A 113,929-nucleotide genomic window follows, 5' to 3' on the forward strand; every position below is an offset into this window, starting at 1 on the left:
GTGACCGCGACCTGGGCTGCCAGCAAGTACCGGGTCGTCGTCAAGGGCGAGCAGGCCCACTCGGGGGCGACCGTCATGGAAGACCGCAAGGATGCGCTCTACGGCGCCTCCCTGCTCGTCGTCTTCGCGCGCGAGCTCACCGACCGCTTCCCCGGCAAGCTGCACACGGCCGTCGGGCAGCTCGACGTCTACCCGAACTCGCCCGTCGTCGTCGCGAGCGAGGTGACGCTGCTGCTCGACCTGCGCAGCGACGACGAAGCCCTGCTCGCCGAGGCCAACGCCCTCCTGGACGCGCGCTTCGCAGAGATCGAGGCGAAGGCCCACGTCGAGATCGAGCGCACCCTGTCGCACTCGTGGGACGTCAACCCGTACCAGCCAGCCGGCGTCGACCTGGCCCGCTCCGTCGCCGAGGAACTCGGCCTCTCGAACGACGAGATCATGACCGTCGCCGGCCACGACTCGACGAACATGAAGGAGCTCGTGCCGACGGTCATGCTGTTCGTGCCCTCCGTCGACGGCATCTCGCACAACGAGGGGGAGTACACGGAGCCCGCCGACCTCGTCGCCGGTCTCGACGTCCTCACCGGAGTCGTGCGGCGCCTCGTCACCGGCCACCTCTCCTGACCCTGCCCCGCCCTGTCCCTGCCTGACCCCTGCTCCACCGCTCCCGCCCGTTCATCGCTGCCCGGCGAGTCGCCCCCTAGCGCCAGCGCCAGAGGGCGACTCGCCGGGCAGCGATCGCTCCGGTGTGGCGTGGCGAGGGTGAGGGAGAGGGGGCGACCGCGGCGGGGTGGCGAGGTAGCGTCGGCGAGGTAGCGAGGGTGGCCGGGTGGCGTGGCATGGGGCATCCGGCGGGAGAACTGTGGGTGCGATTCGCACCGATGCTTGAAGCACCTGGTGCAAAGTGTGCGCTTGGCCTGAGGTCTTTTTCGCTAGCTTCTGGGGAGAAGCACGCGGCAAGGAGGCCCCACAGTGAGCAACGATTTCTTCTGGATGAACCCCGCTCGGGTGACGCAGGACGGCAACGTCGGACCGACCGATTCGGCGCAGGTTCCTCGCTTCGCAGGGCCTGCGACCTTCGCGCTGCTGCCGAGGGTCGATGAGGTCGAGAAGCTCGACGTGGCGATCCTCGGGGTCCCGTTCGACAGCGGCGTCTCGTACCGCCCCGGTGCTCGCTTCGGTCCGGCGCACGTGCGCCAGTCGAGCCGACTCCTGCGCCCCTACCACCCGACGCTCGACGTGTCGCCGTTCGCGGCGCAGCAGGTCGCCGACGCCGGCGACGTCGCCGTCAACCCGTTCGACATCGAGGAGGCGCTCGGGACCGTGGAGCAGGCCGCGAAGGCCCTCAGCGACACGGGCGCGAAGATCGTCACGATCGGCGGCGACCACACGATCGCGCTGCCGCTCCTGCGCAACATGGCGCGCATCCACGGCCCCGTCGCGATGCTGCACTTCGACGCGCACCTCGATACGTGGGACACCTACTTCGGTGCGGCGTACACACACGGCACCCCGTTCCGCCGGGCCTTCGAGGAGGGGCTCCTCGACACGGACGCGCTCAGCCACGTCGGCACGCGCGGCCCGCTGTACGGCAAGCAGGACCTCGAGGACGACGAGCGCTTCGGGTTCGGCATCGTCAGCTCGGCCGACATCTACCGGCGCGGAGCGGATGCGGTCGTGCAGCAGCTTCGGCAGCGCATCGGGGATCGCCCGCTGTACATCTCCATCGACATCGACGTGCTCGACCCCGCACACGCGCCCGGCACCGGGACGCCGGAAGCTGGCGGCATGACGAGCCGCGAGCTGCTCGAGATCCTGCGTGGTCTCGCGGACCTCAACGTCGTCGGCGCAGATGTCGTCGAGGTGTCGCCGGCTTACGACCACGCCGAGCTCACGGGCGTCGCCGCGGCGCACGTCGTCTACGAGCTCGTCTCGATGTTCGCGGTGCGCCGCTAGCTGGACTGCGTCCGCGGCTGCTGGTTCGCTCTCGCCGGGTGCTGACCAACTTCAGTGCAGAATCGCGCTTCCTCACTGTTCCAAGGGCGGTTTGGGCGGTTCTGGCACTGAAGTTGGTCACGATGGTCGACGGCCGGGAGCTTCGGGCGGCGCCCGCACACGCGCCCCGTCCCCGTCCCCGTCCCCGTCCCCGTCGCCGTCGGAGTCACGGCCGCTGTCGGTGTCGGAGTTACTGCCGGTGTCTACGCGCGCGTCCGCGTCCTAGGCTTCTGGCATGGGATGCACTTGGCACGGAGCTCCGCCAGAACAGGTGACCGCGGCATGAGCGGCTCGAGCGTCGCGGCGAGCAGCGCCGCGCAGGAAGCGGCCTGGCACGACGGAGCCGTGGCGCCCCTCGAGGCGGTGCGGGACGGGATCTGGACGGTGGGCAGCCCGATGCCCGCGGGGCCGACGCCCGGCGGCCGCATCCCGTGCACGCTCGCTTCGGTGATCGCCGACGACGCGGGTGGCGTGCACGTCATCGACCCCGGCTCAGACTCCGACGGAAACCTTGCCGTGCTCGCCAGTGCCATCGCGGCGACCGGCCACCGGCTCGACCAGGTGCGGTCGATCATCGCGACGCACCTGCATCACGATCACCTCGGTCTGGCCGAGCGGCTCCGGGACGCGACGGGTGCGCCGATCGTGCTGCACCGTGCCGAGCAGGCGGCGCTCGATGCGCTGGCTGCGGACGTGCCGAGCGTCGAGGTCGAGACGGCCAGGCTCGTCGACTGGGGTGTGCCGGTCGATCGCCGCCCGGAGATCCTTCGGCTCGTCGGGCGGTCGGCGACGCCGGTCTCGCTGCGCGCTGACGTGCTTGTCGATGACGCGCAGCTGCTCGACGTGCCCGGCAGGCGGCTGCGTGCCGTCCACACCCCGGGCCACACACCCGGGCACCTGTCGATCGTCGACGAGGAGGCCCGGCTGGTGTTCACCGGCGACCACGTGTCGCCCGTGTTGCACCCGGGGCTCGGTCTCGGCGGTGACGATGGCAGCAACCCGGTGGTCCAGTACCAGCGCTCGCTGCGGCGCATCGCCGAGCTCGGCGTCGACGAGGCCGTGCCGGGGCACGGCTACCGGTTCGTGGGGCTTGGCGAACGCTGCGGTGAGCATGCGCGCCACAACCAGCGCCGCACCGATGAGGTCGCCGGCGCCCTCGAGGCATCACCCGACGCCTCGATCTTCGAGATCGCCTCTCGCCTCACGTGGTCGGCCGGCTGGGCAAGTCTCGAGGGCTTCACGCTGCGTTCGGCGCTCCAGCAGACGGCGATGCACGTCGAGGCCGTGCGGACCGAGACGGCCTGAGTGCGGCCAGACCTGGGCCTGCCCAGGTGCGACGGCGCCAACGGCGCCAACTCGGAGCTATGCCTGGTTGACTGCTGCCAACGTGATTCCTGGGGGAGTGCGACCGGAGCGCGAGCCACGACATCGAACACCGGAGGCCAACATGGAAGACGCCACCACTCGCCGCTGGATCTTCGCGGGGCTCGTGCTGCTGTCGGTGCTTGTCGTCGGCGCGTCCTTCCAGACCGGGGATGTGCTTCTGCGCATCCTGCTCATCCTGCCGACCGCGCTCCTGTGGGTCGTCTACCGTGAGGCTGAGCGACGCCGACGAGACGCGCGGGTCATGGCATCCGAGGGCGACAGCCAGGGCGCCGGCCGCCGCTGACCGGCGCACGCAGCACCGGAAGCGCCTGGGCGCAACCCCTGGGGCTGGTGGATCTTCGTCGCGTAGCGTCCGGTCCATGACCCATGAACCAGTAGGTGCCAACACTCCCGACGAGGGCCAGAGCGCCGCGCAGGCGGCCGAGGCTGCCGAGCGGGATGCGCTGCGCAGCGTCCGTGCCGTGGGCGAGGACCGCGGCGACCCCGACGCAGCTCGGCACGAGAGCGCGCCCACCCCGCCGAGTGAGGTCGACCCCGAAGCTGGCACGGATGCCGAGGGCTTCCCGGTCGAGAACCCGTCCGGCTGACTTGGGACAGTAAGACGGGTCTCTCCTCAGCTTCGAGTGGGCGCCGTCTCGCCCTGGGGCGTTCCCCAGGCGTCATTCCAGTAGCGCGCATCGGTGCTGCCCGTTCGGACGATCTCGTCGTGCTCGACGGGCGCTGACCAGAGCTGCAGCAAGTACGAGTCGACCACTTCGTCTTCGAATTCGCCGTCATGGCCCGCGTCGCGTCCTCGGGCAGTCACGCGGAGCCTGTATGTGCCACCGGGCAGATCGAACGCACCTGCGTCCATGCCGGTGAAGCCGCTCCACCACACTTCTCGGTCGTCGGTGAGCGAGACGGAGACTTCGACGCAGTCTTCGCCGGGGGCGTCGAGCTGCGGGCGCGCCTCGAGCAGCTCGATCTTCACCGCGGACCCTCCCGCGCGACGTGCGAGGCAGACGAACAGCATGCCGGGCAGTGCGGCCCCAACCCAACCGTTCTGCTGCCCGGCGAAGTGGGGCGCGAGGTCGCCGTCGTAATTGAACGCCTCCCACGTCAGGTAGAAGAGTCCGTAGTCGGTCATGACGACCTGGTCGAGGAGCACTGTCATACGGGCATCCTGCCAGCACGCGCGCGACGCGTGCGGCACACCAGCTCAACAGGGACCTAGGTCCATTGTCGCGAGTGCCCGCGTCGGCGAGTGTGATTCCTGAGATGTGATCTTCCCGACGTCTCTCAGGGAACCTCGACGAATGAGGAATCATGCGCAGCCCCCAAGCCCCCTCCAGAGCATCCCAAGCATCCAGAGCACCCCGATCTGCTCGTCTTCTCGGCATGGCGGCGATGGCCGCTGCCATCGGCCTGTTGGCGAGCGGATGCACGTCTGCCGGCGGTGACGGCGCGGGGAGCGCGACTGACCCGACGGCTCCCGAGGTCACGCGCCCTGCCGCGCCGGACGGCGAATTGCCCGCGGAACTCCAGGACGGGCTGCAGGCTGCCCTCGACGCGGTGATGGCCGAGCTCGAGGTGCCAGGTGCGGCCGCCGGGGTCTGGATTCCGGGCCAGGGCTCGTGGACGACGGCCACGGGACTCGCGAACGTCGAGGACAGCACGCCCGTCACGACGGACATGTCGTGGCCGATCCGCAGCATCACGAAGTCGTACACGGTCACGCTCATCCTGCAGCTCGCCGACGAGGGCAAGCTGAGCCTCGACGACACCATCGATCAGTACGTCGAGGGCATCACGAACGGCGACAGGATCACGCTGCTGCAGCTCGCGAACATGTCGAGCGGGAACGCCGACTACGTCACGGAGGCCTTCCAGGATGAGTTCCTCTCCGACCCGACGAAGATCTACACCCTGGAGGAGCTGAACGCCCCCGTCGTCGATCAGCCGGCGCGGTTCGAGCCCGGCGCCGAGTACCTGTACACGAACGCCAACACGAACCTGCTCGGTGCGGTCGTCGAGAAGGTCACGGGCGAGCCGTACGCGGATGCGCTCGACGCGCGCATCCTCACCCCGCTCGGGCAGACGGGCACGACGTACCTGACCGACGTGGACGACTGGGCGCAACCGCATCCCATGGGCTACGTCATCGACGACGGCAAGCCCGTCGCGCAGAGCGAGAACCCGTCGATTCTCGGCGCCGCCGGCTCGCTCTTCTCCACGCTCGAGGATGGGCGCGCCTGGGCGGAGACGCTCGGTTCGGGATCACTGTTGAAGCCGGAGACGCAGGAGCTGCGCCAGGTGGGCCACGAGATCCCGAAGCCGCCCTACGACCTGTATGCGGTGGGGATGGGGGAGACGAACGGGTGGCTCGGCCACAACGGCGAGGGGCTCGGCTTCACGGCCGCCACCTTCCACGACCCGGCGACGGGCGCGAGCATCGTCGTCTACATGAACGAGTCGGACAGCCCTGCCGGGCATCCGGCTGATATCGCCTTCCGCGCCCTCGCTGAGGTCCTCGCGAACGGAGCGGGCGCGTGATCGCCGGCGGCGTTGCCGGGCGAGCACGCGGATCAGGGTTCGGCCGCGGCGCCCGCGTCCTGACGGCGGGGGCCGTCGCGATGCTGCTGCTCACGGGGTGCGTCGCGGCCGACGCGAACGATGCGGACGTCCCGGTGTGGGACGGGACGACGCTCGTGTCCGTCCCTGGGCTTCCGGATGCGGCACTCGAGGTCATGAATCAGCCGCAGTTCGCGAGCGGCCGCTGGTCGATCGCGGTCGAGGATCTGGACACGGGTGAGGTGCTCGTCGACTTGGACGGCGAGAAGCTCGCCGAGCCGGGCTCCTTCGTGAAGACGTACAGCGCCGGTGCCGCGTGGGTGAAGTGGGGTCCTGACCACACGGTTGTGACGCCGGTGAAGCAGTCGGGCGAGGTCACGGCTGGCACGCTCGACGGTGATCTCGTGCTGGTCGGGCAGGGCGACCTGACGATGGGCGGACGCACCAAGGACGACGGCAGCGTCAGCTTCGCGAACCTCGACCACAACGACGCGAACCCCCTGCCGGGGGCGACGCTCACGCCCGAGGACCCCCTCACGGGCCTCGACGAGCTGGCCGCGCAGGTGAAGGCGTCCGGGATCACAACCGTCAGCGGTGACGTGATCATCGACGACCGCCTGTTCCAGGGCTCGCTCGCCGAGCAGCCGATCACCCCCATCGTCATCAACCAGAACCTCCTCGACGTGCTCGTCACGCCGGGGGAGGCGGGTGCCCCCGCGACCGCGGCACTCACACCTGCCGTCGGAAAGTGGGCGCTCGACCTCCAGGTGGAGACGGTGCCAGCTGGTGAGGAGTACAAGGTCGAGGCGCCGGAGGTGTCGGCAAGCGATCCGAACACGATCGTCGTGACCGGCACGATCGCCGCGGATGCCGACCCCGTTCTGCGGGTCTTCGAGTTCGACGACCCGTCGACGTTCGCCCGCACGGCGTTCATCGAAGCCCTGGAGCGCGCGGGGGTCACCGTCAGCGCCGACCCCTCCGCGGAGAACCCGAAGTCGGCCCTCCCGAACTGGGACGCCGTCGAGGCGCTCCCCGCGGTCGCGGAGCTCGAGTCGCTGCCGCTCGCCGAGGAGATCACCTACGTCATGAAGGTCAGCTACAACCGCGGCGCGCAGACCCTCATCTGCCGCCTCGCGGTCGACGCGGGCAAGACCGATTGCAACGAGGACGGCATGGGGGTCGCGCAGGCCATCTGGGCCGAGGCCGGCCTCGACACGACGGGCGCCTCCCTCGTCGACGGCTCCGGGCTCGAAGGCAACTACATCACCCCGAAGAACGCGGTGCAGATCCAGAGCCTCATGGCGGAGCGTCCCGACGCCGAGCGCTGGCGCGACACGATGCCGATCCTCGGCGTCGACGGGTCGCTCGCCGACGTGCAGAAGGACAGCCCGGCCGCCGGGAAGGTGTTCGCGAAGACGGGAACTCTCGCAAGCGCCGACGCGTTCAACGGCAGGCTCCGGCTCGGCACCAAGACCCTCGGCGGCGTCATGGTCACCGAGTCCGGCCGCAACCTGGCGTTCACGATCATCGTGAACCAGGGCTTCTACGAGGGCATGCCCGGGGTCTTCGAAGCGAACGATGACGTCGGCAAGGTCGCGGCGATCATCCAGCAGGCGTACTGACCGAGCATCCCCGAGTTCGCACGCAATCCATGAGGAGACAGCACATGTCCAAGATCGCGAAGAGAACGACGTACACGGCGACCGCCATGGTCGCCGCCCTGGCCCTCGTCTCCTGCACGGCGCAGGCCGCGGAGACAGAGGCGCCGACATCCACGCTGAAGCCGTTCGACGAGGCGGCCGTGACCGCGATCTTCGAGGAGACCGCGGAGGAGCTCGGCCAGCCGGGCGCCGTGATGCTACTGCGCACGCCAGAGGGGGAGTTCACGGCGACCTACGGGGTGACGAGCCCCGGCGGCAGCACTCCCGTCTCGGTCGACGACCACATCCGCATCGGCTCCAACACGAAGACGTGGACGGGCACCGTCATCCTGCAGCTCGTGCAGGAGGGCAAGATCGCGCTCGCGGACCCCGTGTCGAAGTACCGACCCGACGTGCCGAACGGCGACAACATCACGATCGAGCAGATGCTGCTCATGCGCAGCGGACTCGCCAACTACACGGAGACGCTCGAGCTCAACACGGCACTGGATGAGGATCCGGACCGCGTGTGGGAGCCGGAGGAGCTCATCAAGATGGCGCTTCCTCTCCCGGTCGACTTCGAGCCCGGCACCGACTACCACTACTCGAACACCAACACGATCCTCCTCGGGCTCATCGCCGAGGACCTCGACGGGAAGCCGCTCGCTGAGATCTACGACGAGCGGATCTTCACGCCGCTCGGCCTCGACGAGACGTCGTTCCCCGAGATCGGGGACAGCAGCATCCCATCGCCGCACTCCGACGGCTACTTCTGGTGGACCAACGTCAACACGATCGGCTCGTCGAAGCTGCCGCCGGACCTCATGAAGCAGGTCGAGGAGGGCACGTTCACGCCCAACGATGGCACCCTCGACAACCCGTCGTGGGCGTGGTCGGCTGGCTCCGGCATCTCGACCGCGGGCGACCTCGCCGACTGGGTGGAGGCGCTCGGCGGGAAGAGCGGCGACATCCTGGAACCGGACATGCAGCAGGCGCGCATGGACAGCTTCCAACCCACGACGAAGAACCCGGCTGACCCGTCGTACGGCTACAACATCGCCCACTTCGGGCAGTTCTACGGCCACACGGGCGAGTTGCCCGGCTTCAACTCCTTCATGGGCTACGACCCGGTCGCCGACGTGACGCTCGTCGTCTGGGCGAACCTCGCCCCGGCCGCGAACAGCGCGGGGCCCGCCACCGAGATCGCGAAGCAGCTCATCGGCACCCTCTACAGCTCGCCTGTCGCAAGCTGACCGGCTTACGGCTGGTACGAGGTGTTGGTGATGCCCAGCTCGAAGAGCTCGCCTTCCCAGAGCAGCTGACCCGCGAGGATGCCGACGATGCTGGCCGCCACCACGACCACCGCTCCGATCGCGAGTCCTGAGCGGTGGTCGGTGCCTTTCTGGCGGCGGGGCGCTGGTCCGGCGGCTCGGGTGCGAGCCCGCGGTCTCCGAGCGGCTGGTTCACGAGGCTGCCTGCCAGAACGCCATGACTTGTGCGGGACCCCCGCAGATCGCGGGTGTCTCGGGAGGGGCAGAATCGATGCCGCCGCTGCCGCCGATGGTGTCGCCCTCGCCGACAACGCCGACGCCGGGAACGTCCACTCCGCGGCCGTCCTGCGTCAGTGTGGAACCGAAGGGGAACTGCAACAGGGTCTCGTAGTCGTTCTCGACCACGACCCAGCAGCCGCCCTCGTTGAGCCCGAGCGTTCCGCCGATTCGTGCCTCCATGATCGTCTCAGGTGCTTCGCTGGCGGCGAGGAGCACGGTCTCGCCGATCGTTGTGGTCTGTGTCTCGTCGATCGTCGGCCAATCGTCGTAGCCATTGGTGTAGATGATCACGAGGTCGTCGGACGACGTGCAGTAGAGGTTCCACTCCGCTTCGATCTGCTGCGTCGGCACGAGGGTGATCTGCCATTCGCCGTCGACGACGTTCGTGATCGACTTGTCGTTCACGTAGAAGCTCTCGTACTGTTCCGTCGACTGGACGTCCGGATCGGGGCGCCATGCGTCGACGCACCCGGCGATGGCCTCGGCCTCGGTGAGCCGCGGCTGTGCTGATGCCTCGAGCGGTGACGGTGAAGTAGTGGCGATGGGGGTGGTGCCGACGACGGGGGCCGGGTTGCCGAGGTAGGTGGTCGCGGCGACGACGAGTGCCGCCACGGCTGCGCCCGTCACTGCGACGATGCCGATGCCCCACGCGAGGCGCCGTCGAGTGCGGCTCCTGCGGGATCGCCGCGAGGGTGCCTGGAGTGCGCCAGCGCCAGCGCCAGCTGCACATGCACCTGCGGCCGCGCCCTCGCGATCGGTCGGGTCGGTTGCGAGGATGCTCGCCTTTCTGACCGCGGCCACCTCCCGTTGGGCGTCGGTGAGAGATGTGTGCGGCGCGACATCGAGTGTGCGCAGGTGCTTGAGGGTTTCGTCGTCGACGTTCATGCCTGCTGCTCCGTCACGGTCGAGGGGCTGGTGCGTGGTGGTGTGGCGCGCTCGAGGTGCTCCCGGAGCGCGGCGCGCGCCCGGTGGAGGCGAACGCGGTAGCTCTGCGCGCTGATGCCGAGCACCGATCCGGCGAGTGCGGAGGGGAGCTGTTCCCAGATCGCGAGGGAGAGCACCTCCTGGTGGCTCGGGTCGAGGCGCTTCCAGGCGGCGGAGAGGTCGAGGCGCACATCGGCGGCCAGCGATTCGAGGTCCGGCGTCCGGGCCTGCTCGGCGTCCGCGATGCGCACGCCGAGCGCGTCGCGCTTCCCGTGCTCTCGCCATTCGCGGAGCAGGCAGTTGCGAGCCGTGCCGAACAGCCAGGCGCGCGCCTCATCCCGGACTGTCGGCACCGTGTCGAAGCGTCGCCACGCGGTCAGGAACACCTCGTGCGCGACATCCTCGGCCGCCTCGTGGCTGGTGCGGCGGGTGACGAAGCGCAGCACGTCGACATACGCGTCGTCGTACAGCGCCGAGAAGCGCTCCGCGCGGCTGGGTTCGAGTCTGTTCGGGCTCACATCACCTACATGCCCAGAAACGGGCGAGTGTTACAAATCGTGGTTCCCAGAATGCCCGTCGGCGTTTCGCGGGGCACCCGCGGGTGAGCCTCAGCGCCCGCCGCCGGCATCCACGTCTCCGGCGGCCGCGAGGTAGCGGACGACCGCGAGAACTCGGCGGTGGTCGTCGGCAGCGACGGGCAGGTCGAAGGCGTCGTAGATGTTGGAGGTGTGGTGCACGACGGCCTTCTCGGAGGAACCGAGCCGCGCGGCGATGTAGCTGTTGCTGCGGCCTTCGGCCATGAGCCCGAGCACGTCGAGCTGTCGGGGCGTGAGCTCCCCGACGGGCCCGCTGATCTTCGTCGCCCGCGCGAGGAGCACGGCCACGACGTCGGGGTCGAGCACGGTGCCGCCCGCCTGCACGTGGCGCAGATCGGCGGTGAAGGCCCGAACGTCGGCGATGCGCTGCTTGAGCAGGTAGCCGACGCCACCGTCGCGTTGCCCGATGAGCTCGCTCGCGTAGCGCCGCTGCACGTGCTGTGACAGCACGACCACGGCGGCCTCGGGATGCGCCTGCCGGATGCGGAGGGCAGCGACGAGTCCCTCGTCGGTGAAGGTCGGGGGCATCCGGATGTCGGTGATCACGAGGTCGGGCGCGAGCCGCGCGACCTCGACCTCGAGCTCGACGGCGGTGCCGACCGCAGCGACCACCTCGAAGCCGTCGTTGCTGAGGACATGCCTGAGCCCCTCGCGCAGCAGCGCTTCGTCTTCGCCGATCACGACCCGCATGGCAGCTCCACCCGTACTTCCGTTCCCGATCCGAGGGGCGAGACGAGCTCGAAGGAGCCGCCGAGGGTGTCGATCCGGTCGACGAGCCCCTTCAACCCGGTGCCATCTTCGACCCGTGCCCCGCCGCGGCCGTCGTCTTTCACGGTCACGCTGAGCAGCGCGCCTCGCTGCGCGATGCGCACGTTCACGGTGCGCGCGTCTGAGTGCTTGACGGCGTTCGTGAGGGCCTCGGCCATGATCAGGTACGCTGACTGCGACGTCGCGGGGGCCAGGGTGCTGTCGTCGGCGTCGCTGACGAGGCTCGCGGGGATCTCGAGGCGATCGACGAGGTCTTCGGCGGCCGCCGTCAGGCCGCGCTCGACGAGGGCCGACGGCAGCACCGCGTGCACGAGGCGGCGGAGGTCGGCAGCTGCCGTGTCGATGCGGTGCCTGAGCGCGGTCGCCTCTGTCACGGTCGACGGGTGCGCATCGCCCGAGTTCGCGATCTGCTGGGCCTCGAGCGCCAGCAGCACGAGCTGCACCTGCAGGCCGTCGTGGAGGTCGCGGGCGATGCGGTTGCGCTCGCGGTCGGCGGTCTCCACGATGCGGAGCCTTGACTGCTGCAGCGCCTCGTTGCTCGCGAGGAGCGCGGCGGTGAGGCGCTCGCGGTCGAGCGCGATGGCGAGCACACGGCCGGCCCGGCGCACAGTCTCGGGGTCTGCGATCATCCGCTCGTCGTAGCTGATGGCGCCGACCAGTCGGGACTCGACGTGCACCTCCTGCCACTGGCGCGGTGTCGACTGGGTGCGGACATCCACGTCGAGGCCCGCTTCGTCGACGAACACCTGCCGGTTCTCTGCCCAGTACGCGACCCGCAGCGAGTCGTCGCCGAGCGAGCGGGCGAGCGCCGCTCCGACGACGGTTCGCGCGGAGCCGGCCAGGCTGAGCCAGGCGCTGAGCACCTCCGCCTCCACGGTCTGCGCGTAGCCGCCGATGAGCACGCCGAGGAGGAAGGCGATGGGGATGCCCGCGATGACGACCAGCTGGATGGAGCCGATCACCTCGCCGGGCGCGCCGAGGAGGCGCAGCACGTTCGCGGAGAGGGGGATGCTCAGCACCGCGAGGATGCCATACAGGTACAGGGGGAGCAGGACGCGCAGGTTCTTCGGGTCGGCGGAGCGGAGGCGGCGGATGAGGAGGGCCGCGGTGACCCCCATGACGCCGAGGCCGACAAACGCCTGCACCCAGACTCCGACGAGGTGCGGGAGCGTGTCGGGTGGGAGCACGTACAGCGGGATCTGCAGCAGGAGCGTCACGCCGTAGCCGACGGCCACCGTGGCGATGGAGACGCGCCCCTGCAGGCGTCCGGACGGGAAGGCGTGCAGCAGGTGCACCGTGACGGCGAGGATGAGGGTCGCGAAGATGGTGCTCAGCTCCACCAGCACGGGGAGCCCCAGGTTGCCGACCCCGCCGAGGAACATGGCGATCGCGCCGACGAGCAGCAGGCCGCCGACCATGCTCAGGGGGCGCTGCCACCACGCGATGACGCCGGCGGCCGTCCAGACGAAGAACACGGCGGTGAAGGCGAGCGGCACCCAGAACGGGACGGGTGCATCCACGCCGACGGCGAGCTGCACGCCGCCGAGGGCGAGCGCAAGCACGGCGATGAGCAGGAGGGCCGGGCGCAGGGCATCGCCTCGCGTCGCGCGAAGCGGGATGCGTGCTGCTCGGGCGTCGATGGAACGGGTCACGTCGAGGTCACCTCGGCTCAGGCCAAGTGATGCAGCGGTGCGTTCGGCGAGCACTGGTCTCGCTGAGGTGCGGTGCTGCGCGCTGGGAGAGCGTGCCCGAAGCCTACCGCGACGGCGGGCGCCTGCGGTGGCGCGCGGGCTACCCTGGTGGCTTGCTCGTGCGGCTGGCTGACCGTCGTCTGCGCGGGGCGGAGAAGCCCGACTCGGGGCACGCTCGGCGGGGTGAACGGAGGGACCGCATGTCGGTACGGGCTGGGCGATGGTTTCTGGTCATCGCCGCCGCTGCGTTGCTCGTCGGCCTCGCATGGTTCGCGCTCGTCGAGGCTGCCGCGGGGCCGTGGGCGCAGGGCTCGGTGGGCGGCGCGGTCCTGGCGATCCTCGGGGCCGTGGCATTCGCCGTGGGCGGGGTGCTCTTCGGCCGGTTCGTCGAAGCGAGGGTCGAGAAGACCGGTCTCGTGATCAACGCCGTTCGGCGCAGGGAGCGGGTCATCCCGCTCGCCGTCATCGACGAGGTCGTCGTCGTCGAGCGCCTGCTGCTTCCGACGAGGATGGGACCGGGAACTGCCGCGCGAGTCATCCTGCGGGGCGGCGGCGACACGATCGCGGCGTTCACTCCGCACGGTCTCGGGGTCGTGGATGCGCTCCGCTCGGCCGGGTGCCGCGTCACGCTGGTCAGCGAGCCGCTCTCCCCGGTGCTCGTGCGGCGCCGGTACCGAGGCGGGGCGAGTCTCGGCGAGGTGCTCGTGGCTGGGGCGCCGGTGTTCGCGATCGTCGTCGCAGCGCTGGTCCTGCTCTGGGTCCTGACCGAGTGGTTCGCCGGGTAGCTACTCCACGTACTCGAGGGCGATGACGAGCTCGGCGCGCACGCGGGCGTCGTCGAGGTCGAGCCCGAGCAGCCCCCGCAGCTGGTCGATGCCGCGGCGCACGCTGTTGCGGTGCATCCCGAGTTCGCGGCCCGTCGCATCCCAGTGCCCGTTCGCGTGCAGCCAGGCGCGGAGCAGCGCGAGGCGCGCGTTCCGGGCCTCCGCGTCGAGGTCGAGGAGCGGTTCGAGACGTCGCTCGGCGAGTGCACGCCCCGAGGCCGCGCCGATGAACGAGTGCACGGGCGCGAGGTCGGCGCCGACGCGCACCACCCCGCCGTCTTCCCTCGCTCGCCGCTCGAGGGCGCGAACTTCCGCGGCGGATGCGCGCAGCTGCTCGGCCGTGACGGGGCGGCCGACGACGAAGCTCCACCCCTCGTCGAGGAACGCGGTGAGGCGCCGTTCCGTGACGTCGAGGCGGGTGATGAGGGTGACGGTGGCGTGCTCGGCCGAGATGGTGACGAGCTTCGTGTCGAAGAGGCTGCGCCAGCGGTGCAGCTCGCTCGCGTCCTTGAGGGTGGAGGGCGCGCAGGCGACGACGACCCTGAGGGTTCGGGCGCGCGCGTCTGCGCCGGCCGCCTGCAGGAGGAGGTCGCGCCACAGCTCGGTGTCCGGGCCGCCGTCCGGGCGCGCGAACACGTCGTCGGCTTCGAGGAGGAGCGGCACGAGCAGCTGGCCGGGCGCGACGCTGCCTGAGGTGCGTTGCCTCGCGATGAGCTCGAGCATGCCGTGCGCCGTCGTGAGGAACGCGTGCGCCGTCGAGCCCGCCGGGGGAGCGGCCTCCACGAGCAGCGTGCCGAGGGCGGCCCCGCCGAGGCTGCGCAGCGGGTAGGCGGCCGGTCCGCCCCTCGTCTGGTCTGCCGACTCGGCGAGGGCGCCCAGCACGGGCGCGGGTGGTACCTGGCCGGCCCTCGCGCGCACGGCGCCGCCTGGTCCGACGATCGCCGCCCAGGAGCCGAGCCGCTCGGCGAGCGCCGCCGCCACGGCCGTCTCGGGCTGGTCCGCAGATGCGGCGCGCAGCAGCCGGCGGGTCGCGTCGGCGAGTGTGCGCAGCGCATCCACTCGCCGCAGCTCGGTCATCTCGGCGAAGGTGCGCGACACGGCCACGAACGGGGTGTCGTTGGGAATGCGCACGAGGGTGAGGTCGCTTGCGGTGCAGGCCTCGAGGAGGGCGGGTGGCACCTCGTGGAACACCGGGTCGATGCCGAGGCCGAGCGCGACGACGCCGGCGCTGACGGCCCGTTCGACGTAGCCCTCCAGCTCGGCGTGGTCGAGGTCGCGCAGCCCGACGCCGGCCGTCAGCAGGAACTCGCCGCCGAGGAGGTACGGCGTCGGGTCGGTGAGGTCGCTCGTCGCGACCCAGCGGATGCTCACATCGAGGTCGCCCGGTACGAGCACGTCGAGGTGCAGCTCGGGGCGTGCGAGCAGCTGGGCGAGTGAGATCTGGCCGTGTGGTGACGAGGGTGATGGCATGCGAGCTCCCGTGCATTCTGTCGCATCTTCGCGACGAACCGAGCATATCGCCCGTGGAAGCACTGCGTGGTGCGACCATACGATTGCCAGGCCCAGCACTGCTGGGCGCAGTTGGACAGCGCCGATCGATCCCTGATCATGCTGGTCCCGAACCCAAGAAGGGCAACCGTCAATGGCGACACCACCCACCACAGCCGGCCGGTCACGCACGCCGCTCGGCACGCAGCTGCTGCGCCGCAAGCCGCTGGAGCAGCTCACCGACGAGTCCCTGACCGAGTCGGGCGAGGGCGGCCTGAAGCGCACCCTCGGCATGTGGCAGCTGACGATGATCAGCGTCGGCGCGACGCTGGGCACGGGCATCTTCGTGATCCTGGGCACCGCGGTCCCGCTCGCCGGCCCCGCCGTCTGGATCGCGTTCGCCGTCGCCGGCCTCGCCGCGCTGCTCTCGGCCCTCTCGTACGCCGAGATGGCGAGCTCGGTGCCCGTCTCCGGGTCGAGCTACTCCTACTCCTACGCGACGATGGGCGAGGGCGTCGCCTGGGTGTGCGGCTGGTGCCTGGTGCTCGAGTACGGCGTCTCGGTGGCCGCCGTCGCAGTCGGCGCCGGGCAGTACGTCAACGAGACGCTCGGCGTCTTCGGCCTCGCGCTCCCGCCGGCGCTCGCGAACCCGATCGGCCTCGACGGCGGCTTCTTCAACCTGCCAGCCGCGGCGCTCGTGATCGTCGCGATGCTGCTGCTCGTGCGCGGCGCGAAGGAGAGCGCCTGGGTGAACACCGTCATGGTCGCCATCAAGGTCATCGTGCTGCTCATCTTCGTGTTCATCGCCTTCACGGCGTTCACGACGGCGAACTTCGAGCCGCTCGCCCCCATGGGCGCGGCCGGCGTCGCGGCCGCCTCGAGCCGCCTCTTCTTCTCCTACATCGGCTTCGACGCCGCCTCCACGGCCGGGGACGAGGCGAAGAACCCGCAGAAGGACCTACCGCGCGCGATCATCCTGTCGATGGTCATCGTCACGGTCGTCTACATCCTCGTCGCGGTCGCCGCCATCGGCGCGCTCCCGTGGACCGAGTTCAACGACGGCGAGGCGGCGTTCGTGCGCATCCTCACCGACATCACGGGCCAGCCGCTGCTCGCGCTCATGTTCTCGGTCGGCGCGGTCATCGCGATCGCGAGCGTCGTGCTGACGGTCTACTACGGGCAGACGCGCATCCTGTTCCGCATGTCGCGCGACGGCATGGTGCCGAAGATCTTCGGCCGCGTGCGCCCATCGACGGGCACCCCGGTCGCCGGCACGGTCATCGTGGGGTCGATCATCGCGGTCGTCGCCGCGTTCATCCCGCTCGGCGAGCTGGCGGATGCGACGAGCATCGGCACACTGTTCGCGTTCGCGCTCGTCAACCTCTCGGTCATCTACCTGCGCCGCGCCCGCCCCGAGCTGCCGCGCAGCTACAAGGTGCCGTTCTTCCCCGTCGTGCCGATCCTCGGCATCGTCATGTGCCTCGGCCTCATGGTCACGCTCGGCGGCACCACCTGGATGGTGTTCGGGCTGTGGATGCTCGTGGGTGTCGGCCTGTACTTCGCGTACGGTCGGAAGCACTCCATCGTCGGCGCCATGAGCGAGAACGACTACGTCAACGCGGCGACCGCCGCGACCCCCGTCATCATGAAGGAGCACAAGTGACCATCGCGACCCCGATGCCGAGCGGCCCGCAGCGCGCGGAAGGCGCATCCACGCCGCAGGACTCCCAGCCGGTGACCATGCTCAACCCGGACTTCCCGTTCAGCTACGACGAGTTCCTCACGCACCCGGCCGGCCTTGGCTCGGTGCCGGAGCGGATGCACGGCACCGAGGTCGCCGTCGTCGGCGCCGGTCTCGCGGGTGTCGTCGCCGCGTACGAGCTCATGAAGATGGGGCTGAAGCCCGTCATCTTCGAGGCGGACAGCATCGGCGGGCGCCTCAAGACGCGGTCGTTCGATGCGGCGCCGAGTGTCATCGCCGACCTGGGCGGCATGCGCTTCCCAGAGTCTGGGCGTGCGTTCTACCACTACGTCGATCTCGTCGGGTTGGAGACGCAGGCGTTCCCGAACCCGCTGGCGGAGGTGACGCCGTCGACGGTCATCGAGCTCGCCGGCACGTCGTTCTACGCCGAGACTCCCGCCGACCTGCCCCCGTTCTTCACGGAGGTGGCGGAGGCGTGGAAGCGTGCGCTGACGGAGGAGGCCGACCTGGTTCGCATCCAGGACGCCATCCGCGCACGCGATACGGAGACCCTGAAGGCCGCATGGAACGAGCTGGTCGAGAAGTTCGACAACCGTTCGTTCTATGGATTCGTGGCAGAGAGCGCGGCCTTCAGGGATCTCAGCTTCGAGCACATCGAGGCGTTCGGGCAGGTGGGCTTCGGCACGGGTGGTTGGGACACCGACTTCGGCAACTCGATCCTCGAGATCCTGCGGGTCGTGTTCACGAACGCCGACGACGCGCACCGCCGCATCGTGGGCGGGGCGCAGAAGCTGCCCGTCGACCTGTGGCACCACGAGCCGACGGAGCTGGAGCACTGGCCCGAGGGCACGAGCCTCGCGAGCCTGCACGGCGGGGTGCCGCGGGGTGCGGTCGCCGCTATCAAGCGCGGGCAGAACGGTGGCGTCAGCATCACGGAGAAGTGGGGGCGCACGCAGGAGTTCGCGTCCGCCATCGTGACCTGCCAGTCGTGGCTGCTGTCGGCGCGCATCGACACGGATGAAGAGCTGTTCACGCCTGAGATGTGGACGGCCATCGAGAAGAGCCACTACATGCTCTCGTCGAAGACGTTCGTGATGGTCGACCGGCCCTTCTGGCGCGACCTGGACCCGGCGACGGGGAAGCCCGTCATGAGCATGACGCTCACCGACCGCCTGCCCCGCGCGACGTACCTCATCGACGAGGGCCCCGACAAGCCCGCCGTAATCCTGCTCTCCTACACGTGGAACGACGACGCCCTGAAGTGGCTGGCCCTCGACGCGTCGGAGCGCACGCGGCTCATGCTGCATTCGCTCGACAAGATCTACCCTGGCCTCGACATCGGCGCGCACATCGTGGGGGAGCCGATCACCGTCTCGTGGGAAGCCGACCCCAACTACATGGGCGCGTTCAAGAACAACCTGCCGGGTCACTACCGGTACCAGGAACGCCTCTTCGGGCACTTCGTGCAGGACGAGCTCGACGACCACCAGCGGGGCATCTTCCTCGCGGGCGACGACATCTCGTTCACGGCGGGCTGGGCTGAGGGTGCGGTGACGACGGCCCTCAACGCTGTGTGGGGCGTCGCGAAGCACCTCGGGGGCGCATCCGCTGCCGGGAACCCGGGGCCGGGGGATGTGTGGTCGGAGCTTGCTCCGGTGCGCCTCGACTGAGTGACACGCCCGGACTCCCCTTGGGAGGGTCCTGGCAAGCACGTGGGCAGGAGCGGCGAGCACGCGCAGAATCACTGCAGTATTCCTGCAGAGCTGCCTGGATCGCGCTGCCTTCCGGTTCTTCGCGCGCTTTGATTCGCCCAGCGCGTCGACCGGTCCGCCGAGCTGGGGTAGCGCGCGTGCCGCCTGGAAGACTTGTTGCCGGAGGTCACCACGACCTCCACCAAGGAAATCTCACACAGAAAGCGGGGGCTCGCCCCCGCCCGACACACAAGATGAATTGGAGTGATCATGAAGGTTCGCAACAGGTTGGTCATGAGCGCGACGGCCGCGACGCTCGCTGCTGCATTCTTCGTTCCCACGACCGCAACAGCTTCGCCGAGCACGACGACGTTCACGGCGGCATCGTCCGGTGCGATGACGCAGGGGCAGGAAGCCGAATTGGCGCAGACCCTCGAGAGCCTCTTCGAAGAGGCGCTCATCCTCGGGCCCGACGGCGTCGTCTCCTACGACCAAGAGAAGGCCGCATCGATCATCGGCGAGCAGGAAGCCGCCGACATCGGTGCCTCGCTCGAGGCGGCGCGTGCGCAGGGCGCTGGACCGCAGGCCTTGCAGTCATCCCAGGCCCGCGCCGCATCTACGGGGAACGCGTTCGTGGACTGCATGGTCGAGAACAGCGTCATCGGACTGATCTCCGGCATCGTCAGCGGCGAGATCGCCGAGCTCATCCGCGACAAGAAGTGGGACGAGGTCGCGGAGAAGGTCGGCCCGAAGCTCGTGCGCGCCGGAGTCGCCGGCGGCATCGCGGGCGTGGCCGCGAGCCTCGCGGCCGGTGCCGTGCAGTGCAGCCTCTTCAGCGATTGATGCGGGCTTCCTGACGGGTCGCCCATCCCTGGGCGAGTCGGCTACGGGCTGGGTGGTTCAACCACCCAGCCCGTAGCGCTGCAAGTCGGCCAGGAGTTCGCGGAACCGCTCTCGTCCGCTCGGCGTAGCGCGCACGAGGGTCTGCGGGTAGCGGCCCTTCTGGCCCTTTCTGACCTGGACGAGGCCTGCCTCGTCCAGGAACTTCACGGTTCTCGAGATCTCCGGAACGCCGAGGCCGGTGAACTCCCCGATGGAGGCGTAGTCAGACTCCTCGACCTGCACGAGGAACCCGAGCACCTTGAACCGCGGCGGTGAGAACAGCGCTCGGAGCTCTGGGGTCTCGCTCACGGCCGCGGCTTCCGGAAGACGGCGATGACGAGGGCGAAGAACAGTGCCACCGGGACGAGGGGCAGCGTGAAGACGATGCCGGTGTCGAGGGGAGCGGCTCGGAACGCGTTCCACGCGGTGACGAAGGAGGCGACAGCGACGCCGATCGACAGCCAGTGGGTCCACGGCGCGATGTGCGGCTCGTTCCTCCTGCCGACCCGAAGCGCGCGGAAGGCGACCATGGCGAGCGCGGCGAACCCGGTGAGGACGAGGCCGGCGGTGTTGCCGACGGCCGCACCTGCCACGCCGAAGTAGGCGACAACGGGGATGCCGAGGAGCATCACCCAATCGAAGGCCGAGAGTGTGCGCTTGGGGCTCTGTGGCAGTCGGAGCTGCTCGGGGTGCTCTGCTTCGGTCATCGATTTTCCTCTCCATCGATTGATGCGTGCATCTAGTTTCATTTATGCAAGTAGTTGCCGCAACCGGGCTACCCGGATGTCCAGGGTTCTCTCACCTGCCTGGGCCGATCCCGGCTTCGCCCCGGTTCGGTCAGCTGCCCGCCGTGCGGGGCTGGCTAGGGTTGCCCACATGACGCAGACCACGGTGGACGCAACGCACATGTTCGGCGATGAGCCGGAGATGGTGCACTCGAGCCGCTCGGCGATCTCGACGGGGCAGCTGCCTGACTCCGACGACGTCAAGACCGCGGTCGACGAGACGTACGAGCAGTTCTCGTCGGTCGACGACGGCGAGGTGCCCGACTACATTCCGGCGTTGGCGGATGCAGACCCGGACCTGTTCGGGATCTGCATCGTCTCGACCGAGGGGCAGTCGTACAGTCGCGGCGACGCTGAGCTGCTGTTCACGATCCAGTCGATCTCGAAGGCCTTCGTGTTCGCGCTCGTGCGCGAGGAGGTCGGGCACACGAAGGCGCGCGAGCTGGTGGGCGTGAACAACACGGGCCTGCCGTTCGACTCGGTCATGGCGATCGAGCTGAACGGCGGCCGGACCATGAACCCCCTCGTCAACGCGGGTGCGCTGGCCACGTCGGCGCTCGCACCGGGGGAGACGTGGGAGGAGAAGTGGGACTTCATCCTGAGCGGCCTCTCCGCCTTCGCGGGGCGCGACCTCGAGATCGACGAGGAGGCGTTCGCCTCGGAGCGCGAGAACAACATCCGCAACCAGGGCATCGCGCGGCTCCTGCAGAGCTACGGGCACATCACCCTCGACCCGCACGAGGTCACCGAGCTGTACACGCGGCAGTGCGCGCTGCTCGTCACCACCGAGGACCTGGCCGTCATGGGCGCGACGCTCGCCGACGGCGGGAGGAACCCGAAGACGGGCGAGCAGGTCATCGGGCAGGGTGCATCCAGGGACGCGCTCGCCGTGATGGCCGCGAACGGCCTGTACGAGGCGAGCGGCGAGTGGCTGTACGAGATCGGGATGCCCGCGAAGAGCGGCGTCTCGGGCGGGCTCGTGACGATCGCCCCAGGCAAGGGCGGCTTCGCGAGCTACTCGCCGCGCCTCGACGACGCCGGCAACAGCGTGCGCGGCATCAAGGCGGCCAGGCACCTGTCGAATGAGCTCGGCATGAACCTCTTCGCGTCGGGCACCGTGCAGGACTAGATTCGGGGTCGTGACGACTCTCCCCGAACAGACGCTCCTGCCGGAACACCCGACCGCGTTCCCAAGCGAGCCGGACCTCGTGCATCCCGACACTCGCGTGGTCTCGACTGGCAGGCTGCCGGATGCCGATCACGTGCGGGAGATGCTCTCCGAGACCTACGAGCGGTACCGCCACGTGCAGGACGGCGCCGTCGCCGACTACATTCCCGCGCTCGCGGAGGCCGACTCGTCCTGGTTCGGGCTGAGCCTCACCTCGGCGAACGGGCACCGGTTCTCGTTCGGGGACGCGCAGCTCAAGTTCTCGATCCAGTCGATCTCGAAGGCGTTCGTCTACGCGCTGGTCGTGCAGGAGCTGGGGCACGAGGAGGTGCGCGAGCGGATCGGCGTCAACAACACGGGGCTGCCGTTCAACTCGGTCATGGCGATCGAGCTCAACGGCGGACGCACCATGAACCCGCTCGTCAACGCGGGGGCGATCGCGACGACGTCGCTCGTGCCCGGGAAGACGTGGGATGAGAAGTGGGACTTCATCCACGCGGGGCTGTCGAACTTCGTCGGCTACCCGCTCGAGATCGACGAGCGCGTCTACGAGTCGGAGATGAAGACCAACACTCGCAACCGCAGCATCGCGAGGCTGCTCGAGAGCTACGGGCACATCTCGCTCGACCCGACGCAGGTGACCGAGCTGTACACGCGGCAGTGCTCGCTGCTCGTGACCGCCGAGGACCTCGCCACGATGGGCGCGACGCTCGCCGACGGCGGCGACTGCCCCATCTCCGGCGTGGATGTCGTCGATCCGTCCGTGAGCCGCGACGTGCTGTCGGTGATGGCGACGAACGGCATGTACGAGGCGAGCGGTGACTGGCTGTTCGAGGTGGGCATGCCGGGCAAGAGCGGTGTCTCCGGCGGCATCGTCACGATCGCGCCGGGCAAGGGCTCGCTCGCGACGTTCTCCCCGCCACTGGATGCGGCCGGCAACAGCGTGCGCGGCATCCGCGCGACCCGGCACCTGTCGAACAAGCTCGGCCTGAATATGTTCGCGTCGACGGTGCAGTAGGCGCTCCTGGGGGTTGCGCCCCGCGCGGGCGCTCTCGGCGACCACTGCCCGCTGCCCGGCTCCGGCTGGGCCCGCCTCCGCCGGCCTCGGCTCTCGGCGATCGCTGCCCGGCGTTTCGCCCTCTGAGGTGACTCTCAGAGGGCGAAACGCAGGGCAGCGCTTGGTGGGTCAGGCTCCGATGTCGGCGCGTTCGGCTGCGGGGATCGTGCGCAGGCCGGTGGTGTCGAGGGAGTGGCGCTTGTCGCGGCGTTCGACGGAGACGCCGAGCGCGGTGAGGCCCATGCCGAGGACGGCGAGGACGACGCCCACCCAGCCGGGGGCGAGGTAGCCGAGGCCGCCCGCGATGACCATGCCGCCGAGCCACGCGCCGAGGCTGTTGCCGACGTTGAACGCGGCGTGGTTGATGGCCGCTCCGAGCAGCGCGGCTTCGTCGGCGATGCGCACGAGGCGCGACTGGATGGCAGGGAGCAGCGACGACGAGGTGAGGCCGAGGAAGAACACGGCGACGAACAGGCCGACCGGGTTCGACGCGATGAGGCTGTAAAAGACGAGCGAGGCGATGAACGAGCCGAAGCCGACGAACATGGTGCGAGTCAGGTTGCGGTCTGCCGCCCATCCGCCGATGAGGTTGCCGAGGGTCATGCCGACGCCGAGGGTCGCGAGCACCCACGGCACGATGCCGGGGCCGAGGCCCGTCTCGCGGGTCGTGACCTCGGCGATGTACGAGTAGACGGCGAAGAAGCCGCCGAAGCCGATGGCGCCGACGGCCACCATGATCCAGAGGCGCGGGTTCTTGAAGGCGATGAGCTCCTTCATGGCGCTGCGCTCGGGGTTGCCGGGGTAGCGGGGCACGAAGAAGAACACGAGCAGGAACGTGACGAAGAAGATCGCGGCGACGAGCACGTACGCGTAGCGCCAGCCGCTGGCCTGGCCGAGCCAGGTCGCGAGGGGCACGCCGAAGATGTTGGCGATCGTGAGGCCGGACAGTGCGAGTGCGACGCCCTGGCCCTGCTTGCCTGGTCCCATGATGCGGGCGGCGAGCAGCGACGCGACGCCGAAGTACGCGCCGTGGGGGAGCGCCGCGACGAATCGCATGACGGCGGTCGTGCCGAAGTCGGGCATGAGGGCGGATGCTGCGGAGGCGACGATGAAGATGCCGAGCAGCCAGAAGGCGAGCTTCGTCTGCGACATACGTGCCGCGAGCACCGCGAACACGGGAGCCCCGACGACAACGCCGAGGGCGTAGGCGGAGATGAGGATGCCGGCCTGCGCGATCACCGCATCCGGGTTCTGCTCGAAGCCGGGGAGCAGCTCGCGGGCGATGTCGGGTAGCAGACCCATCGTGGCGAACTCGGTGACACCGATGCCGAAGCCTCCGAGCGCAAGCGCGAAGAGGGCGATTCCGCGCCGGAAGGGGGTGAGTTCGGGCATGACCTGCATGTTGCGGACCTCTGCTTCTGAGATAGGGGACTGGGTTCGCAACACTGCGCGGGTACCAGGCTATTCCCAGGCGGCAGAATGTGCGAACAATCGGCCGGGTGGATGTGGTGGGTCAGTTGTCTGTCGCAGTGACGGCGATGCCGGGCGCGAACCGGTAGGGCGCGGCGACGAGCACGTCCCCGAGGTGGCGGCGGAGGCGGCTGATCTCGGCCCGCACGGTCACGTCGCGTTCCGGAGTTCCGTAGAGGCAGGTTGAGAGCTCGGGAGCGGTGAGTCCTCGGGGCGAGGCGGCTAGGAGGAAGAGGATGTCAGCTTGGCGGGAGGGGATGCGCACTTCGCGAGCTTCGGTCGGGGTGCGCAGTTCGACGAGCGCACCCGTGCCTGTTGCCGACAGGGTGATCGTGGTCTCGGGCGCCGCATCCGCTGGTCTTCTCGATGCACGTGCCGGGCCCAGCAGGAAGCCCCGCTCGAGCCCGGTCACCAGCACTTCACCTGATGGGGTGGTCCAGGTGTCGCCCGACTTGAGGCCGCGGGGGAGCGGGATGCGGGAGCTCACGTCGACCCCATGGGAAGCGGCAACCCAGCCCCATTCGTCGACGACGGCCCACGGATGGTCGAGCTCGCGGGTGGCGCTGAAGCTCGCGGCTCGCAGCTCGGTGATGTCGCAGTGGTGGCGCTCGCGGAGGTCTTGTGCGGCCGCCTGAGCTAGGAGGGAGATGAGGCCGAGCGACATGGGGTGCGCGTCGGCGACTTCGAAGGAGAGGTCGACGGTGCCGAGCGTTCGGCCGTTTCTAGGGTCGCGGACGGGGGCTGCGGTGCAACTCCAGAGGTGCTGCGAGCGGGAGTAGTGCTCTGCTCCGTGCACCTGGACCGGGCGCCGGGCGGCGAGGGCCGTGCCGATGGCGTTCGTTCCGACGCTGTTCTCGCCCCACGCTGCGCCTTCGACGAAGCCGAGGTCGTCGGCGCGGGACAGCATTCGCGTGCCGCCGCTGCGGGCGACGATGCGGCCGTGGCGGTCGCTGATGACGAGGACGGCGGTGTCGTCGCGCAGGAGGGTCGAGAGGTGGCCGAGGTTCGCACGGATGAGCGATGTCAGGAGTAGGGCGTCGGAGTCGAGTTCGTTCGTTGTAGCAGTTCCAGCGGAGGTGGGCTCGGCGGGTTTTGCGCTCGCGGGCCCGCGACTCGGTCGCACGCCTCGGCGGCGGAGCCGCGCCCACGAGTCGGCGATGACGTCTCGCGGATGTGCGGGGGCCTGCTTGCCGGAGAATTCCGCGTCGTAGACATCTCTGAGGAGCCGCGAGTATGAGGTGAGGTCTTGGGTGGAGGGGAACGCCGCTTCGAGGGGGAGCGTCATGCCGTCGCCTTTCTGGCGGACCGGCTCGCGTCGCTGCGTCTGCTGGCATCGTGCTGGAGTCGGGGCGCCAGGAGTCGATTCAACCCCATTCGCGTGCGGGTTGCCTGGAGGAGGTGATCGGGGGTTGCCGAGGGTTGCGTGGGGTGTCGTCGGGTGGCATGCCGCGGGGGAGTTGCGTCGCGCATCCGGTGCCTTCGCGGGTGGCGTGGATGCGCGCCTACCGTGGCGTCGTTCAGCGGTCGCAGGCGAAGCCTGCTCGGCCGCACCTCGAGTTAGGAGTTGTCATGACCGACACACAGGTCGCGCTTGTCACCGGAGCGGGTCAGGGAATTGGGCGCGGGATTGCGCTGAAGCTGGCTGCGGATGGCTACGACATCGTGGTCGCCGACCTCGACTTTCAGGCGGAGAAGGCTGCCGGGGTTGTCGCCGAGATCGAAGCGCTGGGGCGTCGCGCCGTGTTCGTGGCGGCGGATGTGTCGAAGAAGGCTGACGTCGAGGCTGCCGTCGCGACGGCGGTCGAGAAGCTCGGCGGGTTCGACGTGATCGTCAACAACGCCGGCATCGCGCAGGTGAAGCCGATCCTCGACATCACAGAGGAGGAGCTCAACAAGATCTTCCAGATCAACGTGAACTCGGTTGTGTACGGCATTCAGGCCGCGGCGAAGTCGTTCATCGAGCGGGGAGTGAAGGGGCGCATCATCTCGGCGGCGTCGATCGCGGCCATCAAGGGCTTCCCTATCCTGGGCGCGTACTCGGCGTCGAAGTTCGCAGTGCGCGGCCTCACGCAGGTCGCTGCACAGGAGCTCGCGACGCACGGCATCACGGTGAACGCGTACGGCCCCGGCATCGTGGGCACGGGTATGTGGGAGCTCATCGACAGCGAGCTGTCGAAGATCAACGGCAAGCCGCTCGGCCAGAACTTGAAGGAGAACGTCGAGTCGATTCAGCTCGGCCGCATGGAGACGCCAGAGGACGTCGCTGGAGTGGTCTCGTTCTTCGCGAGCCCGAACGCGGGTTACGTCACCGGCCAGGTCCTGCTGGTCGACGGCGGGATGCTCTACAACTGACCCACAGGCCGGGTCCGTGCGCCGCTCGTGTCGCGAGTTTCGACGCGGTGGTGCGCGGACTCCGCAGAATCGGCTAACATGGTCGAGTTGCCCGCGAGGGCGGCGGATGCCACGGGCTGTGGCGCAGCTTGGTAGCGCACCTGACTGGGGGTCAGGGGGTCGCAAGTTCAAATCTTGTCAGCCCGACGGTGTGATGTCGCGAGACGTCGGAATAGCTCGAACCTGCAGTTGCAGGTTCGAGCTATTTCGTTTTTCCGGTGGGTGCCTCGGGTTTGCCGGCGGGTTGGTAGTCCTAGCTGAGGTCGATGGTGAGCTCACGGAGGACTTCGCCGGTGGTTTCGTTGATGACGGTCACGTCGAGGCACTGGATGAGGAGCTTGACGTGGGTTCGCCCGATGCATGCGGCAGAGCTCTCTGCCAGTGCCGTGCACGCGAGCCTCGAGCAAGGCAAGGCAAGGCAAGGCAAGGCAAGGCACCGCCGCGACGCTGCGTGTCGCCGACGACATCGCCTTGGCAGGTGTTGGGCGGTTGTATCGTCCAGACCTCCCGAGGTTGAACGCGCGCGCGGGCTCAGATCGACACATGACAGCGATGGTGGCCGGGATTGCGAGATGTCCTTCGCTCATGGTCCAGCATCAGGCTCGCCAGGGGTTGCAGATGGCCTGCGACCTCCAATGAACAGAGCCGGCGCCAGAACGCTCGGGAAGCACATCTGCGGCATGTCGGGACTATTCGAGAGAGCCTGCCGATAGCCTCTAGTGCCGAGGGATAAAGTCAGGTTGACGGCGCCTACGGCGCGAAGGAGCAGCACAAGATGGCGCTAAAGAAGTCAGACCTGTACAGCTCGCTGTGGGCAGGCGCCGACGAGCTTCGTGGCGGCATGGATGCCAGCCAGTACAAGGACTACGTCCTCACTTTGCTCTTTGTAAAGTACGTCTCCGACAAGGCTACGGCCGACCCGTACGCTGACGTTGAGGTACCCGAGGGTGGTTCATTCGACGACCTGGTGAAGCTTAAGGGGCAGCCAGACATCGGTGAGCAGCTCAACGTTGCGATCCGTAAGCTCGCGGACGCCAACGACCTACAGGGCGTCATCAACAACGCCGACTTCGACGACCCTGACAAGCTCGGCAAGGGCAAGGAGCTGGTCGACCGGCTCACCAAGTTGATTGGTATCTTCCAAGATCTGGACTTCTCAGGCTCGCGGGCCGGGGGCGACGACTTGCTCGGTGACGCCTATGAGTACCTGATGCGTCACTTCGCCAGCGAATCTGGCAAGAGCAAGGGCCAGTTCTACACCCCCGCCGAAGTCTCACGGGTGATGGCGGCACTCATCGGCATCAAGGCGGATACGCCGAAGTCCGCGACCGTCTACGACCCAACGTGTGGGTCTGGCTCGCTGCTGCTCAAGGTTGCCGACGCGGCGCCGAACGGCCTGACGATCTACGGCCAGGAGAAGGACAACGCCACCCGCGCGCTCGCGGTGATGAACATGGTGCTGCACGGCAACGCCACCGCCGAGGTCCGCCAGGGTGACACGATCACCAGTCCACAGTTCCTTCGTGGCCACGCACTGCAGACTTTTGACTATCTGGTCGCGAATCCTCCGTTCAGTGTCAAGTCATGGAACAACGGACTCGAGAATGAGTACGGGCGGTTCGATGGCTACGGCCGGCCACCGGAGAAGAACGGCGACTACGCCTTCCTTCTCCACATGATCAAGAGCCTCAAGAGCACCGGAGTTGGCGCAGTGATCCTGCCCCACGGCGTGCTCTTCCGCGGGAATTCCGAGGGCACTATCCGTAAGGAGCTTCTGAAGCGCGGATACATCAGGGGAATCATCGGCCTACCAGCGAACCTCTTCTACGGCACCGGCATCCCTGCCTGCATCATCGTGCTCGACAAGGAGAACGCCGTCGGGCGAACCGGCGTCTTCATGATCGACGCCAGCAAGGGTTTCGAGAAGGACGGCAACAAGAACCGACTCCGCCCGCGTGACATGCACCTAATCATCGATGCATTCGAGAACCAGAAAGAGATCGATCGCTACTCGCGAATGGTGCCGCTGTCTGAGATCGCCGATGCAAAGAACGACTACAACCTCAATATTCCGCGGTACATCGACGGCTCTGAGCCTGAAGACATCCAAGATCTGCACGCCCATCTCAAGGGTGGTGTGCCGAACCGCGATCTCGATGCGCTCAGCGCCTACTGGGATGCCTTCCCGAGCTTGCGCCCTGCCCTCTTCCAGCCGCTGCGCGAGGGATATAGCGAGCTGGCGAGCGAGAAAGCCCGCATTCATAGCACGATCACCAGCTCCAGTGAATATGCATCGTTCGTAATCAACACCAATGATGCAGTCACGAGCTGGTGGATCGAACATCGATCGCGCTTGCAGGGGATCACCCACAACACTCGCCCCGTCGAACTGGTGGCTGAGCTGGGCGACAGCCTCCTGAACGCTTTCCGCGCACAGCCAGTGCTCGACGAGTACGGCGTGTACGAGCAGCTGATGAGCTACTGGAACGACGTTATGAACGACGACGTCGCTTTGATCATGAGCGAAGGCTGGGACGGCGCAGCCAAGCCACGTGCTGCCCGCATTCTCGGCTACGACAAGCACAAGAAGCCGAAGTACGAACTGGCCGATGTTACGTTCGGCACCGGAGTCAAAGCGCAACGCTGGGTGATGGACTTGGTGCCGCCAGCCCTGATAATCGCTCGCTACTTCGCCAAGGAACAGGCTGAGCTTGATGCGCGGGAAGCAGCAGTCGAGGCTGCTGGCCTGGTGATCGAGGAGTACGTGGAAGAGCATGCTGTCGACGAGGGGTTGCTCTTCGACGCAACTGATGACAACGGCAAGGTTACGAACGCATACGCCACTGCTCGACTCAAAGCGGCTCGAGCCGAAGGTGCCGATAGCGACGAGATAGACGCGCTCGTCCACGTCATTGGGCTGTTCAAGGTGGAGGCAGCTGCCAAAAAGTCTGCGAAGGAAGCCCGACTCAGGCTCGACCAGATGACGCTCAATCAGTACACCCAGCTCACGGCGTCTGACGTCCAGACGCTGGTCATCGACGACAAGTGGGGCGAGCGGGTGATCGCCGGCGTTCAGGCGGAGCGCGCGGCACTGATCCAGAAGCTCGTGCAGCGTCTGAACGTTCTCGGCACGCGATACGAGCAAACAGTTGGAGACCTCGACATCATCGTTGGGTCATTGAGCTTAAAGGTTGCAGCCCACCTGGCCAGTATGGGGGTGCGGGTGTGATGTTGGAGACGCTTCAAGAATGGAAGATGGAGCGGCTGCTCAATCTGGTCTCGATTCGTAGCGGCCAGGTCGATCCGAAACTGCCGCAGTATCGAGATATGCCGCTTGTTGCACCAGATCATATTGAGAGCGGAACCGGGCGACTTCTAGCGACTCGATCAGCCAAGGAACAGGGTGCGATCAGTGGCAAGTACGTTGTGAATCCGGGCGATATCATCTATAGCAAGATCCGCCCGTATCTCATGAAGGCGTATCGAGCGGATTTCCATGCACTGTGCAGCGCAGATATGTACGCCTTGGCTCCAAGACGAGGCGCTGATGGTAGATACATTTTGAATCTTCTTCTCGGACGTGTCTTCACGAACTTCGCAATAGGTGAGTCGATGCGAAGTGGGATTCCCAAGATCAATCGTGAAGGACTCGCCGGATACGAGCTACTGGTTCCACCTGATTCTGAGCAACAGATGATTGGTGCGGCCCTTGAAGACACTGACGTTCTGGTCTACGGGCTAGAGAAGCTCCTCGTCAAGAAACGTGCGATCAAGCAAGGCATGATGCAGGAGCTGCTTACCGGACGTACGCGACTTCCCAGCTTCACGGGCGAATGGTCCACACGACGCCTGTCGACGCTCGGTACATTCCTGCGCGGTAGCGGCATCAAGCGCGACCAGGTTCGACCGTCCGGAGTGCCATGCATCCGGTACGGTGAGATCTACACCACCTTCGATGACTACACTGCTTCGACAGTTTCGTTTGTTGATCAGGCGGTGGCAGCGACGTCTCTTCCCCTCGCCTACGGAGACATCCTCTTCGCCGGTTCCGGCGAGACGAAGAGTGAGATCGGAATGAACGTCGCCTACATTGGCGATGCTCCTGCCGTCGCGGGTGGAGACATCATTGTCTTGCGCGGCATCGACTACGACCCCGTGTACTTGGCGACTCTGCTAAATACACCAGAGGTAGCAGTTCAGAAGGCACGCGGTGGACAAGGTGATGCCGTCGTCCACATCAACTGGCGAGTTCTTGCCGGGATCGAAGTCAAGATTCCTCGGCTAGCTGAGCAGCGTGCGATCGCTCAGGTACTGATCGATGCCGATGCAGAGACCAAAGTTCTCGAACGTCGTCTCGAAGCCACCAAAGCGATCAAGCAAGGCATGATGCAGGAGCTGCTCACCGGGCGCACTCGCCTGCCCGTCAAAGAGGACGCAGTATGAGCACGGTTGGACAGATCGAACGTAAGACGCAGGACCGAGTCGTCAGGTTCTTCACGGATCGCCTCGGCTATGAGTACGGCGGCAACTGGGAAGACCGTGGGACGAACACGAACATCGAAGACGCCTATCTGCGCGACAACCTTCTAGCTCGTGGGTACGACGAAGAAGTCGTCGGCAAGACGATCAACGAGATCACGAAGGCCGCATCGGTCGGTGGTGCCCGCACATTGTACGAGGCCAACCGTGAGATGTACGAGCTGCTTCGCTACGGCGTGAAGATCAAGCGCGGTGTGGGAGATCAGTTTGAGACCGTCTGGCCTGTCGACTGGGATCGGCCCGAGGCGAACCACTTCGTCGTGGCTGAAGAGGTCGCAATCGCCGGCGAGCATAACAAGCGCCCTGACGTCGTGCTCTACATCAATGGCTTGGCGCTGGGGATCATTGAGTTCAAGCGCTCAAAGGTGAGCGTCGCCGAGGGGATCCGTCAGAACATCGGCAACCAGCGTGCAGACTTCATTCGGCCGTTCTTTTCCACCGTCCAGTTCGTGTTCGCAGGCAACGACGTCGAGGGCCTGCGCTACGGCGTGATCGAGACCCCCGAGAAGTACTGGCTGGCCTGGAAAGAGCCCGAGCACAGCACCGTCGGCGCTGATGTCGTCGAGACGCTGGACAAGGCGATCTTGCAGATGTGCTCGAAGGATCGCTTCCTCGAGCTGATTCACGACTTCATGGTGTTCGACGCGGGCAAGAAGAAGACCGCCCGGCACAACCAGTTCTTTGGGGTGAAGGCCACTCAGGCGCGTATCGCCAAGCGTGAAGGCGGCATCATTTGGCACACCCAAGGCTCGGGTAAGAGCCTGACCATGGTGTGGCTCGCCAAGTGGATCCGTGAGCACCTGCCAGAAGCCCGCGTCCTGATTATTACCGACCGAACAGAACTCGATGATCAGATCGAGAAGGTCTTTGGCGGGGTGAACGAGAGCATCTACCGCACGACGTCGGGCGTCGACTTGCTCACGCAGCTCAACACGCACGATCCGTGGCTGATCACTTCCCTCGTCCACAAGTTCCGCGGTCAAGATGACCGCGAGGTTGATCGATCCAGCGATGACCTCATCGCGGAACTGCACTCCCGCGTCCCGGCTGGATTCGCGGCCAAGGGTGATTTCTTCGTGTTCGTTGACGAAGCGCACCGTACCCAATCTGGCAAGATGCACCGCGCGATGAAGGAGTTGCTGCCTAGGGCGATGTTCATCGGCTTCACAGGTACGCCGCTGCTCAAAGCCGACAAGGCCACCAGCATTGAGACCTTCGGCTCCTTCATCCACACGTACAAGTTCGATGAAGCGGTTGAGGACGGCGTCGTCCTAGACCTCCGCTACGAAGCGCGCAACATTGCGCAGGATCTCAGCAGCCCCGAGAGGGTCGACAAGTGGTTCGAGGCGAAGACGAAGGGCCTCACCGACCTCAGCAGGGCCCGCCTCAAGAAGAAATGGGGCACGATGCAGAAGGTGGTGTCTGCCGAGCCTCGGGCGAAGCAGATTGTCCAAGACATTCTGCTGGACATGGAGACTGAACCCCGCTTGGTGAGTGGTCGGGGCAACGCGATGCTTGTGGGCGAGAGCATCTACCAGGCGTGCAAGTTCTACGAGATGTTCGTGAACGCGGGCTTCAAGGACAAGGTCGCCATCGTCACGAGCTACATACCGAACCCGAGCGATATCTCCAAGGAAGATTCTGGCGAGGGTGCGACCGAGAAGTTGCGTCAATACGGCATCTACCGACAGATGCTGGCCGACTTCTTCGGGGTCTCGGCCGACGAGGCGGTCGGTCGGATCAAGGAGTTTGAGAAGGAGGTCAAGCGCCGCTTCATCGAAGAGCCCGGCCAGATGCGCCTGCTGATCGTGGTCGACAAGCTCTTGACCGGTTTTGATGCCCCGAGCGCCACTTACCTCTACGTCGATAAGAAGATGCGCGACCACGGCCTGTTCCAGGCAATCTGTCGAGTCAATCGTCTGGACGGCGATGACAAGACCTACGGCTACATCATTGACTACCGCGACCTGTTCAACTCGCTCGAGACCGCGATCACCGATTACACGTCTGGTGCGCTGGACGGTTACGAAGAGAAGGATGTCGAGGGGCTCCTCAAGGATCGCGTCGCGCAGGGGTGTATCGATCTCGACGAGGCGCTTGAGAAGATCCGTGCGCTGGTCGAACCCGTGGCTCCGCCCAAAGGCACGCTCGAGTACCAGCACTACTTTGTGGCTTCAGTGCCGGGGGACGCCGCTCAGATCAAGGCCAATGAGATCAAGCGCGTCGAGCTGTACAAGAGCGTTTCGGGTCTGGTGCGCGCTTACACAGCATTGGCCAACGACATGGATGAGGCCGGGTACTCACCGGCTGAAGCTGCAGCCCTAAAAAATGAGGTGGCGCACTTTGTCGCCGTTCGCGATGAAGTTGAGCTAGGGGCTGGCGAGAACATCGACGTGAAGCAGTTCGAGGCCGGGATGCGAGCGCTCCTGGATACCTACATCCGAGCCGACCCATCCGAGGTGGTGGCGACGTTCAACAAGGGACTCGTCGATCTCATCGTCGAGCGTGGTGAAGGCGCGCTCGATACGTTGCCGCCCAATATCCGCAAGAACCCCGAAGCCGCGGCGGAGACGATCGTCAACAATGTCCGAAAGACGATCGTGGATGAGCGCGCGCTGAACCCGCGGTACTACGACCGGATGTCCGAGCTTCTTGACGCGCTCATAGGGCAGCGGCGTCAGGATGCGCTCGACTACAAGGCATACCTCGAAAAACTGCTTGCGTTGGCCACCAAAGTTGGTAAGCAAGAGTCCGAGACGGTGTATCCCGACTGGGCTACGAGCGGAGCGCAGCGTGCGCTGGTGGACTTCCAGTTCGCTGACACCAACCTCGCTATCGTGATCGACTACACCGTGATGCACCAGCGTGAGCATGGTTGGGTCGGCAACCGTATGAAGGAGCGTGCACTGGCTCGCGAGATTCGTCGCGCGCTTCCCGATGAGTTTGATCGCTTCGACGAACTGTTTGAGTTGGTGAAGGCTCGCAATGAGTACCGCTAATGCCTACCTCACGGTTGCTGGGCTTGGGATTGATGTCATCTACAAAGACATCAAGAACCTGCACATCTCCGTATACCCGCCCGTCGGACGTGTGCGAGTCGCTGCACCGCATCGGATTGACGAGGGCGCAATCCGGCTGGCCGTCGTGCAGCGCTTGCCATGGATCAAGAAGCAGCGTGAGCAACTCCAGAATGCTGAGCGCCAGACTGAGCGCCGCATGCTCTCGGGCGAGACCCATCACGTATGGGGCGAGCGGTTGCGCCTCGATGTGTCGCGACATGGACGAGCGAAGGTAAGTGTGGCCGGCAAGACGTTGTGGCTAACTTCCCCGGCTGACTACAACGAATCACAGCGTCAAGTGGTGCTTGAACACTGGTACCGCAAGGAACTTAAAGCTGCGGTTCCAGCCCTCTTGTACAAGTGGCAGCCGATCGTCGGCGAGGCGGCAGACAAGGTCGTCGTGCGCCACATGAAAACGAAATGGGGCACCTGTCACCCTGAAACCCGCTCGATCTGGCTCAACCCGGAACTCGCGAGGAAGAACCCCCGCTGCCTCGAGTACATCGTGGTTCATGAACTCATTCACTTTATTGAGCGCACCCACAACACGCGGTTCATCCAACTCATGGATCTACACATGCCCGACTGGCGGGCACGACGCGACGAGCTCAACGACGCCCCACTTGCCGCGGAGGACTGGGAAGCCGGAGGCCCGGTATGAGCCGCAACGAGCAGCGCTCGGAAACGGTCGACTCCTGGAAGCTGATCCCGCTGACGCCGGGATACATCGACGATGAGCATGGGGGCTACGTCGCAGCGATCGAGGCTGCCCTTGCGGATCGCGATGTCCGCAACATCGCCTTGTCCGGCAACTACGGTGTCGGTAAGAGCAGCATAATGCAGGAGGTCGCCAATCGGCAGATGCGCCGAGTGGTTGAGCTGTCGCTGTCGACGCTAGCGCCTATCGAGGCCACGAAAGTCGATGAGGCTGTGCCGGTTCAGGCAACCACTCCGACCAACCGCATCCAGCAAGAGCTAATCAACCAACTCCTCTACTGCCAGGATCCGCGGAAGACGCCTGCATCCCGGTTCCGCCGCATCGAGCGATTCGGATGGCTCGGAGAGCTTGGTACCGCCGCGCTGATTGGACTCACGGTTGCCGTCATCTTCCTGCTGGACAGCGCAGATCATCGCGACGTTCTCCTTGCTAAAGGATCTTGGCGCTTGGACGCACCTGATCATCTGGGCTGTGGCAGCAGCCGCAGCCCTTATGGTGAGTCGATTGTTCTATGGCCGATTCCGCATCAAGTAGCTCTCGGCGGGATCTGCGACAGTCACGCTCGACGACAACTCGGTGTCCTACTTCGATAAGTCCTTGGATGAGATCGTCTACTTCTTCGATGTGTCTGGCCGTGACATCGTCATCTTCGAAGACATCGATCGCTTCAGCGACTCGCACATCTTTGAAGCCCTCCGAGCGCTGAACACTTTGTTGAACGCGTCGCCGCAGGTCGACGAGCCGATCCGTTTCATTTACGCGATCAAGGACAGCATCTTCGATCACATCGGTCTCGAAGCCGAAGGACGCACCGTTGAGCGGCTCATCGCAATCCGGAGTGTAGAAGTGGTCTGAAGCCTCCTGTTTCGAGGAGTGATCTGGCGATGTAGTTCGTGAGGTTGCGGAAGCCGAGCGCGATGCCGCGGAGGTGCTCGAGGCGCCCGCTGAGCGCTTCGGTGGGTCCGTTGCTCGTGCCGGGATGATCGAAGTACGCGAGGACATCAACGGCCCGCCGAGCTTGCGCAGCTCGGCAAGCCCCGCTGGGATGCCCGTCTTGAGCGAGCCGATGACGGCTTGCAGCGCTGCCTGCCCCAGGGCTCGGTTCGGTTCGCGGTAGGCGGTGATCGGCGGTGTCATAGCGTCGTAGCAGCGAGGGACTTGCTGGATGGTGCGTCGGGTGTTGTCCTTTCAGGATCTCGGTCGTGTTCAAGCAAGGGCTCTTTGACCTGGAGATCAGCGAGTTGATCAGTCGAGATCGGTCGGTGGTGTGGCGAGAGCGCGGCCGGAACTCGTTGGCATCGGGTGAGTACAAGCCCGGTGTCCGCTGATTGCCGTGCGCAGCGGCGCCGAAGGCGCCCGCAAACACGGCTGATCGAGGCCGACGAGGTGCTCGCGGCCAGAGTGCGCGCTGATTTGAAACGGTCTAGGACACCGCGACAGATCGCCGGCAGGTTGCGCCTCGAGGCGGAAGAAGCCAGCGTTGAGACCATGAGTCTCTCCCCGGACGCTTACGGCAAGACCATGTCACACGAAGCGATCTACCGGTGGATCTACGTCCTCTCGAAAGGCGGGCTCGTCACTCAGGGAAACTTGCTGCGCTCGAAGCGCACGAACAGGAAACTCCGCAAGGGTCTCGGCGAGCGGGGCGTCCCGATCGTGGGCATGGTCTCGATCGATGACCGGCCAGAAGCAGCGTCGGACCGGCGCGTCCCAGGGGCCTGGGAAGAAGAACTGATCATCGGTGCTCGAGGCCAATCGGCCGCGGTTACGCTCGTGGAGCGTCACTCCAGACACGTCGTCATTCCGGCCTTGCCCGAGGGACAAGACTCCGCCGGCGTCGCGGACGCCCTCATCGAACACGTCACGGACCTCCACAAGCATATGCGGGGCTCGCTCACCTGGGATCATGGGTCAGAGATGGCAAAGCACGCGCAGCTCACCCTCGCGACGAAGCTGCCCGTCTACTTCGCGCACCCCCGATCGCCCTGCGAGCGACCCAGCAACGAGAATCTAAACAGTTGTTGTCAAGCCACGACCGCTCGAGTTCTTGGCTGATAGGGCTGGTGGTCTCGAAGCATCGCCCAGATCACGTTGATCCTGCGCCGCGCGAGGGCAAAAACGGCCTGTTTGTGATTCTTTCCCTCAGCGCGTTTCTTCTCGTAGTAGATGAGCGAGTCTGGACAGTAGCGCGCCGCGCTCTGGGCAGCGAGGAAGCTCGCGCGCAGCAGCCGTCTGTCGTATCTCCGCAGTCGGTGGTGGTTGCCGCTGATGCGACCCGAGTCGCGTGGGGCCGGTGCTAGACCAGCGATTCCTGCCAGACGATCGGCGATCTCGATACCGGTCAGCCCGCCGCCGATCGCTGCAAGGAAATCCGCGGCGAGCCCGGGGGGCGAACCCGGGGAGGCTGAGCATGATTTCGGCATCCGGATGCTGATGCAGGAGGGCCTCGATGTCCCGATCTGAGCGTTTCACGTTTTCGTAGAGGCGCAAAACGTCCTCCGCAAGCTCGGCGACGAGCCACGAAGCAATCGCCTGTGAGCGAACGACCGTGCGCTGCAACTTCGCCACGCTGAGGGCAGTTTCTGCGACCATGTCCGGTTTGATCGCGCCGGACTTCTTCAGCCATGCCGACACACGCCGAGCTCCTGCTCTGCGCAGTTGTTCGGGCGTCTGGTAGCGAGTGAGTAACAGCAACGAGCTCCTCTTTTTGGCGTAGTCAAAAGCAGCCTCGAGGCCCGGGAAGAACTCCAGTAATGTCGCCCGCAACCGGTTCAGCGCTCGAGTTCTGTCGATAACCAGATCCGTGCGCCGAGCCGTCAACAGGCTCAATTCGCACTGACCTCGTCCCCGCTCCGCAACGGCTGAAGGTCGCGTCGCATCCGAGCCTGACCGCAATGATGCCAGCATCTTTGGCATCGGTTTTGCCGTCGCCACTATACGTTCGCGCGGAGTGATGCACTGTTCTGCCAGGGATATAGAGCAGCTGCTGGCCATGAGAGACCAAGAGCCCGATCATTAACGGGGCCCCGCCATGATTCAGATCGGTCGCCCGTATCACGGCGTCGACCTCGGGATCGTGCACATCAGCGATGGGCTCCAGCCAACTACTCTCGTCGTTGGCCACTAGGCGGGACAATAACTGCCGGCCGTCCTCGTCGATCACGACACAGTGGTGGTGACGCTTGCCAGCATCGATTCTTGCCCATACAGCGACCACGATTACATTCCCTCCGTCAGACGCGGAGGAGACCGTCCCGATGCGAACCGAACGACCGCGCCAGCAGTTCCTTACAAAGCGATGAATCGCGACTCTCAATCAGTGGTCAAGCCGTTGCGAGGAGCCGGGCGGCCAATCTCGTTGAGCCGACCTCTCGGCGGCAAACACAAACAAGCCATACCCGACACCTCCGGGCCGGTCGAGGACTCACAAGGCCCCCGATCCGCGCACATCTACCGTCGGTCCGATGTCGCTAACGGTCTCCGATCGCAGAACTCTTCCATCGCATCGAGGCGACGGCCGGAATCGCGCCGCACAGGTTTGAGATAACGGCTACCGAAACCCCCAAAGTAAACTGGGGTATCCGAGTAATCAATGCCGCTGACCTCGCGCCTAACTACAAGGTTGAAGTCTGGCCAACAGCACCGTGGGCCAACAACGATCGTTAGCACGTCGTTCAACCTGGGCGAACCGAAAAGACCGCCGAAGCTTGCAGTTTAGACAGTGGGCAGCAAAATGGAGCAAGATTCCGTAATGGAAGCCCAGATCGGTAGATAACCGCTGTCGCGTCCCGTTCAGCCTTCCTTGCGAAACAGTGTGAACCGAGGCCCTTGCGCTTGGGGTCGCGTCATTTAGCTCTGCAAGAATGTGACATGTAGCCTTGAAAGCTTCAACTTGGGGACATGACCGTGCCGAGAACGCAGCCCCCGTGCTGTGCAGGCCCACCGGCCAGGAGTAGATCGTGCCTAAAGGGGGCGATTTTCTCCGTTCAGCTGGAGGTAGAGAATCCAAATCCTCCACCTCCGGGCTTGGGTTTGAAGTCACCACTCTCAGCCATCTTCTGCTCGGCTTTATCCATGTGCTTCTCCATTTCGCGAACGTTAGCATCGAGCCAATTAACGCCCTCGGCAACATTGTGTATGACGTCAGTACCGACTACAGCAGAGGGCCACGTCAGGCTGGTCGAATTAGTTTTAAGTGGGAAGAGGCGGAGCTGAATTCGGTCGATGACGCCTTCCGCAATCGAAATAATGCCCCGAATCGGGTAATGTTCATAGGCTGAGCCGCCCCCCATCGAGTATGGGTCTAATCTGAGGTCGTAGTCTTTTCTGACTGCCTTAGGATGCTGCCAGTATCGGTGGTGTAGAACTGCTAGACGGGCAATATAGCCAGTCAGGCGGGAGATTGCTACTTCTTCTTCGACCCTCCGTTTGAAATCCGTGAAGCTCACCAACTCAACGTTTGCGTTTTCTGCGGCTTCAAAGGCACCAGACTGGTAACCGTTCTCGGCAATCAAAAGTCCCCGGTCTGCACCGGTCTCTTCTACGATTTTGTGAAAAGCTAGGACCTTTTCCTTGGTAACCCCTGTCTTCCACAGCTTGCACTCGATGAGCCACTTGATGGGTGCTCCGAGTGCCGTGAATTCAGCGTACACATCGATATTGTGGTGAGTCCGGGTGCCTTGAATCCTTTTATTTGTTTCAGCACAGACACCGCGATGCTGGTTCAGAGTTTCTTTTACTGCTTCTTGGAACTCGCTCCAGGCTGCCTCTGCCACCCATTTCTCCTAAATGTCATGGATAGAGTACATGGGAATTTTGCTCATCCCTGTGTCATTGCGACCGGACATCAGGAAATAAGCCTGGGGTGTCCCTATGGTTCATGTCAAGCGGCAAGGACCAGGGTGGTTGGTAGATGGTGCCGTCGCGGAGCGTCGCGTAGAGAACGTCGCAGCGTCGTCGAGCAGGCGCGATCAGGGCCTGGTTGTGGCGCTTGCCTTGCGCTCGTTTCCGGTCGTAGTAGTACCTCGAGACCGGGTCCCTGAGCGCTGCGAAGGCTGACAGGAACAAGGCCCGTTTCAGGATCTTGTTCCCGCGGCGGGAAGCGTGCTCGCCCCGGATCGAGGACCCGGAGCGTCTCGTGACGGGCGCGAGGCCCGCGCAAGACGCGAGGTGGCCGGCGGAGGCGAACGACTTCCCGGCGACCTCGGTGAGGAGCCCCGCTGCGGTCCTGACGCCGACTCCCGGCACGCTCGTCAGGACCGGCTGAAGAGGGTGCGCATCAATGAGCCGTCCAACCTCGATGGCGATCTCCGTCCGCTGCGTGCGGAGATCTTCGAGCTGCTTCGCGAGGCGCGGCAGGACCAGGCTGGAGGCGTTCGTGCCGACGACCACGACCGTCTGCTCCGACAGGGCTTGCATGATCTCGCCGGCGAGGCGTCTGCCCATGCGGGGCGCGAGCTTCACGAGCCGGTTCCCGAGGCGGGTCGGTCCCAGCTTCGCGAGATCCGCCGGAGCCGGATGCCGCTGCAGGAGGTCAATGACTGCGGGGTGATCGAGGTGCGGGCCAAGCACTCGTTCGAGCGCGGGATGGATCTGCGTGAGCAGACCCCGGATGCGGTTACTGGTCGCGGTGACTTGTCCCGCGAGGTCGCCATCGAAGCCGCAGAGCATGCTCAGCTCCGCGACCTGCTCGTCCGAGAGCTGGATCGACCGGAGGGCGTGCGGGAGGGAGCGCGCGGCTTCCGCGATGATCGCGGCATCTCTCGCGTCCGCCTTGGCTTCTCCCGCGTGGAGGTCAGCGATGCGGCGCATCGCGAGCCCCGGCAGGTGACCGACCAGAACGCCCGCGTCCTGCGCGACCGCGATCGGCAGCGCGCCGATCGTGGCCGGCTGATCGACCACGAACAGCAGCGTCCCGTAGCCCCTCAACCCGTCGATGAGCGCGCGCAACTTGCCCTCATCGTTGGGCAGCGCTTAGTCGAACAAGCGCTGCCCTGCGCGATCGATCGCGACCGCGTGATGCTCGCCTTTGCCGACATCGACACCGATGAACACGTCGACGCTGTCGTGCCCGATGATGCTGGATTCCATCAGACCTTCCTCTTCCGAACTCGGTTGCAGTGCTGGCAGAACCAAGCGGCGGCGAGTCTCAACATCCACGTTACGAACGACACTCAGACCGAAGTCCGGGCCCTGTCCCTATCAGCGATCACAAGCCGCCAAACCAGGCTCGGTGACAACACCCCCCCCAGATCATCAACGACAGGGGGCAGGAATCATGTCGAGCCCGGGATGGCCAACACCCTCCAAGGATCACTCCTCAACCGGGTAGGAAGAAAGTAACGGGGGCGGATGTGCGGCTCGTGACGCGCCCTAGTTTTTCGGGAACCGCGTTCGCACTGCGTCGATGCCCTGCTGGGCGCTTCGCCGCACCTCGATTTCGGGATCCTTGAGCAGCGGGCGCAGGCGATCCACGTCTTCGAGCGCGCCGACGGCTGCCAAAGACCTCGCGGCTGCCGATCGCACTCGAGCCACGCTGTCGTCGAGCAGCCCAGCCAGTTCGGATGCTGCTGGGAGCTCGCGCGCTGCGACAACCCTTGCCCCCATTTCACGGACGCGCCAGGCCGGGTTGCCGAGCGTGCCAATCGCCGCTGGCGCGGCCGACTCATCCCAGACGTACAGCAGCGCTCGGGTGCCCCAGAGCTCGGGCCAGTAGAGCACCGGCGCGCCATCGAGGATTCCCTGCGCGTGATCGCCGCCGACGTAGAGGAGAAGGTCGTCGCCCTCGTCGTGCCCCTTCATGAGGTTGAGGACCCGCTCAACGAACTCGGACTGGCCGTATCGCTCGACGGCAGCCGCCAGCCGCTGCTCGAGCGGGAGGTCTACAGGAACGGGCGCAGGATTCGAGGAAGTGATTTCAGGCATCAGCTCACCCTACGCGGACCGTGCTGAGGGCAGGTGCGATGGAGGCGCCTTCCCTGTGCGAACTTAAACGTTGGCATCCTCATCCACCGCCACGTTCTTCTGCACGGCGAACTGGGTCCGGTGCAGTTCCTCGTACCGCCCGGCCGCGGCGAGCAGCTCCTCATGCGTGCCGCGCTCGACGATGGAGCCGTCCTCGATCACAAGGATCTGGTCCGCGCTGCGGATGGTGGACAGGCGGTGGGCGATCACCATCGCGGTGCGTCCCTCGAGCGCCTCGCTGAGCGCCGCCTGCACGGCGGCTTCCGACGTCGAGTCGAGCGCGGCCGTCGCCTCGTCGAGGATGACAACCCGCGGCTGGGCGAGCAGGAGCCGCGCGATGGTCATCCGCTGGCGCTCACCGCCGGACAGCCGGTAGCCGCGCTCGCCCACCATGGTGTCCAGCTGGTCGGGCAGCGACCGGATGAGCGGCTCGAGCCGCGCACGGCGCACCGCATCCCACACCTCGTCCTCGGTCGCTTCCGGCCTGGCGAGGCGCAGGTTGGAGAGGATGGTCTCGTGGAAGAGATGGCCGTCTTGCGTGACCATGCCCAGGGTGTGCCTCATCGACGCGAAGGTGACGTCGCGGACATCCGCCCCCGCGAGACGCACGGCGCCACTGTCGACGTCGTAGAGGCGCGAGAGCAGCTGCGCGATCGTCGACTTGCCGGCACCGGACGTGCCGACGAGGGCGACGGTCTGCCCCGGCTCGATGCGGAAGGACACCCCGTGCAGCACCTCCTCGCCGCCGCGGGTATCCAGCGTGGCGACCTCCTCGAGGGAGGCGAGCGACACCTTGTCCGCGGACGGGTAGGCGAACCGGACGTCGTCGAACTCGACCGACACCGGGCCGTCGGGGACGACGGTGGCGTCGGGCTTCTCCTGGATGAGCGGCTCGAGATCCAGCACCTCGAAGACACGCTCGAAGCTGACCACCGCGCTCATGATCTCGACCCGTGCGTTCGCGAGGCTCGTCAGCGGCGCGTAGAGGCGCGTGAGGAGCAGCGCGAGAGTGACGACATCACCGGTTTCCAGCTGGCCGCCGAGCGCGAGGACACCGCCGAGCCCGTAGACAAGCGCAAGGGCGAGCGCGGAGACCAGCATCAGCGCGGTGAAGAAGACGAACTGCAGCATCGCCGTGCGAACGCCGATGTCGCGGACGCGCGCGGCGCGCACTCGGAACTCCTCGGCCTCCTCATCCGGCCGGCCGAACAGCTTGACGAGGGTGGCGCCGGGCGCCGAGAAGCGCTCGGTCATCTGCGTGCTCATGGCCGAGTTGTGGTCGGCGGCCTCGCGGCGCAGCGCGGCCAGGCGGCTGCCCATACGCCGCGCGGGGATCAGGAAGATGGGGAGCATGATCACGGCGAGCACGGTGACCAGCCAGGACGTGCTGAGCATGACGATCAGCGTCAGGATGAGCGCCACGAGGTTCGTGACCACGCCAGACAGCGTGCCGCTGAAGGCCTGCTGAGCGCCGATCACGTCGTTGTTCAGGCGGCTCACGAGAGCGCCCGTTCGCGTGCGGGTGAAGAACGCGATGGGCATCTTCTGCACGTGGTTGAAGACGGCGGTGCGGAGGTCCAGGATCACGCCCTCGCCGATCCTCGCCGAGTACCAGCGCGTCACGAGCGACACGGCAGCGTCGGCGATGGCCACGAGGGCGATGACGACGGCGATCCAGACGATCGTGCTGACTGCACCCCGGGCGACGATGACGTCGACCACCTGGCCGGCGAGCACCGGCGTCGCGACCGCGAGGAACGCGCCAACGATCGACAGGGCGATGAACAGCACCAGCTTGGTCCGGTAGGGCACCGCGAACGTCAGGATGCGCCGCACCGATTCACGCGAGAAGCCGTGCTTTCCATCCCTGGCGGACGAAATCTTGTAGAGCGAACTCCAGGCAGCGCCTTCCATGCTCATAGCGGTTCCTTCCCGTAAGCAGGAGGCTCAGCCTAGATCGCGGTTCGCCCGCGTTTGCGGTTGTCCGCCAGGGGCGAAGGACGTTCGATGTAGGTAATCCACACCTGCTGCGATTCGGCCTCGACGGACGCGTTGTCCTCCGCGACGCCGTCCGGGATGCTCCGGACGTCGGGGGAGAAGGAGCGCTCGGCGGGGCCTCCGTTTCGCGCCACCTTCACGGCGGAAATCCGCTCGGCGATCGCGGCGCCTCCGACGGTCAGGCGCGGTGCATCGCGACCGCCCGCACCGGCGACCCGTCGAGGCCCGTGAAGGGCAGCGGCAGGGCCGAGATCCAGGGGTCGCGGGCCGGGTCGACGGCCGAGAGGTTTGTGAGGTTCTCGATGATGACGCCGCCCGCGCCCAGGAAGACGTCGTGGAACGGCAGTTCGGCCGACTCCGCAGTCGCGTCGGTGCGGTCCGGGCTGAGGGTGTCGACACCGACGACCGTCACACCTGCAGCAAGCAGACGCTCGGCGATCGCCGCATCCAAGAAGGGATGCTCGAGATAGTCGGGCTGCCCGAACCGCTTCGACCAGTCGGTCCGGAACACGACGATCGTGCCGGCCGCGAGCTGCTCGAGCTGGGCGGCGACCTGAGCGAGTTCGATCCTGCGTCCGGGCTGCGCGAGCTCGGTCACGTCGATGAGGTGCAGCGGTCCCACGAGCCGACCGAGATCGAGGCGATCGACCGTTGCTCCGTCGGCGATCGAGTGCGAGGGCGCATCCAGGTGCGTGCCGGTGTGCGTCCCGAGCTGCAGGGCGTGCACCACAACCCCGTCGTCGGCGAGCGAGGTGGCGGGCTCGACCCGCACCTCCGGGTCGCCGGGGTAGATCTGCATGCCCGAGGTGAGCGGATGCGTGAGGTCGACAAGCGTGAGCGTCATGCTCGAAGCCTACGCATCGGCCTGCTGCAGGAATCGCCTGCCGCAACGCCTGCGCCTGCGCGCGGGCGGCGCCCGTGGGAGGCTTGGCGCATGGACTTGGAGGTGTCACGCTCGCTCACGATTCCAGCCGCGGAGCTCGGCTGGCGCTTCTCGCGATCCTCCGGGCCGGGCGGGCAGCACGTCAACACCTCCGACAGCCGGGTCGAGCTCTTCTGGAACGTCGAAGCATCGCTCGTGCTCAGCGACGAGCAGCGGCGGATGCTCCTGGATCGACTCGGGAAACGCCTCGTCGACGAGGTGCTCACGGTCGCGTCCTCCGAGCGACGCTCGCAGCTCCGCAATCGCGAGGCGGCGCTCGAGAAGCTCGCGAACCTCGTGCGCGAGGGCCTCGCGCCGCCCGGACCGAAGCGTCGCGCGACGAAGCCCACGAAGGGCTCGCAGCGCCGCAGGCTCGAGTCGAAGGGCCAACGCTCCGCCACCAAGGCGCAGCGCAGGCGCCCGTCCCACGACTAACCACGACCAATGCGGCGCGCTGAGCGCTGGACGACTCGGACATAATGCCCCTTGTCAACCGAAATGAGTTCGGTTCCTCCCTGGACGAGGCTCGGCGTGTAGGTGTTTGCTTGGTTTGTGCGGCGACTGCACTGCGATGGCCGGAAGCCGACCGCCGTTCGAAGCCTGTCAGCAGAGCCCACCAAGTCCGAAGGAGCACTTGAATGACGACCACACCCACGCAGGAGGCAGTGCTCGCGGCTGCCGATGCCATCATCGACGCCTTCCGCGCGACCGACACCGAGGCGTACTTCGCCTGGTTCGCGCCGGACGCGTCGTTCGTCTTCCACCCCGAGCCTGCGCGCCTCGACTCGCGCGCCGAGTACGAGGCGCTCTGGGCGGGCTGGGTCGCAGCGGGCTGGCGGGTCGTCTCGTGCGCATCCACCGACCGTCTCGTGCAGGTCTTTCCGGGCGGCGCGGTCTTCAGCCACACGGTCGCGACGAGCGTCGACTCTGCTGGCGGCCCCGACTCGTACCTCGAGCGGGAGAGCATCGTCTTCACGGTCGGCGACGAGGGCTCGCTCATCGCGGTCCATGAGCACCTGTCCGCGCCGACGACTGACGCGGAGGCATCCTCATGACCGGCCCGAAGACCATGGCCCTGAACCTCGACGGCCAGGACGATTCCGCGGGCCCCGTCCGAGGCACGCAGTCGCTCATCCGCATCGCCCTCATCTGGCTCGCCGCGAACCTCGTCGTCACGACGCTCCTCACGGGCACCCTCTTCGTGCCTGGCGTCTCGTTCGGCACCGCGACCGGGATGATCGTGCTCGGCACCCTGATCGGCGTCATCGTGCTCGTGCTCATCGGCAACATGGGCACCCGCACGGGCCTCCCGACGATGGCGCTCACGCGTGGCGCGTTCGGCATCCGCGGCAGCCTCGTGCCGGCGGCCTCCAATCTCATCGTGCTGATGGGGTGGAGCTGGGTGCAGGCGATGCTCGCCGGCGTCACCGTCGACTTCCTCGTCTTCGAGGCGACGGGCTTCTCGAACCCGATGCTGTTCTCCGCCATCTGCCAGGGCATCGTTGTCGTGCTCGCGATCTTCGGCCACACGGGCATCTCTCGCGTCGAGCCGTGGCTGGCACTCGTGATCCTCGTCGTCATGGGCTTCGTGTTCGCGGCAGCGTTCGGCGCGTTCAGCCCCGGCGAATTCGCGGCGCTGCCCGTGGATGCGGAGCTCGGCGGCACCCCGTTCATCACGCTCGACCTGGTCATCGCGACGGCCATCTCGTGGACCGTCCTCTCCGCCGACATGAATCGGCACGCGAAGAACAGCGTCGCCGGAGTCGTCGGCTCGGGCGTGGGCTACACGCTCTCGACCACGATCGCCATGTTCCTCGGCCTCGTCGCGTTCAGCGTCGTGCTCCTTCGCGGAGGCGAGGCGATCGCCTTCGACCCGACCGTGATCGTCGCCGAGTTCGGCTGGCCGCTCGGCATCGCGATCTTCCTGTCGGTGATGGCGACCAACACGATGGTCGTCTTCGGCATGGTCACCTCGGTCATCAACGCGCAGTCGAAGTGGCACCTCCGCTTCCTGCCGACGGCGATCGTGCTCGGCATCATCTCGATCATCGGATCCACGTTCCTCGGCCTGCTGAACCAGTTCACCGACTTCCTCTTCATCATCAGCGCGTTCTTCGTGCCCGTGTTCGCGATCATGATCGCCGACTACTACCTGCTGAAGCGCCGCAGCTACTCGCGGCAGATCCTGCAGGAGCGGCCCGAGAGCCGCTACTGGTACCTGGGTGGCATCAACTGGGTGGCGGTGTTCGTGTGGATCTTCGGCGCCGCGCTCTCGTACGTGCTCGCGTACGTCGCTCCGAGCCCCATCGGGGCGAACATCCCGGCCTTCGCGGTGAGCTTCGCCCTCTACCTCGGTCTCACCTGGGCGCTGCGCGCTGTGAAGCCGCTTGGGCTCGCCGACCCGCGCGACGCTATCCACGCGGGGCACCTGCTCGACGAGGAGGAAGAGGCGGGAGAGCCGGGTCGGGGGAACTGAACCTAGCCCCGCAGCCGCGGGTCGTACGTCGGGTCGGGGTACTGCTCGGCGCAGCCGTTCGCGGGGGCTGAGGCTTGGAACTCGAAGTGCCACGGCTCGTTGAGGTACGTCTGGCAGAGGCCGTACCGGGACCCGTTGGTGGCGAGCCAGTCGGATGCACCCCCACCTTCCACGTCGACGGCGTCGCCCGAGACGTGCAGGGACGTCTCCGGGGAGGCGACCCACCGAGAGGCCTCCTCCGCGGAGCCGTACTCGGCGACCGCATCCCGCAGCAGCTGCCGCTGCAGCTCGGCCGACCGCCACCCGCTGTTGACCATGACGTACACGCCGTCCAGCTCGGCGTCGCTCGTCGCCTCCTGCAGCGCGTCGAGGAGCACGGGGGAGAGGTTGGCGATGCCGGCGTACTCGGTCTCGAACGCCGTCGTGCCGAACTGGAGCCGCCCGTCTGGGTTCTCCGCGCCGGCATCCCCCGAGCTGGTTTCGACTGCCGTTCCGCCGCCCGACCCGCCCGACCCGGCCGTGGAAGGGGCGGCGAGCACCGCCTCCGGCCCCGGAGCCTCACGGTGCGACGCGGCCGTCTGCCCGAGCTGCGCCGAGAAGAGCGCGACGCAGAGACCTGCGAGCGCGACGAGGGATGCGCCGCCAACGAGGAGGCGCACGCTGCGCTTCTTCGCGGGTGGGTCGGTGACGGTGCGCTGGTGGCGGGGCGAGCTGGTGAGCGTCATGGGACAAGTTCAGGCGAGCGCACGTTGCCCTGGCGTTGCGGGTTTCCCATACGCGGGCGATATGCCGCGGCTCGTATCATCGGCACATGCGTGTGCTGTTGGTAGAGGACGAGCCCTACATGGCGGAGGCGATCCGTGACGGGCTGCGGCTCGAGGCGATCGCCGCCGACATCGCCGGCGACGGGCACACCGCGCTGGAGCTGCTGAGCGTCAACGACTACGACGTCGCCGTGCTCGACCGCGACATCCCCGGCCCGTCCGGCGACGAGGTCGCAAGACGCATCGTCGCGTCCAAGAGCGGGGTGCTCATCCTCATGCTCACGGCCGCCGACCGCCTCGACGACAAGGCGTCGGGGTTCGAGCTCGGCGCCGACGACTACCTCACGAAGCCGTTCGAGCTGCAGGAGCTCGTGCTCCGGCTGCGAGCCCTCAACCGCCGCCGCGCGCACAGCCGCCCGCCTATCCACGAGATCGCCGGCCTCAAGCTCGACCCGTTCCGCCGCGAGGTGTACCGCGACGGGCGCTACGTCGCCCTCACCCGCAAGCAGTTCGCGGTGCTCGAAGTGCTCATGAGCGCCGGCGGGGGAGTGATCAGCGCTGAGGAGCTGCTCGAGAAGGCGTGGGACGAGAACGCCGACCCCTTCACGAACGCCGTGCGCATCACGGTCTCCGCGCTCCGGAAGCGTCTCGGCGAGCCGTGGCTCATCGTGACCGTGCCGGGCGTCGGCTACCGCATCGACGCCGAGGCCTCATCGGTGCTCGACGAGAACGAACTCCGGTGACGAGGCAGCGCGGCCTCAGCGTCCGCCTGAAGCTCGCGCTGAGCTACGCGGCCTTCCTCATGATCGCGGGCGCCCTGCTGCTCGCCGTCGTCTACGCCTTCCTCCTCCGCTACGTTCCGGCTGAGGCGATGGCCAGCGAGTGGACCTTCTTCCCCGGCCGCACCGACCTCGTCCGCGCGTTCGTGCCGGCCGCGGCCTGGGCGCTGCTGTTCCTGCTCGTCTTCGCGCTGGTCGGCGGCTGGTTCCTGGCGGGGCGGATGCTCGCCCCGCTCACCCGCATCACGAACGCCACGCGGGCCGCGGCGGCCGGGTCGCTGTCGCACCGCATCCGCCTCGACGGACGGAGCGACGAGTTCACCGAGCTGGCGGACAGCTTCGACGCCATGCTCGCGCAGCTCGAGGCGCACGTCGCGCAGCAGCAGCGCTTCGCGGCGAACGCCTCGCACGAGCTGCGCACGCCCCTCGCGATCTCGCAGACGCTCCTCGACGTCGCCCGCCGCGACCCGGGGCACGACCACGACGAGGTGCTCGGGCGCCTCCACTCGGTCAACGCGCGCGCGATCGAGCTGACCGAGGCGCTGCTCGTGCTGAGCCGCACCGAGCACGGCACCTTCGCGACCGAGCGCGTCGACCTGTCGCTCGTCGCCGAGGAAGCGGCCGAGACGCTGCTGCCGCTCGCCGAGAAGCGCGGCGTCGCCATCGAGACGGAGGGTGAGGCCGCGGACACGATCGGCTCGCCTGCCCTCATCTCCCTCCTCACGACGAACCTGCTGCACAACGCGATCGTCCACAACCTCCCCGAGGGCGGCACGGTGCGCCTGACGACGGCGTCGGCACCGGATGCGGCGACCCTCGTCGTCGAGAACACGGGAAGTACCGTCGGCCCCGAGCTGCTCGCGACCCTCACGGAGCCGTTCCAGCGCGGCGAGCAGCGCGCCCGCAGCGACCACGCCGGGGTTGGGCTCGGCCTCGCTATCGTGAAGAGCGTCGTCAAGGCCCACGGCGGGACGATGCGCCTCGCGGCCCGGGACGGGGGCGGGCTGCGCGTGACCGTCCAGCTGCCGCCAGCCACGTGGGCCGCGACCCGGGCTGAGTTCGGCTCCCAGCCGGGCGCCCGCGCTAGCTGAACGCCGCGCGACGCACGCTCGGGGCGACGACGGCAGCGCCGAGCAGGGCACCCACGGTGTTCGCGACGATGTCGCTCGTGTCGAAGCTGCCGACGGCGAGCGCGAACTGCGTCGTCTCCATCGCGAGGCTCGTGAAGCCGGCCGCGAAGAACGTCTTCGGGCCGGGCAGGACGCGCCACAGGTACCCAGTGCAGAGGCCGAACGGCACGAAGACGGCGACGTTCGCGAGCACTTCAAGCGGCTTGCTCGCCGCGTACCCCTCGCTCGCGATGAACGGGATGAGCTTCAGGTGCCTCGTCTCGCCCCACCCGACGAACGGCACCTCGAGCTTCCACACGATGAGCCACGTCAGCAGCACCAGGTACGCGAGGAAGAGCACGGCCACGAGGAAGCGCGGCGCCCGCGACGGTCGACGAGTCCTCGGCGCCCGCTGGGCGGTGGCGAACGCCCCGGTCGTCGGGAGTTCCAGGGTCTGGTCTGCTCGGCTGTAGCTCATGGCTACAGCCTCTCGAGGGGCGTGTTGCGGCGGCGTATGCGGGTTTCGATACGCGGACGATACCCGCCAGCTCAGCGGAATCCAGGGGCGCCGTGCCGGGGTCGCCATTCGTGAGAGACTTCCGGCTTGTGACTTCCGCCAGCGCATCCGAGAACTCCAACCAGCACGAGGCTGCGCGAGAACCGCAAGCGGTCGCAGGGCAGGCCAGCGCCGCCCACCACCTGCAGCGTTCCCTCTCGCCGCGCCAGCTCGCGATGATGGGCCTCGGCGGCGCCATCGGCGCCGGCCTCTTCGTCGGCTCGGGGCAGGCGATCGCCGTCGCGGGCCCCGCCGTGCTCGTCTCCTACGCGGTCGCGGGCCTGCTCGTCATCCTCGTGCTGTTCATGCTCGCCGAGATGGCCGCCGCCGACCCGCAGAGCGGCGCCTTCTCCGTGTACGCGGCGAAGGCCTTCGGCGCCACGGCCGGCGCGACGCTCGGCTGGTTCTACTGGATGCAGCTGGTCATCGTCATCGCCGCCGAGGCAACGGGCGCGGCCGCGATCGTCGCAGCCTGGACGCCCGGCATACCGCAAGGCGTGTGGGCGCTCGCCTTCATGGTCGCGTTCACGCTCATCAACCTCCTCGGCGTGCGCCGCTACGGCTCCTTCGAGTTCTGGTTCGCGGTGCTCAAGGTCGCCGCCATCATCGGCTTCCTCGTGCTGGGCGCCGCCTTCCTCTTCGGGCTCATCCACGACGTCCCGTCCCCGGGCCTCTCGAACCTCGTCGCCGGCGACGGATTCGCGCCAACCGGCATCCTCGGCATCTCCGCGGCCCTGCTCATCGTCATGTTCAGCTTCGGCGGCACCGAGCTCACCGCGATCGCCGCCGCCGAGACGCGCGACCCGGCCACGAGCATCCGCCGCGCCGTGCGCAGCGTGCTGTGGCGCATCCTGCTCTTCTACATCGGCTCCGTGTTCGTCATCGTCGCCGCACTCTCCTGGACGGACCCAGCCGTCGTCGCGGGGCCCTTCGCCGCGGTGCTCGCCCTCACGAACATCCCGGGCGTCGACCTCATCATGTCGGCCATCATCGTCATCGCCCTCCTCTCGGCGCTCAACGCCAACCTCTACGGTGCCTCCCGCATGGTCTACTCGCTCTCCGAGCGTCGCTTCGCGCCCCGCGGCATGCAGCGCCTCGCGAAGAACGGCACTCCGACCATCGCGGTGCTCGTCTCGGTCGGTGTCGGCTTCCTCACGGTGATCTTCAACTTCCTCGCCCCAGACGCCGTGCTCCCGACGCTCCTCAACATCGTCGGTTCGACGCTCATCGTGCTGTGGGCGACGGTCACGGCATCGCAGTTCGTGCTGCGGCGGCGGGCGGATGCGCGCGGCGAGACCCTCACGGCCCGCATGCCCGGGTTCCCGTGGCTGAGCATCCTCGCCGGCGTCATCCTCGTCGTGATCGTCGTCCTGACGATGCTCAACGAGGGCTCACGGGAGCAGCTGCTCGCGACGCTCGCCATGACGGCCGTCATCGCGATCGCGTGCGCCTTCACCAACCGCCGCCTGCGCCGGCAGGGCATCGACCCCGTGCAGCTGCTGCGCGGCGAGCACCACTGAGCTGAAACCCGGGGCACGAGCTCTGGGGCGTGATCCCAGGCAGTCAGTCCCGGGTCGCGAGTCCTGTGTCGCGAATCCCGGGCCGTGACCGGTCGCCGCCAGGCCGGTGCGCCTCAGCTTCGCCGGTTCAGGCCCCGGTCAGCTCCTTCAGCACCGCGAAGCCCCGCAGGATGCCGGGGTGGGTGAGGATGCGGAAGTGGCCGCCCGTCGGCAGTTCGATGTTGCGTGCGAGCTCGAGCACGCTGCCGTCGGGGATGTGCGGGTCGAAGCGTCCGAACACGGACACGATGCGGGCGTTCGCGTCGCTCTCGCGGGCCAGCGCGAGGATCGTCGCGTCGCTGGGGGAGAAGATGCGCAGGCTCGAGACGGCCATCGCGCGCGCGTAGCGGGAGCCCGCGAACGGCGTCGCGATGGCGAGCATCCCCGCGATCCGCTCGGCGCTGTCGCCGAACGACATGGCGAACTTGCCGACGAGCCCGCCTTTGCTGTGCGTCACGAGGAGCACGTCCGTCAGGTCGTGGGCCCGCAGGTACGCGGCGACGTGCTCGGCCGCATCCGGGACCGGCCGGTGGTTGAAGCCGAGCGGCTCGAGCACGTGCACGGGGTGGCCGTTCTCGTGGATGGCCTCGATGAGCGGCAGCATGAACCGCCAGGGCTCGTAGACGCCGGGGATGATGACGACCTGGGCCCCGTCGCCGCTGAGGTACGAGCTGGCCTCGGCGCGGCTGAAGGCGGCACGGACCTGCCGCTCGACCGCGTAGACGTAGTCGAGCGCCCACCAGCCGAGCTTCTGCAGTGCGCCTCCGATCATCGCGCGGCTCGATCGCCGGCGGGAGGCCCTGACGGAGACCCCGCGGGAGACGGGCCATGCGCGGGGTGAACCGAACGCCGTAGCCGCGGTGTGAGGACTGCCATGCAAACGCCTTCCCTGGAACGGGTCTCAGCCTGCTGCGCTCAGGCGCGGCTTCGACGGGGGAACGAGCAGGCTACCGGAGGATGCCGCGTGCCCTCGCCTCGGAGACCGCCGCGGTGCGGGACGTTGCGCCGAGCTTCGTGAAGACGTGCGCGAGGTGCGACTTCACGGTCGTCTCCGTGACGAAGAGGGCCGCGGCGACGTCCGTGTTCGAGAGTCCGGATGCGACGAGCTCGAGCACTTCGATCTCCCGCGGCGAGAGGCTCTGCTGGGGCGTGCGGAGCCGGTCCATGAGGCGGGAGGCGATGGGCGGCGCGAGCGCGCTCGCACCGCTCGCCGCGGCCCGGACCGCCGCGAGCAGCTCGTGGGGCGGCGCATCCTTCAGCAGGTAGCCGCTGGCGCCAGCTTCGACGGCCCCGAGGATGTCGCCCTCCGAGTCGTAGTTCGTCACGACGAGCACGTGCGGCGGGTCGGGGAGGCTGCGGATGCGGCGGGTCGCGGATGCGCCGCTCTCGTTCTCGCGCGCACCGAACTGGAGGTCCATGAGCACGAGGTCGGGCCGCTCGGTGGCCGCCGCCTGCACGGCCTCCTCGGCGGTGGACGCCTCCGCCGCGACCTCGATGTCGGGCTCGAGGCCGAGGAGGGCACGGAGGCCTGCTCGGACGACGGGGTGGTCGTCGGCGATCACGACGCGGATCATGCGGTGCCTTCCCTGGGGCGCGTTGGGAGCGTGACGGTCAGGGTGGTGCCCTGGCCGACGCTGGAGGTGACGTCGAGGGAGCCGCCGAGCTGCTGCACTCGCTCACGGGTGGCGACGAGCCCGAACGAGTCCGAGTTCGCACCGCCAACCTGCTCGTGGGTGCTGGCGTCGAAGCCCCGGCCGTCGTCGGCGACGGCGAAGACGAGCCCGGCCGCCGACTCGTCGAGGGTGATGGTCGCGCGGCTCGCGCCAGCGTGCTGCACGACGTTGGCGATGGCGCCCTGCGCGATGCGCAGCAGGGCGGTCTGCACGGGCATGGGCAGGGAGTCGGCGCTGCTGTGCACCTCGACGCGGATACCGTGCGCGGCCGACGTCGCGTCCGCGAGCCGCCGCAGCGCCTGCTCGAGGTCCATGCCGTCGAGGTCCGGCGGCGACAGCTCGCGGATGAAGCGTCGCGTCTCGGCCAGGTTGTCGGCGGCCGTCTCCCTCGCCAGCCGGATGTGCCCGACCCCGGCGCCGTCGGGGTCGGCGCGCTCGGCGGCGTGCAGCAGCATCTGGATGCTCGCGAGGCCCTGCGCGACCGTGTCGTGGATCTCGCGGGCGAGGCGGGAGCGCTCCGTGAGGGTGCCCGCCTCCCGCTCCGTCGCGACGAGGTGCTCCTGCGTCGCCAACAGCTCCCGCATGAGCTGCTCCCGCTCCCTCGCCTCCTTCGCGAGCGCCTCGTAGCCGATCCCGATGAGCACCGCGACGCCCGCGCCGATGCAGGGGCCGATGACACCGGCGACCGACCAGCCCTCGTGAAGCCCGAGGCCGATGACGGCGATGGCCGTCGTCGCGCCGACCGCGAGCATCCCAGCCCGTCGGCCGAGCAGGTGCAGGTACACGAAGAAGAGCGGGAAGACGAGGTACGCGGCCTCCCGGGAGAGCCAGAGCAGCAGCATCCACTCGAGCGTCAGGGCGAGTACCCAGAGCAGCCGCTGCCTGGGCAGTGCGGCCACCAGCCGCGTGCGCCTGGATGCGGCGATCGCCCCGAGCGCGTACGTCGCGCCGAAGAGCAGCGTCGCGGCCAGCACGAGCGCCGTGCTCTGCTCGGGGGTGAGCACCGCGCGCACGGCGACCAGCGCCAGGAGTCCGAAGAAGAGGGCGTGGAGCCCCGTGCGCAGACCCACGAAGACGGGAGTGAGCGCAGTGGTCGGCATGCGGCTCAGCCTAGACACGGCTCGCGTCGCGGTCATCCTTCGAAAGGTGGAGCGACGACTCCATCGTGCGGTCCGCGAGGAGTGTGCCGACGGGCGATGCCGGGCGTGGGTGCTCGGCGGGAGGGTTGCCTGAGCCGCCGGAACTGGCGGCAGGAAAGGACCACCATGTTCGTCGCGCTCCGCGACCTCCGCTTCGCGAGAGGCCGATTCGTGCTGATCGGCGCCGTCGTCGCGCTCATCACCGTGCTCGTCGGGTTCCTCAGTGGGCTCACGGGCGGCCTCGCCACCCAGAACATCTCGGGAGTCCTGGCGTTGCCCGCCGACCGCCTCGTCTTCACCGTCCCAGCGGGTGACGACGCACCGAGCTTCTCCACCTCGTCGCCGTCTCGTGAGCAGGCGGACACGCTCGCCTCGTTCCCCGGCGTGCGCAGCGTCGACCCGCTCGGCATCAGCCAGCTGCGGGCCGAGACTGCCGAGACGGGGGCCGCCGTCGCCGTCTTCGGGGTCCCGGCAGGGTTCGCGGATACCTCGCCAGCGGCGGCAGGCGAGATCACGCTCTCCGAAGCCGCGGCAGAGGACCTCGACGCCACGGTCGGCGACGAGGTCACCATCGGCGGCGCTGCCTTCGACGTCGCCTCGATCGGACCGGAGGCCTGGTACAGCCACACTCCGGTCGTGCAGGTCACCCTCGCCGACTGGCAGGCGCTCGCCGAGCAGACGGGCGCTCCCGGCGCCTACGCCACCGTGCTCGCCGTCTCGGGAGACCCGGACTGGGCCGCGGCGGATGCCGAGACCGGCACCGTCTCCGAGACCCTGCTCGGTGCTCTCGGCGCGCTCGCCGCGTTCCGCTCAGAGGTCGGCTCGCTGCTGCTCATGGTCGCGATGCTGTTCGGCATCTCCGGGCTCGTGATCGGCGCGTTCTTCACGGTGTGGACCATGCAGCGGCAGGGCGACATCGCCGTGCTCAAGGCGCTCGGGGCGAGCACACGATCGCTCGCACGGGATGCCCTCGGCCAGGCCCTCCTGGTGCTCGTCGCTGGAATCGGCGTGGGGGTGGGACTCGTCGCCATCCTCGGCACCGTCGCGGGCCAAGCCCTGCCGTTCCTGCTCAGCCCGCTCACCACCCTCCTCCCGGGAGCCATCATGATCGCACTCGGGCTCGCCGGGGCCGCCTTCGCGCTGCGCTCCGTGACCACAGCAGACCCCCTCACCGCACTCGGGAGCAACCGATGATCGCACTGGACAACATCACCCTCACCTTCCCCGACGGGGGAGGGCGCCTGACTGCGCTCGACGGCGTCAGCCTCACCGCCGACCGGGGGACCGTGACCGGCATCACGGGGCCGAGCGGCTCGGGCAAGTCGAGCCTGCTCGCCGTCGCGGCCACCCTCATCCGCCCGGATTCCGGCGGCGTGATGATCGGCGGCGTCGACGCGAGCGGCATGAGCCGCACGGAGTCGGCGGCCCTGCGTCGGTCCAGCATCGGCATCGTCTTCCAGCAGGCGAACCTCCTCCCGTCGCTCACGGCGCGCGAGCAGCTGCTCGTCATGAACGAGCTCGGTGAGCCCGGAAGCCGCCGCCGCAGGCCCGCCGCAGCAGCGCATGCCGACGAGCTGCTCGCCGCGGTCGGCCTCGCCGAGCACGGCGCGAAGCGGCCGCACCAGCTCTCCGGCGGCCAGCGGCAGCGCGTCAACATCGCGAGGGCCCTCATGAACGACCCGAGCGTGCTCCTCGTCGACGAGCCGACAAGCGCGCTCGACCAGGAGCGCGGGGCCGCGATCATCGAGCTCATCCTGCGCCTCACCGAGGAGCTGGACACGGCGACCCTGCTCGTCACGCACGACCTCACCCACCTGCCCCGGATGCACGACACGGTGCAGCTGGTCGATGGGAGACTCGCGCAGCTCCAGCACTGAGCCGCCCGCGACGGGCCGCTTCTGCGCGAGAATCAGATGCGCGGCCCGTCTGGCCGCTCACCACGGAAGGCGGCGGAGACCCATGCGCATCATCGTCATCGGAGCGGGCCTCGCGGGCCTCACCGCCGCCTGGGAGCTGCGGAAGCGCGGCCACGAGGTCAGCGTGCTGGAGGCCAGGGCCCGAGTCGGGGGCCGAACGTGGTCGCAGCGGCTCGGCAACGGCGCGATCACCGAGCGCGGCGGCGAGTATGTGTTCCCGACCGAGTTCGCCATCCGTCGGCTCTCCGCCGAGCTCGGGGTGCCCATCCTGAGCCACAACGTGCGCTACGCGAGGCGCACCGTCGACGGCCGGCACGTATCGTTCGCCGAGCTCGAGGCGACGACCGAGCAGATCACCGAGACCCTCCGCGGGATGCTCGCCGACGGACTCACGCGCGTCTCGGTCGAAGACGCCCACCGTGAGGCGCTCGGCCCCGACTACCAGCAGCACCCGGTCTACCGCCGCATGGTCACCTCCCTCGCGAACGACCCGAACCTCGTGAGCGCCGCCTCCGCGTTCCTCTACGACCCGGATGCGGACCAGCCGTTCATCGACGACGGCGGGCGCTTCGTGGGCGGCAACCAGTCGCTCGCCATCGAGCTGGCCCGCCGGCTCGGGGCCGCGGTGCGGCTCGAGCACCCGGCCCGGGCGATCGACCAGTCGAGCAGCGGGGTCGAGGTGACCCTCGCTGACGGAAGCACGCAGCACGCCGACGCGGCCGTGATCGCCGTGCCGCTCCCAATCCTGCGCAGCCTGCGACTCGGCTTCGCCCTCACCCCGGGGCAGGATGCCGCCCTCTCGCACCGCATCATGGGCACCGCCGCGAAGCTCGGCGTGCCCCTCGCCGCCGTCGACGACGACATCGCCCTGCAGAGCGCGGACCTGAGCTGGTGGTCCTGGCGCTCCCTGTCTGCCGACGGCGAGCACCGCATCCCCGCCCTGTCCTGCTTCGCCGGGAGCAGGGGCACCCTCGAGGCCCTGCGCACGGAAGCGGGACCGGGGCGCTGGGTCGGCGAGTTGCAGGCGCTGCGGCCGGGGCTCGTCATCGACGGCGACGTGCTCCTCACCGACTGGAGCGACGACCCGTGGACGCGCGGCTCCTACTCGGCGGCCTCGCTCGACTGGACTCCGGCCGACCTCGATGCGTTCGACGTGCCAGCGGGCCGGGTCGCCTTCGCGGGCGAGCACACGGGCCTCGAGCAGACCCTCAACGGCGCCGTCGTCTCCGGCCTCCGCGCGGTCACCGCGATCGGGGCCGTCGAGCGCCTGACCGAGACGAGCGGCGGCCCAGCATGAGCGGCGCGGCTGAAGCCCAGCAGGAGCGGACCTCGCGCGTGGCCGCCCTGCGCCGCCGAGTCGCGGCCGCGGTCCTGCTCGCCGCGACCGTCGCGCTGGGCCTCGCAGTGCACTACGCGCTTCCGGATGGGGAGTTCGGGGACATCGTCGGTGCCGGCCTGTACACGGTCGCCGTCTACCTCGGGGTCGTCCTGCTCGCGCCCCGCGCCACAGCATGGACCGCGTTCGCGCTCGCGCTCGCCTGGTCGTTCGCGGTCGAGCTGCTGCAGCTGACCGAGCTGCCAGCCCGCGCGAACGAGGCGTTCGCACCGGCCCGGCTGGTCCTCGGCTCCGGGTTCGAGGTGAGGGACCTGCTCGTGTACGCGCTCGGCGGCGGCGTCATGCTCGGCGTAGACCTGGCCGTGACGCGCAGCCGAGCTCGACGACGTCGCGCCCCGCTGGTACCGTGAACGCGTGTTCCTTCTTCTCTTCTGCTAACGGCTGAGCTGGCCTCCCGCGCTCGCTGACGCCGGTCTCTCGAACCGAGACCGCCCGAGCATCACGGTGGCCACCTGCTCTGACCCGACTCCGGGTCGCCGTTTTCGCGCGCCCAGCCGCTGACGCCTTGCCGAGCCCTCTGAGAGTCCTCGGGGAGCCCTCGGCGGCTCGCGGCGCGCCGCTCTGAAGGAATGATCGTGCACACCACCCCCACCTCAGTTCCAGCGCGCCATCGCGCGCAGCTCACCCTCACCGACGTCTCGCTGCTGCGCGGCGCGACGCCCGTGCTCACCTCCGTCGACCTCGTGGTCACCGCCACGTCGCGCATCGCGATCGTCGGCGAGAACGGCCGCGGAAAGTCGTCGCTCCTGCACGTGCTCGCGGGCATCCTCCCGCCAGACAGCGGCACCGTGCAGCGCATCGGCACCCTCGGTCTCGCCGAGCAGGAGATGCACGCCGACGACGCTCGGACCGTCGGCCAGGCCATCGCAGACTCCATCGCGACGGCGCTCGCCACCCTCGCCGAGCTCGACGCCGCAGGAGCGGCACTCGCGGAGGGCGGTCCGAGAGCCGAAGAGCGCTACGCCGCGGCCCTCGAGGCCGCGGAGGTGCTCGACGCGTGGGACGCGGAGCGGCGAGTGCTCATCGCGCTCGAGGCCCTCGACGCCGAGACCGATCCAGACCGCCTCCTCCGCGAGCTCTCCGTGGGACAGCGCTACCGGGTCCGCCTCGCCTGTCTCCTCGGGGCAGACGACGACATCCTGCTGCTCGACGAGCCGACCAATCACCTCGATCGCGCGGGGCTCGACTTCCTCACCGAGCAGCTCCGCTCGCGCACGGGGGCGGTTGTCGTCGTGAGCCACGACCGGGCGCTGCTCGCCGACGTGGCCGAGACGATCGTCGACCTCGACCCGACGCCAGACAAACGGCCCCGCGTCTCCGGCAACGGCTTCGCCGGGTACCGCGAGGCGCGCGCCGCCGAGCGCGAGCGGTGGGAGCAGGACTACGAGCGGCAGCAGCAGGAGCAGGCGCGCCTGCAGGAGAGCCTGAGCGCGGCGCAGAACCGTCTCGTCACGGGGTGGCGACCGGGCAAGGGCGCGAACAAGCACGGCCGAGCCACCCGCGCAGCTGGCCTCGCGCAGAGTGTGCACCGTCGCCAGGAGGCCCTCGAGGCGCACGCCGTGACGGTGCCGGAACCACCGCGGCTCTTCCGGTTCCCGGAGCTCCGCACCCGGGCAGGAGCTGAGCTGCTGAGCGTCGACGGGGTGGCCGTCACGGGGCGCCTCCACGGTCCCGTGTCCCTCGCGCTCTCGCATCGGGGCAGGCTGGCAGTGACCGGCCCGAACGGTGCAGGGAAGTCGACGCTCCTGCGCGTGCTGGCGGGCTCCCTCGCCCCGGATGCGGGTTCCGTGCGCGTGCAGCCCGGCACCCGAGTCGGCGTGCTCCCGCAGGAATCGTCGCTCCCGCTCGAGCAGCGCGCGGCGGAGGTGTACGAGCGGCGACTAGGCGAACTCGAAGCCGCCGGCGCCGTCTCACCGAGCGAGACGGTGGGGCTCTCGCAGCTCGGCCTGCTGCGCGCGAGAGAGGCGGGCAAGCGGGTCGGCGAGCTGTCGATGGGGCAGCAGCGCAGACTCGACCTCGCGCTGGTCCTCGCCGCGAAGCCGCACGTGCTGCTCTTGGACGAGCCCACGAACCACCTCTCGATGGCCCTGGTTGACGAGCTGACCGATGCGCTCGCGGGAACGCAGGCCGCGGTTGTGCTCTCGAGCCACGATCGGCAGCTCCTGCGGGACGTCGACGACTGGCCGAGCCTGCACCTCGGGCCTCGAAGCGTGCAATTCGTGCCGTCCAGCGACGAAAGGCTCCCAGGAAGTTGACAGCTCGCGGTAGCGTTGCTCCGCTCCCCGAAGCCCAGGGGATCTCACCAGCTTCACGGACCTCAAGGACGTCACTATGTTCACGCTCGAAAACTCCACCCAGATGGACTCCTGGCAGTGGGAAGCGCTCTCGCCCGGCGGCACCGCCAGCGGCTTCGTCGGCTGGGTCCTCCTCATCATCGCCCTCTGGCCCGTCTTCCGTAAGGCCGGCTACCCGGGCTGGGGCGCCATCATCCCGATCTACAACGTCTACATCCTCGTCAAGATCGCCGGGTACCACGGCGCGACGGTGCTGCTCTACCTCATCCCGATCGTGAACGTCGTGTTCTCGATCTTCGTCGCGATGCGCATCGGCAAGGCGTTCGGCAAGGGCGGAGTGTTCAGCTTCTTCCTGCTCTGGCTGCTGTCGATCATCGGGTACTTCATCGTGGGCTACGGCTCTGCGCAGTACCGCGGACCGGGCGGACGCGCCATCACGGCCTAGCTTCCGCTCCACCCGCATCGCGCGCGCATCGCGCGTCTCGGCCGCGGTGACCCGCTTGTCCTCGACGACAAGCGGGTCACCGCGGCCGATCGCGTTGCAGCGGCTGCCGCCTCTCTCAGCTGCCGAGGAACTCCACGAGCGCCGAGGAGACCTCGTCCGGCGCATCCAGCGTCACGACATGGCCGGCGCCGGCGACGACGAGCTCCGTGAGTCCGTCCGCCGCCGCCCAGGCTGGCATGGCTCGCGAGATGTTCCCCGTGGTGTCGCTCGCGCCGCGAACCAGCAGCGTCGGCACCGGTGTGCGGTAGCCGGGAGCCGGACGCACGAACTGCGTCGTCGCGCGCCACACCGCCAGGAACTCCCGCTTCGACATCGCGGCGAACGTTCGCGTCAGCTCGGCACGTGCCGTCGCCGTCACGGCTGAGGCATCCGCCATGAGCTTCGGCAGGCTCCTCGCCGGGACCAGCTGGAGGATGGGCGCCGCGGCGCGGAGACCGGCGCGCTCCTGGAAGCTGAGCGGGCCGGCGTTCCAGGTGGAATCCAGCACAACGAGGCTCCGGAACCGCTCCGGGGAGCGCCGAACCAGCTCCTGCGCGAGATTCCCGCCGAGCGAATGCCCGAGCAGCGAGACCCTGCCGAGGCCGAGGTGCGCGATGAGCCGCTCGACGTCGCTCGCCAACAGCTCGGGGGAGAGGTCCGTCGAGTTCGGACGCGACGCCCCGTGCCCGCGAAGGTCGACGAGCACGACGCGCAGGCCCGCCCGACGCAGCGCATCCGCCTGGCGCCGGAACATCGTGTGGTCGGCGCCCGCCCCGTGCAGCAGGACAACCGCATCGGCATCGGCGTCGGCCGCGTCGAGGCTGTCGGAGTAGCGGAGGGAACATCCGCCGAGGGTGAGGTGTCCCGGAAGCGTGCGCATGCCAGCGACGGTAGTCGCTCCGCGAATCCGTGCCAATTCACGTGATTTCACATGCACGAGTGATTTCACCCCGTATTTCACCCTACGATCAGGGAAGGGGGCCACCGCTCGATCAATGAACACGGATGTGACTCATGAAGAAAGCGCTCTCCCTCTCTCTCGCCGCGCTGCTCGCGGCCTCACTGCTGACGTTCCTCGGAACCGGCCCAGCCCAGGCCGCGAACTTCGGGACCGTGGGCCAAGACGTCATGTCGTCAGCGAACTACGTCGCCAAAGGCAGCTCCGCGACGACGACACCGCAGGGCGCGCCCGTCTCGTCGCTGTCCGACCAGACGGCCGCGATGGTCGACACGCTGCCCGACCGGTACCTCAGCGACTACTGGAAGGGCCGACTCAAGACCTCCACGAACCGCGAGAACTTCACGATCCCCATCTACACGGTCGACAGCTCGAAGGCCGACGCCAACTGGGTGAAGGTGAAGATGCAGAGCTACGCGCTCTACCCGGACATCCACCCCGTCATGGAGGGCAAGGCGACCGCTTCGGCGACCGGAGGCACGTACGGGTTCCAGATCACTCCGTTCGCGACCACCGCGAAGAACTACGGCAAGGTCGTCATCCCGGCGCACGCCCTGCCCGGCGGTCCGATTCCGGGCGGCGACCAGTCGATGACCGTCGTCGATATCGCCACCGGCATCGTGCGCGGGTACTACGTCGCCGAGAAGCAGAGCGACGGGTCCTGGATGATGGGCGGCGGCTACCTCACCACCCTCAACTCCCCGAAGTCGACGAACTGGTTCGACCAGAACGAATGGCTCAAGGCGGAGCGGGGCACGAGCTCCGTCGGCGGCGTCATGAACGAGTTCCTCATGGCAGGCGCTGAGGAGATCGCGGCGGGCTCCATCAACCACGTCACGAGCTGGACCTTCCCCTCCACGCGGTCGGGCACGGCCATGTGGCCCGCCTACCAGACCGACGGGAAGCTGAGCGAGGCGCACGCCCCGAAGATGGGGCAGCGGTTCTGGATCCCCAACGACGCGGCCACGAACGCGAAGATCGCCGCGCTCGGTCTCTCCAGCTTCGAGAAGGTCGTCGTCAAGAACCTGCAGGAGTACGGCGGCATCATCACCGACCAGAACTTCTGGACCATGGCGCTCAACCTGCAGCATCCCGTCACGTACACCGCGCAGGGCAAGCCCAACCCGTACCTCCCCGGCGGCATCGTCCACAACGCGCACGGCAGCGTCGACCTCATCAACAAGATCCCATGGACCCTCACGAAGTGGGGCGAGATCACCTCGAGCACGAAGCTGCCGCAGTTCGGGGCGCCGACCGCCACGCCGACACCGACCGCGACGCCGACGACACCGCCGAGCCCGACGGCGGCACCGGGTGTCGTCGACCGCCTGGGCTCCACCGACACCTACGCCAACACGGTCACGGCCTCCGGCAAGGTCAACACGGTCGGCAACAAGCTGGTCATCGCAAACGGCGAGGGCGGTGTGGATGCACTCCTCGCGGCCCCCGTCGCCGCCAAGATCAACGGCAACCTGCTGCTCACGAAGCCAGACGCGCTCCCGTCCAGCATCTCCGCCGAGGTGACGAGGCTGAAACCCTCAGCGATCTTCGTCATCGGCACGATCTCGGAGGCGCAGAAGACCGCGCTCGGGAAGCTCACACCGAGGCTCGAGGTCGTGACCGCCGCCGACAAGTCGGAGACCGCGCTCGTGGTGGCGAAGCGGTTCTTCCCCAACGACCCCAACGTGTACATCGCCAGCAGCGGCAAGGCGACGGAGATCGCCAACGCCTCCGGGAGGGCCACCCTCGCCAAGGCGCCGGTGCTCCTGACCGGGCCGACGCAGACCAGCGCCAGCTTCAAGGCCTACTTCGCAACCGGCAAGGTCACCTCGGCCCGTGTCATCGGCCCAGTGGCGTCGCTCTCGGCGACCGTCTTCAACGAGGTGAAGGCCAAGATCTCGAACACGACCCGAGTCAACTCCTCGGACGCGTTCGCCATCAACGGGGCGCTCCTGGGCGACTTCGACGCCGGGAGCATCCGTCCGAAGGGCTTCGCGCTCGCGAACCCCGGGAGCTCCGCGGACATCGCCGTGGCCCTGCTCGTCTCCGCGCGCACCGGGTATCCGCTGGTACTCGCCACGCAGACGTGCGTTCCTCAGACTGCGTGGGCCGTGACCTCGAAGTACCCCGGGGCCAACTACAACGTCGTCGGAACGACGAGCGACCTGGTCTCGGACATCCAGAAGAAGCGGTGCGCGTAGGGATCGCCCAGCGCGCACCGCGGTGACCATGGCCGGGAGATCAGCGCTCGGGGGAGGGAGACAACCGGTAGAGCACCTGCGGCCGCCCGCGCTTGCCGTACCGGTGCGCCAGGTCGATCACCCCCGTCTCGACGAGGTGGTCGAGGTAGCGCCTCGCGGTCGCACGGGAGATGTCGCAGGCCTCGGCGACGTCGAGCACCGTGGCGGGGATCACCGGGTCGAGCGAGGCGACGACCCGCTCGAGCGTGACCTGTGCCAGCCCTTTCGGGAGCTGCGCCGACTGCGCGGCACCGTTTCGCGCCACGCTCGAGTGGCCGCGCGGCACGGCGGGCTGACGAATGCTGCCTGTGGCCAGCAGCCGGTCGATCTCACCCTGGCCGAGGGGTCGCTCGCGGTCGCTCTCCGAACTCGCTCGACGCTCGGCGCTGTAGAGGTCGAGGCGCTCCTGCAGGGCGGCCTGCGTGAACGGCTTGATGAGGTAGCCGACGACGTGGGCCGCGAGGGCCTGCCGCACCGTCGTCTGGTCGCGGGACGAGCTGATCACCAGCACGTCCGGCACCTTCGCGCCGAGTGTTCTGAGCCGGTGCAGGACTTCGACTCCGCTGATGTCGGGCAGCCGCATGTCCAGGAGCATGAGGTCGACCCCGCTCATGCTCTGCGCGAGCGCGGACTCACCGGTGCTGGCGGTACCGGCGAGCGAGAATCCGGGGATGTCGGTGATGAACCCGCTATGCAGGGCCCTGGCCCCACGATCGTCGTCGACCACGAGCACTCGGATCGGGTTCGAGGCCGCCCGCGGGCTCTTCTCGGTTCTGCTCATGCCGCTCCTCTCCTGGCCGCAACGACGGCGTCGATGATCTCGGTCATGGCAGCCGCTCGATCTCGAAGGCGAAGCGCGACCCGCCGAGTCGTGACGCCCCGACTTCGATGGTGCCGCGGCGCGACGTGACCGTCCGGCGGACGAGCTCGAGGCCGATGCCCCGTCCGAGTCCGCTCGGGTCGGGCTTGGAAGAGAACCCAGGGGCGAAGATACGGCCGCTCGCTTCGGCGTCCAGGCCGGGACCGTCGTCGTCTACGAGCCCGATGATGCGGCTGCCGCTCTCGCGAAGCGTGCAGAGGACCTGGGATGCGCCCGCCTCGCCCGCGTTCCGGCAGAGGTTCGCGATGACGGTCACGACGCCGTCGTCGATGTCCTCGTCGAGCTCGAGGTCGAAGCTCGCCTGCGCTCCCAGCTCGTGTAGTTCGGCCCGCACCGCCTGCGTCGTGGCGTCGAGAAGGGGCAGGTGGAGACTCGAATCGGTGCTGTCGGAAGCGTCGACCCCTGCCGTCCGAACCGGCACGACCTCGTCGATGTACTCGAGCGCGTCCTGGGTGTCGCCTCTCGAGACGAGGCCGTGGACCACGTGCATGCGGGTGCTGAACTCGTGAGACTGCTCGCGCAGGGCGGTGGTCGTGCGCCGCATCTGCGCGTGCTCGGCGGCGAGCGCGTCGAGTCTGCGGAACCGGCGCTCGACCGCGAACGCGAGGGCCGAGCTGGCGAGCGTGCCGAGGACGAGTGCGCCGATCGTCCAGGGGAGGAGCTCCCCGAGGGCCTCGGCGCTGTCCGCGGAGATGCTCGACTCGAGCACGCCGACGGCGACCATTCCGAGGACGGTGTCGTCTTGCCCGACCACGGGGACCTTCGCGCGCAGCGAGGGGCCGGATGCACCTTCTTCTGTGCCGTGAAACGCCTCCCCGGCGAGGACGGAGGCGTTGGCCGTCGAGACCTGCACCCCACGCTCGGCGGGGTCCGGATGCGTGATGCGCACGCCCTCGTCGTCGGTGATGACGACGTAGTAGACGCCCGTCGCGTTCTCCACGAGGCTGGCAAGCGGCTGCAGGGCATCGGTGGCCCCGGCGAGGTCGTCCGCGTTCGCGAGCGCTGAGGTGGTGCCCGCACTCGTGACGGCTTCGAGCGCTCCACGTACCTCGTCCAGCTGTGCCAGGCTCGACGCGACTTCATGCACGCGCTCGGCGGTGGTCTCGCGAAGCTCCCTCTCCTGCGCCGAGAAGGCGATCGCGGCCGTGATCGAGACGGAGCCGAGCGTGATGAGACTCGGCACCACGAGCATCCCCAGGCGCACGGCTCGCTGGCTGAGCTTGAACGGCATCGTCATCCTCACTTCCCGCGCCCCTGGCTTGCGGCCTCTGGCTCGAGCCTTCGGCCTGCGCAGACCCGAGCGGCGCCTCTTCGCACCGGGCTCGCGAGCACTTATGAGCACAACTCCTCGTGGAGCTCCTCACGTGCGAGCGCGGTGCAATCCTAGGTCGATATTGCGGAGACAACGATGTCCGCGCGAATGGAGCAATGATGATCCGAGCAACGAAAGACCCGGCGGCGCCGGACGAACCGGGCCGGCAGGCCAAGCCCGGCGGCAGGCGTGTGGTCGGCCGCGTCATCGGTGGAGTCGTAGCCGCCGCATCGATCGCCGTCGCGAGCTTCGGGTCGATCACGTCCGCCGCGGCGGGTCAGGACATCAACGCGTCCATGACGATCATCGCCCCGGCAGCTGCCGGTGGCGGCTGGGACACGGTCGCCCGCGAACTGCAGCAGGCGCAGAAAGCCGAGGGGCTCGTCAACAACGTGCAGGTGGTCAACATGCCAGGGGCCGGCGGAACGATCGCGCTTGGCAATGTCTCCGTGCTCGATGGCGAACCCAACAACCTCCTCGTCGGTGGAACCGGCCTGCTGGCCGCCACCATCCAGTACGACTCCGCGGCAAAGCTCGAAGACGTCACGCCGCTCGCGGTGATGGTCGAGGAGTACGACGTCATCGTCGTCCCAGCCGACTCCCCGTACGAGACCCTCGAGGATCTCGCCACGGCATGGAAGGCCGACCCGAAGTCCATCCCGTGGACCGGCGGTGGCTCGTTCGACCAGCTCGTGGTGACCGACCTCGCGCTGAGCGCAGGCATCGAGCCCGTCGACACTACCTACATCTCGTCTGACGGCGGTGGCGAGGCCATCCAGGCGCTCCTCAACGGCACGGCGAAGGCCGCGGCGGGAGGCTACGCAGACAACATCGACCAGATCGAAGCCGGCAGGTTGCGGGCCCTCGCGGTGGTGGCGGAGGAGCCCATCGAAGGCGTCGACATTCCGACAGCCGCCGAGCAGGGTTACGACATCTCGCTCACGAACTGGCGCTCGATCCACGCTCCCTCAGGCTTGACCGAGGAGCAGACGGACGCCCTCGCCGAACTCGTGGTGCAGACGACGGAGACACCCGAGTGGCAGGAAGCCATCGAGAGGTACCACTGGAACGAGCGCCTCATCACGGGCGACGAGCTCGACACGTTCCTCGCTGAAGAGGAACTGCGCATCACGGCGCTCTACGAGGAGATGGGACAATGACGCACCACGCGAACCCGACTGCCGCGTCGGCGGTCATCGGCGGAGACCTGACCTTCGCCGCAGGCCCAAGCAAGACGGCCACCCTCCTCAAGGGGCTGACGATGCCGCTGGTCATCGCAGCCTTCGCCACCTACCTCCTCTACGGCATCTTCACGATGAAGGTGCCAGAGGGGGCCGACTTCCCCGGGCCGCAGTTCTTCCCCGGCCTCATCGCCGCCGGCCTGTACCTCTTCGCGGCTCTGCTCGCCGTCGGTGCCGTCCGTGAGCTGCGCGCGACCGCGGCCTCGTCGACGATGACCGAGGAGGAGCTTCTCGCCCGTGCGCTGGCCGACGACGAGGCGCTTGCTGCGGCGGGCGCAGCCGGCGCTCCCCGCAAGGTGCGCGTCGACGTGAAATCGTTCGCCTGGGTCGTCGGCTCGTTCCTGGTGTTCTCGCTGACGCTCGACCTGCTCGGCTGGGTCATCGCAGCAGCCCTCCTCTTCTGGTGCGTGGCCCGCGGCTTCGGCTCGACGAAGCCGGTGGCGAGCCTCGTCGTGGGGTTCACGCTGAGCTCGCTCGCCTACATCGCCTTCGACATGGCACTCGGCATGTCGCTCCCGTCCGGCATCCTCGGAGGTATCTGACATGGAAACGCTCCAACTCCTCATGGAGGGGTTCGCCGGTGCCCTCACCTGGCAGAACCTCATGTGGGTCTTCATCGGCTGCCTCCTCGGGACCGCCGTCGGCGTGCTGCCGGGCCTCGGCTCCTCGATGGCGGTCGCCCTCCTGCTGCCCGTCACGTTCTCGCTCGAGCCGACGGCCGCGTTCATCATGTTCGCCGGCGTCTATTTCGGTGGCCTCTTCGGCGACTCGACCATGGGCATCCTGATGAACACGCCCGGGCAGGCCTCGGCCATCGCCTCGACGTTCGAGGGTCACAAGATGGCGCTGAACGGTCGGGCCGCCCAGGCGCTCGCGACGGCTGCCATCGGCGCGTTCATCGGTGGCTTCATCGCCTCGATCGTGGTGGTCTTCCTGGCCCCTGCGCTTGCCGACTTCTCCAGCAGCTTCGGGCCGGCGGAGTTCTTCGCCCTCGCGGTGTTCGCGTTCGCGGCGACCTCCACGGTGGTCACCGACAACGTCGTCAAGGGGCTCACGGCCCTGTTCATCGGCCTCGGCATCGCGGTCATCGGCATCGATGGCGTCTCCGGCGCCCCGCGCTTCACGATGGACTCCCCGCAGCTGTTCGACGGCATCTCGCTGGTGACCGTGACCGTCGCGGTCCTCGCGCTCGGCGAGGTCATCTACGTCGCCTGCCTCGAGCGGCACGTCAACGACAAGGGCATGATCCGTCCGAAGGGTCGCCCGTGGCTGAGCCGCAAGGAGTTCAAGGAGGCCACCCCGGCCTGGCTGCGTGGCACCGTCATCGGTCTCCCGTTCGGTGTAGTGCCGGCCGGCGGCTCCGAGATCCCCACGTTCCTCGCCTTCGGCCTGGAGAAGCGACTGGATGCGCGCCGCAAGGACCCGCAGTTCGGCAAGGGCGCGATCAGGGGCCTCGCAGCCCCGGAGGCCGCTGGCAATGCGACGACCGGTATGGCGATGGGCGCGCTCCTGGCGCTCGGTCTCCCCATCTCGGCGACCGCGGCGATCATGCTCGCCGCGTTCCGTCAGTACGGCCTGCAGCCGGGCCCGCTGCTCTTCGACCGCGCCCCCGAGCTGGTCTGGGCGCTGCTCGCGAGCTTCTTCATCGCCATGGTGGTGCTGCTCGTCCTGAACCTGCCGTTCGCGATGCTGTGGGCGAAGCTGCTCCTGATCCCGCGTCCCTACCTGTACGCGGGCATCACGATCTTCTGCGCGCTCGGCATCTACGCCACGTCGGGTTCGACGTTCGATCTGCTCATGCTGCTTGGGGTCGGCCTGCTCGGCTTCCTGATGCGTGCCCTCGACTTCCCGATCGCACCGCTCATCATCGGCATGGTCCTCGGCCCGCTGGCCGAGACGAGCCTGCGGGACGCGGCGATGAGCGCCAACGGCGACTTCTCGGTGCTGGTGCAGGGGCCGATCGCGATCGCGCTCTACACCCTCCTGGCGCTGGTGCTCGCCTTCACCGTGCGCGGCCGCCTCGTGGCTCGCAAGCGTGCAAAGCAGGAGCAGAAGGAGCTCGTGAACAGCTAGCGTGCCGTTCCCGGCACCAGCCTCACGGCTCCACGCTGCTGGTTCCCGGCGTCTGGCCGACCATGGCGGCGGCGATCGATTCGATCGTCGCCGCCATGGCGCGTGCGGCGCGCGAGAGGGGCACGTCGCTCCGGTGTGCGAGGCTCACGGTGCGCTGCAGGATGGAGCTCGTGAGCCTGGCGGAGCGGAAGCCCGCCCGCCCGCGGATGACCATGGCCGGCACGACCGCGACGCCGAGTCCGAGCTCCACGAAGCGCAGCACCGCATCCATCTCCGGCCCCTCGACCACCACGTTCGGTCGCAGATCGGCCTTGAGGAACGCGGCCTCTGCTGTGGCACGGAGGTCGTAGCCCCGCGAGAAGACCACCTGTGGGGCGGCGGCAAGCTCCTCGAGGGAGATGGTGGGGGAGCGGATCGCCGCGGCCCCGTCGACGGGGGACACCACGACGAGTTCCTCGTTGAGCAGCGGCAACCTGGTGAGGGTGGCGCGTGGGGTCTGCCTGGATTCGGGAGTCGTGATGAGCGCGAGATCGAGCGCGCCTTCCGCGAGCTGCTCGATGAGCCCCTGGGAGCCGCTCTCCGAGACGTGCAGCTCGATGCCGGGATGCGAGGCGTGGAACGACTGCAGCGCGTCCGCGACGAGGCTCACGCACAGCGAGGGCGTGGCGCCGAGCCGCACCGTGCCCCGCTTGAGGTCGGTGAGCTCCGCCATCTCGCGCCGCACCGAGTCGGCGTCGGCGAGCATTCGCCGGGCGAGCGGGAGCAGGGATTCACCCGCATCGGTGAGCGCGACTCGACCTGGCGTGCGGTTGAAGAGCGGCGCGCCGAGGTCCTGCTCGAGGGTCGAGATCTGGCGGCTCAGCGAGGGTTGCGCGAGGTGCAGCACCTCCGCCGCCCGTGTGAAGTGCCCCTGCGAGGCGACCTCCACGAAGCTCCGCAACTGGTCCAGGTTCATGCCGATAGCCTACGCGCATCAGGACGAACAGGACTATGCATTGGAGTAATCATCGGGCGCTCTCTAACGTTGCTGACATGACCGCGACCAAGTCCATCGAACGCCAGATCTCCACCACCGTGCTCGTCATCGGAACCGGCGGTTCCGGCCTGCGCGCCGCCATCGAAGTCGCCGAGCAGGGTGTCGACGTGCTCGCCGTGGGCAAGCGCCCCAAGCACGACGCCCACACCTCGCTCGCCGCCGGCGGCATCAACGCGGCCCTCGGCACGATGGACGCGGACGACAGCTGGCAGCAGCACGCCGCCGACACCATCAAGGAGAGCTACTGGCTCGCCAACCCGCACACCGTCGAGATCGTGACCCGGGGCGCCGAGCAGGGTATCCGCGACCTCGAGCGCTACGGCATGGGCTTCCAGCGCGAAGGCGACGGCCGCATCTCGCAGCGCTTCTTCGGCGCCCACAAGTTCCGCCGCACCGCCTTCGCCGGCGACTACACGGGCCTCGAGATCCAGCGCTCCCTCGTCGCCCGCACGGAGCAGCTGAACATCCCCATCCTCGACACCGTCTACATCACCCGCATCCTCGTGCGCGACAACGTCGTCTTCGGTGCCTACGGGTTCGACATCAACGACGGCACGAGGTACCTCATCCACGCCGACTCGGTGATTCTCGCCGCCGGCGGGCACAACCGCATCTGGCGCCGCACCTCCTCGCGACGCGACGAGAACACGGGCGACTCGTTCCGCCTCGCCGTCGAAGCCGGCGGGCGCCTGCGCGACCCCGAGCTCGTGCAGTTCCACCCCTCCGGCATCATCGAGCCCGAGAACGCGGCCGGCACACTCGTCTCGGAAGCGGCCCGCGGCGAAGGCGGCATCCTCACGAACGGCCTGGGGGAGCGCTTCATGGAGCGCTACGACCCCGAGCGCATGGAGCTCTCGACACGCGACCGGGTCGCGCTCGCCGCGTACACCGAGATCAAGGAGGGTCGCGGCACCGCGAACGGCGGCGTCTGGCTCGACGTCTCGCACCTGCCCCGCGAGACGATCATGAACCGCCTGCCGCGCATCTACCAGCAGATGCTCGACCTGCAGATGCTCGACATCACCGTCAGCCCGATCGAGATCGCGCCGACCGCCCACTACTCGATGGGTGGCGTGTGGGTTCGCCCCGACGACCACGGCACCGACGTCGACGGGCTCTACGCGATCGGCGAGGCGTCGAGCGGCCTCCACGGCGCGAACCGCCTCGGCGGCAACTCGCTCATCGAGCTGCTCGTCTTCGGCCGCATCGTCGGCCGGGCGGCCGTCGCCCATTCCGAGGGGCTGGATGCGCAGCTCCGGTCTCCGGCAGCCGTCGCGCAGGCGCGCGGCGAGATCGACGAGCTGCTCGGCGCCGACGGTCGTGAGAACGTGCGCGCCCTGCAGCGCGCCATCCGCGACACGATGACCGAGTATGCGGGCGTCGTGCGTGACGAGGAGGGGCTCAAGGCCGGCATCGCGGCGCTCGACGTCATCGAGGCTCGGATGGAGGACGTCGGCATCCACCCCGATATCGCCGGGTTCCAGGACCTCGCGCACGCCTTCGACCTCAAGTCGTCGGCCCTCGCCGCGAGGGCGACCCTGGAGGCCGCCCTGGAGCGTCGCGAGACGCGCGGCTGCCACAACCGCAGCGATTTCCCCGAGCTCGACCCCGCCATGCAGGTCAACCTCGTGTGGTCGCCGGGCGGCGGCATCACCCGGGAGGAGATCCCGCCCGTCCCCGCCGAGATCGCCGAGCTCATCGGCGAGGTCTCCGTGGAGGGCAAGCTCGTCGAATAGCTCTCCAGGGCTGGAGCAGACATCACCTGTCCTCTCGCCCCTCTCCTCCGCCCACGCCGCGATAGCCCGAACCGGGAGCTGAGTTGTGGTCGCTTCAACGGTATGTTGACGACCACAACTCAGCTCCCGGCTCAGGTGTCTCGGGGCGCGGGGGTCAGGGGCGCGGCGACTCGGGATTCGGCTTGCGCCTCGGGCCGTGCTCCGGCAGGCGCAGCACGCCCGTCCGGAGGTCCTCGCGGCGCACGTCCCTCGTGTAGTCGAAGTGCGGGTCCTCGCGCAGCTGCAGGATGAGGGAGATGCCCAGCAGCGCGACGATGATCGTGAACGGCAGCGCCGAGAGCATCGCCGCCTGCTGGAGCGCCGCGAGTCCACCGGTGAGCAGCAGCAGGGATGCGCACAGGCCGGTGAGGAGGCCCCAGATCGCGAGGACCGGCTTGGCCGGTTCGAGCGCGCCTCTGGAGGAGAGCATGCTCAGCACGAACGTGTTCGCGTCGGCACCCGAGATGAAGAACAGCACGACGAGGACGATCGCGACGATCGACGTGATCTCCACGAGCGGCAGGTTCGAGAGCATCTCGAAGAACGCCGAGTTCACGTCGGCCGTGGCCGCGGTGCCGATGCTGCCGTCGCCGTCGAGGTCGAACTTGATGGCCGAGCCGCCGAAGATCGTGAACCAGCCGAAGAACACGAGGCTCGGCACGACCATGACGCCGAGGACGAACTGGCGGATGGTGCGGCCGCGCGAGATCTTCGCGAGGAAGACGCCGACGAACGCGCCCCAGCTGAGCCACCAGGCCATCATGAAGTACGTCCACCACTGCATCCACTGACCGTCGTCGGCCGTCAGCGGGGTCGTGAGGCTCATCTCGAAGAAGTTGCTCACGTAGGCGCCGGTCGAGCGCACGAAGAGGTTCGTGATGAAGTTCGTCGGCCCCACGAAGAAGACGAAGATGCCGAGGGCCACCGAGGCGAGCATCGTGATCTGCGAGATGTACTTGATGCCGCGGTTCACGCCAGACAGCGCGGAGAGCGTGAAGATGACCGTGATGACGGCGATCACGAGGATCTGGATGAAGGTCTCCGTCGGCAGCCCCATGACGCGGTTGAGGCCCTCCGTGATCTGCGAGGCGCCCAGCCCGAGGGACGTCGTGGTGCCGAACAGGGTCGCGATGATCGCGAAGATGTCGATGACGTTGCCGAGCCACCCGTCGACGCGGTCTCCGAAGATGGGGCGCAGCATGGGGGAGACGAGCCCCGTGTTGCCCTTGCGGTGCGTGGAGTAGGCGATCGCGACGCCGAAGACGCCGAAGACGGCCCAGGCGTGGGGGCCCCAGTCGAAGTAGGAGAACTGCATGGCGACGACGGCGGCCTCGACGGTGCCGGACTCGGCGAGTCCGTGCGGGGGCGTGACGAAGTGGGAGATCGGCTCGGCGACGCCGTAGCTGATGAGGCCGACGCCCATGACGGCCGAGAGGATCATGGCGAGCCAGGCCCATGTGCTGAACTCGGGTCGGTCGCTGTCAGCACCGAGGCGGATGCGCCCGAACCGGCTGCAGGCGAGGTAGACGAGCAGGCCGATGCAGCCGATCGTCACGAGGAGGTACGACCAGCCCACGGTCGCCGAGGCCCAGGTGATCGCGGCCGTCATGGATCCGTTGAGCGTGTCTGGCGAGATCGCCGCCCACGAGACGAACGCCAGGATCAGGCCGATCGATACCCAGAAGACGACGCCGGGTCGGTGACGCAGCGAGTCGGCCGCGGCCTGGGCGCGACTCGGGCCGGACGTCGGCTCGAGCCCGTGACCATCGAGTGCGTCGTCATCATGCAGCTCGGGCTTCGGAGGATGGTGAAGAGTCATGGTGTTGCTCCACTTCGGAGGAGGCAGGCCCGGGAGGGCGGAACGGTCATCGCGGTTGTGATGACCTGGTCAGAGCTCTGAGAGCCCTCGTCCATCGAAGAACTTGCCGGCCTTGTAGAGGATGGGCGCGTCGTCGGTGGTAGTCGCGTGGTGCACGCGGCCGATGAAGATGGTGTGGGTGAGGGCCTGGAAGCGCTCCTTGATCTCGACCTCGATGGAGGCGGAGGAGCCGTCGATGAGCGGGCTGCCCTCTGGCCCTTCGTGCCAGGTGATGTCGGCGAACTTGTCCGGGGACTTGGAGGCGAAGGTCGCGAGCACGTGCTGCTGCTCGCTGGACAGGATGTTGATGCCGAGGTTCGTCGACCGGAAGAGCGAGGGGTACGTGGACGACGACTTCTGCACGCACACGAGGACGAGGGGCGGGTCGAGGGACACCGAGGAGTAGGCGCTCACGGCGAGTCCGCGGGGGCGGCCCTCCTCGTCCTTCGTCGTGACGACCGTGACGCCGGAGATGAACTGCTTGTTGAACGCCTTGAGCATCTCGCGCGGGGGAGCTGCGGACTCGTCGGCGTAGTCGGCGTCGGCATCCTCGAAGGCCGAGTGCAGGGAGGGGAGGCCGAGGTGGGTGAGCAGCTCGGCGGAGTCCCAGGTCACGCGCTCGGAAGAGACGCGTCCGTCCCGCAGGGTGCCGTAGTTGGATCCGTTCGTGACGACGCGCTTGCCCGTCGGGGGGACGGTGCCGAGCGGCTGGCTGAACGTGCCGTCTGAGGTCCAGAAGACGGCGAGCGCGTCGTCCTCGACCAGGACCTGGTCGATGCGCGTGACGAGGTCCGGGAACGCGGCGCGCACCTCGGTGACCTCCTGCTTGAACTCGTCGAGTGCGGACACCCGACCCGATCTTGTGCTCTCGCGCCGATAATCCGTGGTCACGAGGGCTTCGAACGCACCGAAGTCACCCCGATCCCAGACGTCGGACCATGCAGCTGCGACAGCATCTTTGATGTTTGCTTGCATGCAACGGAGCGTAACCCTGGGTTCATGCATGCGTCAACGCTTGGTTGTAAACGTTGTGTTTCCTGAGAAAAATCGGAGTCGTTGACAATTCTGTGGCATGCCAGCTAGCGTTCTTGTATGCAACAGATCACGCCGTTGGGTCTCAGCGATGAGGCGTACGCAGACCTCCCTCTCCTCGAGCGACTCCGCCGTCTCGTGACGAGCGGCACGTACCCACCCGGCGACCCGATGCCGGAGCTCGTGCTCGCGCAGGAGTTCGGCGTGAGCCGCACCCCCATCCGCGAGGCGCTCAAGCAGCTGGAGAACGAGGGCCTCGTCGAGATCCGTCCCCGCGTCGGGACGTTCGTGCGAACACCCACCCGGCGGGAGATCGTCGAGCTGTTCCAGCTCAAGGAATCGCTGGAAGGGCTCGCCGCGAACCTGCTCGCCCGCCGCGGCCCCACCTCGGAGGTCGCCGCCCTCTCGCGCAATCTCGACGAGAGCGACGCCGCCGCCAAGGCCGGCGACACGGCTGAGTACGCCCGCCTCGTGCACGAGTTCCACTGGACCATCGTGCTCGGCGCCGACAACGCCAAACTCGCGGAGCACTACGAGCGCCTCATGAACCAGCTCGCCTACCACCGCATCGTGCTGCGCACGATCGAGCGCCCCGGCCGTCTGCTCGCCTCCAACCACGAGCACCGCGCGGTTGTGCGCTCGATCGTGGAGAAGGATGCGATCGGCGCCGAGTTCGCCATGCGAACGCACGTCGAGGCGTCGAGCCGCGCAGCCCTCGCGCCGGCCGATCACGGCAACCCGGCCGACAGCGAGTCGATCACCGCCTGAGTCGCCGACGCCCATCCGGGCACACCAGACGTTCGAGGAGACCAGGAGCCACCATGACCACCACCGCCACAGCGACCGAGCGTCGCGGCGAGACGCTGCGCGAGCGCGCCGTCGCCCTCGGCGTGCGCAAGATCTCGACTGCCTACGAGGACATCATCTCGGACGGCGGCGTCGACGCCCCGACCGCGATCCGGCAGGCGAGCGCCGTCGCCGTCGTCCGCAACCCGTGGGTCGGGGCCGGACCCATCGCCGACCTCACGGAGGCCACGTCCGAAATCGCCCCCATCGTCGCTAAGCTCCTCAGCGACCGCCTCCTGGAGGCGCTCGGCGGGGCCGCGAACGTCGAAGCGTTCGGGAAGGCCGCCGTCGTCGGCGTCGACGGCGAGATCGAGCACGCCGGCGCGCTCATCCACACCCCGTACTTCGGCAACCTGCTCCGCGAGTTCCTCGAGGGCACCTCGATCATCTGCTTCTCGGACACGAGAGCCGAGGCCGGGGGCGACCTGCGAGTGCCGCTCTGGCACAAGACCGCCGCGGCAACGCGCAGCCACTACCAGTCGCTCGACGTGCACCTGGCGGATGCGCCGCACCACGACGAGATCGCGGTCATCGCGGTCGCGTCGTCCGGCCCCCGCCCTCATCCCCGGATCGGAGACCGCACGACCGACGTGAAGGTCACCTCCGACATCCTGAAAGGAATCGCAGCATGAAGGTTCGCAGAGTCATCACCATCGTCGACGAGACACTCATCGAGGGCGGCCGCACGGTCTCGCCCGCGGCGAGGACCGCGGTCGTCGCCGCCATCATCGAGAACCCGTGGGCCGGCCAGGGCTTCGTCGAGGACCTGAGCGCCGGCATCGACGCCGTCGCATCCGAGCTCGGAGCGCTGCTCGCCCCCCGCGTCATGGAGGCGCTCGGAGCACCGCTCGAGGCGTACGGCAAGGCCGCGATCATCGGGTTGAACGGCGAGGTCGAGCACGGCTCGGCGCTCATCCACACGCTCAAGTTCGGCGACCACTTCCGGAAGGCGGCGAACGCGAGCACCCTGCTGCCCGCAGTCGAGAAGCGCGGGCCGGCCGGTGTCGCGTTCGACATCCCGCTCAAGCACTTCACCGACGCGACGATCCGCTCGCACCATCAGTCGTTCGAGGTGCGGATCGCGGATGCGCCGCACCCGGACGAGATCCTCGTCGCCCTGGCCGGGGCTGCCCAGGGGCGCCCGCAGCAGCGACTCGCGGCGCTCTCGACCGAGCTGTAGCGGGGCGCCGACGTGAGCTCGACGCCGACACGCACGCCCATCGTGCTGCTGCACGGGGTGGGGCTCGATCGGACCATGTGGGGCCGCGTCGAGGAGCTGCTCGACCGGCCGACGATCGCCCTCGACCTGCCGGGTCATGGAGCCCAGCCGCGGCTGCGCGGGGCGATGTCGCTCGCCGAGTTCGCGGCCGATGTCGCCGAGCGGCTTCCGAGCGGGCCGGTCCACCTCGTGGGCTTCTCGCTCGGGGCGCTCGTCGCCCAGCGAATCGCGAGCCACTCGAACGACCGAGTCCGGTCGCTCGTCTGCGTCAGCTCCGTCTGCCAGCGGACCCCGGAGGAGCGCGACGCCGTGCTCGCCCGGCTCGCCTCGGCGCGGACCGACTTCGCAGCGACCGTCGAGCGCTCGCTCGAACGCTGGTACTCGGGGAGCGACGTCGCTCCCGAGACGGTCGACGCGACGAGGCGCGTGCTCGAAGCCAACGACGTCGAGTCGTTCGGGCACGCCTACGAGATCTTCGCGACGGGTGACCGGCAGATCGAAGCTGATCTGGCGTCCATCTCCGTCCCGACCCTCGCCATCACGGGGGAGCTCGACCCCGGCTCGACGCCCGACATGAGCCGCAGGCTCGCGGCCGCCATCCCGGATGCCCGGTCGCGCATCGTCGCCGGCGTGCGGCACATGCTTCCCGTCGAAGCGCCCGAGGCCTTCGCCGCGGAGCTCGCGAAGCACATCGAAGACACGGAACTCGCCAACTCCAGGCACCACGAAGGAGCACACCATGACTGACCGCTACGGACATTTCATCGACGGGGGCTGGCGCGATCCCGCCGGCGGCGCCTACTTCGAGAGCATCAACCCCGCGACCCTCGAGGTGCTGTACGAGGCGGCGAAGGGCGACGCCGCCGACGTCGAGCTGGCGGTCTCCGCCGCCAGCCGGGCGTTCGAGGCGCCGAGCTGGAGTGGCCTCACGGCAACGCAGCGGGGCAAGCTGCTGCGCCGCCTCGGCGACCTGGTAGCCGAGAACGCCGACGAGCTCGCCCGCCTGGAGAGCCTCGACAACGGCAAGCTCCTGCGCGAGATGCGCGGCCAGCTCGCGTCGCTGCCCGAGTACCTCTACTACTACGGCGGGCTCGCCGACAAGATCCAGGGCTCGCAGATCCCCACCAGCAACCTCCAAATCCTCAACTACACGCAGCACGAGCCGCTCGGCGTGGTCGGCGCGATCACGCCGTGGAACTCCCCGCTGACGCTCACGACCTCGAAGCTCGCGCCTGCGCTGGCAGCCGGCAACACCGTCGTCATCAAGCCGAGCGAGTACACCTCGCGCACGGTGCTCCGCTTCGCGCAGCTCGCGAGCGAGGCCGGGTTCCCCGACGGCGTCGTCAACGTCGTCACGGGTCTCGGCGCCGAGGCAGGCGCGGCGCTCGTCGAGAGCCCCCTCATCGCGAAGATCTCCTTCACGGGGTCGACGCGTACGGGCTCGGCCATCGCGGCGAGCGCGGCGGCACGCTTCATCGGATGCACGCTCGAATTGGGCGGGAAGAGCCCGAACATCGTGTTCGACGACGCGAACATCGAGAACGCGGCGATGGGGGTCATCGCGGGGATCTACGCCGCGGCGGGCCAGACCTGCATCGCCGGGAGCCGCGTCTTCGCGCATCGCTCCGTCTACGACGAGCTGCTCGAGCGCGTCTCCGCTCGCGCGAAGTCCATCGTCATCGGCGACCCCCTCGACGATGCGACCGAGCTGGGCCCACTCGCCTTCAGCGACCAGCTCGAGAAGGTCAGATCGTATGTCGGCATCGGCGTCGACGAGGGCGCGACCCTGTATGCCGGAGGCGGCCGCCCCGACGTGCAGCTCCCCGGCTACTACTTCGAGCCCACCGTGCTGACCGACGTCACCAACAGCATGCGCGTCGTCCGCGAGGAGATCTTCGGGCCCGTCGCCGCCATCATGCCCTTCGACACGGAGGACGAGGTCGTCGGGCTGGCCAACGACACCGAGTTCGGCCTCGCGGCCGGCGTGTGGACGCAGAACCTCGCCCGCGCCCATCGCCTCTCGCGTCGCCTCGACGCCGGCACCATCTGGGTCAACACCTACCGCGCCATGTCGCCCATGTCGCCGAGGCAGGGCTTCAAGAACTCCGGCGTCGGCATCGAGCACGGCATCGAGTCCATGCACGAGTACACGCGCCTCAAGAGCGTGTGGATCAACACCGACGAATCGCCCGTCGCCGACCCGTTCGTGATGCGGGGGTAGGGCCGCATGCCACTCATCGACATCTCCATCGCCAAGGGGCGCACCCCGGAGCAGCTCAGGGCTCTCATCGACGGCGTGCACCGCGTCGCAGAGGAGACCGTGGGCGCCGCACCCGAGAACATCACGGTCGTCATCCGCGAGATCGAGCACGAGCACTGGTCTCGCGGGAACACCACCATCGCGGAACGCGCCAGCCGTCGCTGACGGCAGCAGCACCTCCACTCTCGAAAGGACACGACAATGCGTTTCTCTCTGTTCATCCACATGGAGCGCTGGGACGACTCCGTCAGCACCGAGCAGCTCTTCGCCGAGCTCGTCGAGCTCACGCTCCTGGCGGAGAAGGCCGGCTTCAGCACGGTGTGGATCGGCGAGCACCACTCGATGGAGTACACGATCTCCCCGAGCCCCATGCCGCAGCTCGCGTACCTCGCCGCGGTCACCACGAAGATCCGGCTCGGCGCCGGCACGATCATCGCCCCCTTCTGGAACCCGCTCCGGGTGGCCGGAGAGACGGCCCTGCTCGACGTCATCAGCGGCGGGCGCGCCGAGGTCGGACTGGCGCGCGGCGCGTACCAGTTCGAGTTCGACCGCCTCGCGGGCGGCATGCCAGGCAAGGAGGGCGGCAAGCACCTGCGCGAGCTGATCCCCGCCGTGCGCGAGCTCTGGCAGGGCGACTACGCCCACGACGGCGAGGTCTGGCAGTTCCCCGTCTCCACGAGCGTCCCGAAGCCCGTGCAGCAGCCGACTCCGCCGATGTGGGTCGCGGCCCGCGACCCCGACACGCACGACTTCGCGGTCGCCAACGGCTGCAACGTCATGGTGACGCCGCTCATGAAGGGCGACGAGGAGGTCGCCGACCTCGTGACCAAGTTCGAGACGGCGGTGTCGAACCATCCCGAGGTCGCACGCCCCGAGATCATGGTGCTGCGCCACACCTACGTGCACGAGGAGAGCTACCCAGACGGCTGGCGACCGGCCGCCGAGGGGGTCAACAAGTTCTACCGCACCTTCGACGCCTGGTTCGGCAACACGACCGACCCCGTCGACGGGTTCCTCGAGCCGAGCCCGGAGGCGAAGTTCTCGGAGCGGCCCGAGTTCACGCCCGAGTCACTGCACAAGACCGCCATGATCGGCACGCCGGACGAGGTCATCGCGCGCCTGCGCGAGTACGAGTCGCTCGGGGTCGACGAGTTCAGCTTCTGGAGCGACAACTCCCTCTCCCACGAGCAGAAGAAGCGCTCGCTCGAGCTGTTCATCGAGCACGTCGTACCCGCCTTCCAGTAGCTCGGGGCTCACGCGCCCCGGCCGAGGTCAGGGGCGCGTGAGCTTCAGCAGGAGCACGGGCGTCTTCGCCTTGTACTCCTCGTAGTCGGCGTCGCCGCCCCACTTCTTGTCGGCCTTGGCCTCGAGCAGCGGCACTCCGCTGACCTTCGAGAGCAGCAGCACGACGAAGACCGGCGAGATGAGCGCGATCCACTGCCAGCCGACCAGAACGGGGATGGCGACGATGGCGACGCCAACCCAGAGCAGGATCTCGCCGAAGTAGTTGGGGTGGCGCGAACGCGACCAGAGGCCCGTGCGGATGAATCGACCCTTGTTCGCCGGGTCGGCCTTGAACGCGTTCTTCTGCAGGTCGGCGACGACCTCGATGACGAACCCGGCCACCCAGATGACGATGCCGACGATGCCGAGCCAGCCGATGGGCTCGCGCTCCGCGGTGCCCCCGGCGATCGCGATCCACGCGGCGGCGGCCGTGAGGCTCACCCAGAGGCCCTGCATGATCCAGACCCGCAGGAACCGCAGCTTGTCGCCCTTGATGTCGTCGAAGCGATCGTCGGAGCCCGAGCGGTGGATGCGCGCGAAGAGGAACGAGCCGAGCCGCAATGCCCACAGGATCACCATGGCTCCGAGGATCCAGGAGCGAGCATCCGGTGCCGGTGCCGCGATGAGCAGGCCGATGGTGACGACGATGAACGTCGCGCTTCCCGTGAGGTCGAAGAACCGCTCGGTCTTCGCCGCCGCCGAGGGCAGGTAGACGAGTACCTGGATGAGGAACGCGGCCGCGACGGCCCACGCGTAGAGCGGGAACCCGGCCAGCTCCGCCCCGCCCTGGCTGCCGGCGAGCGCGACGAGCGCGCCGATCAGCACGGCGATGGCGATCGTGATGATCGTCGCCCGGTTCTTGCTTCCCGCGGTGCTCGTGCCGCCTGGGGTGATGTCGCTCGTCATGCTGCTGCCTCTCGAGGCGCTGTGCGCCAGGGGGAATGGGGTGATCAGGAAGAGTGGTGATCAGGAAGAGTAGAGGGCGTCGACGACGTCCGTGCTGCGCTGCAGCACCGCTGCGCGCTTGAGCTTGAGCGTCGGCGTCACGAAGGTCGGATCGTCGAGGTCCGTCGCGATGAGCGTGAAGCGTCGCACCTGCTCGCTGCGGGCGACGAGCTCGTTGGCGCGGTCGACGGCGCGCTGGACGTGCTCGCGCGCCTTCGCATCCACCACCGTCAGGAGCTCGTGCTGCTCTGGCCTCGGGTGCGCGCTCGCTGCGACCTCGGCGGAGAACTCGGCGAGTGCCACTGGGTCGAGGATGATGAGCGCCGAGAGGTAGTTGCGTCCCTCGCCGATCATGACGGCGTGCGAGACGAGGGAATCCGACTCGACGGAGGACTCCCACCGCATGGGAACGATGGTCTTGCCGTTCGAGGTGACGATGACGTCCTTCAGACGGCCCTCGAGGACAACCCGGCCCTGCTCGTCGAGGCGGCCGAGGTCGCCGGTGCGGAAGAAGCCGTCGACGAACGCGTCCTGGTTGTGCTCGGGGTTGCGGTAGCCGCTGAAGACGCCGATACCGCGGGCCAGGATCTCCCCGTCGTCGCTGATGCGGACCGTGGAGCCGGGCAGCGGCCGACCCACCGTTCCCGAGCGGATGTCGCTCGGGAGGTTGCCGGTCAGGGGCGCCGTCGTCTCGGTGAGGCCGTAGCCCTCGATGACGGGCACGCCGATGCCGCCGAAGAAGAGGGAGAGCTCGGCGTCGAGGGTGGCGCCTCCGGAGAGGATGTGGGTGACGCGGCCGCCCATGACCTGCCGCAGTCGGCGGTAGAAGACCGAGTCGAAGAGGCGGTGCCGGATGCGCAGGCCAAGAGGGGCGCGTGCGGCCGGAGCTCTCGTCTCGAGGAACTCACCCCACTGGACGGCGGTGCTCTGCGCCGACGCCCAGACCTTGGCGAGCCCGCTCGCGGCGGCCTTGGCACCGGCTGCGGCCTGGATCTTCTGCAGGACGCGGGGCACGACGACGAGGAACGTCGGCTTCAGCTGCCCGAGGGTGCCGACGACGGCGGTCGGGTCGGCGAGGTGGGCGATGCGCATGCCGCTCGCGAGGCAGATGAGCTGCAGTCCGCGGGCGAGCACGTGGGCGAGGGGCAGGAAGATGATGGTGTTGCCCGCGGGATGCACGACCTCGCCGTAGGCGGCTGCGATGTTGAGGACCTGGCCGAGGAAGTTCTCGTGCGTGAGCACGGCCCCCTTGGGCTCTCCCGTGGTGCCGGAGGTGTAGACGATCGTCGCGGGGGAGTCGGGGGTCGCGAGCAGGCGGCGCTCCTCGAGGGCCTCGTCGGCGACGCCGAGCCCGAGGGCGGCGAGGCGCTCGAGGTCTCGGTGCTCGCCGGGGCCGTCGGCCGCATCCATCGACCAGACGCCGAGCGCGTCGGATCCGCGCGCATCGAGCGGCGTCGTGAGCAGTCCCACGTGGTGGGCGCTGCCGCCGACCGCGAGCACCACCTTGGCGTCGTGGATGATGGCCGAGACCTGGGTGGGTGCCGAGGTCTCGTAGATCGGCACGACGACGCCGCCGGCGAACCACACGGCGAGGTCCGCGACGGCCCACTCGTAGCGGGTGGGCGCCATGATGGCGATCGCGTCGCCGGGGCGCACGCCGATGGCGAGCAGCCCCTTGGCGACGGCTCGCACGGTCTCCGTGAACTCGCTCGTCGATACGTTGCGCCACGGAGCACTCGGATCGGTGGGGTCGCTCGGCACCTCGAACGCCGCGTGGTCCGGGGCGATCTCGGCACGTCGGGCGAGCAGATCGGTGACGTTGCGGTACCCGCCGGGGGCTCCGATGACGTCGGGGCCCACGAGGAGGGGAGTCGAGGATTCCAGCACTGCAGCCGCCTTTCGCGCGCCGGGCTGTCTCGCCCGTGTACGAAGGATTCGGAGCAGGGGAAGCCGGTGGATTGGACCGTATCGTGTCTTCGGCTTCGGGGGCTATCGACCCGCCAGATTTTTGCTAGCCATGCTAGCTATTACGCCGTCTGGGCGACTGCGTGGCGCTCAGCGCTGGCGGTGCGAGCGCTGCGCGGTCGATGCAGGAGGGCGTCGACGGCCCATCGTCCGCCTCCCGTGAGGACAAGCGCGATGCCGAGGAGTGCCAGGACGAGCACGAACTCGTAGCCGCCGTCCTGCGCGAAGAAGCCGGCCGTGAAGTGCACCGTGAACATGGCGCCGAGCGAGACGATCGCGAGCAGGGCTGCGGCGACGCGAGTGAAGAGGCCCGCGATGAGCAGCGCCCCCGCACCGATCTCCACGAAGGGGAGGGCGACGCCGGCCACGTCGGCGAGCGGGACGCCGAGACCCGCGAGCATCTCCTGGACCCCGCCGATTCCCGTGGTCGTGAGCTTCTGGACTCCGTGGAGCAGCATGGTCGCGCCGAGCGCGATACGGAGGATGAGCAGAGCGGCATTCGCTGAGGTTGACATGCGGTCGACGCTAGGAAGCGAGGCAAGCGGGAACCTGAGAAGCGCGGGTCGGGGGCGACGCCGAGCTGTCCGGGTGCGCCCCGGGTGTTCCAGCTCGTCCGCGACGCGAGCTTCACCGACGCGTGTGCCGTGGCCCGCGGGGGCGTGCCTGGTGGAAAACCGGGAGGGTGAACTGCTCTTCAGCCCGAGCCCGTCTGTATGACTTTGCTATGACTCAGAGCTCTTGGGCCCTGGCCGGGCGTGCCTACTCGGCGTGGTCGCCGGGGTCAGCCGGCGAGCGGCTCGATCGTCGTGCCGCTCTCGATCGTCGTGCCGTTCTCGGTCGCTTTGCCGAACTTCGGTGCCTCGCCGACGAACGTGCATCCGCGGAACGTCGTGGCTGCGTTGAACTTGGCTCCGGTGAAGCTGCAGTCGATGAACCGCGTGTTCGTGAACTCGGCGCCGGAGAGCTCGGCGCCATCGAAGGCGCAGTTCGAGAAGACCGTGCCGGGGACGGCGCGGAGGCGTCGCAGCTTCGCGTCGCGGAACGTGCAGTCGGAGACCTCCGGCCCGATGGAGGCCTGCGGGATGCTCGCGCCCGTGAAGGCGCAGGCCCGCAGTGAGCCCTCGAGTCGGGTGTGCGCCGTCAGCTTGGCGCCGTCGAAGTGGCAGTGCGTGAGGGTGCTGTTGCTGATGCTGAGTCCGCCGACGAGTCCGCTGGCGTCGACGTTCGAGAGCTCGAGGTGCGCGATGGCGATGCCGAGACTGCCGGCCTGCAGCTCGCGGAGGTCTGTGGTTCCGGCGGACGCATCATGCCAGCTGGGGGTGAGCCGATGCGGGCCGGGCACGACGCTCGAGAGGCGCGAGAGCTGGGTGCGCAGCGACGAGAGCTCCGCGGAGGTCCAGCGTTCGCGGAGGGTCTTGCGTTCGGGGGCGCTCATGCCCTCGAGCGTAGCGGGCCGGGCCCATGGGGCTGGGGCCGTTAGGTGCGGCGCACCCGTCAGCGTCGGTTCTCCGGGAGGGTGATCTGCTCGGTGCTCTGCCAGCGGATGCCTGAGGCGCGTCGGCGGATGCGCCACCGGCTTCCCTCGCGCACGAACTCGTCGTCATAGCTTCCGCCCGTGGAGACCTTCGCGGCGACGCCGCCGTGCCAGGTGGCGGGATCTCCGGTGCGGCGGACGGTGATGGCGAGGAACTCGCTGTGCGCCGTGGCCGTGTCGTCGCCCAGGTCGATGATGGAGTTGAGCACGAGGTGCTGCCCCGTGATCCGGTCGGGCCCGGAGGAGTCGGTGAGGATCTGCCTGAGCTCGGCGGGGGAATGGAGGCCCCAACCCTGGGGGTTCTCCGCCCAGAAGGAGCCCCGGAAGTCGATGACGGCGTCGCCGGTGAAGAGCGTCTCCCACAGGTCCCATCTCCGGTCGTCGACGGCGAGGCTGTAGCGATGCAGGAGCTCCTGGATCTCGACCCGGTCAAGCGCTTCACTCATGGTCGCTGCCTCTCGGTGTCGGTCGTGCCGCTGGGCTCGGCCCGCTGCTCGCGGGGCGCGCGGGATCGGTGCGACGACCAGGCGGCCCACAGCTCACGGTAGGGGCCCTCGGAATCGAGCAGCTCGTCGTGCGTTCCGTCCTCCACGATGCGGCCGTGCTCCATGACGAGCACCCGTTCGGCGCTGCTCGCCTGCGTCAGGTGGTGGGCGACGGTGACGACCGTCCGCCCCGCGAGGGCTCGCCGTGCCGCGTCCTCGAGGGCGCGTGCGTCGGTCGTGTCGGCGTCGGCCGTCGCCTCGTCGAGGATGACGATGGGGGCGCGGGTCACGAGCGCACGAGCGAGGGCGAGACGGTGCGCATCCGTGGCCGTGAGCTCGGCGTTGCCCTCGCCGATGAGCGTCTCGAGGCCGTCGGCGAACGTGTGCCGCCATCGTGGCCCCGCGACCGATTCGAGGGCTTCGTGCAGCTCCGCGTCACTTGCGTTCTCGCGCGCCATGAGGAGGTTGTGGCGGAGGGTTCCCGAGAAGACGTGCACGTCCTGGCTCACCATCACGACCCGTCGCGCCCGCTCGTTCTCCTCCATGAGCGCCGGGTCGAGACCGGCGACGTCGACGCGCCCTTCGCGCACGTCGAGGAGCCCCATCAGCACGCGCGCGAGGGTGCTCTTGCCTGCGCCGGACGAGCCGACGATCGCGACGCGCTGGCCTGCCGGGATGCGCAGCTCGTCGATCCAGAGGACCGCCGGGCGGCCAGGGTATGCGGCGACGACACCGCGCAGCTCCACATTGGGGGTGGCTGGCTCCCCGGCGACGGCGGCGGCGATCGCGGCCCCTGCCGCGGAGGCGGGCGCGGAGAGCCCGGCCCGTGCCGGAGCGAGCTGGATGACGCCAGCGACGCGGGCGAGCGAGGCGCCCGCCGACTGCAGGTCGTCGACGAGCATGAGCAGCGCGATGAAGGGCCCGAAGAGGGCTTGGAAGAGGAGCGCTGCGGTCGTGACCTCGCCGATCGTCGCCGAACCGCTGAAGGCGAGCCAGGCGCCGACGAGGAGGACCGATGCCAGGCCGACGGCCTCGGCCATGTTCATGCGGAACCCGAAGCGGCTCTGCACGATGCGGGTGCGCAGCGACCAGCGCAGCACGTTCCAGGAGCGCGTGCGGATGCGCTCGGTGATGGCCTTGCCCCACCCGAAGGCGTGCACGGTGGGGAGGGCCTGGATGGCGGAGACCATCTCGCGGGAGCGCGCCGCGACGGCGACCCGCTCGGCGGCGTAGAGGCGTGGCGCCTTCCGCAGGTAGCGCCTCAAGGCGAAGGCGTGCACGGGCACGACGGTGAGCATGGCGAGCAGGAACAGGGGGTTGAGGACGGCGAGGCCGATGCCCGTCGCGATGACCGCGAGGCCCGCCGAGACGACGGCAGGCACGGCGCCCGTGGTCACATCGCCGACGGTGTCGACGTCGTCGGTGGCCCGGGAGACGAGCTCGCCGTCGGCGATCTCGTCGACGAGGACGGGCGGCAGGGAGAGCGCGGCGGAGACGAAGTCCTCGCGGAGGCGGGCGAGCGCCGTCTCCAGGACCGCGGCGAGCGCCATCGAGCCGAGGGCGCCGAGGGCCGCGCTGCCCGCGATCCCGGCGATGAGCAGGAGCGCGACGTCGAGGAGGCTGTGGTCGACGCCCGTGACGGCGTCGACGAGACGCCCCAGCCCCGTGGGCACGAGCAGCGCTGCGCCCGCGGCGGCCCCGAGCAGGGCGATCGAGAGCACGAGCATCCACGGGCGAAGGGTGAGCAGATGCCAGGCGAGCCTGGCTGCGCGCTTGCCGCTCGCGGTCGGCAGCGTCGTGGGCTTGGCCGACGAGTGCACGCCCGTCATGCGACCGCCTCCGCGTAGCGGGGGTCCGTCGACATCAGTTCGTCGTGGGTTCCCTCTGCCGCGATGCTGCCGTCGCGGAGCACGAGCACGCGGTCGGCCCTGACGAGGAGCTGCGGGTTGGAGCAGACCACGACGGTCGCGCGCTGGGCCGTGGCCGTGCGCATCCGCTCGCCGATGTGCTGCTCGGTGACGGCGTCGATGGATCCGGTCGGCTCGTGCAGCACGAGGACGGGGGCCGGGGCGGCGAGGGCCCTGGCGAGGGCGAGCCGCTGACGCTGGCCGCCGGAGAGGGTGCGCCCCGCACCGCCGAGTGGGGTGCGGATGCCGTTCGGCAGCTGCTCGAGCACGTCCTCGAAGGCGGCGGCCGCGAGCGCGTCGTCGGGCGACCGTCGCGCGCCGGCGACCCCGGTCACGCCGACGACGTTCGCCGCGACGGTGCCCGGAACGGTGTGGGCGGCGTGGGGCGCCGCGGTCACGAGCTCGTGGAGGCGTTCGGCGTCGACTTCCGCGAGCGGGAGCCCGTCGACCGTGATGGTGCCGAGGGGCGGGTGGATGCGCCCGCCGAGCAGTCCGACGAGCTCGGCGGCGTCGTGGGCGTCGGCGACGACGCCGATGATCTCGCCCCGCTCGACCGTGAAGCTCACCTCGCGGAGGTGCGCGCCGGTGAGGCCGGAGACCGCGAGTGCCGGGGTCAGGCCCACACGGACCGGGCGCGCTGCGGTCGGGCGTTCGCGGGCCGACGCGCCGCCCGAGGTCTCCGCACTCGGGTCGACGGCTGGTCCGTCGCCTTCGCGCGGCTCCCGCGCATAGGGGGCCTGGAGCAGGGAGAGCACGCGCTTCGCGGAGGCGCCGGCTCGCGCCCACACGGCGCCCACGTTGACGGCGAGCGCTTCCATGGGGCCCATGACGACCTGGACGACGCCGACGACGGTGATGAGCTGCCCGACCGTGATGCTGCCCTGGGCGGCGAGGGCCGCGGCGATGAGGCCGATCGCGACGACGAAGATCCCCGTCGCGGTGCTCGAGACGCCCACGAACCACGCCTCGGCTCGCCTCGTCGCGATCGCCGCGACGCGCGCCCGCTGGCTCGCCTCCGCATAGCTGCGGGCGGCGCGGCCCGTTGCCCCGAGCGCTGTGAGGGTGCGGAACCCCGCGATGGCGTTGGCGGCGAGCGACGCGGAGTCGGCGGTGAGCCGCTGCTGGTCTTCGGCCCGCGCGCGCAGGTGCCTGCCGAAGCGGTCGAGCAGCAGGAGGAAGAGGGGGCCGCCGACGATCACGGCGACCCCGAGCGGCCAGGCGATGCTGATGAGCACCACGCCGGCGGCGATGACGGCGGCGAGCTCGGCGACGGGGTGCACGAAGAGGAGACCCCCGAACGCGACCCGCTGCACGTCGGAACCGCCGACGCCGAGCAGCTCACCCGTGGGCCGCTGCCGGTCGCCGAATCCGCGGGGGTCGAGGCTCCGCTCGCTCACCCGCATCCGCAGCTCGTGGTGTGCTCGCTGGATGCCGTTCACGAGGAAGTAGACGCCGGTCCGGTACGACCAGGCCAGCAGCACGAAGACGGCGACGAGCACCGCGACCCACACCGCGAGCTGGGGTACGTCCCGGTCGACGATGCCTCGGTCGATGACGAGGCCCACCACGACCGGCACCGCCACCTCGCAGAGCTGGTGCGACACGAAGAGGGCCGTCGCCGGGGCGAGCCAGCGCTTGACACTCATCGCGGTCTGCACGATGAGGCGCCTCGGCCCGGTCGTCTGCGCTGCTGCCACGCGGTGGCCTCCTGCTTGGTGCGGTCGACGTGCTTCGGATGTGCGGGAACTGAGCCGCGAGACGCCTCGGGCTAGGGCGACCTTGCTATTTTTCCCTAGTTTCGAGAATTCCGCGCCCATGTCGCTCGTGTGCGGCATCCACGTGCGGGGCGTTCAGTCGAGGGAGAGCCATCCGCCGAGATGGGCGGCGACGCTGACGTCGCCGGGCAGGGCCCGGACCGTGGCGTCGGGCCGCTGCTCGGTGCGCCACGCGGCGGCCGCACCCCAGCGCTCGGTGCGACGGAGCTCGCGCTCCGACCTCACGACGACGTGCTCGCCGAGGCGGACCGCCCCGAGGTCGGAGATGCCGACCTCGGACACGGCGCGCTGCAGGGCACTCGCCTCGGGTCGACCGAAGCGCACGGCGGCGTCGATGTCGATGCGGACTCGCCCGCGAGGGAGGGCGCGCGAGGCTGGGACCACCCTCGTGTCCGAACCGAAGACCCGGTGGTGCTCGTCCGGGACGACGACGCTCGCGTGGGGGAGATGCTCGAGGAGGCTGTCCACGCAGACGAAGGCGGCGCCCGCGCTCGGCGCAGCGGCCAGTACGGCGATGACGTCGGGGGCCTCCGTGCGGAGTGCGCGGGGTCGAGAGCCGTCGACGCCGATCTTCCGCGAGAGCAGCAGGGTCTCGTCGTTCTTGTGCACCTGGCTATCTGCGTCGGCGGCGGTCCTTCCCGCCCAGTCCGGGCCGTCGTGCCACGCCACGGCGGCCGGCTCATAGGCGAGCACCGCCCCGGCGAGCCAGGCTCGGTGGGTCCACTCCCAGTCTTCGCCGCCGTAGCCGAGGAAGTCCTCGTCGAAGCCACCCGTCTGGTCGAAGAACCAGCGGGTGCAGGAGAAGACGGCGCCGATGACGAACCGGTAGGAGCGGTCGTCGGCATCGAGCAGCCTGCGCGAATCACGGTATGCGTCGGCGAGCCAGGCGGGTTCCTCGAGTTCGTGCTCGGGCCCGGCGACCTCGACCGCAGCGTCTGTGTCGATGCCGGCGAAGTCCGCGTGCTTGCGGCGCCCCGCGACGACAGCCTCCGGGAGGAGGGACGGCAGCGCCGCCATCCGCGACACGTACTCGGGCTCGGGTGCAGTGTCGGCGTCGAGGAAGCACAGAACGTCGCCCGTCGCGCCGCGCGCGCCGAGGTTCCTCGCGGCACCGGCCCGGAAGCCGAGGTCTTCTTGGACGAGGAGGCGCACCCCCGCTGGCACACGTGGCGCCACTCGCGACCCGTCATCGACGACGATGACCTCGAGCAGCTCGGTCGGATGCGTCTGCCGCGCGAGGGCGGCGAGCGTCCGGTCGAGCTCCGCCTGCTGCTCGAAGTGCACGACGATGACCGAGACGCTTCGCGGTTCGGGGTCCCCGGCACGTGCATCAGCGCCAGCGCCAGCGCCAGTGCCACCGCCACCGTCATTGCTGGAGCCAGCGTCAGCGAGGGCGAGGTCCCAGCGGTTGCCGGGCACCGAGCGGCCGAACGGGGGCAGCTCGGATGCGCTTGCGCTCACAGCGCCGCCCACCAGCTGAGGTAGGCGCGGGCGATCTCCTCGATGCTCGGGGAGGTCGACGTGGTCTCGTCGAGCCACGTCGACTCGGGCTCGCGAAGCGCACCTCGCAGCGCCTCGGCGAGCTGGCCATCCCGGACGAGCAGCATGGTCTTCGGGCGGATGGTGTCCATCTCGCGGAAGTAGTCGGAGTCGACCGTGAGCGGCCTGCGGCCTGCGGACAGCCAGTCGGTGAGGGAGCCGGAGGCCGACACGTGCTGGTGCGCGATGATCGGCACGGCGACGGCCCGGCTACGCGCGAGGCGATCCTCGGGGGAGAGGAACCCGGTGCTCGTGAACTCGACGCCCAGCTCGGCCGCGTACCTGCCGAGGTCGACGAGCTCCTGCTCGTGCCCGGCGGACGCGCATCCGAGGGCCACGACGCGCGGACGATCGGAGGCCGGGATGGTGGCGACGGCCTCGACGACCTCGAGGTGCCCCTTGCCCGGGTAGTAGAAGCCGAGCACGGCGATCTCGTCGCTCGGCTGCCAGTCGGCGGGGCGGGGCTGCGGTGGCTGCGCCGGGAGCGGCACGACGTGCACCTCCACGCGGCGGCCGAGGGCGAGCTCGAGGAGTCGCTGCTCGTGGGCGCTGTTGCAGACGGTGCCGGCCGCGGCCTCCACGACCCGGCGGTAGCAGTCGGTGCGGCGGGGGAAGCCGCGTTCGCCGTCGGAGGGCTGGGGAACGTCGTGGAGGGTGACGCTCACGGGTCCGCGCGCGGCGAGGCGCTCGAACCGCTCGGCGGCGCGCTCGGGGGTGCTGCCCCAGAGGCGGTCGGTGAAGTGGACGTGCGCGAGCTGCGAGGAGTCGAGCCCGTGCGCGCTGCGGTATGTGACGGCGGAGTCGAGCTTCGCGACGGCTGTCGCGACGGCGCGCGCGTATTGGTCGACGCCGTGGGTCTCGTCGTCGCGGTGGAGGAGCAGGGGCGTGGTGCTCACACGGCCCTCAGTGCTTCCATCGTCGCCCCGTGCCTGGCGAGCCCCGCCGCGACGGCGTCCGGGTGCTCCCGGTACCAGGCGAGGTGGGCATCGCGAATCCGGTCGGCCGGGATGGCCTTGCCTTCGACGGTCCACGACTCGGTCGCGACGTCCTCGAGCCCCCACGCGTCGATGACGGACTGCTCGCGGGGTGCGTGGATGGAGTTCAGGATCTCGCGGTCGAGGGTGATGGCCACCTCCGGGAGGCCGAGGCGATCGCGCACGCGGCTCGCGGTCTCGAGCCAGATGGGGTTGCCGGGGTGGTTGATCGTGCGCGCCTGCGCGAACGTGGGGTGCCGGAAGAGCTCGGAGACCGTCACGGTGCCGTGGTGCTCCTCGCGGGTGCGCAGCTGGGCGATCGACTCGGCGGCGACGGCCGCGACCGCGTTCCTCGAGGCGGACACGGGGAGCGCATCCACCCCCGCCGCCTCGGCCAGGATGCGGAGGTCGTGGTACGGCACGAGGGGTGGCACCAGCGAGGTGTCGGACGGTGGGCGGATGATCGCCTGGAAGGGGTAGAGGCCAGCGAACCGGATGACGGGGAACAGGGCCACGCGCGCGTCGCTCGGCAGCTGTGCTGCGAGCTGTCGAGTGCCGACGGGCAGCCCGCGGTAGTCGTCGCGCACGGGCTGGGAGACGAGGAAGCTCGCGCGGCCGAGCCAGGCCTCGAGGTACGGGAGATCGGTGGCCTCGAGCTCGTGCACCGGCGGAGTGCGCACGAAGCAGACGTCGTCGCCGAGCGCGAGACGGAGCGATTCTGCCTGGCAGTTGCCGATGGCGAGCCCCACGGGGCGGTCGTCCTCGGAAACGGGGCCGTTCTCGGGTGCGAAGAACTCCGCGAGGTGCGCGAGGCGTGCGGTGGCGTGCGTCATCGAGGGGAGCGTTCTCCGAACCTGCCGAGGTGGGTGGGGGTGGGGGTGCGGCTCAGCCTAGCTCCCGGGCGACCTGCCGCAGCGTGGGGTTGAGTTCGGGGTGCACAAAGTGGTAGCCGGCCTCCGTGAGGCGCTCCGGCAGCACCCACCGGCTCTTCAGGATGAGCTCGGGCTCGGTGCGCAGCACGGCCATCGCGGGCTCGAGCATCCACCGCCAGGACGGCATGCCGAAGGGGGCCCGCACGGCGCGGCGGATGCCCGCCATGAGGGTGCGGTTGTCGCTCGGGTTCGGGCTGGACACGTTCACGACGCCGTCGAGCTCCGCTCGGTCGAGGAGGAAGCGGACGGCCCCGACGACATCGTCGACATGCACCCAGCTGAACTTCTGGCGGCCTCTCGTGCGGTACTGCGGGGCGCGTCCGTCGCCGCTCGGCGCGCTGCCGATGCCCCGGTAGCGACGGTGGTTCGGCGCCCAGCCGTCGATGTTGGGCCCGCCGAGGCCGATGCGGGCAAGCGTGAAGAGCTTGCTCGCGGCGGGGCCGTCGCCGAGCACGATCGCCATGCGGAGCGCGACCCGACGGGTGCCGGGCAGCTCGCCCTCGAAGAACGCGTGCTCCCAGCTGCGGGCGACGTCGACGGAGAAGCCCTGCCCCAGCTCGCCCGTCGACTCCGTGTTCGGCCGGTCGGTGGCATGGCGGTAGATGGTGGCCGTCGACGCGTTGAACCAGACGCGCGGAGGGGCGGCCGCGGTCTCGACGGCGACCCGCAGTGCGCTCGTCGTCTCGACCCGCGAGCGCAGGATCTCGTTCCTGTTGGCGTCGGTGTAGCGGCAGTTCACGGACTTGCCGGCGAGGTTGATGAGCACCTCGGCGCCGTCGATGGCCCGCTGGATCGCCGCGGGGTCGCCCCAGCGCACCGACTCGTGTCTGCCGATGCGCGTGATCTCCCAGCCGTCGCGCTCGAAATCGGCGGCGAGGGCTCGGCCCACGAACCCGCTTGCCCCGGCGATGACGACGCGGCGTCGGCTGGTGGCGGGGGACTGCTCGGCGTGGTTCTTCGGTTCCATGTGGCCGAGTGTAGTACTTTCTGAACATGTTCAGTTCTAAGAGCGGCGAGATGATCGAACCGGGAGCGGCACCCACGAAGCGCGAGCGGACCCGCGCCCTCATTCGCGACATCGCACTCCGGTCCTTCCGCGAGCGCGGGTACGACGCCACGACGGTGCGGCGCATCGCCGACGAGGCCGGGGTGTCGGTCGGCACCACCAACTACCACTTCGCCACCAAGAACCACCTCGTGCAGGAGCTGTACCTCGACGTCCAGCTCGGGCACGCCGACGCAGCAGAACCACAGCTCGACGGTGTGCGCGACCTCGTCGATCGCCTCGCCGTCGTCTACCGCACCGGACTCGAGCAGCTCGAGCCCTACCATTCGCACGCCCCGGAGTTCCTCGCGGCCTCGGTGTCGCCGCGCTCGCCCATCAACCCGCTCTCCGAGGAATCGGCGCCGGCGCTCGCGGTGATACGGGGGCTCTTCGAGAGTGCCGTCGAGGGGGCGAAGTCGCCGCTTCCCGACGAGTTCAGGGCTGGCCTGCCGCAAGCGCTCGTGCTGAGCCACCTGCTGCTCGCGCTGCTCTGGGTCTACGACTCCTCGCCCGGGCGCGAGCGCACGAGCCGCATTCTGGACCGCGCGCTCAACCTGCTGCGGATGACGCTGCCGCTCACGCGGATCCCCGTCGTGCGGGCCCCGCTGCGCGAGCTCCTCGCGCTGGCCTCCGATGTGAGGGCCTGATGGTCGGGGGAGAGGGTGCGGCGGAGCGTGGGATGAAGTGCGAGATGGACTGCGCTGGCGTACCCAGGGTCGAGCCCGAGCCCGAGCCCGGCGTCGGGGCCGGCGACGGGCCTGGCGTCGGGCCTGGCTTCGGGCCTGGCGACGGGCCTGGCGACGAGCCGCGGTCTGTGGGGTCGCGGTCTGTGGGGCCGCTGTCCGTCTCCGAGGCGGTGCTCGGTGACGACTTCGCGCGCCTCGACGCCCAGCTCCAGCGCTACTTCGGGCCGATCCCGGCCGGGCATGAGGGCCGCGGGCGAGGCGTCTACGCCTGGGCCGGTTCCCGCTACCGGCTGCTGCGCCCGGTGCTCGCCTGGTTCGCGTGGCGTCACATCCTCTTCCCCGAGCGCGGCCGCGACGTGCCGTTCACCGTCGTCAACCGGCCGGATGGGCCCGGGGCGCTCTCCGCGCGACGGGAGTTCGAGTTCTCCCACGTGACCCGCGTGATGGAGGACACCATGAGCGTCATCCGCAGCCCGGGAGCGCGGCCGCGCCTCGTCGACCGGCTCGGCAGGCGTCGGGGGCTCGAGGTCGAGCTCGAGCTGTCCGTCGAAGATGGCGGTCTGCGGATGCGATCGACGAGGCTCGCGCTCCGGCTCCGCGTGCCGCACCTGCCGACGCGCGGGGTGCGCGGGGTGCGCCGGGTTCACGGGGTGCGCGGAGTGCCCGGGGCGGACGCCGCGTCACCCATCCGGCACCTGCGCATCCCGCTGCCGCGCATCGTGACCATGACGCTCGACGAGCGCGCGCATCCGGACGGCGACGGGCGCCAGTGCGTCGACGTGCGCCTGCGGGCGCCGGTGCTCGGGGACGTGTTCCGCTACCTCGGCGAGTTCGAGTACGGCATCGTGCCGGTGCTTGCCCCGGGGCCGGTGCCGTTGTCGGTCTCAGCCCCGGAGCCAGAGCCGGAGCCGTTGCCGAAACCGGAGCAGCCGTCGAGGTCGGTCGACTCCGGAGGATTCCCGGGCACGAGCGCGTAGTCTCGCGCCGGAACGAGCCCACCAGGACCAGCATCCCGAGACCAGCATCCCAAGACCAGCATTGCGAGGCCGCATGGACACGAGCACCGAGACGCCCGAGATTCCGGAGATCGCCATCGGCGGCCCGGTCAGACGCACGATCGCCATCCTCGGCGCGGGCGGCGACCTGACGGAGCGCCTGCTGCTGCCCGGCATCGCGAAGGTCGTCGACGCGAGCCCTGAGGTCGAGGTGCACCTCATCGGGGCGGCCCGCACGCCGCAGTCCCGCGACGAGTGGCGGGGCGTCGTCCGCCGCAGCCTCGAGGCCGCCAGCGTGTCCGCCGCGACCATCGATGGGCTCGTGGCGAGGTCCGAGTTCGTGGCGACCGACGCATCGTCGCCCGAGGAGCTGCGGGAGCTGCTCGATGCGTGCCCGACCGCGCCGCTGCTCTACATCGCCCTGCCGCCCGCCATGGGCAAGAAGGTCGCTGCGGCGCTTGCCGAGCTCGAGCTGCCGGGAGAGCTGCGGATCGCGATCGAGAAGCCCTTCGGTGAAAGCGAGGCCGATGCACGAGAACTCAACGAGGCCCTCGCCAAGGTCGTGCCCGACGAGCGACTGTGGCGCATCGACCACTTCCTGGGCACGCCGGCCGCCGTCGAGCTGATGCGCTCACGCGAGGTCGTCGACGCGAGCGGCGTCCCCCTCGTCGAGGCGAGCGAGGGCGGCACCCTCGGGCGGGTCGAGATCGTCTTCGAGGAGGAGCTCGGCATCGAGGGACGCGGCGCCTTCTACGACCAGACCGGAGCGCTGCGCGACATGCTGCAGAGCCACCTCATGCTCATGCTCGCGCTCACGGCCATGGAACGGCCGGGCGACCAGGAGAGCGCGCGCGATGCGGCGCACGACGGCGAGCCGGCCGGCACGCTCGACGACGCCATGATCGACGTGCTCCGCAACGTGGGCGTGTGGGACGACGAGCCGGTCTCTGCACGCCGGGCGCGCTACACGGCGGGTGAAGTCGGCGGCAAGCACCTCCCGGCGTACGTCGACGAAGAGGACGTGGAACCCGAGCGCGGCACCGAGACGCTCGCGGAGATCACGCTGCGGGTCGAGACGCCGAGGTGGCGGGGCATCCCGTTCCTTCTGCGCTCCGGGAAGGCCATCGGGGCTGCGAGGCAGGAGATCGTCCTGACGCCCGCGGATCCGGGAGCGGAGCCGACGCGCATCCCGCTCGACGCCCCCGCCGACGACAACAGCGCTGACCCCTACGCGAGGGTGATCGCGGGCATGCTCGGCGGCAGCACGCTGCTCTCCGTGCGTGGGGATGTCGCCGAGGAGCTCTGGCGCATCGTGGGTCCCGTGCTCGACGCGTGGGACCGGGACGCGGGCGACCTGGGGGAGTACGAGGCCGGCTCGGCGGGGGAAGTCGGGAACGAGGACGAGGGCGAGGACGAGGGCGGCCGCTGAGCGGTTCACGCCCGAACCCGCCCCGCGCCAGGAAAGGACCTGCCCCGTGAGAGGAGGGAGGCGCGTGCTGCGTGCATGTCGAATCGGCATCGGGTCATGCAGATTCTGAAGCGCCACTGTCGGTGGTCGGCCATAGCCTCGAAGGAGGACTCACCACAGCGCGAGGCTCGCTCCAACGCATGAGGCTCGCTCCAACGCACGGGCCTCGCTCCAACGCGCGAGGCTCACTCCAACGCACGAAGAAAGGCACGCAATGACGCTGGCACCACATTCGCTCATCGCCGGAAGCAGCGAACTCGGGGGCGGCGACGAGCTCGTTGCTCGTCGCGCCGCGGACGGGGCGGTGCTCGCGCCGACCTTCCGCAGCAACACGAGCGAGGAGCTCGAGGCCGCCGTTCAGGCGGCGCACGAGGCGTTCGACGAGTACCGCTCGACGTCACCGGCTGATCGGGCGGCCTTCCTGGAGCGGATCGCGGCGGAGATCGAGGCCGACAAGGACGAGATCATCGCCCGCGCCCACGAGGAGACCGGGCTCCCGGTCGCGCGGCTGACCGGCGAGGTCGGGCGCACGACCGGGCAGCTGCGCCTCTTCGCCAGGGTCGTGGCCGAGGGCAGCTGGCAGGGGGCCCGCGTCGACGAGGCGCTGCCGGACAGGGAGCCCCTCCCGCGCGCCGACATCCGCCAGCGGAAGATTCCGCTCGGCCCCGTCGCCGTCTTCGGCGCGAGCAACTTCCCGCTCGCGTTCTCGACGGCGGGCGGCGATACGGCCTCCGCGCTCGCGTCGGGCAGTCCCGTCGTGGTGAAGGCGCACAGCGGCCACCTGGGCACGGCGGCGCTCGTCGGCCACGCGATCGCGCGCGCCGTCGAGGCCTCCGGCCTGCCGAGCGGCGTCTTCTCGCAGCTGTACGGCTCCGGGCGGGTCATCGGGCAGGGCCTCGTGGCCGACCCGCGCATCAAGGCGGTGGGCTTCACCGGCTCACGTTCCGGCGGGCTCGCCCTCGTGCGCGTCGCCCAGCAGCGAGCGGAGCCGATTCCGGTCTACGCCGAGATGAGCAGCGTCAACCCCGTGTTCGTCCTGTCGGCGGCGCTCGCCGCCGACCCAGCGAAGGTCGCAGCCGACTACGTCGGCTCGCTCACGCTGGGCTCCGGCCAGTTCTGCACCAACCCCGGGGTCGTCCTCGTGCCGAGCGGTGAGTCAGGAGACGCCTTCCTCGCCGAGGTGGGCACTCGCATCGCCGCGGCGAACGGCCAGACCATGCTCACGTCCGGCATCGGCGACGCCTACCGTGAAGGGGTCGCCGAACGCGAGGCCTCCGGTGCGACGGTCGTCGCGCGTGGGCAGGCCGACACTGCGGCGAACGCCCCGGCGCCGATCGTGTTCAGCGATGCCGTCGAGGCCTTCGGCGAAGCGCTCGAGGGCGAGATCTTCGGCGCCGCCGGGCTTGTCCTGCGCTACGACGGCACCGAGCAGCTGCGCGAGTTCGCGGAGCAGCTCGAGGGGCAGCTGACGGCGACGGTCCTCGCGGCCGACGCCGACGCCGACGAGGCCCGAGCCCTCCTGCCCGTGCTCGAGCGCAAGGTGGGTCGCATCCTCTTCAACGGCTGGCCCACCGGTGTCGAGGTCGGCTACTCGATGGTGCACGGCGGGCCGTACCCGGCGACCTCGGATGCGCGCTCGACGTCGGTCGGGGCGCTCGCCATCGAACGGTTCCTGCGCCCCGTTGCCTACCAGGACGTGCCAGACGCTCTCCTGCCTGAGGCGCTGCGCGACGCCAACGAGTGGGGCGTTCCTCGCCTGGTCGAGGGGCGCATCCAGCTGCCCGCCCAGTACTGAGCCACCGCCAGTCGTGCTGAGTCGCCGCTGGTGGCGCTGAGTCGACACCGGTGGCGCTGAGTCGACACCGGGGTTGGGTGTCGCCACCGGTAGCCCGACGGCGCCACCGGTTCCGCCCCCCCCGTCGAAAGCCCGTGACACGAGGAAGACCTCACCCGAACCGGGGGTGAGGTCTTCCTCGTGTGGTCAGGTGCGCTGAGCAGTCAACCGGCGCGCTCAGCGCTGCGCTGGCCTGCTCAGAGCTTCACGGGGGTGAACAGGGTGCCGTTCTCGAGCCAGGACGAGAGGTTGTCGAGGACGAGCTGCCGCATGTCCGCTCGGGTCTCGACGGTCCCGCTGCCGAGGTGGGGGAGCAGGACGACGTTGTCGAGGTCGAGGAGCTCCTCTGGCACGTTCGGCTCGTCCGCGAACACGTCGAGGCCGGCTCCGCGGATCGTGCCGGCCGTCAGGGCGGCCACGAGCGCGTCCTCGTCGACGACGGACCCCCGGGATATGTTCACGAGCACCCCGTCCGGGCCGAGCGCCTCGAGGACCTCTGCGGAGATGAGCTTCTGCGAGTCCGGCCCTCCCGCCGCGGCCACGACCAGGGCGTCGCTGCGGCGTGCGAGCTCGACGAGCGAGTCGACGTACGGGAACGGGGAGCCCGGGATCTCGCGGCGGTTGTGGTAGCTGATGCGGCAGTCGAAGCCCTGCAGACGCTGCGCGATGGCGGAGCCGATCCGCCCGAGGCCGACGATGCCGACTCTGGTTCCCGTGAATCTGGTCGTGAGCGGGAAGTTGCCCGAGGCCCAGGAGCCGGCTCGAACGTAGCGGTCGGAGGCGCTGATGCCCCGGTACACGTCGAGCAGGAGCGAGAGGGCGGTGTCGGCGACGCAGTCGTTCAGGACGTCGGGGGTGTTGCTGAGCGCGATGCCGCGCTCGCGGGCTGCGACGGTGTCGGTCGTGTCGTAGCCGACCCCGAAGTTCACGATCGCCTCGAGGGCGGGGAGGCGGTCCATGAGCGCTGCGGACACGCCGAAGCGTCCGCCCGTGACGACGACGCGCACCTGCGTGAGCTCCTGCTCGCGCTCCGGTGTCAGCTCGTCGGCGACGGCCGAGATGCGTGGAGCGTCGAACTCGGCGATGAGCTCCTTCTCCAGCTGCGGCATGAGCGGTCCGACGCGCAGCACGGTGGCCGCAGTGCCGGGCGAGGGGGACACGGGCGTGGTGTCCGGCGAGCCGTTGGGAGCGGTGGCTGGGGTCGACGCGAGAGGGGTTTCCATGTCTGGATCGTAGGACGCACGACCGATGCTGGTCCAAGATGCACTTTGCATAGATTGATTCCCTCGGAGCATTGATGCGTGTGTTGCCAGTAATCGCAAGGGAACGCGGGTCGCTAGTGTTGAGTCCGGCCCCGCGCCTCCCGCCGTCCCCCGCGGCTCCCTCGCTCAGCTCTGTTGACGCCGCCGAATCGGCGGACACAAGCTGAAGGCGTCTCAACGAGGAGAACCACTGACTCAGGGCAAGGCTCTCGAGTTCACAACACCGGAGGAACAACGATGTCTTCTTCACACGAACCGTCCCCGACCATCGGGCGATCCCCAGCTCACCGCCCGTCACGCGCGCGCCGTCCCATCGCATCCGTCACCAAGGCCGTCGCCGTCGGGGCCGCCGCGCTGCTGCTCACGAGCTGCGCCGTCGCCAACTCGGACGGCGCAGCGGGCGGCACTGGCGGCGGAGCGGCCGGTGCGCTCCGGGTCGTCCTCCAGCAGGAGCCGCCGACGCTCGAGCCCTGCGAGGCGAACCTCACCTCGACGGGCGTCGTCGTGCGCTCGAACATCACGGAGCCGCTCATCGAGCGCAACCCCACGACGGGCGACCTCGACCCGCTGCTCGCGACCGAATGGGAGCAGACGAGCGACACCGAGTGGACCTTCACGCTGCGTGACGACGTCACGTTCCAGGACGGCACCCCCTTCGACGCCGAGGCTGCGGCCTTCTCGATCGACCGTGCCGTGAACAGCGACCTCGGCTGCAACGTCGAGGGCTACGTCTTCGGCGAGACCGACCTCGAGGTGAACGCGGTCGACGCGACGACGCTCACCGTCACGACGCCCGAGGCCGACCCCATCCTCCCTCTGAAGCTGTCCTTCATCGAGATCGTCCCGACCACGACGAGCACCACCGACAAGGTGCGCGAGCCCATCGGCACCGGCCCCTACCAGATCGGGCAGTGGGACGTGGGAACGAAGCTCACGCTGAACGCCTACGACGGCTACTGGGGCGACGCCCCCGCCTACCCGCAGGTCGACTACCAGTGGCGCGGCGAGGGCACGGTCCGTGCCGCCATGATCACGGGCGGCGAGGCCGACATCGCGATGGGCCTCAGCCCGGATGACGGCATCGGCGAGAACGGCGTCAGCTACCCGAACAACGAGACGATCGCGCTCCGCTTCTCGGGCGACATCGCGCCGCTGGATGACATCCGCGTCCGTCAGGCGATCAACTTCGCCGTCGACAAGGAGGGCATTATCTCCTCCCTCTACCCGAACGGCGACGTCGTCGCCTCGCAGCTGATCCCCGAAGGTGTCGTCGGACACAACGACTCGCTCGAGCCGTGGGCGTTCGACCTCGACAAGGCGAAGGCGCTCGTCGCCGAGGCCAAGGCCGACGGCGTGCCCGTGGACACGAAGATCACCCTCGTGACGCGGACGGCGCAGTTCCCGAAGGTCAACGAGCTCTCGCAGGTCCTGCAGGAGCAGCTCACCCAGGCGGGCCTGAACGTCGAGCTCCGCATGGTCGACACGACGCAGCACCTGCAGTACCAGCTGCGCCCGTTCGTCACGAACGAGGGCCCCATCGCGCTGCTCGTGCAGCACGGCAACCAGGCCGGTGACGCCCAGTTCACGGTCGACCAGTACATGAGCTCCACGGGAGCCCAGTCGACGTTCGGCACCCCCGAGTTCGACCAGAAGCTCGACGCTGCGGCGAAGACCTCCGGCGACGAGCGACAGACGGCGTACGAGCAGATCTTCGCCGACCAGAACGAGGAGATCGTGCAGTTCGCGCACATCGCGCACCAGACGGGCCTGCTCGGCATCGCGTCTGGCATCACCTACGAGCCGAACTCGGCGAGCGGCGACGAGCTGCGCATCGCCGAGGTGAAGCCAGCGGCCTGACGGCCGCCCGCCACCCCGGAGAAAGCAGCCGCTCATGTGGACCTATCTCAGAACCAGAATCGTCTCCAGCCTGCTGCCGCTCGTGGCCGTCGTCCTCGGCGTGTTCATCCTGGCTCGCCTCACCGGAAACCCGGCGAGCCTGTACCTGCCGCTCAACGCGACGGAGCAGATGAAAGAGGACTTCGCGGTCCGCAACGGGCTCGACCAGCCGCTGTGGATGCAGATCGTCAACTACTTCTCCGGGGTGCTGCGCTTCGACTTCGGCGAGTCCCTCCGAACGGGAGAGCCCGCAGCAGCCATGGTGCTGCGGGCCTTCCCGGCCACGCTGCAGCTGGCCGGCGTCACGATGCTCCTCACCGTGGTCCTCGCCGTCATCATCGGCAGCTGGGCGGCGCTCAAGCCCAACGGCGTCGCCGACCGCATCGCGAGCTTCTTCTCGATGGCCGCCGCCAGCGTTCCGGACTTCTGGCTGGCCATCATGGGCATCTGGATCTTCGCGATCACGCTCGGCTGGCTGCCCACCTCGGGCGTCGACAGCGGCGGGCTCTCCTGGATCCTCCCCATAGCGACGCTCATGCTGAGGCCCGTCGGTGTGCTCACGCAGATCGTCCGCGGCTCCATGGTGAGCGTGCTCGGGCAGCCGTTCATCAAGGTGGCCCGCAGCAAGGGCGCAGGCCAGCTCCGGGTCGTGTTCAAGCACGCGCTGCGCAACGCGGCGGCCCCAGCTCTGACGGTGGCGGGTGACCTCACGGTCGGCCTCATCAACGGCGCGGTCGTCGTCGAGACGATCTTCGGCTGGCCCGGCATCGGGAAGCTCATGATCGACTCGATCCTGCAACGCGACTTCGCCGTGCTGCAGGCCGCCGTGCTCATCACGGCCCTGTCGATCTTCATCCTCAACATCCTCATCGACCTCGGCTACGCGCTCCTCGACCCGCGGGTCAGGCCCGCCGCGAAGCAGTCGCGCATCCGCTCGACGAACAAGGACGACAAGCGGGACGCGGCCGGAGCTGCCGCTCGCACCTCCGGCAGCAACGCAGAGAAGGGCAAGGCGCATGTCTGACCCCCAGAACCCACCGATCTCGGGCGGCCCGAGCACGGGAGCCGCCCCGCAGCAGCCCCCCGCGACGACGAACGTGCTCCTGCAGAAGGAGAAGCGCGAGCGGAACGTCGCCGAGCGGCCCTCCATGTTCACGCTGCTGCTCAAGGACAAGGTCGCGACGGTCGCGGCCGCCGTCCTCGCCGTCGTGGCCGTCGTGGCGGTCTTCGGCCCGCTCATGGTGGGCGAGCTCGCGTCGAAGCAGGACCTCACGGCGATCAACCTGGCCCCGTTCAGCCTCGACAACGGCTGGGCGTTCATCCTCGGCAGCGACTCGCTCGGCCGCAGCATGCTGGCGCGCCTCGTCATCGCGACGGGGACGACGCTCGGCGTCGCGGTGCCCGCCGTGCTCGTGGCACTCATCATCGGCTCCATCTGGGGTGTCTGGGCCGGCTACTTCCGGGGCTGGCGCGAGTCGGTGTCGATGCGCATCGCCGACATCATCATGAGCTTCCCGTCGCTGCTGCTCGCCGTCGTCATCCTGTACGTCTTCAACCCGAGCCTCGCGAACATCGTGGCGGTGCTTGCGCTGACCCGCATCCCGATCTACCTGCGTACCGCGCGGGCCGAGGCCGCTGAACTGCGTTCGCGCATGTTCGTGGATGCGGCGACCAACTTCGGGACCAAGCCGCGGAGCATCATCTTCCGCCACATCGTGCCGAACGTCGTGCCGACCCTCGTCACGCTCGCGACGCTCGAGTTCTGCTACGTCATGCTCGCGGAGTCGTCGCTGAGCTTCCTCGGCATCGGCGTGCAATCGCCAGACGTCAGCTGGGGCCTCATGGTGGCGCAGGGACGCCAGTACCTGCAGCAGGCGTGGTGGCTCTCGGTGCTTCCCGGCCTCGCGATCGTCATCACGGCCGTCGCCGCGAACGTGCTGGCCTCCTGGCTGCGCATCGCGACCGACCCGAACCAGAAGTGGCGCCTCATGCAGAAGGCCACCAAGGTGAAGCTCCGCCCGGCGCTCCCCACGCGCGAGCCCGCCGGCGAGGTGTGAACCTCATCCAGGATCTGCAGTCTGAGCCTGCGGTTGGCGCCGCAGTCACCCACTCGGCCGGAGTCGCACGATGACTCCGGCCGAGTGGGTTGCGCTCGTCGTCATCTTCCTCGCCGCCTCCTGCCTGCAGGCCGGCATCGGCTTCGGGATGGGGATGCTCGCGGCCCCGTTCATCGCGCTCATCGACCCGGCCCTCCTGCCGGCGACCGTCATCATCATGTCGATCCTCCTCACCTCGATCGTGACGGTCGCCGAGAAGGACTCGCTCGACCTGCGGGGCGCGGGCTGGGCCCTCGTCGGCCGCGTTCCCGGCAGCGTCGCGGGGGCGCTGCTCGTCACTGTCATGGCACCCGCCGTCCTCTCGTGGGTGGTGGTCGCGACCGTCGTCACCGGTGTCGTGTTCTCGCTGCGCGGATGGGCCCCGAAGGTCACCAGGTGGTCGCAGATCGTGGCGGGTGCCGCATCCGGCGTCATGGGCACCACCACCTCCATCGGCGGGGCTCCCATGGCGATCATCTGGCAGGGCTCGGACTCGGCTCGTCTGCGCGGCACGCTGTCGGCGTTCCTGCTCGTCGGGTCGATCATCTCGTTCGGCCTGCTGCTCGCCTTCGGCGCGGTCGCCCCGCAGACGTGGCTCGTCGTCGTGTGGATGATCCCCGTCGTGCTGCTCGGCTTCGTCGCGAGCAGGTTCATCACCCCGCATCTCGACAAGACGCGCACGAAGCGGCTCGCGCTCGGCGCGTCCCTCCTCGGCTGCGTGCTCCTCGTGGCGACGCAGCTCATGCAGTTGCTCGCCTGAGCGCTCGCACTCGCGCCTGCGCCGGTGTCTGCTTCTGTGTCCGCTCCCTTGCGGCGCAGACCTAGGGTTCGCGCATTCTGCAGGGCAGCCGTTGACGTCGAACCCCCCCCAGGTCTGGAGTGGTGCCGGGCATGCTGTGCAGACTCTGGGGTTGCGCACCTGCTGGGCCGGGCGTGGGTGCTGAAGTCCCAGGTCTGTGGGGGCGCGGGGGTGTGCTGTGCAGACATTGGGGTTGCGCACGTGTTGGGCCGGGCGTGCTGTGCAGACCTTGGAGTAGCGCACCTGTTGGGCCGGGCGTGGGTGCTGAAGTCCCAGGTTTGTGGGGGCGCGGGGGTGCCGTGCAGACCTGGGGGTTGCGCACGTGTTGGGCCGGGTGTGGGTGCTGAAGTCCCAGGTTTGTGGGGTCGCGGGGGTGTGCTGTGCAGACCTGGGGGTTGCGCACGTGTTGGGCCGGGCGTGGGTGCTGAAGTCCCAGGTTTGTGGGGGCGCGGGGGCGCGCCGTGCAGACCTGGGAGTTGCGCACGCGTGGCGCTGCGCGTGGGTGCTGAAGTCCCAGGTTTGTGGGGGCGCGGGGGTGTGCTGTGCAGACCTGGGGGTTGCGCACGTGTTGGGCTGCGCGTGGGTGCTGAAGTCCCAGGTTTGTGGGGGCGCGGGGGCGTGCTGTGCAGACCTGGGGGTTGCGCACGCGTTGCGCTGCGCGTGGATGCTGAATCCACAGGTCTGGGCGACCGGGCGGACGCGCACGCCCCGCAGCATCCGCGACACCATCTCCCCGTGAGCCTGCGGCAGGGGAGGGGCAGTGGCAGGGGGCAGGGAATGGGGCTAGCGGATGACGCGCTCCAGGGGCAGGCCGGCCGCGCGCAGGTCGATGTTGCGCGCGATGTCGGCGGCCCGCAGCTCGAAGACCTGGCGGGCGTGGCCGGAGTGGTGAGGCGTGAGCACGGTGTTGGCGAGGGGCGAGAAGCGCTCGACCGACGCGGGAGCGTGGCCGTCCGCATCCGGAGCTCCCCACCACACGTCGATGCCGGCGCCGGCGATGCGTCCCTCGGCGAGCGCGTCGAAGAGGGCGTCTTCGTCGACGACCCCGCCGCGCGCGACGTTGATGAGCACCAGCTCGGGCTTCGCGGCGGCGAGCTCGGCGGCGCCGATCGTGCCGCGTGTGCGCTCCGAGAGGGGGATGGAGACGACGAGCACGTCGGACGCCGCCACGAAGTCGAGCAGCCGGTCTGGCCCGAAGACCTCCGCGAGGTCGAGCCCGTCGGGGCGGGGAGCATCCGGCCGCTGCCGGAGCGCGATGAGGCGCATGCCGAGGGCCTGCGCGAGGCGACCCACCTCGGTGCCGATCTCGCCGACCCCGAGGAGCCCGAGGGTGGTTCCGCGCAGCATCGGGTGGAAGGGGACGCTCGCGTCGTTGCCGATGGTGCGCCACTCGCCCGCGCGCATCTGCGCATCCGCCTGCAGGGCGCGCCGGCGCAGCATGAGCGCCGTCATGACGACGTGCTCGGCGATGGCCGCGCCGTGATGGCCGGTGTTGCAGATGGTCACCCCCGGTGGCAGGGCGTCGACGCTCACGCGGTCGGCCCCCGCGCCGGTGACGTGGAGGAGCGCGTCGGGTCGGAGCGACGACGCCTGCTGGGCGGTGAGCACGGAGGCGATGACGATGTCGGCCCCGCGGAGCGCGCTTTCCAGCTCCGCGGGGCCGAGCTCGGCCGCGAAGCTCCATTCGTGCTCCCGCTCGGTGCGGGCGAGGAGCTCCGCGAAGCGGGCGATGATCGGGTCGGTCACGAGGATGCGCATGGCGGTCTCCGGCTCTCTCGAAGGGGCGGCGGGGCTCGCGGCTACCAGCGTGGGCTGGCGACGGTGTAGTCGGGCTGGAAGCGCTGCATGTAGCCGGTGTCGTCGCGCTGCGTGATGCCGCTCGCCAGGAACTGCTCGTGCAGCTTCGCGAGGCCGTCCTCGTCGAGCTCGACGCCGAGGCCGGGGCCTGTCGGCACCCGGACGGCGCCGTTCACGAACGAGAGGTCGTGCGTGACGACGTCCTCGTCTGCCTGCTTCCACGGCCAGTGGGTGTCGCACGCGTAGCTGAGCGATGGGGTCGCGGAGGCGAGGTGCACCATGGCGGCGAGGCTGATGCCCAGGTGCGAGTTGGAGTGCATGGACAGGCCCCAGTCGAGCGACTCGGCGAGCCCGCCGAGGGTGCGCGAGCGGGTGAGCCCACCCCAGAAGTGGTGGTCGGAGAGCACGATGTCGATGGAGCCCTGCTCGACGGCGGGCTTCACGTCGGCGAAGCTCACGACGCACATGTTGGTGGCGAGCGGCAGCGTCGTGCCGCGGCGCACCTCGGCCATGCCGGCGAGGCCCGGGGTCGGGTCCTCGAGGTACTCGAGCGAAGATTCGAGGGCCTTGGCGACGCGCAGAGAAGTGTCGACGCTCCAGGCGGCGTTCGGGTCGAGTCGGAGCCCGAGGTCTGGGAAGGCGTCGGCGAGGGCGAGGATCGCGGCGATCTCCTGGTCGGGTTCGAAGACGCCGCCCTTGAGCTTGAGGGCCGTGAAGCCGTAGCCGTCCACCAGCTGGCGTGCCTGCTCGACGATGCCCTCGGGGGTGAGGGCTTCGCCGAACTCGTCGTCGCCAGCGCCGGGATGGCCGGCCCACTTGTAGGACCCACTCGGAGCAGGGGGATGGCCGGCCCACTTGTAAAACAAGTAGCCGCTGAAGGCGACCTCCGGCCGGAGAGCGCCCCCGAGGAGCGAGCTGACGGGCACTCCGAGGATCTTGCCCTGGAGGTCGAGGGCGGCGACGTCGAAGGGGGAGAGGACGCGGTCGGCGGTGCTCGACCCGGTGACCATGCCGCTCATGCCGTGCCCGCCCTGCGAGGTGTCGGCGACGAGGGCCGCCGCCACCTGGAAGCGCAGCCGGTTGGTGTCGAACACGTTCACGCCCACGACGGCATCCGCGGCGAGGGAGAGGCGGTGCAGGTGGGGTGCATCCCCGTAGGTCTCGCCGAGCCCCATGAGCCCGGCTCGTGTCCGGACCTGCACGATCGCGCGCAGCGCGTACGGCTCGTGGACGCCGACCGTGTTCAGCAGCGGCGGGTCCTTGAAGGCGACCGGCGTGATCGTGACGCTCGCGATCTCGTTCCCGGGGCTCCGGTCGAAGGGCTGTGGGAGCCCGGTCTCTGCTGCTGAAGCGGCTGCGGTCTGCGTGGTTGTGCTCGACGCGGTCATGTCGTCTCCCTCGGTTCGTCGTTGAACGTCGCGGTCGGTGGTCAGATGGGCGCACCCGATTGTGCCCGACGGCACAATCGGGTGCCCTCAGCTCAGCGTCAGGCGACGGTGGCTGCGACGCGGTCCTGCTCCGTGGGGGAGTCCGCGCGCTTCGCGAGGAGTGCCCTCGTGTCGTCGATGAGTCGCTTCAGCTCGGTGACGTGCTCCGGCTTGGCGTCGATGAGGGGGGCGCGCACGTGGCCGGCGTCGATGCCCGACAGCTTGGTGGCTTCCTTGACGAGCGAGACGGCGTACCCGGGAACCGAGTTCCGGAGGCGGACGAGCGGGTGGTAGAAGCTGCGGTTGAGCTCGGCGAGGCGCTCCTTGTCGCCCGACTCGACCGCGTCGTAGAACGCGAGGGCGATGTCGGGGGCGAACGCGAAGGACGCGGAAGAGTAGAGGGGCACGCCGATGGCCTTGTAGGCCTCCTGCGCGATCTCGGCCGTGGGGAGGCCGTTGAAGAAGAGGAAGTCCTCGCCGCGCGACTGGGCGTCGTCGGTGACGGAGCGCACGATGCGCGACATGAGGTCGATGTCGCCGACGCCGTCCTTGAGGCCGATGACGTTCGAGATGCGCGAGACGGTGACGGCGCTGTGCTCGTCGAAGCGGGCCGTGCTGCGGTGGTAGACAATGACGGGGAGCGTCGTGGCTCCGGCGACCTCCTCGACGTAGGCGACGAGCCCCTCGCTCGGGCCTGCGACGAGGTAGGGCGGGAGGAGGAGGATGCCGTCGGCGCCGACGGCTTCCGCACTGCGCACCTGCGCCTTGGCGTCGGCGACCGTGCCGCCGGCTCCCGCGAAGACGGGGGTCGCCTTCTTGGTGGTCTTCACGGCGGTGTCGACGACGGTCGTGTACTCGTCGAGGCTCAGGGCGTGGAATTCGCCGGTGCCGCAGGCGATGAAGATGCCGCCGGGCTCGTGGGCGAGGCCCTGCTCGAGGTGCTGCGCGAGGGCTGCGACATCGACGGCATCGTCAGCCGTGAAGGGGGTGACCGGGAAGAAGAGGATTCTGTCGAGCACGTCGATCTCCTTAGTTGCGTGTCTCCGCGGTGCGTCGTTGCACGGTGCGGCTGTTCCGAGTTGTTTGCCCGGCTATCTGCGACGCTATGGTCTTATGGATGCGCAAACAAACTAAAGTGTGGATGAATCAATGTTGGGAGTGAATTGATGTTTACCCTGGTCCAGCTTGAGTGCTTCGTCGCCGTCGCCGAGGAACTGCACTTCGGGGCGGCCGCCGAGCGGCTCCGGATGACGCAGCCGCCCATCAGTCGTCAGATCCAGCAGCTCGAGCGCGAGCTCGACACGCAGCTGTTCGTGCGCACGAGTCGCCGGGTCGCGCTCACGGAGGCGGGGCGCACGCTGCTGCCGAGCGCTCGCAAGCTCATCGACCTCTCAGCGAAGGCGGCCGCCGACGTCCGCGCGGTCGGCGAGGGCGCGACGGGCACGCTCACGGTGGGCTACACGGCGGTCGCCGCGCACAGCGTGCTCCCCAAGCTGCTTCGGGCGGCGGCTGAGGAACTGCCGGGCCTCCAGCTCATCCTGCAGGAGTCGGTGACCGTCGACCAGATGGATGAGCTCGAGCGCGGGACGGTCGACATCGGCCTGCTGCGTCCCATGCGCGACCGGCCTGGCGTGCAGTCGACGACGGTGCTGACGGAGCGTCTGGTCCTCGCCCTCCCGAAGGGTTCGAGGCTCGCGGAGTTCAGTGGACCGATCTTCCTGAGCGACCTCAACGACGAGGCGCTGCTCATGTACTCGCCGGGCGGTGCGCGCTACTTCCATGACCTGCTGCTCAGCATGTTCGTCGCCTCCTCGAGTCACCCGCGCATCGTGCAGTACGCGGGCCAGGTTCCCGCGCTGCTCGCCCTCGTGAACGCCGGCATCGGCGTGGCCCTCATTCCGGAGTCGGCGACGCAGCTCGCCCCGGATGGGGTCATCTGCCGGCCGGTCGCCGACGGCGACCGCTCCGAGCCCTACAACCGCGTGCATCTCGATATCGCGTGGCGCGAGGATTCCGAGAACCCCCTCGTGAAGGCGGTCGTCGAGCTCATGCAGCGCCACGCGTGAGGCGCCGGGTCCAGGGGCGGGCTTTCGCGATCAATGCCGAAGGCGCATCCGATCATGCCGAATTCGCCCTCGATCGAATGGATGCTGCTCTTTAGAGTGGCAATACGGCACCGTGGCCAACGCCACGCGTGACCAGTCAGCGCGGCGATGGAGGCGGAGCTATGAACCAGGTGACGGTAGAGAAGTGGGACGTGATTCCCGTGGCGGGCCACGACAGCATGCTGCTGAATCTCAGCGGAGCCCACGCGCCCCTCTTCACACGCAACCTCGTGAAGCTCACGGACAGCGACGGGCGCGTCGGCATCGGCGAGGTGCCGGGCGGTGAGAGCATCCGCTCCACGCTCGTGGCCTCCGCGGAGCTCATCGTCGGCAGGCCGGTCGCCGACTACCGGGCGATCCTCCGCAGCATCAACGAGGAATTCGCCTGGCAGGACAGCGCGGGACGCGGCGCGCAGACGTTCGACCTTCGCACCACCGTGCACGTCGTCACCGCCTGGGAGTGCGCGCTGCTCGACCTCCTCGGCCAGCAGCTCGGCCTCCCCATCTCGTCCCTCCTGGGCGAGGGCAGGCAGCGCGAGACGGTCGACGTGCTCGGCTACCTCTTCTTCGTCGGCGACCCCGACGCCACTGGCCTCGACTACCTGCGCGGCGACGACGACAGCGACGCGTGGGGTCGGGTGCGGCGCGAGACGGCGCTCGACAGCGACGGGGTCGTCCGGCTCGCGACGGCGGCGCAGGAGCGCTACGGGTTCCGCGACTTCAAGCTGAAGGGCGGCGTGCTGGAGCCATCCGTCGAGGCTGGGGTCGTCACCGACCTCGCCGCCGCGTTCCCGGATGCCCGCATCACGCTCGACCCGAACGGCTCCTGGCCGCTCGCGGAAGCCCTGCGCCTCGGCCCGGACCTCAAGCGAGTCCTCGCCTACGCCGAGGACCCGGTCGGCGCCGAGAGCGGCTACTCGGGCCGTGAGGTCATGGCCGAGTTCCGCCGTGCGACGGGCATGCGGACGGCCACGAACATGATCGCGACCGACTGGCGCGAGCTCGGCCACGCCATCCGCTCGCAGGCCGTCGACATCCCGCTCGCCGACCCGCATTTCTGGACCATGAGCGGCTCCGTGCGCGTCGCGCAGCTCTGCGACGAGCTCGGCCTCACCTGGGGCTCCCACTCCAACAACCACTTCGACGTGAGCCTCGCCATGTTCACGCACGTCGCGGCCGCCGCGCCGGGAACGCCGACGGCCATCGACACGCATTGGATCTGGCAGGACGGGGAGGAGCTCACGACGGCCGCCCCGAAGATCGAGGACGGCGTCATCCGCGTGCCGACGGCCCCCGGCCTCGGGGTCACGCTCGACGACGACGCCGTCCGCCGCGCGCACGAGCTCTACCTGGGTCTCGAGAACTCGGCGCGCGACGATGCGTTCGCGATGAAGACCTTCATGCCCGAGTGGGCATTCCACCCGAAGCGGCCGGCGCTCGTCCGCGCCTAGCGGGCGACGCACGAGCACCCAGAGCAACCAATCCAACACGACGAGGTGTGAGAATGGACCAGCGAATGACGCAGCAGCAGCTCCAGGCCGAAGAACTGGCCGAGGCGGCGGGGCGAGCCGAGGCTCCCCAGCCCGATCTGGTGGCGAACGACGACAAGGCCGGGAGGCCCATGCTCCTCTCCGTGCGCGACCTCTGCATCTCCTACGGCATCGGCGGCCGAGCCGTCGACGCGGTGCGGGGTGTCTCCTTCGAGCTGTACGCGGGGGAGGTCCTCGCGGTCGTGGGGGAGTCGGGCTCCGGCAAGAGCACCGTCGCGCACGCGCTCATCAACCTGCTCGCCCCCAACGCGACCTTGACGTCGGGCGAGATCAAGTTCGACGGTGAGCCCATCCAGGGGTTCAGCGACGCGCAGTGGCGCGGCATCCGCGGTCGCCGCATCGGGCTCGTCCCGCAGGACCCGGCCCTGTCGCTCAACCCGACGACGAAGGTCGGCGCGCAGGTCGCGGAGCCGCTGCTCATCCACGGACTCGCGAGCCGGAAGGACGCCCACGCCGAGGCGGTGCGCCTGCTCGACATGGCGGGGCTCACCGAGCCCGCCGCTCGCGCGCAGCAGTACCCGCACGAGTTCTCCGGCGGCATGAAGCAACGCGCACTCATCGCGACGGCGCTCGCAGGTCAGCCCGAGATGGTCATTGCCGATGAGCCAACGAGTGCGCTCGACGTGACGGTGCAGAAGCAGATCCTCGACCACATCGACTCTCTTGTGCAGGAGCTGGGCACCGCGGTGCTCATGATCACGCACGACCTCGGGGTCGCCGCCGACCGCGCCGACCGCATCATCGTCATGCGCAAGGGGGAGATCGTCGAGACGGGCACCGCCGACGACGTCATGCTCCGACCGCAGCACGACTACACGAAGAAGCTTCTGCGCGCGGCGCCCAGCCTCCACAGCCACGAGGCGCGCACCGTGCTCGTGACGGACAAGGCGACGGGCAGGGCCGCAGGCGCGGTGACGGGAGCGGCCGCGGGGGCGAAGAGCGGGCAGGCAACGGATGCGCGTGCCGGCGTTCCCGACATCAGCTCGCCGCTCCTGCGGGTCGAGAACCTCACGAAGGAGTTCGCCCTGCCCGGTGGGCGCGGCGGCAAGAAGACCCTGACGGCCGTCGACAACATGAGCTTCGACCTGCACCGCGGCGAGACGCTCGCGGTGGTCGGGGAGTCCGGGTCGGGCAAGAGCACGACCGCGCGGCTCGTGCTGCGCCTCGAGAAGCCCACCTCCGGCCGAATCGTCTTCGACGACCAGGACATCACCGACCTCGAGGGGGAGCGCCTGCGGGCGCTCCGCCGCAGGTTCCAGATGGTCTACCAGAGCCCGTACGCCTCCCTCAACCCGCGCTTCTCGATCGAGCAGCTCATCGCGGAACCGCTTGTCTCGTTCAAGCTCGGCGACTCGAAGTCGCGCGCGAAGCGGGTGCGAGAGCTCCTCGACCAGGTCGCGCTGCCGCAGCTCTTCCTCAACCGCGGGCCCGACGAGCTCTCCGGCGGTCAGCGCCAGCGCGTGGCGATCGCGCGGGCGCTCGCCCTCGAGCCGGAGTTCATCGTCCTCGACGAGGCCGTCTCGGCGCTCGACGTGTCGGTGCAGGCGCAGATCCTCGACCTGCTCACCGAGCTCCAGCAGGAGAACGACCTCACCTACCTGTTCATCACGCACGACCTCGCGGTCGTCGCGCAGATCTCCGACCGGGTCGCGGTCATGAAGAACGGGGTGCTCGTCGAGCTCGGGAAGACCGGGGACATCCTCATGAAGCCGCAGGAGCCGTACACCCGCAAGCTCATCGACGCCATCCCCGGGCACGGGAGCTCGCACGCCGCGTAGGCTCGGCGCCCATGGGCGACGACGGAGATGAGGCAGACGCGGGCCGCGGAGGCTGTGGCGCTGAGCAGCCTGATGCCGCTGCACAGGGCGGCGATGCTGCGCAGGAGGGCGATGCTGCGCAGGAGGGCAACGCTGGGCAGGACGGCGACCCTGCGCGGGGCGACGATGCTGCGCAGGACGACGAGCGGTGGCTGGTCGTCAAGGGTCGACGCTGGCGGC

At 68.7% G+C, this 113,929-nt stretch carries 99 protein-coding genes, 1 tRNA gene and 3 pseudogenes (2 of these 103 cut by a window edge); 59 read left to right on the forward strand and 44 right to left on the reverse strand.

Annotated features, from left to right (window positions below):
* The 5 genes from ITJ61_RS00290 to ITJ61_RS00310 all read left to right on the forward strand — a co-directional run.
* Positions 1–624 carry the 3' portion of a M20 family metallo-hydrolase gene (locus ITJ61_RS00290; RefSeq protein ID WP_194685147.1) on the forward strand. It extends 669 nt beyond the left edge of the window, so the window shows 624 of its 1,293 coding nt (coding positions 670–1,293); its start codon lies off the left edge, out of view; the stop codon is at positions 622–624.
* Positions 625–993: 369 nt separating this feature from the next.
* Positions 994–1,956: an agmatinase gene (speB, locus tag ITJ61_RS00295; protein WP_104301129.1), complete on the forward strand. Its 963-nt coding sequence runs from the start codon at positions 994–996 to the stop codon at positions 1,954–1,956.
* Positions 1,957–2,277: 321 nt separating this feature from the next.
* Positions 2,278–3,300, forward strand: coding sequence for an MBL fold metallo-hydrolase (locus ITJ61_RS00300; protein ID WP_194685148.1), 1,023 nt, complete (start codon positions 2,278–2,280; stop codon positions 3,298–3,300).
* Between the two features lie 142 nt (positions 3,301–3,442).
* Complete coding sequence (locus tag ITJ61_RS00305) at positions 3,443–3,664, forward strand: hypothetical protein (RefSeq protein WP_194685149.1); 222 nt, start codon at positions 3,443–3,445, stop codon at positions 3,662–3,664.
* A gap of 76 nt (positions 3,665–3,740) precedes the next feature.
* Positions 3,741–3,968 (forward strand): hypothetical protein, encoded by a 228-nt coding sequence (locus ITJ61_RS00310; RefSeq protein WP_104301116.1) that lies wholly within the window; start codon positions 3,741–3,743, stop codon positions 3,966–3,968.
* Between the two features lie 26 nt (positions 3,969–3,994).
* Here ITJ61_RS00310 and ITJ61_RS00315 read toward each other — a convergent pair whose 3' ends face one another.
* Positions 3,995–4,534: a hypothetical protein gene (locus tag ITJ61_RS00315; RefSeq protein ID WP_194685150.1), complete on the reverse strand. Its 540-nt coding sequence runs from the start codon at positions 4,532–4,534 to the stop codon at positions 3,995–3,997.
* A gap of 224 nt (positions 4,535–4,758) precedes the next feature.
* On the opposite strand from ITJ61_RS00315, the gene ITJ61_RS00320 reads away from it, so the two are divergent.
* Genes ITJ61_RS00320 through ITJ61_RS00330 form a run of 3 tightly spaced genes read left to right on the forward strand, consistent with a single transcriptional unit; the run spans position 4,759 to position 8,824 of the window.
* Positions 4,759–5,913 carry a serine hydrolase domain-containing protein gene (locus tag ITJ61_RS00320; RefSeq protein WP_194685151.1) on the forward strand — a complete coding sequence of 385 codons (1,155 nt, stop codon included), beginning with the start codon at positions 4,759–4,761 and terminating at the stop codon, positions 5,911–5,913.
* On the forward strand, positions 5,910–7,553 hold the full coding sequence (dacB, locus tag ITJ61_RS00325; RefSeq protein WP_323744267.1) for a D-alanyl-D-alanine carboxypeptidase/D-alanyl-D-alanine-endopeptidase: 1,644 nt from the start codon (positions 5,910–5,912) through the stop codon (positions 7,551–7,553). Before ITJ61_RS00320 ends, dacB begins: the two co-directional genes overlap by 4 nt.
* 44 nt (positions 7,554–7,597) lie before the next feature.
* Positions 7,598–8,824: a serine hydrolase domain-containing protein gene (locus ITJ61_RS00330; RefSeq protein WP_194685152.1), complete on the forward strand. Its 1,227-nt coding sequence runs from the start codon at positions 7,598–7,600 to the stop codon at positions 8,822–8,824.
* 210 nt (positions 8,825–9,034) lie between these two features.
* On the opposite strand, the gene ITJ61_RS00335 is transcribed toward ITJ61_RS00330, so the two are convergent.
* From ITJ61_RS00335 to ITJ61_RS20185, 4 genes are all read right to left on the reverse strand, one after another.
* Complete coding sequence (locus ITJ61_RS00335; protein ID WP_194685153.1) at positions 9,035–10,006, reverse strand: hypothetical protein; 972 nt, start codon at positions 10,004–10,006, stop codon at positions 9,035–9,037.
* Complete coding sequence (locus ITJ61_RS00340) at positions 10,003–10,563, reverse strand: RNA polymerase sigma factor (protein ID WP_104331711.1); 561 nt, start codon at positions 10,561–10,563, stop codon at positions 10,003–10,005. Before ITJ61_RS00340 ends, ITJ61_RS00335 begins: the two co-directional genes overlap by 4 nt.
* A 90-nt stretch (positions 10,564–10,653) precedes the next feature.
* The gene (locus tag ITJ61_RS00345) at positions 10,654–11,331 is read right to left on the reverse strand and encodes a response regulator (protein WP_104342266.1); all 678 of its coding nucleotides are present in this window, start codon (positions 11,329–11,331) and stop codon (positions 10,654–10,656) included.
* A complete protein-coding gene (locus ITJ61_RS20185) occupies positions 11,319–13,061 on the reverse strand; it encodes a sensor histidine kinase (protein WP_194685154.1) in 1,743 nt (580 codons plus the stop codon). Before ITJ61_RS20185 ends, ITJ61_RS00345 begins: the two co-directional genes overlap by 13 nt.
* A gap of 239 nt (positions 13,062–13,300) precedes the next feature.
* Here ITJ61_RS20185 and ITJ61_RS00355 point away from each other — a divergent pair, with 239 nt between their 5' ends.
* Positions 13,301–13,885 (forward strand): hypothetical protein, encoded by a 585-nt coding sequence (locus tag ITJ61_RS00355; RefSeq protein WP_194685155.1) that lies wholly within the window; start codon positions 13,301–13,303, stop codon positions 13,883–13,885.
* Here the strand turns inward: ITJ61_RS00355 and ITJ61_RS00360 are convergent, their stop codons facing one another.
* Entirely contained in the window at positions 13,886–15,394 is a 1,509-nt protein-coding gene (locus ITJ61_RS00360; RefSeq protein WP_194685156.1) for a PucR family transcriptional regulator, read from the reverse strand.
* Positions 15,395–15,566: 172 nt separating this feature from the next.
* Here ITJ61_RS00360 and ITJ61_RS00365 point away from each other — a divergent pair, with 172 nt between their 5' ends.
* The 3 genes from ITJ61_RS00365 (at position 15,567) to ITJ61_RS00375 (ending at position 19,648) form a co-directional block, all read left to right on the forward strand.
* Positions 15,567–17,075 (forward strand): amino acid permease, encoded by a 1,509-nt coding sequence (locus tag ITJ61_RS00365; RefSeq protein ID WP_104306428.1) that lies wholly within the window; start codon positions 15,567–15,569, stop codon positions 17,073–17,075.
* Entirely contained in the window at positions 17,072–18,784 is a 1,713-nt protein-coding gene (locus tag ITJ61_RS00370; protein WP_374953209.1) for a flavin monoamine oxidase family protein, read from the forward strand. Before ITJ61_RS00365 ends, ITJ61_RS00370 begins: the two co-directional genes overlap by 4 nt.
* Before the next feature lie 291 nt (positions 18,785–19,075).
* The gene (locus tag ITJ61_RS00375; RefSeq protein ID WP_146080238.1) at positions 19,076–19,648 is read left to right on the forward strand and encodes a hypothetical protein; all 573 of its coding nucleotides are present in this window, start codon (positions 19,076–19,078) and stop codon (positions 19,646–19,648) included.
* 57 nt (positions 19,649–19,705) lie between these two features.
* On the opposite strand, the gene ITJ61_RS00380 is transcribed toward ITJ61_RS00375, so the two are convergent.
* Positions 19,706–19,996 (reverse strand): transcriptional regulator, encoded by a 291-nt coding sequence (locus tag ITJ61_RS00380; protein ID WP_194685157.1) that lies wholly within the window; start codon positions 19,994–19,996, stop codon positions 19,706–19,708.
* Positions 19,993–20,394 (reverse strand): hypothetical protein, encoded by a 402-nt coding sequence (locus ITJ61_RS00385; protein ID WP_194685158.1) that lies wholly within the window; start codon positions 20,392–20,394, stop codon positions 19,993–19,995. Before ITJ61_RS00385 ends, ITJ61_RS00380 begins: the two co-directional genes overlap by 4 nt.
* A gap of 169 nt (positions 20,395–20,563) precedes the next feature.
* Between ITJ61_RS00385 and glsA (ITJ61_RS00390) the strand changes: the two genes are divergently transcribed.
* Both glsA (ITJ61_RS00390) and glsA (ITJ61_RS00395) read left to right on the forward strand, forming a co-directional pair.
* Entirely contained in the window at positions 20,564–21,601 is a 1,038-nt protein-coding gene (gene glsA, locus ITJ61_RS00390) for a glutaminase A (RefSeq protein ID WP_228496536.1), read from the forward strand.
* Positions 21,602–21,611: 10 nt separating this feature from the next.
* Positions 21,612–22,658: a glutaminase A gene (gene glsA / locus ITJ61_RS00395; RefSeq protein ID WP_323744268.1), complete on the forward strand. Its 1,047-nt coding sequence runs from the start codon at positions 21,612–21,614 to the stop codon at positions 22,656–22,658.
* A gap of 168 nt (positions 22,659–22,826) precedes the next feature.
* Here glsA (ITJ61_RS00395) and ITJ61_RS00400 read toward each other — a convergent pair whose 3' ends face one another.
* Together ITJ61_RS00400 and ITJ61_RS00405 are read right to left on the reverse strand one after the other, a co-directional pair.
* On the reverse strand, positions 22,827–24,089 hold the full coding sequence (locus ITJ61_RS00400) for an MFS transporter (protein WP_194685159.1): 1,263 nt from the start codon (positions 24,087–24,089) through the stop codon (positions 22,827–22,829).
* A 121-nt stretch (positions 24,090–24,210) separates the two neighbouring features.
* Positions 24,211–25,452, reverse strand: coding sequence for a helix-turn-helix domain-containing protein (locus ITJ61_RS00405; protein ID WP_194685160.1), 1,242 nt, complete (start codon positions 25,450–25,452; stop codon positions 24,211–24,213).
* 284 nt (positions 25,453–25,736) lie between these two features.
* Between ITJ61_RS00405 and ITJ61_RS00410 the strand changes: the two genes are divergently transcribed.
* From ITJ61_RS00410 to ITJ61_RS19655, 8 genes are all read left to right on the forward strand, one after another.
* Entirely contained in the window at positions 25,737–26,519 is a 783-nt protein-coding gene (locus ITJ61_RS00410) for an acetoin reductase (RefSeq protein WP_194685161.1), read from the forward strand.
* A gap of 112 nt (positions 26,520–26,631) precedes the next feature.
* Positions 26,632–26,705: transfer RNA gene (locus ITJ61_RS00415), tRNA-Pro, on the forward strand.
* 628 nt (positions 26,706–27,333) lie between these two features.
* On the forward strand, positions 27,334–29,787 hold the full coding sequence (locus ITJ61_RS00420; protein ID WP_194685162.1) for a type I restriction-modification system subunit M: 2,454 nt from the start codon (positions 27,334–27,336) through the stop codon (positions 29,785–29,787).
* Positions 29,788–29,813: 26 nt separating this feature from the next.
* Complete coding sequence (locus ITJ61_RS00425) at positions 29,814–31,001, forward strand: restriction endonuclease subunit S (protein ID WP_194685163.1); 1,188 nt, start codon at positions 29,814–29,816, stop codon at positions 30,999–31,001.
* On the forward strand, positions 30,998–34,096 hold the full coding sequence (locus ITJ61_RS00430) for a type I restriction endonuclease subunit R (RefSeq protein WP_194685164.1): 3,099 nt from the start codon (positions 30,998–31,000) through the stop codon (positions 34,094–34,096). The genes ITJ61_RS00425 and ITJ61_RS00430 overlap by 4 nt, the downstream gene beginning before the upstream one ends.
* Positions 34,083–34,817, forward strand: a complete 735-nt coding sequence (locus tag ITJ61_RS00435) for a M48 family metallopeptidase (RefSeq protein ID WP_194685165.1) — start codon at positions 34,083–34,085, stop codon at positions 34,815–34,817. Before ITJ61_RS00430 ends, ITJ61_RS00435 begins: the two co-directional genes overlap by 14 nt.
* Positions 34,814–35,467, forward strand: a complete 654-nt coding sequence (locus ITJ61_RS00440; protein WP_228496539.1) for a hypothetical protein — start codon at positions 34,814–34,816, stop codon at positions 35,465–35,467. The genes ITJ61_RS00435 and ITJ61_RS00440 overlap by 4 nt, the downstream gene beginning before the upstream one ends.
* A gap of 4 nt (positions 35,468–35,471) precedes the next feature.
* Complete coding sequence (locus tag ITJ61_RS19655) at positions 35,472–35,729, forward strand: hypothetical protein (protein ID WP_228496541.1); 258 nt, start codon at positions 35,472–35,474, stop codon at positions 35,727–35,729.
* Here ITJ61_RS19655 and ITJ61_RS00445 read toward each other — a convergent pair.
* Positions 35,698–35,999 (reverse strand): annotated as a pseudogene (locus ITJ61_RS00445) (transposase); the annotation flags it as partial. The gene ITJ61_RS19655 and the pseudogene ITJ61_RS00445 overlap by 32 nt on opposite strands.
* A 192-nt stretch (positions 36,000–36,191) precedes the next feature.
* Here ITJ61_RS00445 and ITJ61_RS00450 point away from each other — a divergent pair.
* Positions 36,192–36,929 (forward strand): IS30 family transposase, encoded by a 738-nt coding sequence (locus ITJ61_RS00450; protein WP_194685166.1) that lies wholly within the window; start codon positions 36,192–36,194, stop codon positions 36,927–36,929.
* Here ITJ61_RS00450 and ITJ61_RS00455 read toward each other — a convergent pair.
* The 7 genes and pseudogenes from ITJ61_RS00455 to ITJ61_RS00485 form a co-directional block, all read right to left on the reverse strand.
* Positions 36,899–38,091, reverse strand: a pseudogene (locus tag ITJ61_RS00455) (IS110 family transposase). The gene ITJ61_RS00450 and the pseudogene ITJ61_RS00455 sit on opposite strands and share 31 nt — an antisense overlap.
* Before the next feature lie 769 nt (positions 38,092–38,860).
* The gene (locus ITJ61_RS00460; protein ID WP_194685167.1) at positions 38,861–39,649 is read right to left on the reverse strand and encodes a restriction endonuclease; all 789 of its coding nucleotides are present in this window, start codon (positions 39,647–39,649) and stop codon (positions 38,861–38,863) included.
* A 55-nt stretch (positions 39,650–39,704) separates the two neighbouring features.
* A pseudogene (locus ITJ61_RS00465) lies at positions 39,705–40,964 on the reverse strand (IS110 family transposase).
* Between the two features lie 282 nt (positions 40,965–41,246).
* On the reverse strand, positions 41,247–41,798 hold the full coding sequence (locus ITJ61_RS00470) for a HEAT repeat domain-containing protein (protein ID WP_194685168.1): 552 nt from the start codon (positions 41,796–41,798) through the stop codon (positions 41,247–41,249).
* Positions 41,799–41,861: 63 nt separating this feature from the next.
* Complete coding sequence (locus ITJ61_RS00475; RefSeq protein ID WP_194685169.1) at positions 41,862–43,757, reverse strand: ABC transporter ATP-binding protein; 1,896 nt, start codon at positions 43,755–43,757, stop codon at positions 41,862–41,864.
* A gap of 32 nt (positions 43,758–43,789) precedes the next feature.
* Entirely contained in the window at positions 43,790–43,975 is a 186-nt protein-coding gene (locus ITJ61_RS00480) for a hypothetical protein (protein WP_194685170.1), read from the reverse strand.
* A 38-nt stretch (positions 43,976–44,013) separates the two neighbouring features.
* Positions 44,014–44,679, reverse strand: coding sequence for a cyclase family protein (locus tag ITJ61_RS00485; protein WP_194685171.1), 666 nt, complete (start codon positions 44,677–44,679; stop codon positions 44,014–44,016).
* A gap of 90 nt (positions 44,680–44,769) precedes the next feature.
* On the opposite strand from ITJ61_RS00485, the gene arfB reads away from it, so the two are divergent.
* The 3 genes from arfB to ITJ61_RS00500 all read left to right on the forward strand — a co-directional run bounded on the left by arfB (position 44,770) and on the right by ITJ61_RS00500 (position 47,233).
* Positions 44,770–45,192 (forward strand): alternative ribosome rescue aminoacyl-tRNA hydrolase ArfB, encoded by a 423-nt coding sequence (arfB, locus tag ITJ61_RS00490; protein ID WP_194685172.1) that lies wholly within the window; start codon positions 44,770–44,772, stop codon positions 45,190–45,192.
* Positions 45,193–45,395: 203 nt separating this feature from the next.
* Positions 45,396–45,812 (forward strand): YybH family protein, encoded by a 417-nt coding sequence (locus tag ITJ61_RS00495; RefSeq protein WP_194685173.1) that lies wholly within the window; start codon positions 45,396–45,398, stop codon positions 45,810–45,812.
* Positions 45,809–47,233, forward strand: a complete 1,425-nt coding sequence (locus ITJ61_RS00500; RefSeq protein ID WP_194685174.1) for a purine-cytosine permease family protein — start codon at positions 45,809–45,811, stop codon at positions 47,231–47,233. Before ITJ61_RS00495 ends, ITJ61_RS00500 begins: the two co-directional genes overlap by 4 nt.
* Before the next feature lie 2 nt (positions 47,234–47,235).
* On the opposite strand, the gene ITJ61_RS00505 is transcribed toward ITJ61_RS00500, so the two are convergent.
* Entirely contained in the window at positions 47,236–47,958 is a 723-nt protein-coding gene (locus tag ITJ61_RS00505; RefSeq protein ID WP_194685175.1) for a M15 family metallopeptidase, read from the reverse strand.
* Positions 47,959–48,044: 86 nt separating this feature from the next.
* Between ITJ61_RS00505 and ITJ61_RS00510 the strand changes: the two genes are divergently transcribed.
* Complete coding sequence (locus ITJ61_RS00510; protein WP_194685176.1) at positions 48,045–48,740, forward strand: response regulator transcription factor; 696 nt, start codon at positions 48,045–48,047, stop codon at positions 48,738–48,740.
* Complete coding sequence (locus ITJ61_RS00515) at positions 48,737–49,867, forward strand: sensor histidine kinase (protein ID WP_194685177.1); 1,131 nt, start codon at positions 48,737–48,739, stop codon at positions 49,865–49,867. The genes ITJ61_RS00510 and ITJ61_RS00515 overlap by 4 nt, the downstream gene beginning before the upstream one ends.
* Here the strand turns inward: ITJ61_RS00515 and ITJ61_RS00520 are convergent.
* Positions 49,860–50,363: a VanZ family protein gene (locus ITJ61_RS00520; protein ID WP_181062910.1), complete on the reverse strand. Its 504-nt coding sequence runs from the start codon at positions 50,361–50,363 to the stop codon at positions 49,860–49,862. The genes ITJ61_RS00515 and ITJ61_RS00520 overlap by 8 nt on opposite strands.
* Positions 50,364–50,491: 128 nt before the next feature.
* Here ITJ61_RS00520 and ITJ61_RS00525 point away from each other — a divergent pair, with 128 nt between their 5' ends.
* Entirely contained in the window at positions 50,492–51,961 is a 1,470-nt protein-coding gene (locus tag ITJ61_RS00525; RefSeq protein WP_323744269.1) for an amino acid permease, read from the forward strand.
* Positions 51,962–52,088: 127 nt separating this feature from the next.
* On the opposite strand, the gene ITJ61_RS00530 is transcribed toward ITJ61_RS00525, so the two are convergent.
* The 3 genes from ITJ61_RS00530 to ITJ61_RS00540 form a co-directional block, all read right to left on the reverse strand.
* The gene (locus ITJ61_RS00530; protein ID WP_194685178.1) at positions 52,089–52,772 is read right to left on the reverse strand and encodes an esterase/lipase family protein; all 684 of its coding nucleotides are present in this window, start codon (positions 52,770–52,772) and stop codon (positions 52,089–52,091) included.
* Between the two features lie 175 nt (positions 52,773–52,947).
* The gene (locus ITJ61_RS00535) at positions 52,948–53,574 is read right to left on the reverse strand and encodes a response regulator transcription factor (RefSeq protein ID WP_104240942.1); all 627 of its coding nucleotides are present in this window, start codon (positions 53,572–53,574) and stop codon (positions 52,948–52,950) included.
* The gene (locus ITJ61_RS00540; protein WP_194685179.1) at positions 53,571–54,773 is read right to left on the reverse strand and encodes a sensor histidine kinase; all 1,203 of its coding nucleotides are present in this window, start codon (positions 54,771–54,773) and stop codon (positions 53,571–53,573) included. The genes ITJ61_RS00535 and ITJ61_RS00540 overlap by 4 nt, the downstream gene beginning before the upstream one ends.
* A gap of 165 nt (positions 54,774–54,938) precedes the next feature.
* Here ITJ61_RS00540 and ITJ61_RS00545 point away from each other — a divergent pair, with 165 nt between their 5' ends.
* The 6 genes from ITJ61_RS00545 (at position 54,939) to ITJ61_RS00570 (ending at position 60,863) form a co-directional block, all read left to right on the forward strand.
* Positions 54,939–56,006 (forward strand): ABC transporter permease, encoded by a 1,068-nt coding sequence (locus ITJ61_RS00545; RefSeq protein WP_194685180.1) that lies wholly within the window; start codon positions 54,939–54,941, stop codon positions 56,004–56,006.
* Positions 56,003–56,689: an ABC transporter ATP-binding protein gene (locus tag ITJ61_RS00550; RefSeq protein ID WP_194685181.1), complete on the forward strand. Its 687-nt coding sequence runs from the start codon at positions 56,003–56,005 to the stop codon at positions 56,687–56,689. The genes ITJ61_RS00545 and ITJ61_RS00550 overlap by 4 nt, the downstream gene beginning before the upstream one ends.
* An 82-nt stretch (positions 56,690–56,771) precedes the next feature.
* Complete coding sequence (locus ITJ61_RS00555; RefSeq protein WP_194685182.1) at positions 56,772–58,025, forward strand: flavin monoamine oxidase family protein; 1,254 nt, start codon at positions 56,772–56,774, stop codon at positions 58,023–58,025.
* On the forward strand, positions 58,022–58,474 hold the full coding sequence (locus ITJ61_RS00560) for a DUF2809 domain-containing protein (protein ID WP_194685183.1): 453 nt from the start codon (positions 58,022–58,024) through the stop codon (positions 58,472–58,474). Before ITJ61_RS00555 ends, ITJ61_RS00560 begins: the two co-directional genes overlap by 4 nt.
* 219 nt (positions 58,475–58,693) lie before the next feature.
* Complete coding sequence (locus ITJ61_RS00565) at positions 58,694–60,379, forward strand: ABC-F family ATP-binding cassette domain-containing protein (protein WP_194685184.1); 1,686 nt, start codon at positions 58,694–58,696, stop codon at positions 60,377–60,379.
* A gap of 76 nt (positions 60,380–60,455) precedes the next feature.
* Positions 60,456–60,863 carry a DUF5684 domain-containing protein gene (locus tag ITJ61_RS00570; RefSeq protein ID WP_104240949.1) on the forward strand — a complete coding sequence of 136 codons (408 nt, stop codon included), beginning with the start codon at positions 60,456–60,458 and terminating at the stop codon, positions 60,861–60,863.
* Positions 60,864–60,978: 115 nt separating this feature from the next.
* On the opposite strand, the gene ITJ61_RS00575 is transcribed toward ITJ61_RS00570, so the two are convergent.
* Positions 60,979–61,782, reverse strand: coding sequence for an alpha/beta fold hydrolase (locus ITJ61_RS00575; RefSeq protein ID WP_194685185.1), 804 nt, complete (start codon positions 61,780–61,782; stop codon positions 60,979–60,981).
* Between the two features lie 134 nt (positions 61,783–61,916).
* On the opposite strand from ITJ61_RS00575, the gene ITJ61_RS00580 reads away from it, so the two are divergent.
* The gene (locus tag ITJ61_RS00580; protein ID WP_194685186.1) at positions 61,917–64,061 is read left to right on the forward strand and encodes a cell wall-binding repeat-containing protein; all 2,145 of its coding nucleotides are present in this window, start codon (positions 61,917–61,919) and stop codon (positions 64,059–64,061) included.
* Between the two features lie 40 nt (positions 64,062–64,101).
* On the opposite strand, the gene ITJ61_RS00585 is transcribed toward ITJ61_RS00580, so the two are convergent.
* Together ITJ61_RS00585 and ITJ61_RS00590 are read right to left on the reverse strand one after the other, a co-directional pair.
* Positions 64,102–64,881, reverse strand: coding sequence for a response regulator (locus tag ITJ61_RS00585; RefSeq protein ID WP_194685187.1), 780 nt, complete (start codon positions 64,879–64,881; stop codon positions 64,102–64,104).
* A 43-nt stretch (positions 64,882–64,924) separates the two neighbouring features.
* On the reverse strand, positions 64,925–66,211 hold the full coding sequence (locus ITJ61_RS00590; RefSeq protein WP_194685188.1) for an ATP-binding protein: 1,287 nt from the start codon (positions 66,209–66,211) through the stop codon (positions 64,925–64,927).
* 197 nt (positions 66,212–66,408) lie between these two features.
* On the opposite strand from ITJ61_RS00590, the gene ITJ61_RS00595 reads away from it, so the two are divergent.
* The 3 genes from ITJ61_RS00595 to ITJ61_RS00605 are packed head-to-tail and all read left to right on the forward strand — an operon-like array spanning position 66,409 to position 69,606.
* Complete coding sequence (locus ITJ61_RS00595; RefSeq protein ID WP_104240953.1) at positions 66,409–67,452, forward strand: tripartite tricarboxylate transporter substrate binding protein; 1,044 nt, start codon at positions 66,409–66,411, stop codon at positions 67,450–67,452.
* On the forward strand, positions 67,449–68,075 hold the full coding sequence (locus tag ITJ61_RS00600) for a tripartite tricarboxylate transporter TctB family protein (protein WP_104240954.1): 627 nt from the start codon (positions 67,449–67,451) through the stop codon (positions 68,073–68,075). Before ITJ61_RS00595 ends, ITJ61_RS00600 begins: the two co-directional genes overlap by 4 nt.
* A 1-nt stretch (position 68,076) precedes the next feature.
* Positions 68,077–69,606, forward strand: coding sequence for a tripartite tricarboxylate transporter permease (locus ITJ61_RS00605; RefSeq protein WP_104342234.1), 1,530 nt, complete (start codon positions 68,077–68,079; stop codon positions 69,604–69,606).
* Between the two features lie 22 nt (positions 69,607–69,628).
* Here ITJ61_RS00605 and ITJ61_RS00610 read toward each other — a convergent pair whose 3' ends face one another.
* Complete coding sequence (locus ITJ61_RS00610) at positions 69,629–70,561, reverse strand: LysR family transcriptional regulator (protein WP_104240956.1); 933 nt, start codon at positions 70,559–70,561, stop codon at positions 69,629–69,631.
* A 77-nt stretch (positions 70,562–70,638) separates the two neighbouring features.
* On the opposite strand from ITJ61_RS00610, the gene ITJ61_RS00615 reads away from it, so the two are divergent.
* A complete protein-coding gene (locus ITJ61_RS00615) occupies positions 70,639–72,378 on the forward strand; it encodes an L-aspartate oxidase (protein ID WP_194685189.1) in 1,740 nt (579 codons plus the stop codon).
* 154 nt (positions 72,379–72,532) lie between these two features.
* Here the strand turns inward: ITJ61_RS00615 and ITJ61_RS00620 are convergent, their stop codons facing one another.
* Positions 72,533–74,236: a BCCT family transporter gene (locus ITJ61_RS00620; protein ID WP_194685190.1), complete on the reverse strand. Its 1,704-nt coding sequence runs from the start codon at positions 74,234–74,236 to the stop codon at positions 72,533–72,535.
* 69 nt (positions 74,237–74,305) lie between these two features.
* Positions 74,306–75,250, reverse strand: coding sequence for a flavin reductase (locus tag ITJ61_RS00625; RefSeq protein ID WP_104342231.1), 945 nt, complete (start codon positions 75,248–75,250; stop codon positions 74,306–74,308).
* Between the two features lie 117 nt (positions 75,251–75,367).
* On the opposite strand from ITJ61_RS00625, the gene ITJ61_RS00630 reads away from it, so the two are divergent.
* From ITJ61_RS00630 to ITJ61_RS00660, 7 genes are read left to right on the forward strand one after another with little or no spacing between them, the layout of a single operon-like run.
* Complete coding sequence (locus ITJ61_RS00630; RefSeq protein ID WP_104240960.1) at positions 75,368–76,075, forward strand: GntR family transcriptional regulator; 708 nt, start codon at positions 75,368–75,370, stop codon at positions 76,073–76,075.
* 53 nt (positions 76,076–76,128) lie between these two features.
* The gene (locus tag ITJ61_RS00635) at positions 76,129–76,785 is read left to right on the forward strand and encodes an amino acid synthesis family protein (RefSeq protein WP_194685191.1); all 657 of its coding nucleotides are present in this window, start codon (positions 76,129–76,131) and stop codon (positions 76,783–76,785) included.
* Positions 76,782–77,333: an amino acid synthesis family protein gene (locus tag ITJ61_RS00640; protein ID WP_104240962.1), complete on the forward strand. Its 552-nt coding sequence runs from the start codon at positions 76,782–76,784 to the stop codon at positions 77,331–77,333. Before ITJ61_RS00635 ends, ITJ61_RS00640 begins: the two co-directional genes overlap by 4 nt.
* A gap of 12 nt (positions 77,334–77,345) precedes the next feature.
* Positions 77,346–78,119: an alpha/beta hydrolase gene (locus ITJ61_RS00645; protein WP_323744270.1), complete on the forward strand. Its 774-nt coding sequence runs from the start codon at positions 77,346–77,348 to the stop codon at positions 78,117–78,119.
* Complete coding sequence (locus ITJ61_RS00650; protein ID WP_194685192.1) at positions 78,112–79,593, forward strand: aldehyde dehydrogenase; 1,482 nt, start codon at positions 78,112–78,114, stop codon at positions 79,591–79,593. Before ITJ61_RS00645 ends, ITJ61_RS00650 begins: the two co-directional genes overlap by 8 nt.
* A 6-nt stretch (positions 79,594–79,599) precedes the next feature.
* Positions 79,600–79,797 carry a 2-hydroxymuconate tautomerase gene (locus ITJ61_RS00655; protein WP_104299565.1) on the forward strand — a complete coding sequence of 66 codons (198 nt, stop codon included), beginning with the start codon at positions 79,600–79,602 and terminating at the stop codon, positions 79,795–79,797.
* A 36-nt stretch (positions 79,798–79,833) separates the two neighbouring features.
* A complete protein-coding gene (locus ITJ61_RS00660; protein WP_194685193.1) occupies positions 79,834–80,877 on the forward strand; it encodes an LLM class flavin-dependent oxidoreductase in 1,044 nt (347 codons plus the stop codon).
* A 27-nt stretch (positions 80,878–80,904) separates the two neighbouring features.
* On the opposite strand, the gene ITJ61_RS00665 is transcribed toward ITJ61_RS00660, so the two are convergent.
* The 11 genes from ITJ61_RS00665 to ITJ61_RS00715 form a co-directional block, all read right to left on the reverse strand.
* Positions 80,905–81,822: a DUF1295 domain-containing protein gene (locus tag ITJ61_RS00665; RefSeq protein ID WP_104240966.1), complete on the reverse strand. Its 918-nt coding sequence runs from the start codon at positions 81,820–81,822 to the stop codon at positions 80,905–80,907.
* Positions 81,823–81,882: 60 nt separating this feature from the next.
* Complete coding sequence (locus tag ITJ61_RS00670) at positions 81,883–83,748, reverse strand: AMP-dependent synthetase/ligase (protein ID WP_104299563.1); 1,866 nt, start codon at positions 83,746–83,748, stop codon at positions 81,883–81,885.
* 140 nt (positions 83,749–83,888) lie between these two features.
* A complete protein-coding gene (locus ITJ61_RS00675; protein WP_194685194.1) occupies positions 83,889–84,341 on the reverse strand; it encodes a DoxX family protein in 453 nt (150 codons plus the stop codon).
* 266 nt (positions 84,342–84,607) lie between these two features.
* A complete protein-coding gene (locus ITJ61_RS00680; RefSeq protein WP_194685195.1) occupies positions 84,608–85,261 on the reverse strand; it encodes a pentapeptide repeat-containing protein in 654 nt (217 codons plus the stop codon).
* A 59-nt stretch (positions 85,262–85,320) separates the two neighbouring features.
* Complete coding sequence (locus ITJ61_RS00685; RefSeq protein WP_104342227.1) at positions 85,321–85,806, reverse strand: nuclear transport factor 2 family protein; 486 nt, start codon at positions 85,804–85,806, stop codon at positions 85,321–85,323.
* On the reverse strand, positions 85,803–87,674 hold the full coding sequence (locus ITJ61_RS00690) for an ABC transporter ATP-binding protein (RefSeq protein ID WP_194685196.1): 1,872 nt from the start codon (positions 87,672–87,674) through the stop codon (positions 85,803–85,805). Before ITJ61_RS00690 ends, ITJ61_RS00685 begins: the two co-directional genes overlap by 4 nt.
* Complete coding sequence (locus ITJ61_RS00695) at positions 87,671–89,449, reverse strand: ABC transporter transmembrane domain-containing protein (protein ID WP_181057968.1); 1,779 nt, start codon at positions 89,447–89,449, stop codon at positions 87,671–87,673. The genes ITJ61_RS00690 and ITJ61_RS00695 overlap by 4 nt, the downstream gene beginning before the upstream one ends.
* Positions 89,450–89,602: 153 nt before the next feature.
* Positions 89,603–90,988 carry a glycosyltransferase family 2 protein gene (locus ITJ61_RS00700; RefSeq protein WP_323744271.1) on the reverse strand — a complete coding sequence of 462 codons (1,386 nt, stop codon included), beginning with the start codon at positions 90,986–90,988 and terminating at the stop codon, positions 89,603–89,605.
* Entirely contained in the window at positions 90,985–91,962 is a 978-nt protein-coding gene (locus ITJ61_RS00705) for a hypothetical protein (protein WP_194685197.1), read from the reverse strand. Before ITJ61_RS00705 ends, ITJ61_RS00700 begins: the two co-directional genes overlap by 4 nt.
* A complete protein-coding gene (locus tag ITJ61_RS00710) occupies positions 91,959–92,873 on the reverse strand; it encodes a WcbI family polysaccharide biosynthesis putative acetyltransferase (RefSeq protein ID WP_194685198.1) in 915 nt (304 codons plus the stop codon). Before ITJ61_RS00710 ends, ITJ61_RS00705 begins: the two co-directional genes overlap by 4 nt.
* Positions 92,874–92,925: 52 nt before the next feature.
* Positions 92,926–93,939, reverse strand: a complete 1,014-nt coding sequence (locus tag ITJ61_RS00715) for an epimerase (RefSeq protein ID WP_194685199.1) — start codon at positions 93,937–93,939, stop codon at positions 92,926–92,928.
* Between the two features lie 26 nt (positions 93,940–93,965).
* Between ITJ61_RS00715 and ITJ61_RS00720 the strand changes: the two genes are divergently transcribed.
* From ITJ61_RS00720 to ITJ61_RS00735, 4 genes are all read left to right on the forward strand, one after another.
* Positions 93,966–94,664, forward strand: a complete 699-nt coding sequence (locus ITJ61_RS00720; protein WP_194685200.1) for a TetR/AcrR family transcriptional regulator — start codon at positions 93,966–93,968, stop codon at positions 94,662–94,664.
* Positions 94,665–94,708: 44 nt separating this feature from the next.
* Positions 94,709–95,680 carry a DUF4166 domain-containing protein gene (locus ITJ61_RS00725; RefSeq protein ID WP_194685201.1) on the forward strand — a complete coding sequence of 324 codons (972 nt, stop codon included), beginning with the start codon at positions 94,709–94,711 and terminating at the stop codon, positions 95,678–95,680.
* Between the two features lie 73 nt (positions 95,681–95,753).
* On the forward strand, positions 95,754–97,127 hold the full coding sequence (locus ITJ61_RS00730; protein ID WP_194685202.1) for a glucose-6-phosphate dehydrogenase: 1,374 nt from the start codon (positions 95,754–95,756) through the stop codon (positions 97,125–97,127).
* Positions 97,128–97,380: 253 nt separating this feature from the next.
* Positions 97,381–98,961, forward strand: coding sequence for an aldehyde dehydrogenase (NADP(+)) (locus ITJ61_RS00735; RefSeq protein ID WP_194685203.1), 1,581 nt, complete (start codon positions 97,381–97,383; stop codon positions 98,959–98,961).
* A 236-nt stretch (positions 98,962–99,197) separates the two neighbouring features.
* Here the strand turns inward: ITJ61_RS00735 and ITJ61_RS00740 are convergent, their stop codons facing one another.
* Complete coding sequence (locus tag ITJ61_RS00740) at positions 99,198–100,223, reverse strand: 2-hydroxyacid dehydrogenase (protein ID WP_194685204.1); 1,026 nt, start codon at positions 100,221–100,223, stop codon at positions 99,198–99,200.
* 276 nt (positions 100,224–100,499) lie between these two features.
* Between ITJ61_RS00740 and ITJ61_RS00745 the strand changes: the two genes are divergently transcribed.
* The 4 genes from ITJ61_RS00745 to ITJ61_RS00760 all read left to right on the forward strand — a co-directional run bounded on the left by ITJ61_RS00745 (position 100,500) and on the right by ITJ61_RS00760 (position 105,014).
* A complete protein-coding gene (locus tag ITJ61_RS00745; protein WP_104240981.1) occupies positions 100,500–102,119 on the forward strand; it encodes an ABC transporter substrate-binding protein in 1,620 nt (539 codons plus the stop codon).
* Between the two features lie 34 nt (positions 102,120–102,153).
* The gene (locus ITJ61_RS00750; protein WP_194685205.1) at positions 102,154–103,182 is read left to right on the forward strand and encodes an ABC transporter permease; all 1,029 of its coding nucleotides are present in this window, start codon (positions 102,154–102,156) and stop codon (positions 103,180–103,182) included.
* Complete coding sequence (locus ITJ61_RS00755) at positions 103,175–104,215, forward strand: ABC transporter permease (protein ID WP_104240983.1); 1,041 nt, start codon at positions 103,175–103,177, stop codon at positions 104,213–104,215. Before ITJ61_RS00750 ends, ITJ61_RS00755 begins: the two co-directional genes overlap by 8 nt.
* Before the next feature lie 70 nt (positions 104,216–104,285).
* Complete coding sequence (locus ITJ61_RS00760) at positions 104,286–105,014, forward strand: sulfite exporter TauE/SafE family protein (RefSeq protein ID WP_194685206.1); 729 nt, start codon at positions 104,286–104,288, stop codon at positions 105,012–105,014.
* Positions 105,015–105,836: 822 nt separating this feature from the next.
* Here the strand turns inward: ITJ61_RS00760 and ITJ61_RS00765 are convergent.
* The 3 genes from ITJ61_RS00765 to ITJ61_RS00775 all read right to left on the reverse strand — a co-directional run bounded on the left by ITJ61_RS00765 (position 105,837) and on the right by ITJ61_RS00775 (position 109,296).
* The gene (locus ITJ61_RS00765; protein ID WP_194685207.1) at positions 105,837–106,811 is read right to left on the reverse strand and encodes a 2-hydroxyacid dehydrogenase; all 975 of its coding nucleotides are present in this window, start codon (positions 106,809–106,811) and stop codon (positions 105,837–105,839) included.
* A gap of 41 nt (positions 106,812–106,852) precedes the next feature.
* Positions 106,853–108,238, reverse strand: a complete 1,386-nt coding sequence (locus ITJ61_RS00770) for an enolase C-terminal domain-like protein (RefSeq protein ID WP_194685208.1) — start codon at positions 108,236–108,238, stop codon at positions 106,853–106,855.
* A gap of 98 nt (positions 108,239–108,336) precedes the next feature.
* The gene (locus ITJ61_RS00775; protein WP_104240987.1) at positions 108,337–109,296 is read right to left on the reverse strand and encodes a 5-dehydro-4-deoxyglucarate dehydratase; all 960 of its coding nucleotides are present in this window, start codon (positions 109,294–109,296) and stop codon (positions 108,337–108,339) included.
* Positions 109,297–109,443: 147 nt separating this feature from the next.
* Here ITJ61_RS00775 and ITJ61_RS00780 point away from each other — a divergent pair, with 147 nt between their 5' ends.
* From ITJ61_RS00780 to ITJ61_RS00795, 4 genes are all read left to right on the forward strand, one after another.
* Positions 109,444–110,343, forward strand: a complete 900-nt coding sequence (locus ITJ61_RS00780) for a LysR family transcriptional regulator (protein ID WP_104240988.1) — start codon at positions 109,444–109,446, stop codon at positions 110,341–110,343.
* 161 nt (positions 110,344–110,504) lie between these two features.
* Positions 110,505–111,833, forward strand: coding sequence for an enolase C-terminal domain-like protein (locus tag ITJ61_RS00785; RefSeq protein ID WP_104240989.1), 1,329 nt, complete (start codon positions 110,505–110,507; stop codon positions 111,831–111,833).
* 65 nt (positions 111,834–111,898) lie between these two features.
* Entirely contained in the window at positions 111,899–113,710 is a 1,812-nt protein-coding gene (locus ITJ61_RS00790; protein ID WP_323744272.1) for an ABC transporter ATP-binding protein, read from the forward strand.
* 191 nt (positions 113,711–113,901) lie between these two features.
* A protein-coding gene (locus tag ITJ61_RS00795; protein ID WP_194686659.1) for a biopolymer transporter Tol crosses the window boundary here: on the forward strand, positions 113,902–113,929 show its beginning. The gene runs 257 nt beyond the window's last position; only the first 28 of its 285 coding nucleotides appear in the window; its start codon is at positions 113,902–113,904; the stop codon falls past the right edge of the window.

The sequence above is a fragment of the Pseudoclavibacter sp. VKM Ac-2888 genome, from assembly GCF_015351285.1.
In the GTDB taxonomy this organism is placed as follows: domain Bacteria; phylum Actinomycetota; class Actinomycetes; order Actinomycetales; family Microbacteriaceae; genus Pseudoclavibacter.

Bases quoted from the DNA above. Each gene is read 5' to 3' on its own strand.
- speB (WP_104301129.1), top strand. From the start codon at position 994: ATGAACCCCGCTCGGGTGACGCAGGACGGCAACGTCGGACCGACCGAT.
- ITJ61_RS00300 (WP_194685148.1), top strand. From the start codon at position 2,278: ATGAGCGGCTCGAGCGTCGCGGCGAGCAGCGCCGCGCAGGAAGCGGCC.
- ITJ61_RS00305 (WP_194685149.1), top strand. From the start codon at position 3,443: ATGGAAGACGCCACCACTCGCCGCTGGATCTTCGCGGGGCTCGTGCTG.
- ITJ61_RS00310 (WP_104301116.1), top strand. From the start codon at position 3,741: ATGACCCATGAACCAGTAGGTGCCAACACTCCCGACGAGGGCCAGAGC.
- ITJ61_RS00315 (WP_194685150.1), bottom strand. From the start codon at position 4,534: ATGACAGTGCTCCTCGACCAGGTCGTCATGACCGACTACGGACTCTTC.
- ITJ61_RS00320 (WP_194685151.1), top strand. From the start codon at position 4,759: ATGGCGGCGATGGCCGCTGCCATCGGCCTGTTGGCGAGCGGATGCACG.
- ITJ61_RS00330 (WP_194685152.1), top strand. From the start codon at position 7,598: ATGTCCAAGATCGCGAAGAGAACGACGTACACGGCGACCGCCATGGTC.
- ITJ61_RS00335 (WP_194685153.1), bottom strand. From the start codon at position 10,006: ATGAACGTCGACGACGAAACCCTCAAGCACCTGCGCACACTCGATGTC.
- ITJ61_RS00345 (WP_104342266.1), bottom strand. From the start codon at position 11,331: ATGCGGGTCGTGATCGGCGAAGACGAAGCGCTGCTGCGCGAGGGGCTC.
- ITJ61_RS00355 (WP_194685155.1), top strand. From the start codon at position 13,301: ATGTCGGTACGGGCTGGGCGATGGTTTCTGGTCATCGCCGCCGCTGCG.
- ITJ61_RS00360 (WP_194685156.1), bottom strand. From the start codon at position 15,394: ATGCCATCACCCTCGTCACCACACGGCCAGATCTCACTCGCCCAGCTG.
- ITJ61_RS00365 (WP_104306428.1), top strand. From the start codon at position 15,567: ATGGCGACACCACCCACCACAGCCGGCCGGTCACGCACGCCGCTCGGC.
- ITJ61_RS00375 (WP_146080238.1), top strand. From the start codon at position 19,076: ATGAAGGTTCGCAACAGGTTGGTCATGAGCGCGACGGCCGCGACGCTC.
- ITJ61_RS00385 (WP_194685158.1), bottom strand. From the start codon at position 20,394: ATGACCGAAGCAGAGCACCCCGAGCAGCTCCGACTGCCACAGAGCCCC.
- glsA (WP_228496536.1), top strand. From the start codon at position 20,564: ATGACGCAGACCACGGTGGACGCAACGCACATGTTCGGCGATGAGCCG.
- ITJ61_RS00400 (WP_194685159.1), bottom strand. From the start codon at position 24,089: ATGCCCGAACTCACCCCCTTCCGGCGCGGAATCGCCCTCTTCGCGCTT.
- ITJ61_RS00405 (WP_194685160.1), bottom strand. From the start codon at position 25,452: ATGACGCTCCCCCTCGAAGCGGCGTTCCCCTCCACCCAAGACCTCACC.
- ITJ61_RS00410 (WP_194685161.1), top strand. From the start codon at position 25,737: ATGACCGACACACAGGTCGCGCTTGTCACCGGAGCGGGTCAGGGAATT.
- ITJ61_RS00420 (WP_194685162.1), top strand. From the start codon at position 27,334: ATGGCGCTAAAGAAGTCAGACCTGTACAGCTCGCTGTGGGCAGGCGCC.
- ITJ61_RS00425 (WP_194685163.1), top strand. From the start codon at position 29,814: ATGGAGCGGCTGCTCAATCTGGTCTCGATTCGTAGCGGCCAGGTCGAT.
- ITJ61_RS00430 (WP_194685164.1), top strand. From the start codon at position 30,998: ATGAGCACGGTTGGACAGATCGAACGTAAGACGCAGGACCGAGTCGTC.
- ITJ61_RS00435 (WP_194685165.1), top strand. From the start codon at position 34,083: ATGAGTACCGCTAATGCCTACCTCACGGTTGCTGGGCTTGGGATTGAT.
- ITJ61_RS00440 (WP_228496539.1), top strand. From the start codon at position 34,814: ATGAGCCGCAACGAGCAGCGCTCGGAAACGGTCGACTCCTGGAAGCTG.
- ITJ61_RS00470 (WP_194685168.1), bottom strand. From the start codon at position 41,798: ATGCCTGAAATCACTTCCTCGAATCCTGCGCCCGTTCCTGTAGACCTC.
- ITJ61_RS00475 (WP_194685169.1), bottom strand. From the start codon at position 43,757: ATGAGCATGGAAGGCGCTGCCTGGAGTTCGCTCTACAAGATTTCGTCC.
- ITJ61_RS00485 (WP_194685171.1), bottom strand. From the start codon at position 44,679: ATGACGCTCACGCTTGTCGACCTCACGCATCCGCTCACCTCGGGCATG.
- arfB (WP_194685172.1), top strand. From the start codon at position 44,770: ATGGACTTGGAGGTGTCACGCTCGCTCACGATTCCAGCCGCGGAGCTC.
- ITJ61_RS00495 (WP_194685173.1), top strand. From the start codon at position 45,396: ATGACGACCACACCCACGCAGGAGGCAGTGCTCGCGGCTGCCGATGCC.
- ITJ61_RS00500 (WP_194685174.1), top strand. From the start codon at position 45,809: ATGACCGGCCCGAAGACCATGGCCCTGAACCTCGACGGCCAGGACGAT.
- ITJ61_RS00505 (WP_194685175.1), bottom strand. From the start codon at position 47,958: ATGACGCTCACCAGCTCGCCCCGCCACCAGCGCACCGTCACCGACCCA.
- ITJ61_RS00510 (WP_194685176.1), top strand. From the start codon at position 48,045: ATGCGTGTGCTGTTGGTAGAGGACGAGCCCTACATGGCGGAGGCGATC.
- ITJ61_RS00520 (WP_181062910.1), bottom strand. From the start codon at position 50,363: ATGAGCTACAGCCGAGCAGACCAGACCCTGGAACTCCCGACGACCGGG.
- ITJ61_RS00530 (WP_194685178.1), bottom strand. From the start codon at position 52,772: ATGATCGGAGGCGCACTGCAGAAGCTCGGCTGGTGGGCGCTCGACTAC.
- ITJ61_RS00535 (WP_104240942.1), bottom strand. From the start codon at position 53,574: ATGATCCGCGTCGTGATCGCCGACGACCACCCCGTCGTCCGAGCAGGC.
- ITJ61_RS00540 (WP_194685179.1), bottom strand. From the start codon at position 54,773: ATGCCGACCACTGCGCTCACTCCCGTCTTCGTGGGTCTGCGCACGGGG.
- ITJ61_RS00545 (WP_194685180.1), top strand. From the start codon at position 54,939: ATGTTCGTCGCGCTCCGCGACCTCCGCTTCGCGAGAGGCCGATTCGTG.
- ITJ61_RS00550 (WP_194685181.1), top strand. From the start codon at position 56,003: ATGATCGCACTGGACAACATCACCCTCACCTTCCCCGACGGGGGAGGG.
- ITJ61_RS00555 (WP_194685182.1), top strand. From the start codon at position 56,772: ATGCGCATCATCGTCATCGGAGCGGGCCTCGCGGGCCTCACCGCCGCC.
- ITJ61_RS00560 (WP_194685183.1), top strand. From the start codon at position 58,022: ATGAGCGGCGCGGCTGAAGCCCAGCAGGAGCGGACCTCGCGCGTGGCC.
- ITJ61_RS00565 (WP_194685184.1), top strand. From the start codon at position 58,694: ATGATCGTGCACACCACCCCCACCTCAGTTCCAGCGCGCCATCGCGCG.
- ITJ61_RS00570 (WP_104240949.1), top strand. From the start codon at position 60,456: ATGTTCACGCTCGAAAACTCCACCCAGATGGACTCCTGGCAGTGGGAA.
- ITJ61_RS00575 (WP_194685185.1), bottom strand. From the start codon at position 61,782: ATGCGCACGCTTCCGGGACACCTCACCCTCGGCGGATGTTCCCTCCGC.
- ITJ61_RS00580 (WP_194685186.1), top strand. From the start codon at position 61,917: ATGAAGAAAGCGCTCTCCCTCTCTCTCGCCGCGCTGCTCGCGGCCTCA.
- ITJ61_RS00585 (WP_194685187.1), bottom strand. From the start codon at position 64,881: ATGAGCAGAACCGAGAAGAGCCCGCGGGCGGCCTCGAACCCGATCCGA.
- ITJ61_RS00590 (WP_194685188.1), bottom strand. From the start codon at position 66,211: ATGCCGTTCAAGCTCAGCCAGCGAGCCGTGCGCCTGGGGATGCTCGTG.
- ITJ61_RS00595 (WP_104240953.1), top strand. From the start codon at position 66,409: ATGATGATCCGAGCAACGAAAGACCCGGCGGCGCCGGACGAACCGGGC.
- ITJ61_RS00600 (WP_104240954.1), top strand. From the start codon at position 67,449: ATGACGCACCACGCGAACCCGACTGCCGCGTCGGCGGTCATCGGCGGA.
- ITJ61_RS00605 (WP_104342234.1), top strand. From the start codon at position 68,077: ATGGAAACGCTCCAACTCCTCATGGAGGGGTTCGCCGGTGCCCTCACC.
- ITJ61_RS00610 (WP_104240956.1), bottom strand. From the start codon at position 70,561: ATGAACCTGGACCAGTTGCGGAGCTTCGTGGAGGTCGCCTCGCAGGGG.
- ITJ61_RS00615 (WP_194685189.1), top strand. From the start codon at position 70,639: ATGACCGCGACCAAGTCCATCGAACGCCAGATCTCCACCACCGTGCTC.
- ITJ61_RS00620 (WP_194685190.1), bottom strand. From the start codon at position 74,236: ATGACTCTTCACCATCCTCCGAAGCCCGAGCTGCATGATGACGACGCA.
- ITJ61_RS00625 (WP_104342231.1), bottom strand. From the start codon at position 75,250: ATGCAAGCAAACATCAAAGATGCTGTCGCAGCTGCATGGTCCGACGTC.
- ITJ61_RS00630 (WP_104240960.1), top strand. From the start codon at position 75,368: ATGCAACAGATCACGCCGTTGGGTCTCAGCGATGAGGCGTACGCAGAC.
- ITJ61_RS00635 (WP_194685191.1), top strand. From the start codon at position 76,129: ATGACCACCACCGCCACAGCGACCGAGCGTCGCGGCGAGACGCTGCGC.
- ITJ61_RS00640 (WP_104240962.1), top strand. From the start codon at position 76,782: ATGAAGGTTCGCAGAGTCATCACCATCGTCGACGAGACACTCATCGAG.
- ITJ61_RS00650 (WP_194685192.1), top strand. From the start codon at position 78,112: ATGACTGACCGCTACGGACATTTCATCGACGGGGGCTGGCGCGATCCC.
- ITJ61_RS00655 (WP_104299565.1), top strand. From the start codon at position 79,600: ATGCCACTCATCGACATCTCCATCGCCAAGGGGCGCACCCCGGAGCAG.
- ITJ61_RS00660 (WP_194685193.1), top strand. From the start codon at position 79,834: ATGCGTTTCTCTCTGTTCATCCACATGGAGCGCTGGGACGACTCCGTC.
- ITJ61_RS00665 (WP_104240966.1), bottom strand. From the start codon at position 81,822: ATGACGAGCGACATCACCCCAGGCGGCACGAGCACCGCGGGAAGCAAG.
- ITJ61_RS00675 (WP_194685194.1), bottom strand. From the start codon at position 84,341: ATGTCAACCTCAGCGAATGCCGCTCTGCTCATCCTCCGTATCGCGCTC.
- ITJ61_RS00680 (WP_194685195.1), bottom strand. From the start codon at position 85,261: ATGAGCGCCCCCGAACGCAAGACCCTCCGCGAACGCTGGACCTCCGCG.
- ITJ61_RS00685 (WP_104342227.1), bottom strand. From the start codon at position 85,806: ATGAGTGAAGCGCTTGACCGGGTCGAGATCCAGGAGCTCCTGCATCGC.
- ITJ61_RS00690 (WP_194685196.1), bottom strand. From the start codon at position 87,674: ATGACGGGCGTGCACTCGTCGGCCAAGCCCACGACGCTGCCGACCGCG.
- ITJ61_RS00710 (WP_194685198.1), bottom strand. From the start codon at position 92,873: ATGACGCACGCCACCGCACGCCTCGCGCACCTCGCGGAGTTCTTCGCA.
- ITJ61_RS00715 (WP_194685199.1), bottom strand. From the start codon at position 93,939: ATGGAACCGAAGAACCACGCCGAGCAGTCCCCCGCCACCAGCCGACGC.
- ITJ61_RS00720 (WP_194685200.1), top strand. From the start codon at position 93,966: ATGTTCAGTTCTAAGAGCGGCGAGATGATCGAACCGGGAGCGGCACCC.
- ITJ61_RS00725 (WP_194685201.1), top strand. From the start codon at position 94,709: ATGGACTGCGCTGGCGTACCCAGGGTCGAGCCCGAGCCCGAGCCCGGC.
- ITJ61_RS00730 (WP_194685202.1), top strand. From the start codon at position 95,754: ATGGACACGAGCACCGAGACGCCCGAGATTCCGGAGATCGCCATCGGC.
- ITJ61_RS00735 (WP_194685203.1), top strand. From the start codon at position 97,381: ATGACGCTGGCACCACATTCGCTCATCGCCGGAAGCAGCGAACTCGGG.
- ITJ61_RS00740 (WP_194685204.1), bottom strand. From the start codon at position 100,223: ATGGAAACCCCTCTCGCGTCGACCCCAGCCACCGCTCCCAACGGCTCG.
- ITJ61_RS00745 (WP_104240981.1), top strand. From the start codon at position 100,500: ATGTCTTCTTCACACGAACCGTCCCCGACCATCGGGCGATCCCCAGCT.
- ITJ61_RS00750 (WP_194685205.1), top strand. From the start codon at position 102,154: ATGTGGACCTATCTCAGAACCAGAATCGTCTCCAGCCTGCTGCCGCTC.
- ITJ61_RS00755 (WP_104240983.1), top strand. From the start codon at position 103,175: ATGTCTGACCCCCAGAACCCACCGATCTCGGGCGGCCCGAGCACGGGA.
- ITJ61_RS00760 (WP_194685206.1), top strand. From the start codon at position 104,286: ATGACTCCGGCCGAGTGGGTTGCGCTCGTCGTCATCTTCCTCGCCGCC.
- ITJ61_RS00765 (WP_194685207.1), bottom strand. From the start codon at position 106,811: ATGCGCATCCTCGTGACCGACCCGATCATCGCCCGCTTCGCGGAGCTC.
- ITJ61_RS00770 (WP_194685208.1), bottom strand. From the start codon at position 108,238: ATGACCGCGTCGAGCACAACCACGCAGACCGCAGCCGCTTCAGCAGCA.
- ITJ61_RS00780 (WP_104240988.1), top strand. From the start codon at position 109,444: ATGTTTACCCTGGTCCAGCTTGAGTGCTTCGTCGCCGTCGCCGAGGAA.
- ITJ61_RS00785 (WP_104240989.1), top strand. From the start codon at position 110,505: ATGAACCAGGTGACGGTAGAGAAGTGGGACGTGATTCCCGTGGCGGGC.
- ITJ61_RS00790 (WP_323744272.1), top strand. From the start codon at position 111,899: ATGACGCAGCAGCAGCTCCAGGCCGAAGAACTGGCCGAGGCGGCGGGG.